The 115,343-nt window shown below is 66.2% G+C and carries 97 protein-coding genes and 1 tRNA gene (2 of these 98 only partly in view); 32 read left to right on the top strand and 66 right to left on the bottom strand.

Going from position 1 to position 115,343, the window contains the following annotated elements; translation table 11 throughout:
* Window positions 1-497 carry the 5' end (the start) of an ADP-forming succinate--CoA ligase subunit beta gene (gene sucC / locus V9K93_RS15505; protein ID WP_004154430.1) on the bottom strand. It extends 673 nt beyond the left edge of the window, so the window shows 497 of its 1,170 coding nt (coding positions 1-497); it begins with the start codon at window positions 495-497; its stop codon lies beyond the left edge, outside the window.
* Window positions 498-873: 376 nt separating this feature from the next.
* Here sucC and V9K93_RS15510 point away from each other — a divergent pair, with 376 nt between their 5' ends.
* The gene (locus tag V9K93_RS15510) at window positions 874-2,487 is read left to right on the top strand and encodes a sensor histidine kinase (protein WP_337302839.1); all 1,614 of its coding nucleotides are present in this window, start codon (window positions 874-876) and stop codon (window positions 2,485-2,487) included.
* A gap of 60 nt (window positions 2,488-2,547) precedes the next feature.
* On the top strand, window positions 2,548-3,921 hold the full coding sequence (locus V9K93_RS15515; RefSeq protein WP_337302840.1) for a sigma-54-dependent transcriptional regulator: 1,374 nt from the start codon (window positions 2,548-2,550) through the stop codon (window positions 3,919-3,921).
* 83 nt (window positions 3,922-4,004) lie between these two features.
* Here the strand turns inward: V9K93_RS15515 and pilB are convergent, their stop codons facing one another.
* From pilB to V9K93_RS15530, 3 genes are all read right to left on the bottom strand, one after another.
* Window positions 4,005-5,738, bottom strand: coding sequence for a type IV-A pilus assembly ATPase PilB (gene pilB, locus V9K93_RS15520; RefSeq protein WP_253078782.1), 1,734 nt, complete (start codon window positions 5,736-5,738; stop codon window positions 4,005-4,007).
* Window positions 5,739-5,959: 221 nt separating this feature from the next.
* Window positions 5,960-6,367, bottom strand: coding sequence for a pilin (locus V9K93_RS15525; RefSeq protein ID WP_337302841.1), 408 nt, complete (start codon window positions 6,365-6,367; stop codon window positions 5,960-5,962).
* Window positions 6,368-6,516: 149 nt separating this feature from the next.
* A complete protein-coding gene (locus V9K93_RS15530) occupies window positions 6,517-6,960 on the bottom strand; it encodes a pilin (RefSeq protein ID WP_337302842.1) in 444 nt (147 codons plus the stop codon).
* Between the two features lie 352 nt (window positions 6,961-7,312).
* Between V9K93_RS15530 and V9K93_RS15535 the strand changes: the two genes are divergently transcribed.
* The 3 genes from V9K93_RS15535 to coaE are packed head-to-tail and all read left to right on the top strand — an operon-like array spanning window position 7,313 to window position 10,066.
* Window positions 7,313-8,572, top strand: a complete 1,260-nt coding sequence (locus V9K93_RS15535) for a type II secretion system F family protein (RefSeq protein WP_337302843.1) — start codon at window positions 7,313-7,315, stop codon at window positions 8,570-8,572.
* A gap of 7 nt (window positions 8,573-8,579) precedes the next feature.
* Window positions 8,580-9,443 carry a prepilin peptidase gene (locus V9K93_RS15540; protein ID WP_032128827.1) on the top strand — a complete coding sequence of 288 codons (864 nt, stop codon included), beginning with the start codon at window positions 8,580-8,582 and terminating at the stop codon, window positions 9,441-9,443.
* An 11-nt stretch (window positions 9,444-9,454) separates the two neighbouring features.
* Window positions 9,455-10,066 carry a dephospho-CoA kinase gene (coaE, locus tag V9K93_RS15545; RefSeq protein ID WP_337302844.1) on the top strand — a complete coding sequence of 204 codons (612 nt, stop codon included), beginning with the start codon at window positions 9,455-9,457 and terminating at the stop codon, window positions 10,064-10,066.
* 200 nt (window positions 10,067-10,266) lie between these two features.
* Here the strand turns inward: coaE and V9K93_RS15550 are convergent, their stop codons facing one another.
* The 6 genes from V9K93_RS15550 to rimK all read right to left on the bottom strand — a co-directional run bounded on the left by V9K93_RS15550 (window position 10,267) and on the right by rimK (window position 15,171).
* Window positions 10,267-11,634 (bottom strand): sensor histidine kinase, encoded by a 1,368-nt coding sequence (locus tag V9K93_RS15550; protein WP_012511942.1) that lies wholly within the window; start codon window positions 11,632-11,634, stop codon window positions 10,267-10,269.
* Window positions 11,597-12,274: a response regulator transcription factor gene (locus tag V9K93_RS15555; RefSeq protein WP_005410804.1), complete on the bottom strand. Its 678-nt coding sequence runs from the start codon at window positions 12,272-12,274 to the stop codon at window positions 11,597-11,599. The genes V9K93_RS15550 and V9K93_RS15555 overlap by 38 nt, the downstream gene beginning before the upstream one ends.
* 166 nt (window positions 12,275-12,440) lie before the next feature.
* Window positions 12,441-12,902 carry a hypothetical protein gene (locus tag V9K93_RS15560; protein ID WP_046985456.1) on the bottom strand — a complete coding sequence of 154 codons (462 nt, stop codon included), beginning with the start codon at window positions 12,900-12,902 and terminating at the stop codon, window positions 12,441-12,443.
* A 102-nt stretch (window positions 12,903-13,004) separates the two neighbouring features.
* Window positions 13,005-13,475: a hypothetical protein gene (locus V9K93_RS15565; protein ID WP_253079484.1), complete on the bottom strand. Its 471-nt coding sequence runs from the start codon at window positions 13,473-13,475 to the stop codon at window positions 13,005-13,007.
* Window positions 13,476-13,569: 94 nt separating this feature from the next.
* Window positions 13,570-14,046, bottom strand: a complete 477-nt coding sequence (locus V9K93_RS15570) for a hypothetical protein (protein ID WP_046985458.1) — start codon at window positions 14,044-14,046, stop codon at window positions 13,570-13,572.
* A gap of 246 nt (window positions 14,047-14,292) precedes the next feature.
* Window positions 14,293-15,171 carry a 30S ribosomal protein S6--L-glutamate ligase gene (gene rimK / locus V9K93_RS15575; RefSeq protein WP_006387331.1) on the bottom strand — a complete coding sequence of 293 codons (879 nt, stop codon included), beginning with the start codon at window positions 15,169-15,171 and terminating at the stop codon, window positions 14,293-14,295.
* Between the two features lie 166 nt (window positions 15,172-15,337).
* Between rimK and V9K93_RS15580 the strand changes: the two genes are divergently transcribed.
* Together V9K93_RS15580 and V9K93_RS15585 are read left to right on the top strand one after the other, a co-directional pair.
* Window positions 15,338-15,703 carry a hypothetical protein gene (locus V9K93_RS15580; protein WP_248298490.1) on the top strand — a complete coding sequence of 122 codons (366 nt, stop codon included), beginning with the start codon at window positions 15,338-15,340 and terminating at the stop codon, window positions 15,701-15,703.
* 79 nt (window positions 15,704-15,782) lie between these two features.
* On the top strand, window positions 15,783-16,205 hold the full coding sequence (locus V9K93_RS15585; RefSeq protein WP_337302845.1) for an acyl-CoA thioesterase: 423 nt from the start codon (window positions 15,783-15,785) through the stop codon (window positions 16,203-16,205).
* A gap of 80 nt (window positions 16,206-16,285) precedes the next feature.
* Here the strand turns inward: V9K93_RS15585 and V9K93_RS15590 are convergent, their stop codons facing one another.
* Together V9K93_RS15590 and V9K93_RS15595 are read right to left on the bottom strand one after the other, a co-directional pair.
* On the bottom strand, window positions 16,286-17,467 hold the full coding sequence (locus V9K93_RS15590) for a hypothetical protein (RefSeq protein WP_337302846.1): 1,182 nt from the start codon (window positions 17,465-17,467) through the stop codon (window positions 16,286-16,288).
* A 39-nt stretch (window positions 17,468-17,506) separates the two neighbouring features.
* Window positions 17,507-17,911, bottom strand: a complete 405-nt coding sequence (locus tag V9K93_RS15595; RefSeq protein WP_136639338.1) for a DUF805 domain-containing protein — start codon at window positions 17,909-17,911, stop codon at window positions 17,507-17,509.
* A gap of 287 nt (window positions 17,912-18,198) precedes the next feature.
* Between V9K93_RS15595 and V9K93_RS15600 the strand changes: the two genes are divergently transcribed.
* Window positions 18,199-18,936 carry a hypothetical protein gene (locus V9K93_RS15600; RefSeq protein ID WP_046985478.1) on the top strand — a complete coding sequence of 246 codons (738 nt, stop codon included), beginning with the start codon at window positions 18,199-18,201 and terminating at the stop codon, window positions 18,934-18,936.
* Window positions 18,937-19,072: 136 nt separating this feature from the next.
* On the opposite strand, the gene V9K93_RS15605 is transcribed toward V9K93_RS15600, so the two are convergent.
* Both V9K93_RS15605 and V9K93_RS15610 read right to left on the bottom strand, forming a co-directional pair.
* Window positions 19,073-19,146, bottom strand: a tRNA-Gly gene (locus tag V9K93_RS15605).
* Window positions 19,147-19,267: 121 nt separating this feature from the next.
* The gene (locus V9K93_RS15610) at window positions 19,268-21,103 is read right to left on the bottom strand and encodes an autotransporter outer membrane beta-barrel domain-containing protein (RefSeq protein WP_337302847.1); all 1,836 of its coding nucleotides are present in this window, start codon (window positions 21,101-21,103) and stop codon (window positions 19,268-19,270) included.
* A 207-nt stretch (window positions 21,104-21,310) separates the two neighbouring features.
* Between V9K93_RS15610 and thiS the strand changes: the two genes are divergently transcribed.
* The 4 genes from thiS to V9K93_RS15630 all read left to right on the top strand — a co-directional run bounded on the left by thiS (window position 21,311) and on the right by V9K93_RS15630 (window position 25,060).
* Window positions 21,311-21,511 (top strand): sulfur carrier protein ThiS, encoded by a 201-nt coding sequence (thiS, locus tag V9K93_RS15615; RefSeq protein WP_046985464.1) that lies wholly within the window; start codon window positions 21,311-21,313, stop codon window positions 21,509-21,511.
* Window positions 21,512-21,656: 145 nt separating this feature from the next.
* Entirely contained in the window at window positions 21,657-22,451 is a 795-nt protein-coding gene (locus tag V9K93_RS15620) for a thiazole synthase (RefSeq protein WP_006387459.1), read from the top strand.
* The gene (trmB, locus tag V9K93_RS15625; RefSeq protein WP_046985465.1) at window positions 22,451-23,185 is read left to right on the top strand and encodes a tRNA (guanosine(46)-N7)-methyltransferase TrmB; all 735 of its coding nucleotides are present in this window, start codon (window positions 22,451-22,453) and stop codon (window positions 23,183-23,185) included. The genes V9K93_RS15620 and trmB overlap by 1 nt, the downstream gene beginning before the upstream one ends.
* Window positions 23,186-23,212: 27 nt before the next feature.
* Window positions 23,213-25,060: an SLC13 family permease gene (locus tag V9K93_RS15630; protein WP_046985466.1), complete on the top strand. Its 1,848-nt coding sequence runs from the start codon at window positions 23,213-23,215 to the stop codon at window positions 25,058-25,060.
* Window positions 25,061-25,424: 364 nt separating this feature from the next.
* Here the strand turns inward: V9K93_RS15630 and V9K93_RS15635 are convergent, their stop codons facing one another.
* Complete coding sequence (locus V9K93_RS15635; RefSeq protein ID WP_046985467.1) at window positions 25,425-25,760, bottom strand: Rieske (2Fe-2S) protein; 336 nt, start codon at window positions 25,758-25,760, stop codon at window positions 25,425-25,427.
* A gap of 178 nt (window positions 25,761-25,938) precedes the next feature.
* Here V9K93_RS15635 and V9K93_RS15640 point away from each other — a divergent pair, with 178 nt between their 5' ends.
* The 4 genes from V9K93_RS15640 to V9K93_RS15655 all read left to right on the top strand — a co-directional run bounded on the left by V9K93_RS15640 (window position 25,939) and on the right by V9K93_RS15655 (window position 29,119).
* The gene (locus V9K93_RS15640) at window positions 25,939-26,220 is read left to right on the top strand and encodes a hypothetical protein (protein WP_046985468.1); all 282 of its coding nucleotides are present in this window, start codon (window positions 25,939-25,941) and stop codon (window positions 26,218-26,220) included.
* Between the two features lie 75 nt (window positions 26,221-26,295).
* Complete coding sequence (locus tag V9K93_RS15645; protein WP_006387611.1) at window positions 26,296-27,012, top strand: fumarylacetoacetate hydrolase family protein; 717 nt, start codon at window positions 26,296-26,298, stop codon at window positions 27,010-27,012.
* Window positions 27,013-27,067: 55 nt separating this feature from the next.
* Window positions 27,068-27,472 carry a large-conductance mechanosensitive channel protein MscL gene (mscL, locus tag V9K93_RS15650; protein ID WP_046985469.1) on the top strand — a complete coding sequence of 135 codons (405 nt, stop codon included), beginning with the start codon at window positions 27,068-27,070 and terminating at the stop codon, window positions 27,470-27,472.
* A 225-nt stretch (window positions 27,473-27,697) separates the two neighbouring features.
* Window positions 27,698-29,119, top strand: a complete 1,422-nt coding sequence (locus tag V9K93_RS15655; RefSeq protein ID WP_337302848.1) for a M28 family peptidase — start codon at window positions 27,698-27,700, stop codon at window positions 29,117-29,119.
* Window positions 29,120-29,265: 146 nt separating this feature from the next.
* Here the strand turns inward: V9K93_RS15655 and V9K93_RS15660 are convergent, their stop codons facing one another.
* The 8 genes from V9K93_RS15660 to V9K93_RS15695 form a co-directional block, all read right to left on the bottom strand.
* Window positions 29,266-30,099: a TrmH family RNA methyltransferase gene (locus V9K93_RS15660; protein WP_489686270.1), complete on the bottom strand. Its 834-nt coding sequence runs from the start codon at window positions 30,097-30,099 to the stop codon at window positions 29,266-29,268.
* A complete protein-coding gene (locus tag V9K93_RS15665) occupies window positions 30,092-31,609 on the bottom strand; it encodes an alanine/glycine:cation symporter family protein (protein ID WP_025874267.1) in 1,518 nt (505 codons plus the stop codon). The genes V9K93_RS15660 and V9K93_RS15665 overlap by 8 nt, the downstream gene beginning before the upstream one ends.
* Before the next feature lie 188 nt (window positions 31,610-31,797).
* The gene (locus tag V9K93_RS15670; RefSeq protein WP_337302875.1) at window positions 31,798-32,370 is read right to left on the bottom strand and encodes a GNAT family N-acetyltransferase; all 573 of its coding nucleotides are present in this window, start codon (window positions 32,368-32,370) and stop codon (window positions 31,798-31,800) included.
* 16 nt (window positions 32,371-32,386) lie between these two features.
* A complete protein-coding gene (locus V9K93_RS15675; protein ID WP_046985474.1) occupies window positions 32,387-35,512 on the bottom strand; it encodes an efflux RND transporter permease subunit in 3,126 nt (1,041 codons plus the stop codon).
* The gene (locus tag V9K93_RS15680) at window positions 35,509-36,615 is read right to left on the bottom strand and encodes an efflux RND transporter periplasmic adaptor subunit (RefSeq protein ID WP_046985475.1); all 1,107 of its coding nucleotides are present in this window, start codon (window positions 36,613-36,615) and stop codon (window positions 35,509-35,511) included. Before V9K93_RS15680 ends, V9K93_RS15675 begins: the two co-directional genes overlap by 4 nt.
* A 273-nt stretch (window positions 36,616-36,888) precedes the next feature.
* Window positions 36,889-38,952 carry a TonB-dependent copper receptor gene (locus V9K93_RS15685; protein ID WP_337302849.1) on the bottom strand — a complete coding sequence of 688 codons (2,064 nt, stop codon included), beginning with the start codon at window positions 38,950-38,952 and terminating at the stop codon, window positions 36,889-36,891.
* Between the two features lie 72 nt (window positions 38,953-39,024).
* Window positions 39,025-39,456, bottom strand: a complete 432-nt coding sequence (locus tag V9K93_RS15690) for a DUF2946 domain-containing protein (protein ID WP_046985477.1) — start codon at window positions 39,454-39,456, stop codon at window positions 39,025-39,027.
* Window positions 39,457-40,028: 572 nt separating this feature from the next.
* Window positions 40,029-41,012, bottom strand: a complete 984-nt coding sequence (locus V9K93_RS15695; RefSeq protein WP_012511956.1) for a LysR family transcriptional regulator — start codon at window positions 41,010-41,012, stop codon at window positions 40,029-40,031.
* Window positions 41,013-41,219: 207 nt separating this feature from the next.
* Here V9K93_RS15695 and cysK point away from each other — a divergent pair, with 207 nt between their 5' ends.
* Window positions 41,220-42,179, top strand: coding sequence for a cysteine synthase A (gene cysK / locus V9K93_RS15700; RefSeq protein ID WP_012511957.1), 960 nt, complete (start codon window positions 41,220-41,222; stop codon window positions 42,177-42,179).
* A 275-nt stretch (window positions 42,180-42,454) separates the two neighbouring features.
* Window positions 42,455-43,054 carry an O-acetyl-ADP-ribose deacetylase gene (locus tag V9K93_RS15705; RefSeq protein ID WP_006388480.1) on the top strand — a complete coding sequence of 200 codons (600 nt, stop codon included), beginning with the start codon at window positions 42,455-42,457 and terminating at the stop codon, window positions 43,052-43,054.
* A 117-nt stretch (window positions 43,055-43,171) separates the two neighbouring features.
* On the opposite strand, the gene V9K93_RS15710 is transcribed toward V9K93_RS15705, so the two are convergent.
* The 8 genes from V9K93_RS15710 to gap all read right to left on the bottom strand — a co-directional run bounded on the left by V9K93_RS15710 (window position 43,172) and on the right by gap (window position 54,936).
* On the bottom strand, window positions 43,172-44,317 hold the full coding sequence (locus V9K93_RS15710) for an iron-sulfur cluster assembly protein (protein ID WP_136639345.1): 1,146 nt from the start codon (window positions 44,315-44,317) through the stop codon (window positions 43,172-43,174).
* A gap of 129 nt (window positions 44,318-44,446) precedes the next feature.
* Window positions 44,447-45,451 (bottom strand): class I fructose-bisphosphate aldolase, encoded by a 1,005-nt coding sequence (locus V9K93_RS15715; protein ID WP_006388532.1) that lies wholly within the window; start codon window positions 45,449-45,451, stop codon window positions 44,447-44,449.
* 164 nt (window positions 45,452-45,615) lie between these two features.
* Window positions 45,616-47,082: a pyruvate kinase gene (gene pyk, locus V9K93_RS15720; RefSeq protein ID WP_006388586.1), complete on the bottom strand. Its 1,467-nt coding sequence runs from the start codon at window positions 47,080-47,082 to the stop codon at window positions 45,616-45,618.
* 214 nt (window positions 47,083-47,296) lie between these two features.
* Window positions 47,297-47,950 carry an HAD hydrolase-like protein gene (locus tag V9K93_RS15725; RefSeq protein ID WP_136639346.1) on the bottom strand — a complete coding sequence of 218 codons (654 nt, stop codon included), beginning with the start codon at window positions 47,948-47,950 and terminating at the stop codon, window positions 47,297-47,299.
* The gene (locus tag V9K93_RS15730) at window positions 47,947-49,122 is read right to left on the bottom strand and encodes a phosphoglycerate kinase (protein WP_136639347.1); all 1,176 of its coding nucleotides are present in this window, start codon (window positions 49,120-49,122) and stop codon (window positions 47,947-47,949) included. The genes V9K93_RS15725 and V9K93_RS15730 overlap by 4 nt, the downstream gene beginning before the upstream one ends.
* Window positions 49,123-49,760: 638 nt before the next feature.
* Window positions 49,761-51,137, bottom strand: coding sequence for a DUF3999 domain-containing protein (locus V9K93_RS15735; RefSeq protein WP_337302850.1), 1,377 nt, complete (start codon window positions 51,135-51,137; stop codon window positions 49,761-49,763).
* Window positions 51,134-53,806, bottom strand: a complete 2,673-nt coding sequence (locus V9K93_RS15740; RefSeq protein WP_337302851.1) for a DUF2339 domain-containing protein — start codon at window positions 53,804-53,806, stop codon at window positions 51,134-51,136. Before V9K93_RS15740 ends, V9K93_RS15735 begins: the two co-directional genes overlap by 4 nt.
* Before the next feature lie 125 nt (window positions 53,807-53,931).
* Window positions 53,932-54,936, bottom strand: a complete 1,005-nt coding sequence (gene gap / locus V9K93_RS15745) for a type I glyceraldehyde-3-phosphate dehydrogenase (protein ID WP_046984264.1) — start codon at window positions 54,934-54,936, stop codon at window positions 53,932-53,934.
* Window positions 54,937-55,129: 193 nt separating this feature from the next.
* Here gap and V9K93_RS15750 point away from each other — a divergent pair, with 193 nt between their 5' ends.
* The 3 genes from V9K93_RS15750 (at window position 55,130) to V9K93_RS15760 (ending at window position 57,870) form a co-directional block, all read left to right on the top strand.
* Window positions 55,130-55,759: an OmpW/AlkL family protein gene (locus V9K93_RS15750; RefSeq protein ID WP_046984265.1), complete on the top strand. Its 630-nt coding sequence runs from the start codon at window positions 55,130-55,132 to the stop codon at window positions 55,757-55,759.
* A gap of 480 nt (window positions 55,760-56,239) precedes the next feature.
* Entirely contained in the window at window positions 56,240-57,058 is an 819-nt protein-coding gene (locus tag V9K93_RS15755) for a S1/P1 nuclease (protein ID WP_046984266.1), read from the top strand.
* An 11-nt stretch (window positions 57,059-57,069) separates the two neighbouring features.
* A complete protein-coding gene (locus V9K93_RS15760; protein ID WP_337302852.1) occupies window positions 57,070-57,870 on the top strand; it encodes an MBL fold metallo-hydrolase in 801 nt (266 codons plus the stop codon).
* Between the two features lie 65 nt (window positions 57,871-57,935).
* Here V9K93_RS15760 and V9K93_RS15765 read toward each other — a convergent pair whose 3' ends face one another.
* Genes V9K93_RS15765 through V9K93_RS15775 form a run of 3 tightly spaced genes read right to left on the bottom strand, consistent with a single transcriptional unit; the run spans window position 57,936 to window position 60,095 of the window.
* Window positions 57,936-58,499, bottom strand: coding sequence for a hypothetical protein (locus V9K93_RS15765; RefSeq protein ID WP_253079336.1), 564 nt, complete (start codon window positions 58,497-58,499; stop codon window positions 57,936-57,938).
* Window positions 58,496-59,737, bottom strand: coding sequence for a M56 family metallopeptidase (locus V9K93_RS15770; protein WP_337302853.1), 1,242 nt, complete (start codon window positions 59,735-59,737; stop codon window positions 58,496-58,498). Before V9K93_RS15770 ends, V9K93_RS15765 begins: the two co-directional genes overlap by 4 nt.
* Entirely contained in the window at window positions 59,730-60,095 is a 366-nt protein-coding gene (locus tag V9K93_RS15775) for a BlaI/MecI/CopY family transcriptional regulator (protein ID WP_046984270.1), read from the bottom strand. The genes V9K93_RS15770 and V9K93_RS15775 overlap by 8 nt, the downstream gene beginning before the upstream one ends.
* 118 nt (window positions 60,096-60,213) lie before the next feature.
* Between V9K93_RS15775 and V9K93_RS15780 the strand changes: the two genes are divergently transcribed.
* The gene (locus V9K93_RS15780) at window positions 60,214-60,771 is read left to right on the top strand and encodes a flavin reductase family protein (protein ID WP_046984271.1); all 558 of its coding nucleotides are present in this window, start codon (window positions 60,214-60,216) and stop codon (window positions 60,769-60,771) included.
* A 34-nt stretch (window positions 60,772-60,805) separates the two neighbouring features.
* Entirely contained in the window at window positions 60,806-62,758 is a 1,953-nt protein-coding gene (locus tag V9K93_RS15785; RefSeq protein WP_337302854.1) for an acetyl-CoA hydrolase/transferase C-terminal domain-containing protein, read from the top strand.
* Between the two features lie 88 nt (window positions 62,759-62,846).
* On the opposite strand, the gene V9K93_RS15790 is transcribed toward V9K93_RS15785, so the two are convergent.
* The 15 genes from V9K93_RS15790 to V9K93_RS15860 form a co-directional block, all read right to left on the bottom strand.
* The gene (locus V9K93_RS15790; protein WP_014038309.1) at window positions 62,847-63,152 is read right to left on the bottom strand and encodes a HigA family addiction module antitoxin; all 306 of its coding nucleotides are present in this window, start codon (window positions 63,150-63,152) and stop codon (window positions 62,847-62,849) included.
* Window positions 63,153-63,163: 11 nt separating this feature from the next.
* Window positions 63,164-63,442, bottom strand: a complete 279-nt coding sequence (locus tag V9K93_RS15795; RefSeq protein ID WP_136639477.1) for a type II toxin-antitoxin system RelE/ParE family toxin — start codon at window positions 63,440-63,442, stop codon at window positions 63,164-63,166.
* Between the two features lie 307 nt (window positions 63,443-63,749).
* Entirely contained in the window at window positions 63,750-65,747 is a 1,998-nt protein-coding gene (tkt, locus tag V9K93_RS15800; protein WP_337302855.1) for a transketolase, read from the bottom strand.
* Between the two features lie 214 nt (window positions 65,748-65,961).
* A complete protein-coding gene (locus tag V9K93_RS15805; protein WP_046984276.1) occupies window positions 65,962-67,281 on the bottom strand; it encodes a dicarboxylate/amino acid:cation symporter in 1,320 nt (439 codons plus the stop codon).
* Between the two features lie 57 nt (window positions 67,282-67,338).
* The gene (locus V9K93_RS15810) at window positions 67,339-69,054 is read right to left on the bottom strand and encodes a BatD family protein (RefSeq protein ID WP_337302856.1); all 1,716 of its coding nucleotides are present in this window, start codon (window positions 69,052-69,054) and stop codon (window positions 67,339-67,341) included.
* Window positions 69,051-70,886 carry a tetratricopeptide repeat protein gene (locus V9K93_RS15815; RefSeq protein ID WP_337302857.1) on the bottom strand — a complete coding sequence of 612 codons (1,836 nt, stop codon included), beginning with the start codon at window positions 70,884-70,886 and terminating at the stop codon, window positions 69,051-69,053. Before V9K93_RS15815 ends, V9K93_RS15810 begins: the two co-directional genes overlap by 4 nt.
* Window positions 70,883-71,887, bottom strand: coding sequence for a vWA domain-containing protein (locus V9K93_RS15820; protein WP_337302858.1), 1,005 nt, complete (start codon window positions 71,885-71,887; stop codon window positions 70,883-70,885). Before V9K93_RS15820 ends, V9K93_RS15815 begins: the two co-directional genes overlap by 4 nt.
* A complete protein-coding gene (locus V9K93_RS15825) occupies window positions 71,884-72,333 on the bottom strand; it encodes a DUF4381 family protein (RefSeq protein ID WP_136639482.1) in 450 nt (149 codons plus the stop codon). Before V9K93_RS15825 ends, V9K93_RS15820 begins: the two co-directional genes overlap by 4 nt.
* Window positions 72,330-73,259 (bottom strand): DUF58 domain-containing protein, encoded by a 930-nt coding sequence (locus V9K93_RS15830; protein WP_337302859.1) that lies wholly within the window; start codon window positions 73,257-73,259, stop codon window positions 72,330-72,332. The genes V9K93_RS15825 and V9K93_RS15830 overlap by 4 nt, the downstream gene beginning before the upstream one ends.
* Window positions 73,260-73,267: 8 nt before the next feature.
* Window positions 73,268-74,293, bottom strand: a complete 1,026-nt coding sequence (locus tag V9K93_RS15835) for an AAA family ATPase (RefSeq protein ID WP_337302860.1) — start codon at window positions 74,291-74,293, stop codon at window positions 73,268-73,270.
* Window positions 74,294-74,482: 189 nt separating this feature from the next.
* Complete coding sequence (locus V9K93_RS15840; protein ID WP_046984283.1) at window positions 74,483-76,450, bottom strand: type IV pilus secretin PilQ; 1,968 nt, start codon at window positions 76,448-76,450, stop codon at window positions 74,483-74,485.
* A 21-nt stretch (window positions 76,451-76,471) separates the two neighbouring features.
* Entirely contained in the window at window positions 76,472-76,975 is a 504-nt protein-coding gene (locus V9K93_RS15845) for a pilus assembly protein PilP (RefSeq protein ID WP_046984284.1), read from the bottom strand.
* Between the two features lie 26 nt (window positions 76,976-77,001).
* Complete coding sequence (locus tag V9K93_RS15850; RefSeq protein WP_046984285.1) at window positions 77,002-77,658, bottom strand: type IV pilus inner membrane component PilO; 657 nt, start codon at window positions 77,656-77,658, stop codon at window positions 77,002-77,004.
* On the bottom strand, window positions 77,655-78,527 hold the full coding sequence (locus V9K93_RS15855; RefSeq protein ID WP_337302861.1) for a PilN domain-containing protein: 873 nt from the start codon (window positions 78,525-78,527) through the stop codon (window positions 77,655-77,657). The genes V9K93_RS15850 and V9K93_RS15855 overlap by 4 nt, the downstream gene beginning before the upstream one ends.
* Window positions 78,527-79,585, bottom strand: a complete 1,059-nt coding sequence (locus tag V9K93_RS15860) for a pilus assembly protein PilM (RefSeq protein WP_046984287.1) — start codon at window positions 79,583-79,585, stop codon at window positions 78,527-78,529. Before V9K93_RS15860 ends, V9K93_RS15855 begins: the two co-directional genes overlap by 1 nt.
* A gap of 219 nt (window positions 79,586-79,804) precedes the next feature.
* On the opposite strand from V9K93_RS15860, the gene V9K93_RS15865 reads away from it, so the two are divergent.
* Together V9K93_RS15865 and V9K93_RS15870 are read left to right on the top strand one after the other, a co-directional pair.
* Window positions 79,805-82,228 carry a penicillin-binding protein 1A gene (locus V9K93_RS15865; RefSeq protein WP_046984288.1) on the top strand — a complete coding sequence of 808 codons (2,424 nt, stop codon included), beginning with the start codon at window positions 79,805-79,807 and terminating at the stop codon, window positions 82,226-82,228.
* Window positions 82,229-82,436: 208 nt separating this feature from the next.
* Entirely contained in the window at window positions 82,437-83,081 is a 645-nt protein-coding gene (locus V9K93_RS15870; protein ID WP_046984289.1) for a hypothetical protein, read from the top strand.
* A 144-nt stretch (window positions 83,082-83,225) separates the two neighbouring features.
* Here the strand turns inward: V9K93_RS15870 and V9K93_RS15875 are convergent, their stop codons facing one another.
* The 8 genes from V9K93_RS15875 to V9K93_RS15910 form a co-directional block, all read right to left on the bottom strand.
* On the bottom strand, window positions 83,226-83,975 hold the full coding sequence (locus tag V9K93_RS15875; protein WP_049444611.1) for a hypothetical protein: 750 nt from the start codon (window positions 83,973-83,975) through the stop codon (window positions 83,226-83,228).
* 69 nt (window positions 83,976-84,044) lie between these two features.
* Window positions 84,045-88,883 carry an ESPR-type extended signal peptide-containing protein gene (locus V9K93_RS15880; RefSeq protein ID WP_337302862.1) on the bottom strand — a complete coding sequence of 1,613 codons (4,839 nt, stop codon included), beginning with the start codon at window positions 88,881-88,883 and terminating at the stop codon, window positions 84,045-84,047.
* Window positions 88,884-88,950: 67 nt separating this feature from the next.
* Complete coding sequence (locus tag V9K93_RS15885; protein ID WP_337302863.1) at window positions 88,951-89,649, bottom strand: pilus assembly protein; 699 nt, start codon at window positions 89,647-89,649, stop codon at window positions 88,951-88,953.
* A gap of 19 nt (window positions 89,650-89,668) precedes the next feature.
* Window positions 89,669-90,778 carry a CblD like pilus biogenesis initiator family protein gene (locus tag V9K93_RS15890; protein ID WP_337302876.1) on the bottom strand — a complete coding sequence of 370 codons (1,110 nt, stop codon included), beginning with the start codon at window positions 90,776-90,778 and terminating at the stop codon, window positions 89,669-89,671.
* 20 nt (window positions 90,779-90,798) lie between these two features.
* On the bottom strand, window positions 90,799-93,522 hold the full coding sequence (locus tag V9K93_RS15895) for a TcfC E-set like domain-containing protein (protein ID WP_337302864.1): 2,724 nt from the start codon (window positions 93,520-93,522) through the stop codon (window positions 90,799-90,801).
* Window positions 93,523-93,571: 49 nt separating this feature from the next.
* The gene (locus V9K93_RS15900; RefSeq protein ID WP_295381587.1) at window positions 93,572-94,078 is read right to left on the bottom strand and encodes a CS1 type fimbrial major subunit; all 507 of its coding nucleotides are present in this window, start codon (window positions 94,076-94,078) and stop codon (window positions 93,572-93,574) included.
* Window positions 94,079-94,354: 276 nt separating this feature from the next.
* A complete protein-coding gene (locus tag V9K93_RS15905) occupies window positions 94,355-94,720 on the bottom strand; it encodes a NirD/YgiW/YdeI family stress tolerance protein (RefSeq protein WP_337302865.1) in 366 nt (121 codons plus the stop codon).
* Window positions 94,721-94,829: 109 nt separating this feature from the next.
* Window positions 94,830-95,597 carry an alpha/beta fold hydrolase gene (locus V9K93_RS15910; protein WP_337302866.1) on the bottom strand — a complete coding sequence of 256 codons (768 nt, stop codon included), beginning with the start codon at window positions 95,595-95,597 and terminating at the stop codon, window positions 94,830-94,832.
* Window positions 95,598-95,690: 93 nt separating this feature from the next.
* On the opposite strand from V9K93_RS15910, the gene V9K93_RS15915 reads away from it, so the two are divergent.
* Window positions 95,691-96,464 carry an AraC family transcriptional regulator gene (locus tag V9K93_RS15915; RefSeq protein ID WP_337302867.1) on the top strand — a complete coding sequence of 258 codons (774 nt, stop codon included), beginning with the start codon at window positions 95,691-95,693 and terminating at the stop codon, window positions 96,462-96,464.
* Window positions 96,465-96,701: 237 nt separating this feature from the next.
* Here the strand turns inward: V9K93_RS15915 and V9K93_RS15920 are convergent, their stop codons facing one another.
* The 9 genes from V9K93_RS15920 to gmk form a co-directional block, all read right to left on the bottom strand.
* Entirely contained in the window at window positions 96,702-97,802 is a 1,101-nt protein-coding gene (locus tag V9K93_RS15920; protein WP_337302868.1) for a hypothetical protein, read from the bottom strand.
* Between the two features lie 290 nt (window positions 97,803-98,092).
* Window positions 98,093-99,370 (bottom strand): citrate synthase, encoded by a 1,278-nt coding sequence (locus V9K93_RS15925; RefSeq protein WP_164158898.1) that lies wholly within the window; start codon window positions 99,368-99,370, stop codon window positions 98,093-98,095.
* A 296-nt stretch (window positions 99,371-99,666) separates the two neighbouring features.
* Window positions 99,667-99,909 (bottom strand): type B 50S ribosomal protein L31, encoded by a 243-nt coding sequence (locus V9K93_RS15930; RefSeq protein ID WP_006389217.1) that lies wholly within the window; start codon window positions 99,907-99,909, stop codon window positions 99,667-99,669.
* A gap of 87 nt (window positions 99,910-99,996) precedes the next feature.
* Window positions 99,997-100,935 (bottom strand): nucleoside hydrolase, encoded by a 939-nt coding sequence (locus tag V9K93_RS15935; protein ID WP_337302869.1) that lies wholly within the window; start codon window positions 100,933-100,935, stop codon window positions 99,997-99,999.
* A 465-nt stretch (window positions 100,936-101,400) separates the two neighbouring features.
* Window positions 101,401-103,512 carry an ATP-dependent DNA helicase RecG gene (recG, locus tag V9K93_RS15940; RefSeq protein ID WP_337302870.1) on the bottom strand — a complete coding sequence of 704 codons (2,112 nt, stop codon included), beginning with the start codon at window positions 103,510-103,512 and terminating at the stop codon, window positions 101,401-101,403.
* 7 nt (window positions 103,513-103,519) lie between these two features.
* A complete protein-coding gene (locus V9K93_RS15945) occupies window positions 103,520-103,906 on the bottom strand; it encodes a RidA family protein (RefSeq protein WP_005410875.1) in 387 nt (128 codons plus the stop codon).
* Between the two features lie 260 nt (window positions 103,907-104,166).
* Window positions 104,167-106,329 (bottom strand): RelA/SpoT family protein, encoded by a 2,163-nt coding sequence (locus V9K93_RS15950; protein ID WP_046987317.1) that lies wholly within the window; start codon window positions 106,327-106,329, stop codon window positions 104,167-104,169.
* 106 nt (window positions 106,330-106,435) lie between these two features.
* Window positions 106,436-106,735 (bottom strand): DNA-directed RNA polymerase subunit omega, encoded by a 300-nt coding sequence (gene rpoZ, locus V9K93_RS15955; RefSeq protein ID WP_005410877.1) that lies wholly within the window; start codon window positions 106,733-106,735, stop codon window positions 106,436-106,438.
* A gap of 110 nt (window positions 106,736-106,845) precedes the next feature.
* On the bottom strand, window positions 106,846-107,511 hold the full coding sequence (gmk, locus tag V9K93_RS15960) for a guanylate kinase (protein ID WP_005410878.1): 666 nt from the start codon (window positions 107,509-107,511) through the stop codon (window positions 106,846-106,848).
* Window positions 107,512-107,802: 291 nt separating this feature from the next.
* On the opposite strand from gmk, the gene fdnG reads away from it, so the two are divergent.
* The 6 genes from fdnG to selB form a co-directional block, all read left to right on the top strand.
* The gene (fdnG, locus tag V9K93_RS15965) at window positions 107,803-110,871 is read left to right on the top strand and encodes a formate dehydrogenase-N subunit alpha (RefSeq protein WP_136639496.1); all 3,069 of its coding nucleotides are present in this window, start codon (window positions 107,803-107,805) and stop codon (window positions 110,869-110,871) included.
* A 10-nt stretch (window positions 110,872-110,881) separates the two neighbouring features.
* On the top strand, window positions 110,882-111,799 hold the full coding sequence (gene fdxH / locus V9K93_RS15970; protein WP_006389637.1) for a formate dehydrogenase subunit beta: 918 nt from the start codon (window positions 110,882-110,884) through the stop codon (window positions 111,797-111,799).
* Complete coding sequence (locus V9K93_RS15975) at window positions 111,796-112,443, top strand: formate dehydrogenase subunit gamma (protein ID WP_046987320.1); 648 nt, start codon at window positions 111,796-111,798, stop codon at window positions 112,441-112,443. The genes fdxH and V9K93_RS15975 overlap by 4 nt, the downstream gene beginning before the upstream one ends.
* Before the next feature lie 392 nt (window positions 112,444-112,835).
* A complete protein-coding gene (gene fdhE, locus V9K93_RS15980) occupies window positions 112,836-113,819 on the top strand; it encodes a formate dehydrogenase accessory protein FdhE (protein ID WP_253079570.1) in 984 nt (327 codons plus the stop codon).
* Window positions 113,820-113,822: 3 nt separating this feature from the next.
* Window positions 113,823-115,247, top strand: a complete 1,425-nt coding sequence (gene selA / locus V9K93_RS15985) for an L-seryl-tRNA(Sec) selenium transferase (protein WP_253079569.1) — start codon at window positions 113,823-113,825, stop codon at window positions 115,245-115,247.
* Window positions 115,244-115,343, top strand: partial view of a selenocysteine-specific translation elongation factor gene (gene selB, locus V9K93_RS15990; RefSeq protein ID WP_337302871.1) — the start only. 1,832 nt of this gene lie beyond the right edge of the window; the window shows 100 of its 1,932 coding nt (coding positions 1-100); its start codon is at window positions 115,244-115,246; the stop codon falls past the right edge of the window. Before selA ends, selB begins: the two co-directional genes overlap by 4 nt.

The following is a 115,343-nucleotide window of genomic DNA, read 5'->3' on the forward strand; positions in this document are numbered from 1 at the left end:
TTGAAGCCGAAATCACGGCCGTGGTAACCCTGCACGCCTTCGACGAAATCGACGTTCAGCGAGTGGATCAGCTCCGGGGTTTCAGCAGCGACCTGCTCGATCTCCACGCCGCCTTCCGAAGAAGCGATGTAGGTGATGGTCTTGGTGCCACGGTCAACCAGCACCGACAGGTACAGTTCCTTGACGATCTCGCCGGCGGTGGTCACCAGCACCAGGTTGACCGGCAGTTCAACGCCAGCGGTCTGGTAGGTGGCCATCTTGGTGCCGAGCATCTTGGCCGCAGCGGCCTTCACGTCGTCGGTGGTCTTGCAGAACTTGACGCCGCCAGCCTTGCCGCGGCCGCCAGCGTGGATCTGCGCCTTGACCATCCAGGGGCCCTGGCCCAGGGAGTTGGCAGCGGCAACAGCTTCGTCCGGGGTCGCAGCGACCTTGCCGGCCGGGACCGGGATGCCGTACTCGGCAAGCAGTTGTTTTGACTGGTATTCGTGGAAATTCATGCGTCACCGTGGGAATAGGAACGACCGCACGCAATTCCTCAGGGCCCCGGCGGGGCGCCGGCATGGACCGCGGCGGGCCCACTATTGTGGCCGAGCCAGCGCCGGGGCGCAAAGAAGTCTGTATAAAACGCCAGACCCGGCCAGATTTCCACCATCATTCAGGCAGTTGCGCCCCGGCCGACGCTGGCCACCGGTATCCACAGCGGGCCAAATGCGCGATCCGGGCCGCGCCGACGGCGCCCGCCCGGGGGCCCTATACTGGTCGAATCGAGCAGACTCGACGCCACATCGACGCGACGTACCGGCCGGCTTCAGGGGATGCCAGGCAGGCCCGCCGCAGATTCCAGACCCAGGCAGCCAGAAGGGGAGTTCCGGCGTGTCACCCAGTGCTTCATTGATCGACCGCATCGAATCGATTCCGCGGCGTGAGCTGTATTTCTTCGCGCTGTACCGGGTGCTGATCGCCGCGGTCATCGCCGGCCTGCTGTACAGCCCGTTGTCGGCCATGGTCGGCGAAGCGCATCACCCGCGCCTGGCCGATACCGTCGCGGCGATCTATCTGCTGCTGTCGCTGCTGGCCCTGGTGATCGGCCGCAACGAGCGCTGGCTGCGCCCGATCGTGGTCAGCAGCGTGCTGGTCGACATCATCGCCGCCACCTTGCTCTCACATGCACTGCCCGGTGCCAGCGCCGGCATTTCGATGTCGCTGCTATTCAACATCGCCGCCGCTGCCACCCTGCTGCCACTGAGCTGGGGCCTGGGCCTGGCGATCGCCGCCAGCCTGGCCACGGGCGCGGAATACAGCTGGAAACTACTGGAAGGGGGCGACCCCACACGCACCCTCGCCGAGCTGGCGATGTTCGCTACCAGCTACCTGGCGCTGGCCTTCATCAGCTTCCAGGTGGGCAACCGCGCGCGCCGCAACCAGCAACTGGCCAACCAGCGCGGCGATGAAGTGGCCAACCTGTTCCAGATCAACGAACTGATCATCCGCCGCATGCGTACCGGCGTGCTGGTGGTGGATGCCGACAGTCGCATCACCCTGGCCAACGAAGCCGCCTCGATGCTGCTGGGCGACAGCGATGGCAACGGCGAAAGTGGGCGCCTGGACCTGACCAGCGCCGCGCCGGAACTGGCCCGCCGCCTGCAGCGCTGGCGCAACGGCTGGGCGCAGGACGAGCTGCCGCTGCAGCTCAACTCCGACCAGCCCGAGGTACAGCCGCGCTTTGCCCGCCTGCTGGCCGGCAGCGAACTGGCACTGGTGTTCCTGGACGACTCCAGCGTGGTCTCGCGCCGCGCCGAATCACTCACCCTGTCGGCGATGGGGCGCTTCTCGGCCAGCCTGGCGCACGAGATCCGCAATCCGCTGGCGGCGATCAACTACGCCGTACAGCTGCTGGAGGAAGGCACCGGCTTCAACGAAAGCGACCGCCGCCTGCTGCAGATCATCCGCCAGCAGTGCCAACGCACCAACGGCATTGTCGAGAGCGTGCTGGGCCTGGCCCGGCGCGAGCGCGCCACCCCCGAGAACGTAGACCTGGCCGCGTTCGTGCGCCGCTTCGTGCTGGAGTACAAACAGGGGCAGACGCTGGAGACCGACAGCATCGAGCCGATCATCAACGACAGTTCGGTGATGGCCCAGGTCGATGCGAAGCATCTCTACCAGGTGCTGACCGTGCTGGTGCACAACGCACTGAAGTACGGCCGCATCGGCCAGCAACCCGCACGCGTACGGCTGCGCGTGGCGCAGCACGAGCGCAGCGCGGTGATCGACGTGATGGACCGTGGTCCGGGTATTCCAGAGAGCGTTGCCGCGCAGCTGTTCCGGCCGTTCTTCACCACCTCCGAGCATGGCACCGGCCTGGGCCTGTATATCGCCCGCGAACTGTGCCGGGCCAACCAGGCACGGCTCGACTACATTCCGGTGCCGGCGGGCGGCTCCTGCTTCCGTCTGGTGTTGCCCGGCCCGCACACGCTGTTGCCCACCTGATTCTGATTCTGTGCGTCAAACATTTGTCGCTTCCAGCCCCCTCGTTTATCTTTCACGCCCATGAACGAAACCCGCAGCGCCCTCGTCGTCGACGATGAACGCGACATCCGCGAACTGCTGGTACTGACCCTCGGCCGCATGGGGCTGCGTATCAGTACCGCCGCCAACCTGGCCGAAGCGCGCGAGCTGCTGGCCAGCAATCCGTACGACCTGTGCATCACCGACATGCGGCTGCCCGATGGCAACGGCATCGAACTGGTCAGCGAGATTGCCCAGCACTACCCGCGCACGCCGGTGGCGATGATCACCGCCTTCGGCAGCATGGACCTGGCCGTGGAAGCACTGAAGGCCGGTGCCTTCGACTTCGTCAGCAAGCCGGTGGACATCGCCGTGCTGCGTGGACTGGTCAAGCACGCACTGGAACTCAACAACGCCGAACGCCCGCTGCCCGGCCCCAATGCCGAACAGGGCGCACGCCTGCTGGGCGCTTCGCCGGCCATGGACGTGCTGCGCACCACCATCGGCAAGGTCGCGCGCAGCCAGGCGCCGGTCTACATCCTGGGAGAGTCCGGCGTTGGCAAGGAACTGGTCGCACGCACCATCCACGCCCAGGGCGCGCGCGCGGCCGGACCGTTCATTCCGGTCAACTGCGGCGCCATTCCCGGCGAGCTGATGGAAAGCGAGTTCTTCGGCCATCGCAAGGGCAGCTTCAGCGGCGCCCACGCCGACAAGCCCGGCCTGTTCCAGGCCGCGCACGGCGGCACCCTGTTCCTGGACGAAGTGGCCGAGCTGCCGCTGCAGATGCAGGTGAAACTGCTGCGCGCGATCCAGGAGAAGTCGGTGCGACCGGTCGGTGCGGCCAACGAAGAGCCGGTGGACGTGCGCATCCTCTCCGCCACCCATCGCGATCTGGCCGAGCTGGTCGAGGACGGGCGTTTCCGCCACGACCTGTACTACCGCATCAACGTGATCGAACTGAGGGTGCCGCCGCTTCGCGAGCGTCGCCAGGACCTGCCGGAGCTGGCCGCGGCAGTGCTGGCACGACTGGCCCGCAGCCATGGCCGCGCCACCCCGCTGCTGGCGCCGTCGGCGCTGGAGGCACTGGCCCAGTACGCCTTCCCCGGCAACGTGCGCGAACTGGAGAACATCCTGGAACGGGCGCTGGCGCTGGCCGAGGAAGACTGCATCGGTGCAGACGACCTGCGCCTGCCGCAGCATGCCCCGCGCGTCCCCGGCGGTGCGGCTCCTGCCGAAGCCGTGGCTGACCTGCAGCCCGGCAGCGCCGCCCTGCCCTCGTACATCGAGCAGCTGGAGCGCAGTGCCATCCAGCGCGCGCTGGAAGAGAACCGCTGGAACAAGACCCGCACCGCCGCGCAGCTGGGGATTACCTTCCGCGCACTGCGCTACAAGCTGAAGAAGCTGGGAATGGAGTAATCGGCCGGGTCGGATCCCTTTCCGCAGGAAAGGGCTCTGACCCGATGCCGACCGACGTCATCCACGCATGGCGTGGATCGACGTCAATCCTTGGTCACGCGGTTGATCTCGGCCAAGCTGGTCACGCCTGCCGCCGCCTTCTTCAACGCCGACTGCCGCAGGTCATTCACCCCGATCTGCTGCGCCGCCTCGGCAATCTGCAGTGCATTGCCGCCAGCCAGCACGATGGTGGCGATCTCATCGGTCATCGGCATCACCTGGTAGATACCGGTACGGCCCTTGTAGCCCTCGGTGCACTCATCGCAGCCCACCGCTTCATACAGCTCGATGCCCGCGTCCAGCTGCGCCTGGGTGAAGCCCTCGGCCAGCAGCGCATGCTCCGGCAGGGTCGAGCGCCGCTTGCAGTTGCCGCACAGGCGGCGCGCGAGGCGCTGGGCGATCACCAGCGTCACCGAGCTGGTGATGTTGTACGGCGCGATGCCCATGTTCATCAGGCGCGCGATGGTCTGCGGCGCGTCGTTGGTGTGCAGCGTGGACAGCACCATGTGACCGGTCTGCGCCGCCTTGATCGCGATTTCCGCCGTCTCCAGGTCGCGGATTTCGCCGACCATGATGATGTCCGGGTCCTGGCGCAGGAACGAGCGCAGCGCCGCAGCAAAGGTCATGCCGCGCTTGTTGTTCTGCTGCACCTGGTTGACGCCGGGCAGGCGGATTTCCACCGGGTCTTCGGCGGTGGAGATGTTGCGCGTCTCGTCGTTGAGGATGCCCAGCGCGGTATACAGCGACACGGTCTTGCCCGAGCCGGTCGGGCCGGTCACCAGCACCATGCCGTACGGCTTGTGGATGGCGTCCTGGAACAGCTTCTGCTGGTCCGGCTCGTAGCCCAGCTTGTCGATGCCCAGCTTGGCCGCGCTGCCATCCAGGATACGCAGCACCACCTTCTCGCCGAACAGGGTCGGCAGGGTGCTGACGCGGAAGTCGATCTGCTTGGTCTTGGACAGGTTGAGCTTGATGCGACCGTCCTGCGGCACGCGCTTCTCGGCGATGTCCAGCTGCGCCATCACCTTCAGGCGCGCGGCGATGCGCTGGTTCAACTTCACCGGCGCGCGCGCCACCATCTTCAACAGGCCGTCGATGCGCAGGCGCACACGGTAATCGTCTTCGTAGGGCTCGAAATGAATGTCCGACGCGCCCTTGCGGATCGCATCGACCAGCACCTTGTTGACGAACTTCACCACCGGGGTGTCGTCGCCCTTGGCATCGATGCCGGAGTCGCCACTGCTGGTGCCAAGATCCTCGTCACCGGCCGCGACATCCAGGTTGCCCATGCCGTCGTCGTCACCGCCCAGGGCGTCGCCGATGGTGTCATGGCTGGCGTGCCACTGTTCGAGCGTGCGGCGGATCTGGTCCTCGTCGACGAGGATCGGCTCGACCACCAGATTGGTGTGGAACTTGATCTCGTCCAGCGAGTGGGTCGGATTGCTGGTGCCGACAAACAGCTTGCCACCACGCTTGAACAGCGGCAGCACGTTGTGCTTGCGCAGCAGCTCCTCGCTGACCAGGCTCATCGCGTTCTGGCTGGCATCGAAAGTGGACACGTCGAACAGCGGCATGCCGAACTCGACCGCGTTGGCGGCGGCCAGCTGCGAGGCATTGACCAGCTTGTTCTGCGCGAACCACGTGGGCAGCGGCTGGCGCGCGGCCGCGGCCTTGGCCATGGCGTCGCGGGCCGAGGTCTCGTCCAGGGCGCCGTCCTGTACCAGGCGTCGGGCCAGGCCGGTGATGCCGACAAGATTGGCGGTGGTTACAGCGTTCATATGAATCCTTGGCTCATGGGGTCATGCACTGCCGTGCGCCTTGTACGGGCACCGCACGGGGCAGCAGAACCTGCCGCAGCCAACGGCCAACGGCATCGCCAATCCATGAGCAACACTGCCTCGCCTGGCACTCCCTACCCGGCAGGCACGATCCTGACTCCCCCGGTGATGATAGCCCCGTCAAGGGTCGGCCAGCATCCCATCGGAGAGCGGAAGTGTGATCAACAGCCGCTCGGGCGATAGCGCGCTTCGAAGGCGCTGCCGTCGCAGCTCCAGATGCCCTCGGCCGAGCGGCGCAGGATCAAGTCCTTGCCTTCCAGCGCGCTGTGGCCCTTCAAGGTGCAGCTGATGTGGCCGACGCCGGAGTCGCTGAGTTCGGCTTCCACGTTCGAGCAGTGGGCGTTCTGGGCGACACCGATGTAGTTCGGCGTGACCAGGCTGGCCGAACGGCTTTCATTGATGAGAATTTCGACCTTGGTCTTGCCCGGCGTGATGTCGGCCAGCGCGGCGGTCAACTGGGTGCGCACGACGTAGGGCTGGAACGCCGACGTCGCGATCGCCGCCAGGATGGCGATGATGGCAACCACGATCATCAGCTCGATGAGCGTGAATCCCTTGTACGTTTTCATGATTCCCCCTGTTTAGTCCAGCAATCCCCATTGCTGCTTGCTGACCGGATGCCATAGCCCAGTCAGCACAAGGCCCGCCGAAGCGGGCCTTGTGTAACTCGCGGGAATGCAAGGAGCCGCAGCCCCAAGCACCCTACGCATCAACTAGATCAGGGCTTAGCGGTGCCGCAACCCTTCGGGATGAACTTCTTGTCCATGCCGGTGACAACGCAAGCGAAGCCACCCGGGGTGGTGATTGCGCCGGAGTCGTTCGTCACGGTATCGGTGTAGTTCAGAGCCAAGGTCGCACCTTCGCCGATGCGGCTACCCGGCTCACGGATGGCGCAGATCATGCCGGTGTCGGCCACGGTGATGGTCTCGCAGGAACCCGTGTTGGCCGCCTGGAAGCCAGCAGTGCCCAGAGTCGGTGCACGGCCCGCGCTCTTTTCCATCTCGAACTGGGTCTTGTGCGAGGCCAGGTCGGCCAGCGCAGCGGTGACCTTCGACTTCGCGGTGTAGTCCTGGTAAGCCGGCAGTGCGATGGCGGCCAGGATGGCGATGATCGCGACAACGATCATCAGTTCGATAAGGGTGAAGCCCTTCTGGTTCTTCATTGGTACATCCCCAAGATAGTGGTGGTTGAGTTCAGTGCACGGGATCGGACCGGACAGCGCCGGTTGAGCGGGCCCCATACCCTGCGGGTGGATCAACGCAGGTTGCGTGCCAACCCCGGCACGCCTCCCCCTGGATTTCCCCGCGCCCATGATGGCAGCAATTTCGTGGATGGGAACCCCCCGCATCCGAATCTGCGATGGACGCGGCAATGTGACGCAGTGCGTCACCTTTGGCCGGCACCCGGCACGAAATCGCACGCTGGGCCCCCTGGCAACTGCCCATCCGGCCTTGAACCCGCTACCATCGATGGCTAGTTACCCGCCTGGGGATGGCGGGTCTTGGGGAGCCAACATGTCTGTCAGTCGCAGTGCGATCAAGAAAGAGCCGGTGGCGCGCGCCACCATGGAACTGCAGCCGTTTGTCTGGGTGGGGACCGACAAGCGGGGCGTGAAAATGAAGGGCGAGCAGCTGGCCAAGAACGCCAACCTGCTGCGTGCCGAGCTGCGCCGCCAGGGCATCAATCCGGGCCAGGTCAAGCCGAAGTCGAAACCGTTGTTCGGCGCCGCCGGCAGCCCGGTCAAGCCCAAGGACATCGCCTTCTTCAGCCGGCAAATGGCCACAATGATGAAGTCCGGTGTACCGATCGTCTCGGCGCTGGACATCATTGCCAGCGGGCACAAGAACCCGCGCATGAAGAAACTGGTGGACACCATCCGCACCGACATCGAGGGCGGCTCCTCGATGTACGAAGCGGTCAGCAAGCACCCGGTGCAGTTCGACGAGCTGTACCGCAACCTGGTGCGGGCCGGTGAAGGCGCCGGCGTACTGGAAACCGTGCTGGACACGGTGGCCACCTACAAGGAAAACATCGAAGCACTGAAGGGCAAGATCAAGAAGGCGTTGTTCTACCCGATCATGGTGGTGGTGGTGGCCATGCTGGTCAGCGGCATCATGCTGGTGTTCGTGGTGCCGCAGTTCGAGGACGTATTCAAGAGCTTCGGCGCCGAGCTGCCCGCCTTCACCCAGCTGGTGGTGAACCTGTCGAGATTCATGGTGTCGTGGTGGTGGCTGATGCTGCTGGTCGCGATCGGTACGGCGGTCGGCCTGGTCATGGCCTACAAGCGCTCACCCAAGATGCAGCATGCGATGGACCGGTTCGTGCTGAAGGTGCCGGTGATCGGGCAGATCATGCACAACAGCGCCATCGCCCGCTTCTCGCGCACCACGGCGGTGACCTTCAAAGCCGGCGTGCCGCTGGTGGAGGCGCTGGGCATCGTGGCCGGCGCCACCGGCAATACCGTGTACGAAGAGGCGGTGCTGCGCATGCGCGACGACGTCTCGGTGGGTTACCCGGTGAACATGTCGATGAAGCAGACCAACCTGTTCCCGCACATGGTCATCCAGATGACCGGCATCGGCGAAGAGGCCGGTGCGCTGGACGCCATGCTGTTCAAGGTGGCGGAGTACTACGAGCAGGAAGTCAACAATTCGGTGGATGCCCTGAGCAGCCTGCTGGAACCGATGATCATGGTGTTCATTGGTACCATTGTTGGCGGCATGGTGATTGCCATGTACCTTCCCATCTTCAAACTCGGCGCCGTCGTCGGATAACACATACATGGCTTTTCTCGACCAGCATCCCGGCCTCGGCTACCCCGCCGCGGCCGCCCTGGGACTGCTGCTGGGCAGTTTCCTCAACGTCGTCATCCTGCGCCTGCCCAAGCGGCTGGAGTGGCAGTGGAAGCGCGATGCGCGCGAAGTCCTGGAGGAACCGGACTTCTATGAACCACCCCCACCGGGGATCGTGGTGGAGCCGTCGCACTGCCCGCATTGCAAGCACAAGCTGAGCTGGTACGAGAACATCCCCCTGTTCAGCTGGATCATCCAGGGCGGCAAATGCCGGCACTGCAAGGCGCCCATCTCACTGCAGTACCCGCTGGTGGAGGCGCTGACCTCGGTGCTGGTGCTGGCCTGTGTCTGGCAGTTCGGCTTCGGCTGGCAGGGCTTCGGCGCCATTGTGCTGACCTGTTTCCTGATCGCCTTGTCCGGCATCGACCTGCGCACGCAGCTGCTGCCCGACCAGTTGACCCTGCCGCTGATGTGGCTGGGGCTGATAGGCAGCATCGACAACCTGTACATGCCGGCCAAGCCTGCCCTGGTGGGCGCGGCGGTGGGTTACCTGTCGCTGTGGACGGTCTGGTGGCTGTTCAAGCAGCTGACCGGCAAGGAAGGCATGGGCCATGGCGATTTCAAGCTGCTGGCTGCATTGGGCGCCTGGTGCGGGCTGAAGGGCATCCTGCCGATCATCCTGCTGTCCTCGGTGCTGGGCGCCATCATCGGCTCGATCTGGCTGTACAGCAGGGGCCGTGACCGCGCCACCCCCATCCCGTTCGGCCCCTACCTGGCCATCGCCGGCTGGCTGTACTTCATGTGGGGTGCGCCATTGGTGGAGCAGTACCTGGTGATGAGCGGGCTGCGCTGAGGGGAGTCCCCATGAGCCGCTATGTGGTTGGCCTGACCGGCGGCATCGCCTCGGGCAAGAGTGAAGTGACCCGGCGCTTCGAGGCGCTGGGGATCGTGGTGGCCGACGCCGACCTGGCCGCCCGCGCCGTGGTTGCCGCTGGCAGCCCGGCGCTGGCCCGCATCGCCGAGCGCTTCGGCGCCGACATGCTGCTGGCCGATGGCGGCCTGGACAGGGCCCGGCTGCGCGCCCATGTGTTTGCCGACCCGGCCGAGCGGGCGGCACTGGAAGCCATCACCCACCCGGCCATCCGCCTGCTGATGCAACAGCAGTGCGAGCAGGCCGCCAGCCCCTATGCAATTGCCGCCATTCCGCTGCTGACCGAGGTCGGTGGACGGCAGGCCTATCCGTGGCTGGACCGGGTGCTGCTGGTGGATGCGCCGGAAGCCGTGCAGCATGCCCGGCTGATGCTGCGTGACGGCATCGACGCCGCGCTGGCCGACCAGATGATTGCTGCGCAGGCCAGCCGCGCACAGCGCTTGGCGCTGGCCGATGACGTGGTGGTCAATGATGGGCAGCCGGAGGACCTGCAGGTGCAGGTGGAACGGCTGCATGCACGGTATCTGGGGTTGGCCGGGGGCTGAGGCCGGGTTGCCGGCCAGCCGCCGGCACTACCGAAGCGCATCCACGCATGGCGCGGATCTACTGATCGGGCGTCCATGCATGGCGCAGGCTACTGTAGAGCCGAGCCCATGCTCGGCTCCGGGAGCCCAACGCAGCCGAGCGTGGGCTCGGCTCTACATGGTCGTCAGGGCCAGCGCCGACCAAGGTCGGCATCTACCGTTTACAGTGGCTTCGGCGAGAACGTCAGGGTGGCGATCACGCCGCGTTCGCCGCCAGGGCGCACGCTGACCTGCCAGCCGTACAGGTCGCACAGGCGGCTGACGATCGACAGGCCGATACCACCGCCCTGCGAATGGCCGGCATGGGTGCCGCGGTAGCCACGCTGGAACAGCTTGGCGGCGTCTTCTTCGCTCAGGCCCGGGCCGCTGTCGGTTACCGACACCGAGTTGGTGCCGACGAACACGCGTACCTCGCCGTCCTGCGAATACTTCACGGCATTGCCGATCAGGTTGCCCAGCGCCACCGACAGGGCCGCTTCGGGCGCATCGATCACCAGGTTGCGCTCGCCTTCCAGCAGCAGCTCCAGCGGCTTGCCGCCCAGCTGTGCGCGATGTGCATCGAGCAGCTGCTCGGCCACGCGGGCGACGTTGCTGGTGCCCTGCCCGCGCTCGTTGCGCGACAGCAGCAGCAGCGCGCCGATCAGGTCGCTGCACTGCTGTTCGGCGCGCTGGATGCGCTGCAGGCGCTGCAGCACCTTCTCGTCCAGGCCGGGCCGGGTCAGCAGCAGTTCGGTAGCGCCACGGATCACCGCCAGCGGCGTGCGCAGTTCATGGCTGACGTCGGCGTTGAACTCCCGGTCGCGCTGCACCACCTCGGTCAGCCGCGAGGAATAGTCGTCCAGCGCCTGGGCCAGCTGCCCCACTTCGTCGTCGGGGAAGCGTGGCGCCAAGGGTTCGGGATCACTGGTACCGCCACGATAGGCACGCAGCCGCGCGGCCAGGTCCGACACCGGTTTCATCACCTTCGATGCCGACCACCAGCCCAGCACCAGCGACAGCACGCTGAACACCAGCACCGACAGCACCAGCGCGCGGTTGAGCTGCTTGCCGCCACGCACGCTGTCGGTCATGTCATAGGCGAGGAAGAACCAGGCGTCAGGCGTCTTGCGTACCGCCAGCTTGTAGGAATACGCCTCGCCGTGCTCATCGCCGCTGACGCTGTGGATGCCATCTGAGAAGCCCGCCCATTGCGCACGTTCTTCGCGCACCCGGTCGAATTTGTCCTTGGAGTAGGCGTACGCCTTGATCTGCAGCACTGGGGCATCCGGGTTGTGACCCGGATGTTCGTAATAGCGCCGCGCATACTCATCGATGTTGCGGTTCATCAGCTCTTCCACCAGCTGGTTTTCCACGCGCAGGCGGGCCCAGTTGGTGGCGAACGCGAACAGTGTTGTCAGGCAGAAGCCCAACAACACGAACGACACGATGATGCGGCTGCGCAGGCGTCGCCGATACGGCGTGCGTCGGCGCTCCCCCTTGGCTGCCACGGAATCAGGCTTCCGGGGTGGCGATGCGGTATCCGATGCCATGGCGGGTCTGGATCAGCGGCACTTCAAACGGCTTGTCGACCACCGCACGCAGGCCATGGATGTGCACCCGCAGCGAATCCGAATCGGGCAGTTCCTCGCCCCACACGCGGGTTTCCAGCTCCTGGCGGGTCACCACGGCCGGGGCCGCTTCCATCAGCGCCTGCAGGATCTTCAGCGCGGTCGGGTTGAGCTGCAGCAGCTTGCCCTGGCGACGGACTTCCAGCGTATCCAGGTTGTATTCCAGGTCACCGGTTTCCAGCACGCGGGTCTGCACGCCTTTGCCGCGGCGCGACAGGGCATTCAGGCGCACCTCCACTTCCTGCAGCGCGAACGGCTTGATCAGGTAGTCGTCGGCACCGGAATCGAAACCCGCCAGCTTGTTGTCCAGCGAATCCCGGGCAGTCAGCATCAGTACCGGCGTCTGCTTGCGCGCTTCATTGCGCAGCTTGCGGCACACTTCGATGCCGTCCATGCCAGGCAGGTTGAGGTCCAGCACGATCGCGTCGAACTCGTGCACGACGGCGAGGTGCAGGCCAGTGACACCATCGGCCGCGAAGTCCACGGTGTGGCCACGATCCTCAAGGTAGTCGCCCAGGTTGGCGGCGATGTCGCTGTTGTCTTCGATTACGAGAATGCGCACTGGAACCTCTGGTTCTTGAAGGGTCGTCGGGGGGCCAGGCCCACCCCTGCAGGATGGACCTGCCGGAGTGGACGCGACGTCTACCTGCTGAACGATACAGGTTCCATTCTTAACATTTCGTACCGGCGCCGCGACCGTCGCGAATGGCCTGGGCCGGGGCCGTCGGTCAGCGGCTCATCCGCTGCTGGTCGGTCATCGCGCGGCGGCTTTCTTCCTGGGCCTTGCGGCGCTGGGCCACGGTCAGGCAGACGCTCTGCGGCATGTTGCTGCCGGTCAGGCGCTCGCGGCGGCAGATCATGCGGCTGTCGGCATGGGCACGGGTCATGATCGTGTTGACGATCTCCTGCTCGTTGAAGACGTCGTTACGCTCCTGCGGCGCAAGCTCATCAACCTTCTCACGGCCATTCATCTTGATCTTGATGCGGTTCAGTGCCTGCTGCACCCGGCTCTTGTCCTCCAGCCCGATCTCGCTGTAGTCCTCGCTGCCGATGGCCGCTTCAACGCGGCGGATCTGCTCGGCCACCGGTGCGCCGCCGTCCATCCGAACGCCTTGCTTCTCGGCCTTGGCGTGCACAGTGGCAACCAGGCCCAGCGACAGCATCAGGGCCAGCGTGGTCTTGCGGTACATAACGCACTCCAGGTTCTTCCATGAATGGGGACCAACTTTACGACTCCGCCGATGCGCCCACAAGGGACGCTCGGCAGGGTGACCGTTGGCGATGCCTTGCGATCAGGGCTTGTAGTTGTTGAAGCGCTGGGTGTCGTTGAGCGCCTTGCGGCTTTCTTCCTGCGCCTTGCGGCGTTGCGCCACGGTCAGGCAGACACTCTGCGGCATGTTGCTGCCGGTGCTGCGCTCGCGACGGCAGACCATGCGGCTGTCGGCGTGGGCGCGGGTCATGATCGTGTTGATCACTTCCTGATCGTTGAAGACCTGGGTCTGGTCGTGCGGGCTGAGCTGCTCCACGTGCTGGTGGTCACCCACCGCCAGCTTGATCCGGCCCAGCGCCTGCTGCACCCGGCTCTTGTCCTCCAGGCCGATCTCGCTGTAGTTCTCGGAGCTGATCGCCTTTTCGACGGCCTGGATCTGCTCGGCCACCGGTGCCTTGGCGTCGAACTTCACTTCACTCTTTTCTGGCTTCGCCTGCGCCGTTGCGGCCAGGCCCAGGCACACCATCAGGGCAATCGGGGTCATGCGTTGCATCACTACCTCCATGTTCGTCCATGATTGAACGGCTAGAAACGGGAATCTGTCGATGCGGCCATGCGCAGCGCAAGGCAGGTGTGGGACACGGGGATCAGCGCCCGGAAGGCGGAACGAGGTTGCTGTAGCTGCGCTGGTCGTTGATCAGGGCCTTGCCCTTTTCCTCGATACGGCGCCGCTCGGCCACGGTCAGGCAGCGCCCCTTGGGCATGTTGCTGCCGGTGGTGCGCTGGTAGGTGCAGATCTGGCGGCTGTCGTCATGGCCACGGGTCAGCAGGGTATTGATCCGCTCCTGCTCGTTGAAGACGTCGGCCTGCTCCTGCGGTGGCAGCTCCTGCACGGTCTGGCGTTCGCCCATCCGCGAGCGGATCCGTTCCAGTGACTGCTGCACGCGGCTGCGGTCCTCATTGGACAACTCGGCGTATTCAGGAGTGGCCAGGGCTGCCTCCACCTGGCGGATCTGTCCGGCCACCGGCGCCTGCCGGTCCATCTGCAGGGCGGTCTTTTCCGGCTTGGCGGCAGCCGCGCCGGACAGCCCCAGCAACAACGCGATCATCGTGATGCGGTACATCGCCAGCCTCCGATCCATCCAGGAACGATGCGCGTCACTCTACGGCCGTCACGCGGCCTCCACAAGGGGCCTTCGGCAGGCATAAAAAAGACCCAGGCGGTGCCCCCGCCTGGGTCTGAAGTTGTATCCCGATACCGATCCTGCTGAGAGGCAGAGCTGCGGTTCGCTGAAGCCTACGCCGGCACCGATTAAAGGCTCGTTAAAGCCGGCGTCATTTGCCCATGAGAATCATAATTAATTGAAATATCAGGGTTTTTTAAGTTTCTCGACGTGCTCGATGATACGCGTGGCGACATCCACTCCGCAGGCGGCTTCGATCCCTTCCAGCCCAGGCGTGGAATTGATTTCCAGCACCAGCGGCCCGCGCGCTGAGCGGATCAGGTCCACCCCGCACACGGACAGTCCCAGTGCCTTGGCCGAACGTACTGCCACCTGTTGCTCGGCGCGGCTGGCCTTGGCCGCTACCGCGGTCCCCCCGGCATGCAGGTTGGAGCGGAAATCACCTTCCGGCGCTTGCCGCTGCATCGACGCCACCACCTGGTCACCCACCACGAAGCAGCGCAGGTCGGCGCCCTTGGCCTCGCCAATGAACTCCTGCATCAGGAAGTTGGCGTACAGACCACGCAGGGCCTCGACGATGCCGCGCGAGGCACTGGCCTTCTCGGTGAGGATCACGCCCCGCCCCTGGGTGCCCTCGTTGAGCTTCACCACGTGCGGCGGCGGGCCGAGCATGGACAGCAGGTCGACGGTGTCATCGGGGTTGTCGCCGAACACGGTGACCGGCATGTCGATGCCCTTGGCCGCCAGCAGCTGGTGCGCGCGCAGCTTGTCGCGCGAACGCAGGATCGCATCGGACGGATTGGGGGTGCGTGCGCCCATCAGCTCGAACTGGCGCAGCACGGCGGTGCCATAGCGGGTGATCGAGGCGCCGATGCGCGGAATGACCATGTCCACACCGGTCATCGGCCGGCCCTTGTAGTGCATCGAGAAGCCATCGGCAGCGATGCGCATGTAGCAGCGCAGCGGGTCGAGGATGCGTACGGTGTGGCCGCGCGCGCGCGCCGCTTCGACCAGCCGGCGGGTGGAGTACAGGGTGCTGTTGCGGGACAGGATGGCGAGCTTCATCGCGGCGGGATCGGACGGCAGGCGCGCAGCATAGCGCGGGCGTGTGGCGGGTGGATGATGCTCTGCGAACGGCGGCATCTGCTCGCCTGGCAGTGCTGTGCGAAGATGCCCCTGCCGGCCAATGGACAGGACACGGCCGGCTTGCACAAACCAAGGAGAACCACAGATGCGAATGGGAATTCCGCTGTTGTTGCTGTTTGGCCTGGTGGGAGGCGCCACAGACGTACAAGCTGCGCCGACCCATGCAGTCTCCCGGCTCTACTTCGATGCCAACAACACCCTGATCGGCCAGGGCCTGCGCTACTGCACAGGCAAGACACAGCACCAGGGCGTTGCCTCACACGCCAATACGCGCTGGATCGATGTTTCCTACGCCTGCCAGGGCGACTCGACCGACGTTTCCTACGGCAGCTGGGTACCTGCCCAGCTGCGGCAGGATTTCTGCACGCTGTATGACGCCTGCACGTCACTGATGCCGTGGCCCGAACCCGGCCTGCCCGGCACCCTCGGCAACGGTTTCTACTCAGACTGACGCCCAGTAGTCGCCGCACTGTCTCCGGCGAAGGCAGCACCGTCGCCGGAGACCCCACCCACTACGCCCCGGAGGCATCATGCCGCTGACGATCCTTCCGCGCTTCTCCGAAGTGGATGTACTCGGCCACGTCACCAACACCGCCCTGCCCGTCTGGTTCGAGGAAGGCCGCCAGGAGATCTTCCGGCATTTCAGCCGCGAGGCCAGCATGCGCGACCTGACGCTGATCCTGCGCCGCTACGAGATCGACTTCCTGCAGCAGATACAGGCCGGTCACGAAGTGCGCATCGAGACCCGCATCGAGAACATCGGCCGCTCCTCGCTGTCGATCGTGCAGCAGGCGTTCCAGTTCGAGGCCCTGGTGGCCAGCGGGCGCTGCGTGATGGTGCATTTCGACTACACAGCCAACGCTTCGCGCGCCATCGATGTAGAGCAGCGCCGGGCGTTGTCGGGGCTGTTTACCGAGGAGTATGCGCAGCTGATGCAATCGGCAGGCACATGAGTCATCCGGAAATCCGGTCATCCGCACCCATTTGCCGTCTCTGGCGGTGGAAGGGCCATCGCCGGGGACATCCTCATGGCTCATCCAGGGGATGCGTGCCGCTGATCAGCACGGGGCAGGCGCAACGAGAAGCACCCATCGCGGACACGCACGGCCAATGCGGTTTCCCGCCATTCCACAGGCAGCGCCAATGCCGTGTGTGGCGTGGGGATGCGTGTGATCGCCTCGAACGTCCAGTGTTCCTCATAGGCTTCGCAGCGAAGCGTTCCGTCATCGCCGACCGCGATCACATCGATCCAGGCCCCACTCCGGGTCTTGCCACTGCCGCCCATCGCACGGCGGCCGATGGCCTGCCAATGCCCCTGCCATTGGACGAGCCACACACCCTCGATGGGACGCAGATCCCCATCAAGTACGCTGCCCGCCACCGCCACGCATCGCCCTGACGGGCTGGCGATGACCGTGTCCAGATCGCAGGCATGACGGTCACTGGCCTCGCCATCAAGGCAGAGGGCGTACGGGCAGACGCGGGTGAACAGGGACGGATGTGCGGTCAGGCGCAGGTCGTCGGGAAGCAGCGGGATGGCCTGCAGAACCCGACCGTCAGGCAGGACATGCCGCAATGCCTGCGGCAACCCGGCGGCCACTGCCGGATGTTCCTGTTCCAGCCATAGACCCCGACAGGGGCGCAGCGTGGTCAATCGACTGGGAAGATCGCGCAGCCACGCCGCAGCTTCGGCATCCCCGCCAAGCTGCCGACGCTCGTGCAGTTCCTGCCAGAACAGGCTGGGAACAATCGTCAGCAGGTGCATCACCCTCTTGTCCGCTTCGTCGTAGACGATCACCGCTTCGCTGCGATCAATGTAGCCACTGGCCACGCGCAGCGCGCTTCCTGCCAGCTGCTGCCACTCACCACTGGCATCGTGGCTGCCGCTGGTCGATACGCCTTCAACGATGGCGCCGTCGCGCAGCATCTGGGTGCTGTAGGCAGGCCCGCCCATACCCAGCTCGCCCCAGTCCAGCAGCACATCGTGCCTGGGCGGCCGAGTGGCAAAGGGCAGCGTCGCCCGCGAGCGCAGCTGTGCGCCGCCTACGGCATCGCCAACCAGATCGAAGCGCTGCAGCACGCCTCCCAGGGCAAGGCATGCGGCCAGGCCAACGACCACGCCCAAGGGCGACCACCAGGCCACGCAGATGGCGACCCAAGCCAGGAACGGCAGCCATTGGGTGTATCGGCGGAGGGTGATGCGATCAACAATCATGCGGGTGTGGTGGCTGCGACTTCGCACCAGAACGCTGATTCAAGCGCCCGGCACTCCAGGCATTCCGCCGAATCGATTCTCTTCCTCGCTCCCCGGAAGGAGCATGAGAGGAAAGAGAACGAACACACCCAACGGAATGAATGCGATCACCACGTACCAGCCGGACTCGTCGATATCGTGCAATCGCCGAACGGCCAGGGCCAGCATCGGCGGGAGGAGGACGATGACGGCAAACATCGCCACTGCCACTCCTGCTCCCTGCAGACGCTGGGACATTTCCCCATCGTAGAGATCGCTACCGATCAGCCAGGAGCTGGCATTCATCAGAATGTAGCCCAACCCCGCCACGAACCCGCCAAGCAGGGAATACGACCAGAATTCTGTCCGGTTGGATCGCCCTGAAAAATCAAGGCATCGCCTGATGGGCATGAGTGCAGCGATCATTCTCGCTCCGGGCAGCGGGCGCTGGGAACCAAAAGTTAACGATCTTTTAGCATCCCCAAGCCGAGCACCGACTGAATCTTCCGGCGCGACACAGCCTGGGAGACAGCGGGCGTTGCCGAGGAGGCCGCGCAGCCAAGAACAACATACCAATTGCCTCGCACTTTCATGGCCGTGAGCATCTTGAATCGAAGCACTGGCTTCCTGAAGCGACGGATTGGTTCAATTCCGGTTTTCCCAAAAGACGCTTCTGCTAGCTTCATCACTCACTCATGGATTTGAGGTTTTACATGGCTGCGATTTCCTTTCCCCTGATGCTTGCACTGCTTTCGGCCCAGGCGTCGGTGGCACCGAATGTGGAACGTGAGCACAGCGGGCACTCAGGGGCATCCTCGATCGGGCCGGGCATCTGTGATCCTGGCATGGACATGTTGCCGAACCACGGTGGCGTGGCGGTCCGGCGATGCGGCAAGAATGGTACGGTCTCGGGCGTTGGCAGCAATATCGATGATGCGACAGCCAATGCGAATGGGCTCCTCGCCGTCGCCGAGGAAGGCCCCGTATGCAGCGTCCTCGCACACGATCCATATGTCAGCATCCCAGCACCCGGCGTCGGAATCAAAGGGCAGTGCGATTCCACCTCCCTTTCCGCCTACGGCCTGTCGACAACGACCGCGGGGAGGAACCTGCTCGAACTGGCCATCAATCTTGCTGCGACGCAGGCAAGCTGCAATGTTGACTACTACTACGGGTCGGCACACGGATACAGGTATCCCTACACCTGTAGCCGAGCAGGTCAGTCCTGGAGCATTGCCGGCATTGGCTCCAGCGTCGATGATTCAAACGCGATTGCAATGCGCCTTGTGAAGAAATCGTCCGAAACAGGCACGCACTGCTACTTCGACAATGCCGAACTGAATGGCGTCGTATTCCGTGCCTATCTGCATTGCAACGGGTCAACGTATACCGGATTCGGAAGCTCCATCACTGCCGCCGCCAAGGACGCGGCCGCGCAAGCGGGCGCATAAGCCACTCGGGCTGTGGTTCGGAGGAGCCACAGCCCAACGCATTGAAGAGAGAAGTCAGGGCGCTGCCACCACACCCTGGCTTCGGTGTGGTTCAACCATTGCGCCGCGTCTGCCTGGGGTGAATACCCTGGAGACATGGAGCGGGCGATGGGAATCGAACCCACGTCAGTAGCTTGGGAAGCTACAGCTCTACCATTGAGCTACGCCCGCGTTGCGGTGGAAAGTCTATGCGGAGCGGCCGGTGTTGCGCAATGGTAGCCGGTCCATCCTGCCATGCAGCGGCGGGGTTGGAGCCCTTTCCCTGCGGAAAGGACCCCGACCCCGCTCTGGATCAGAAGCTGCCGCTGACGGTGGCGAAGACCGAGGCATCGCGGGCGCGCTTCTGCGCGGCCGTGGTGCTCAGGCCAACGTTGCCCTGCAGGCCGAACAGGTCCATGCGCGCACCCAGCACGGCGGTGGCGTAGTTCTTGTCGAAGTCCAGGCCCGGCACGCGGTAGCTGCCCAGTTCCGGCAGCGTCTGCAGCCAGGCGCTGGCCTGCTTGGTGTCCTCGAACTCGTGGTCGTAGGTCACCTGCACGTACGGCTTGACGGTGCCGCCATCGAAGCGGGCCTGCCAGCCGATACGGCCAACGGTGGAGTCGACGTTCTGGCGGTCGTAGCCCAGGGCAGTGGCCAGCGTGCCGGCGGCGGCGCTTTCGCTGTAACCGTCGATCTTGACCTTCTGCCAGATCACCGCAGCGACCGGACCATGGCGGAAGCCACCTTCGGTGCCGAACTCATAACCGGCGTTCAGTGCAGCAGTGAGGTTGCTGCCATCCGGCGAACCACCGTGCTCGCGGGTGGCCGGGCCCAGCTGGACCTTGCGGTTCACGTCATACGACAGCCAGGTGTAGCTGACCTGGCCGTTGACCCAGACGCGGTCGCCGTACCATGCCGCGAACAGGCCGGCGGTGGTGTCCTTCTGGGTGAAGTCGCCACGGCTGTTGCCGAAGTCGGCATTCAGGCGACCGAAGCCGGCGAAGCCGCCGAGCACCACGCCGTCGCGCGCCCAGTCGATGCCGAACAGGCCGGCCGGAGCGAGGCCGTCATACAGGTCCGCGTGGTCGTAGCGCTGCAGGTCGCCACGCACGCCACCCCACCACGACAGGCCATCGGCCGGACGGGCGCCCAGGTGATTGCTGACCTGATCGGCACGCGAGCGGCCGATGGTCTGTGCCGAGTGGCTCAGCACCTGCTGCAGGCGCGGTGCTTCCAGCACCGAAACGGCGTACTGACCCAGCAGCTGGTGGCCAGCGACGGTCGGATGCACGCCATCGGCGAACAGATAGGTCTGGTACGCATCCGGGCTGACATAGCTGGTCGGATTGCAGGTCAGGATGCTGACCGTCGAGTTGTTCGGATCGATCTTGCAGGCGGTGCTGGTGACGTTGGTGAAACCGTACATGGCCGGGTTGGCAGCCACTTCACTCAGCACGGTGAAGGTATCCAGCGGAATGAACTCGATGCCGGCCTGCTTCAGGCCACCGTACAGGGCCTTGTTGTAACCCGCGGACAGCGCAGTGGCGGTGGCCGCATTCGGGCCACGGAATGCCGGAGTCAGGCCGACATTCGGCAGGTTCGGCACCAGCACGTACTGTGCCCCTGCCTGCTTCAGCGCGCCGACCAGGGCAATCTGATCGGTAACGGCTGCGCCGATGATGGCCTGGGCCTGCGTCGGAGCGCCAGCTGCAGCGAACAGGTCGTTGGCGCCACCCCATACGGTGTACAGGGCATTGCGATCTGCCTTGCCGCCGTTCGCAGCCAGGTAACGGTTGGCCTGCGTCTTCAGCGACGGGATGACGCCCAGCGCGCTCGGTACGTCCACGCTGACACGGGCACCGCCTGCGGCGTAATTGTCACCGTTCTGGCCATTGCCGTTGGCGCCGTTGTTGAGGCCGTAGTAGTTGGCCACCTGTTGTGACCACACCCAGCCCGGGTTGGTGGTGAACTGACCGGTGGCCCCCTGGGTGGCCGCCGGCAGCAGCGGACGGAAGTAACCGGCGTCGGTCAGGCTGTCACCGAAGAACACGGCCTTCGAGTACGGGTTTTCGTCTGCCATGGCCGGAAGCGCGGCCAGCGCGATCGCGGCCGCCATCAGGGAGCGGATCGGGTGTTTGCTGAGCTGCATGTAGAAACTCCTGTGGGGAAGATAGGTAGGAATCCGGCGCACGTACGCCGGCGCACGGTGAATGGTTTCACCGCGCCGCCTTTTGCTCACGCTGCGCCGCCGCATGGATTGTCGCCTGATCGCCTGACAGTGCGCTGTGCCAGCGTTGGCGCCCGGAGGAAGTTGCAAGCATTCCGATCCTGACGTGCCATCAGCGACAATGAGCGGATGAACATCCAGCTCAATGGCGAACCGCGTACCCTGCCCGCTTCGGCGACCCTCCACGACCTGCTCGAGGCCGAGCAGCTGCTGCAGCGCCGGGTGGCGGTGGAGGTCAACGGCGAGATCGTCAGCCGCAGCCGCCATGGCGAACATGCGCTGGCCGAAGGCGACGTAGTGGAGATCGTGCACGCGCTGGGCGGGGGCTGATGGCCGGGGTCGGATCCCATCGAATTGCGATGGGCTCTGCCCCAGAACCACTTCGCAGCGGGTCAGAGCCCTTTGCCCTGGCAAAGGGATCCGACCCAGCCCTCTACGTGACCCCATCTTCAGGCGGATAAGCGATAATCGCGCCATGAACGTTCAAGTCTCCCCCGATTCGCTGGTGATCGCCGGCAAGACCTATGGCTCGCGGCTGCTGACCGGCACCGGCAAGTTCAAGGATCTGGAAGAAACCCGCCTGGCCACCGAGGCTGCAGGCGCCCAGATCGTCACCGTGGCCATCCGCCGCACCAACATCGGGCAGAACCCGGGCGAGCCGAACCTGCTCGACGTGCTGCCGCCGGAGCGTTTCACCATCCTGCCCAACACCGCCGGCTGCTACACCGCCGAGGATGCCGTGCGCACCTGCCGCCTGGCCCGTGAGCTGCTGGACGGCCACAACCTGACCAAGCTGGAAGTGCTGGGCGACCAGAAGTCGCTGTACCCGGACGTGGTGCAGACCCTCAAGGCCGCCGAGCAGCTGGTCAAGGACGGTTTCGAGGTGATGGTCTACACCTCCGACGACCCGATCCTGGCCAAGCGCCTGGAAGAGATCGGCTGCGCTGCGGTGATGCCGCTGGCCGCGCCGATCGGTTCGGGCCTGGGCATCCAGAACAAGTACAACCTGCTGCAGATCATCGAAGACGCCAAGGTGCCGATCATCGTCGACGCCGGCGTCGGCACCGCTTCGGATGCGGCGATCGCGATGGAGCTCGGCTGCGATGGCGTGCTGATGAACACCGCCATTGCCGGCGCGCGCCACCCGGTGCTGATGGCCAGCGCCATGCGCAAGGCGGTCGAAGCCGGACGCGAGGCCTTCCTGGCCGGGCGAATCCCGCGCAAGCGCTATGCCAGTGCGTCGTCGCCGATTGACGGGTTGATCGGCTGATGACCAATCCTTTCGACAGCGCGGGTTCCAAGGCCCCGCCCAAGCCCTTCACGGTCAGTGAAGGTCGCCGCGAAGTGCGCAGTTTCGTGCTGCGTCAGGGCCGCTTCACTCCGGCCCAGCAGCGCGCGTTCGACGAACGCTGGCCACGCTTCGGCCTGGACTACAGCGGCCAGCCGCGTGACCTGGATGCGACCTTCGGCCGTCCCGCGCACAAGGTGCTGGAAATCGGCTTCGGCAATGGCGCGGCCATGCGCTTCGCCGCCCAGCACGACCCGTCGCGCGACTACATCGGCATCGAAGTGCACGCCCCGGGTGTGGGCCGCCTGCTGAACGCGCTGGCCGATGACAACGCCGATCACGTGCGCCTGTACCACCACGATGCGGTGGAGGTGCTGCAGAACGAGATCGCCGATGGCGCGCTGGATGAAGTGCGCATCTACTTCCCGGATCCGTGGCACAAGAAGCGCCACAACAAGCGCCGCCTGCTGCAGCCGGCGTTCGCCGAACTGATCGTGCGCAAGCTGCGCCCGGGCGGCCGCCTGCACTGCGCCACCGACTGGGAGGACTACGCCGAGCAGATGTGGGACGTGCTGGACGCCACCGCTGGCCTGGTCAACCGCGCCGGTCCGCGTGGCAGCGTGCCGCGCCCGGACTGGCGGCCGCAGACCCACTTCGAGACCCGCGGCCAGAAGCTCGGCCATGGCGTCTGGGACCTGTTGTACGACCGCACCTGACGATCGCCTGAGGACGCCGCTCCCCACATGGATACCGCGCTGACGCTGACCAACGACATGAAGCTCGTGCTCGGGCTGGTCGGCTTCACGATGGCGATGTTCCTGTTCGAGCGCATCCGCGCCGACGTGGTCGCGCTGGTGGTGCTGGTGGTGCTCGGCGTCACCGGCCTGATCGCGCCGGAGGAAATCTTCGGTGGTTTCTCCGGTAACGCGGTGATGAGCATCATCGCCACCACCATCCTCGGTGCCGGCCTGGACCGCACCGGGGCGCTGAACCGGCTGGCCGCATGGCTGCTGCGGCGCGGCCATGGCGTGGAGCAGCGGCTGCTGATGATGACCACGGCCATCGCCGGCCTGAACTCGTCCTTCATGCAGAATCCGTCGGTGATGGCGCTGTACCTGCCGGTGGCCTCGCGGCTGGCGGCGCGCACGGGCCTGACCATGCAGCGGCTGCTACTGCCGATCTCGGCGGCGATCGTGATGGGTGGCGCGCTGACCATGGTCGGCAACTCGCCGCTGATCCTGCTGAACGATCTGCTGGCCTCGGCCAACAACAACCTGCCCTCGGGCCTGGCCACCATCGAACCGCTGCGCATGTTCGCGCCGCTGCCGATCGGCGTGGCGCTGCTGATCGCTTCGCTGCTGTACTTCCGCTACTACGGCGACCGCAAGCTGGTGGAAGAGGAAAGCCTGGTCAACGACGGGGTCACCCCGGCACGCACCGAGAGCTACTTCGCAAAGACCTATGGCATCGAAGGCGACGTGTTCGAACTGGTGGTCAGCGCTGAAAGCCCGCTGGTCGGCATGACCCTGGGCGAGGCCGAGAACCTGCATGATGCGCCGCTGCTGCTGGCCCTGAAAACCGGCAATGACACCCGCCTGGCGCCACCGGCGGAAATGCGCATCTGGGTCGGCAGCGTGCTGGGGGCGATGGGCCCGCGCGAGCAGATCCACGATTTCGCGCAGAACCAGTTCCTGCGCATGTCCTCGCGCCTGAAGCACCTCGGTGACCTGTTCAACCCCAGCCGCGCCGGCATCTCCGAGGCAGTGGTGCCACCGACCTCGAACGTGATCGGCAAGAGCGCGGCCGACCTGCGCCTGCGCAAGGAGCGCGGCATCAGCCTGCTGGCGATCAACCGCGACAAGCAGGTGATCCGCGAGGACGTGCGCGATGTGCAGCTGCGTGCCGGCGACATGCTGGTCTTCCACAGCATCTGGACCGACCTGGCACAGGCCGCCAGGAGTCGTGACTTCGTGGTGGTAACCGACTACCCGACCGGCGAGCAGCGCCCGCACAAGTTCAAGATCGCGATGGCGATCTTCGCGTTGACCATCCTGATCGCGCTGACCAGCAAGCTGCCGGTGGCGCTGACCCTGATGACCGGCGTGGCCGGCATGCTGCTGACCGGCGTGCTGCGCATGGACGAGGCCTACGCCTCGATCAACTGGAAAACAGTGTTCATGATGGCCGGGCTGATCCCGCTCGGCTGGGCGATGGACTCCAGCGGCGCGGCGGCATGGGTGGCCGGCCACACCATCGACAAGCTGCCCACCGGCATCCCGGTATGGGTGCTGGAAGTCGCACTGGCGCTGCTGACCACGGCGTTCTCGCTGGTGATCAGCCATGTGGGCGCGACCATCGTGATGGTGCCCATTGCGGTGAACCTGGCGCTGGCCGCGGGCGGCAACCCGACGGCGTTCGCGCTGATCGTGGCGCTGTCGGCGTCCAACAACCTGATGACGGCCTCCAATCCGGTGATCTCGATGATCACCGGCCCGGCCAACTACACCCCACGCGAAATGTGGCGGGTCGGCGGACCACTGTCGCTGATCTATACGTGCGTGGTGGTGTTGATGATCAACCTGATGTTCTGAGGGTTGGGATTTGTTGGCAGGGGTGCGCCCTGCACCCGCCGAGGCAACGACAACGGCAACGGCCTGCATTCCTTGGGATGGCGGGTGGGTCCGGTTGCGGGGGACGCCGTAAACCCCCAGACCGGCCCAGCCGCTGGCGGCTGTGCGTTCGGGCGCTTGCGAAGCAGTGCTTCGCAAGCAAAGCGCCCTCACCCATGGGGGCTTGGCCGCGGCATCCATGCCGCGGACACCCCCGCCACCGGACTCACCCCGCCTTCGACAGATTTCCGCGATCTGTCGGAACGGCATGGACCGCTGTTGGTAGGTGTCGACCTTGGTCGACACGACTTTTGTAGAGTCGAGCCGTGCTCGACTGCTTCCGGCCTCAGGCCAGGTAGACCTGCCCGTCGCGCACGTCCACCGGCACCGCGCGCAGGCGGTCGCCCTTGCAGGGGCCGGCGATGCAGTCGCCGCTGTCCAGCGCGAACGAGGCGCCGTGCGCTGCACATACCAGGTGGCCTTCGCGGCTCTTCAGGAACTGGCCCGGTGCCCAGTCCAGGCGGCGACCGGCATGCGGGCAGATGTTCAGGAACGCCCGCACCTGAGACCCGTCGCGATACAACACCAGCGACTCGGCATCCCCATCGACCACCGCCTCGACCTCGGCGAACGCGCCATCGGCAATGGCATCAAGGGCGATCAGGGCAGCAGCGGCAGTCATGGCGAAGGCTCGGACAGTAAACGCGCATTGTCGCACGCCCACTCAGGTGACTGGCTGCAACATGAACACAAGTCATTGATTCGTAATAAGCACAGGCTATATTTAACGAGTTTTTCACTCAAAGACAGTGGCACCTCCCGATACTCTGGTTTCGCTGATTCCAGCCTATCGAGCCGCCATGTTCAATCGCGCATCCGCCTTCAACCAGTTCCGCACCCTGTTCGCGCCGCGCAAGCCGCGTCACCCGCTGGTGCGCGTTGCCGTGGGCCTGCTCGGCCTGGCGATCCTGGCCGCGATGGTGTTCATTGGCGTGTTCGTCGGTGCGGCGATGATCCTGGTCGGCCTGGCATGGAAGCTGCTGGCTTCGCGCAAGCCGGGCACTGCCCGTCCTCTCGACCCGAACGTGGTCGAGGGCGAGTTCCGCGTGGTGCGCAAGCCGGTGCTGCCGGCCTCGCGTTGATCCACGCCCTCCGCGCCCGCTGACGGCGGGCGCCATGCGTTCTAGACTGCGGGCACGCCCTTCCTGGATGCCCGCATGTCCGATGTCTCCGATGTGATTCCTGCCGTAGCCCTGCCGCGTGTGCCGGTGGTGGGTGGTGGCAGCTTCCCCGTGCACCGTATCTACTGCGTCGGCCGCAATTTCGCCGACCATGCCCGCGAAATGGGCGCAGCGGTGCCGGCGGCCGACGACCGCGGCCGTCCGATGTTCTTCAGCAAGCCGGCCGATGCGATCGTGGTCGGCCACGACGATGCCATCCCCTATCCCCCGGCAACCGCCAACCTGCACCACGAAGTGGAACTGGTGGTGGCGATCGGCCGTGATGCGCCGGCCGGTGAACTGGCCGTGGCCGATGCCGATGCGCTGGTCTACGGCTATGCAGTCGGACTGGATCTGACCCGTCGCGACCTGCAGGCCGCCGCCAAGGACAAGGGCCATCCGTGGGATGCAGCCAAGGGCTTCGATGCTTCGGCACCGATCAGCGAGATCGTGCATGCCGCTGAAGTGGGCGACCTGGCCGCGCTGAACCTGTCGCTGGAGGTCAACGGCGAGGTCCGCCAGCAGGCCCTGCTCGACCAGATGATCTGGAACGTGCCGGAGATCCTGCATGAGCTGTCCAAGCTGTGGCAGCTGCGTGCCGGCGACCTTGTGTTCATGGGTACCCCGTCCGGGGTGGCGGCGCTGAAGCCCGGCGACCGTTTCAGTGCCCGATTGGAAAACGTGGCCGAGCGCCACGGCGTGATCGCCGGCTGACATCACCTGCGCTACCCTGCGCGCTGTCCACTTCCCCCACCGGAGAAAAACAACAATGGGAATGCTCACCGAGTTCAAGGAATTCGCGATGCGCGGCAACGTCATCGACCTCGCCGTCGGCGTGGTGATCGGCGCGGCCTTCGGCAAGATCGTGACCGCGCTGGTCGAGAAGATCATCATGCCGCCGCTGGGCATGCTGATCGGCAAGGTGGATTTCTCGCAGCTGGCGTGGACGCTGTCACCGGCCAGCATCGGTGCCGACGGCAAGGAAATCCCCGCCGTGGTGATCGGCTACGGCGACTTCATCAACACGCTGATCCAGTTCGTGATCGTGGCCTTCGCCATCTTCCTGGTGATCAAGGTGATCAACCGCCTGTCGCGCAAGAAGGAAGCCGCTCCGGCCGCACCGGCCGAGGAAGTGGTGCTGCTGCGCGAGATCCGCGACAGCCTGAAGAAATAAGGCGGCCTACCGGTAGTGCCGGCCGCTGGCCGGCAACGTCGGAACAACCGTGGTGCCGGCCAGCGGCCGGCACTACCGCGACTGCACGAAAGCCCCGCTCCGGCGGGGCTTTCGCTTTGCCGGACGTGGCGGAAAACAGCGTTCGCGCCAGCCATGACCTCCCGCCCATGCGCGGGCCTGAACGACTGTTAAGCTCCAAGGCTTGGTCCCTTCCCGGAGCTGTCCATGCGTCGCCGCATCCTTGCCATCGCATCCTCCCTCGCCCTGCTGGCCGCCCCGGCCTTCGCGGCGCCGCACACCACCACCCTGCCCCCGGCTTCGCTGGCCACCGCTGCGCAGCTGCGCGACCAGGCACTGGCTGACGACACCGGCTGGAAGGTGGTCGAATCGCTGACCACCGAGATCGGCCCGCGCATCGCCGGCAGCGAAGCTGACGCTCGCGCCGTGGCCTGGGCCGAAGCCAAGTTCAAGGCACTCGGTTTCGACAAGGTCTGGAAAGAGCCGGTGACCTTCCCGAAATGGGAGCGCCGCAGTGAACACGCCGCCGTAACCGGCAGGAACCCGCAGCCGCTGCAGATCACCGCGCTGGGCGGCAGCCCGGGCGGCACGGTCGAAGCCGAGGTAGTGCGGTTTGCCGATCTGGCCGCGCTGCAGGCCGCACCGGCGGGTTCGCTGAAGGGCAAGATCGCCTTCGTCGATTACCAGATGCTGCCGTTCCGCGATGGCCGCGACTATGGCCGTGGCGGCGCGATCCGCAGCAAGGGCCCGTCCGAGGCCATCCGCAAGGGCGCGATCGGTTTCCTGATGCGCTCGGCCGGTACCGATTCGCACCGCGTGCCGCACACCGGCATCACCCGCTTCGATGACGGCCTGACCCCGGTGCCGTCGGCGGCGCTGTCGGTGCCCGACGCCGACCAGCTGGCGCGTCTGCTTGCCCGTGGCGCAACCACGGTGAAGGTCGCACTGGACTGCGGTTGGGATGGCACGGCGACCTCGTACAACGTGATCGGTGAGATCACCGGCCGCACGCTGCCGAAGGAAGTGGTGGTGATCGGTGGACACCTGGACTCGTGGGACCTGGGCACCGGCGCGGTCGATGACGGCGCAGGCGTGGGCATCACCATGGCCGCCGGTCATCTGATCGGCCAGCTGAAGCAGGCGCCGAAGCGCACCATCCGCGTGGTCGCCTTCGCCAACGAAGAACAGGGCCTGTATGGCGGCAAGGCCTACGCCGAGGCGCACGCCAAGGACGTAGCCCTGCACCAGCTGGCCGCCGAGAGCGATTTCGGTGCTGGCCGCATCTACGCCTTCAACACCGGTTCGCCGAACCCGGAAGGCTCGCGCGAGGCAACCAGGCAGATTGCCGAGGTGATGAAGCCGCTGGGCATCGAGTACGCCGCCGACAAGGGTGGCCCGGGGCCGGATGTCGGTCCGCTGGCCGCCAAGGGTGGCGCATGGGCGTGGCTGGCGCAGGATGGCTCGGATTACTTCCACCTGCACCACACCGCCGACGACACCCTCGACAAGATCGATCCGAAGGCGCTGGCGCAGAACGTGGCCGCCTACACCGTGTTCGCGTATCTGGCGGCGGAAGCCGATGGCAGCTTCGGCAGCGAAGCCAAGGCGACCACGCCGCCGAACGAATGACGCAGTAGCGCCGGGCCATGCCCGGCGAGCGCAGCGGCGGGAGCGGTGCGAACCAAGGTTCGCACCCACCACGGCAGATCCTGCATTGGGAACCGGACGGGGTCAGAGCCCTCGCCGTGGCGAGGGATCTGACCCCGCGCAGAGGTTCAATCGCGGCGACTGACCCACTGAGCCAACAGCACGGCCGTGGCCGAGGCCACGTTCAGGCTCTCCACCGCGCCGCTGCCGGGAATCGAGACCTGCAGGTCGCATTCGCTGGCAAGGCTGCGATCCATGCCTTCGCTTTCCGCGCCCATTACGTAGACCAGGCGGGCCGGCAACGACGCGCGGAACACGTCATCGCCACCCTCAACCAGGGTCGCGGCGAGGCCGAAACCGGCCGCGCGCAGCTGCGCCATCGCTTCTGCATCCTCAGGCAACTGTACCAGCGGCACCGACTCTGCGCCGCCCTCGGCCACGCGTGCGGCCGCGCCGGACAGCGCCAGCGTGCTGCTGGCCGGCAGCAGCAGCGCCTTGGCGCCGAAATGCGCGGCAGAGCGCAGGATCGCACCGAAGTTGTGCGGATTGCCGACGCCATCCAGCCACAGTGCCAGCGCCGGGCCTTCGCCCAGTTCGGCCAGCCATTGCGCCAGCGGCAACACCGGCGCGCGCAGCACGTCGGCCACCAGGCCTTCATGGTGGGTGGTGGCAGCCAGCTTGTTGAGGTCGCCCTCCTCCACCACGCGATAGCCCACGCGGTTGGCCACGCACCACTTCAGCACCGGCTGCATGCGCGGAATCAGCGATTCCACCAGGTACAGCTTGCGCAGCGCCTGCGGACGCTTGGCGAACAGCGCCTGCACCGCGTTCCAGCCATACAGGCGCAGTTCGTCGTTGCCACGCCCCGGCGGTGGCGGGGTGCCGCCCTCACGCGGTGGCAGCGGGGTGGCCCGCGGCGGTCGCGACGACGGGCGGCGGGCATTCTTCCAGGGATCATTCACTACGGGACAACTCCAGCTTGCGTTGACGCCAGAAATCGGCGTTCTTGATGCCCAGGGCATCGGGGTCGAAGATCGGGTCGAGACCGAGCTTCTTCTGTCGTTCGTAATCGCGCAGCGCCAGCATGGCCGGCTTCTGCACGATGAGGATGGCGATGATGTTCAGCCAGGCCATCAGGCCCACGCCGATATCACCCAGCGCCCAGGCCAGGGTGGCGTTGTGGAAGGCACCGAACACCACCATGCCGATGATGCCCAGGCGCAGCAGCAGCACGGTGAGCGGCCGGCGCTTGTTGTGGTTGACGTAGGTCAGGTTGGTTTCGGCCATGTAGTAATAGGCCATGATCGTGGTGAAGGCGAAGAAGAAGATCGCCACCGACACAAAGGCCGAGCCCCAGCCCGGCAGCACCGCTTCCACACCCGCCTGCGCGTAGCCCGCACCTTCGGGAATGCCGGCCAGGCCCTGGAAGATCGGCGCGGCGCCGGCGACCGGCGAATACACGTTGTAGGTGCCGCTGGCCAGGATCAGGAAGGCGGTGGCGGTGCACACCATCATGGTGTCGAAGTAGATGGCGAACGCCTGCACGTAGCCCTGCTTGGCCGGGTGCGAGACCTCCGAGGCCGCCGCAGCGTGCGGACCCGAGCCCTGGCCGGCTTCGTTGGCGTAGATGCCGCGCTTGATGCCCCACTCCACCGCCAGGCCCATCATCGCGCCGAACGCGGCGTGGGTGCCGAACGCGCTCTTGAAGATGATGCCGAACATTTCCGGCACGCGATCGTAGTTGATGATCATGATGACGATGGCCATCAGGATGAAACCGGCGGCCATGAACGGCACCACCACTTCGGCGAAATTGGCGATGCGCTTGACGCCACCGAAGATCACCACGCCCAGCAGCAGGGCGACGACGATGCCGATGCCCAGCTTCAGCGCCTGCGCCGATTCCATGCCGAAGGCCTGGCCATCGAGCGGACCGCACAGCGCGGTACCGCGGCAGGCGTTGATGACGCTGTCGGCGATCGCGTTGGCCTGCACGCCGGGCATCAGGAAGCCGGCGGCGATGATCGTGGCGATGGCGAAGGCCATGGCATACCACTTCAGGCCCATCGCTTTTTCGATGTAGTAGGCCGGGCCACCGCGGTAGCGGCCTTCGGCATCCTTGGTCTTGTAGATCTGCGCCAGGGTGCATTCCACATACGAGGTGGAGGCGCCGAGGAAGCCCATCACCCACATCCAGAAGATGGCGCCGGGGCCGCCGAAGGCGATGGCGGTGGCCACGCCGGCGATGTTGCCGATGCCCATGCGGCCGGCCATCGACATGGCCAGGGCCTGGAACGAGGACACGCCGGCGTCGGACTTCTCACCGGACACGGTGAGGCGGCACATCTCGACGAAACCACGGATCTGCATGAAGCGGGTGCGCAGGCTGAAGAACAGGCCGGCGGCCAGGCACATGAAGATCAGCGCCTTGCTCCAGATGATGCTGTTGATGAAATGTACGGTAGCTTCCACGCGCGCTCTCTCCAGTCGGCGGGTTGTGAGGACGTCCCGTCGGCTGGAAGGGACCGGTCGATTCTCCCTGATCGAAGGTCGCTGCGATAGCGCCGGATGTGGGGGCGTGTTCTCCGCCGGGCATGGCCCGGCGCTACCGGCAATGACCGTGCCCCCCACGGTAGCGCCGGGCCGTGCCCGGCGGCCGGTTACGGAAGCTGCGTGCGCACCCGGGCGAAGCGGCGCAGGTCGTGCAGCACGCCGCGCTTGTAGACCGCGCAGCGGTCCACGCCCTCTTCCTGGAAGCCGTTCTTTTCCAGCACCCGGGCCGAACCAAGGTTGAAGTCGACTACCCCGGCCTGCAGCCTGAACAGGCGCAGCTCGTCCATCACCCACGGTGCGAACAGGCCGACCACCCGGGTCATCAGGCCCTGGCCCCAGTAGGACTGGCCCAGCCAGTAGCCCAGTTCCGCCATGTGACCGCGCTCGGCGATGCCCTGCTGGGCCCCGACGCTGCCGCAGGCCTGGCCGTCGATCTCGATGGCCAGGTTGAGCGTGCCCGGCGCCAGCACGCGGCCAGCCAGAAAGGCCTCGCCATCCTCGCGCGTGTACGGGTACGGGAAGCGATCGCGCAGGCCGCGCGACACCTCGGCATCGTTCGCATGGCGCAGCAGCGATTCGAGGTCTTCATTGCGCCAAGGGCGCAGGAGGAGGCCCTCGCCCTGCAGGTGTGGGGTCAGAGCCCTTTCCCTTTGGGAAAGGGATCCGACCCCGCCAGCCATCCCGTTGGTGGTCAGGTCAGGCATGTCCACCCACCGACGGCGACTCCGCTTCCTGCTTCTCCAGCTCGCGCTTCACCGCTTCCGGCGAGCGCGTGTACGGCGCCAGCCGCGCGTAGAACGCCGGCACCACGAACAGCGACAGGAACGTCGAGAGGGTCACGCCGAAGATGATCACGATGCCGATGGTGCCACGGCTGGCCGAACCGGGGCCACCGGCCACCACCAGCGGGACCGCACCGACCACGGTGGCGATCGAGGTCATCAGGATCGGACGCAGGCGCACCATCGCCGATTCGATGATCGCCTCGCGTACGGTTCTCCCGTCGTCGCGCAGCTGGTTGGCGAATTCGACGATCAGGATGCCGTTCTTCGCGGCCAGGCCGACCAGCATGACGATGCCGATCTGGCTGAACAGGTTCACCGTGCCACCGCTGACCCACAGGCCAACCAGCGCACCGAGCACACCCAGCGGCACAGTCAGCATGATGGTCAGCGGGTGGATGAAGCTCTCGAACTGCGCGGCCAGCACCAGGTACACCACCAGCAGCGCCATCGCGAAGGTCAGCAGCACTGCACCACCAGCACTCTGGTACTCGCGCGATTCGCCCTTCCAATTCACCTGCGCATACTGTGGCAGCTCCTCGCGCGTGACCTGCTGCGCCCAGGCAATCGCCTCGCCCAGCGGATAACCCGGCGCCAGGCCGGCATTGATGGTGATCGAGCGCAGGCGGTTGAAGCGGTTCAGGGTGCCGGCCTCGGCCACTTCGCTCAGCGTGACAAGGTTGGACAGCGGCACCAGTTCGCCGGAGGTGGCACGCACACGGATCGCGGCAAGGTCGGCCGGGCTGGCACGCCCGTCGCGGCCGGCCTGGACCAGCACGTCGTACTCTTCGCCGTTGTCGACGAAGGTGGTGACGCGGCGCGAGCCCATCATGGTTTCCAGTGCCGAACCAATCGCGGTGACCGGCACGCCCAGATCGGCCGCACGCTGGCGGTCGATGTTGACCCGCATCTGCGGGCGGGTTTCCTTGTAGTCCGAGTCTGGGCCGACCAGGCCGGGGTTGTCGGCCATGCGCAGCAGGATGCGGTCGCGCCACTGCGCGATCTCGGCGTATTCCGGGCCGCCCAGCACGATCTGGAACGGCTGGCCGCCGCTGCGCACCAGGCCACCGCCCACCTGCGTACGTACGCGCACGCCGCGGATGGTGTCCAGTTCCTTCTGCAGCTCATTGGCCACTTCCGGCGTGCCCTCGCTGCGCTGGCGCCACGGCTGCAGGAAGATGCTGACGCGGCCGGTGTGCATTTCCTCGCTGGCGCCCCAGCCACCCGGCACGCGCGGGTTGGCGCGCACGATCGGTTTGTCAGGGCCGACATGCGGTGCCAGCATCGCTTCCACCTGCTGCACCTGCTGCACGGTGTAGTCGTAGCCGGCACCTTCCGGGCCGTCGATCATGATCTGGAACGAACCGCGGTCTTCGGCCGGTGCCAGTTCCGATGGCAGCAGCTTGAGCAGGCCCCAGCTGGCGGCCAGTGCAGCCACCATCACCAGCAGGTAGATCCAGGTGCGATCGACGTGGTGGTCGAGCACCCGCCCATAGGCCCCGGCCAGGCGCTCCAGGTTGCGGTTGATGAAACCATGCAGGCCACGCGGCGCCTGCCCGGTATGGGGCTTGAGCAGCTTGGAGGCCATCATCGGCGTCAGCGTCAGAGCCACGAACGCGGACAATGCCACTGCCGCAGCCAGCGCCACCGCCAGTTCACGGAACAGCCGTCCCGTGTTGCCCTCAAGGAAACCGACCGGCAGGAACACCGCCACCAGCACGGCCGTGGTGGCGATCACCGCGAACGCCACCTGCGCGGTACCGCGTTTGGACGCCACCAACGGCGGTTCACCCAGATCGATGCGGCGCTGCACGTTCTCCACCACCACGATCGCGTCGTCCACCACCAGGCCGATGCACAGCACCAGCGCCAGCAGGGTCAGCAGGTTGATCGAGAAGTCGAACGCATACAGCGCGATGAAGGCGGCGACCAGGCACACCGGCACCGTCACTGCCGGAATCAGTGCAGCACGGAAGCTGCCGAGGAACAGCCAGATCACCGCCAGCACCAGGATCATCGCTTCCACCAGCGTGGCGTAAACACGGTCCACTGCGGCTTCGATGAAGGTGGTGTTGTCGAAGGCAACGAAAATCTGCGTGCCCTTGGGCAGCGTCAGCGCGACCCGCTCCGCCTCAGCGCGCGCGGTGCGTGCCACATCCAGCGAATTGGCGGTGGAGGTCTTGACGATGCCCAGGCCGATGCCCGGTTCACCGTTGCTGCGGTAGTAGGCGCGACGCTCGGCCGAAGCCAGCTCGATCTTCGCCACGTCGCCCATGCGCACCACGTAGCCGTCGCGGCCCTTGCCCAGCGGGATGGTCGCGAAGTCTTCGGGCTTGATGTAGTTGCGCTCCACGCGCAGGGTGAAGTCGCGGTCGGTCGATTCGATGCGGCCGGCCGGCAGTTCCACGTTCTCGTTGCGCAGCGCGGTTTCCACGTCGCCGGTGGTCAGCCCGCGCGCGGCCAGCTGGTCACGGTCCAGCCAGATGCGCATCGCATAGCGCTGGCGGCCGCCGATGCGGACCTGGGCCACGCCGTCGAGGCTGGAGAAACGGTCGACCACGTAGCGGTCGGCGTAGTCGCTCAGTTCCAGCGTGTCCATGGTCGAGGAGACCATGTTGAACCAGATGATCGGGTCGGCATCGCTTTCGACCTTGGCGATTTCCGGCGGGCGCGCTTCTTCCGGCATGCGGTCGGCAACGCGGCTGACCGCATCACGCACGTCGTTGGCTGCGGCCTCGATATCGCGGTTGGAGGTGAATTCGATGCTGACCTGCGAGCGGCCATTGGTGCTGCGCGCGTTGATCGTATCGATGCCTTCGATACCGGCCAGCGCGTCTTCCAGCACCTGGGTGATGCGGCTTTCGATGACCGCCGCCGAGGCACCGGTGTAATCCACCGACACCGAAACGATCGGCGGATCGATGGCAGGCAGCTCACGCAGGGTCAGGCGGGTGAAGGACATCACGCCCAGCACCAGCAGCAGCAGGCTCATCACCACGGCGAACACCGGCCGCTGGATGGAGGTGTCGGACAGCTTCATCCGCCGTGGCCCTCGGCGACCACCGCCGCCGGCGCGTCAGCCGGCTTGGCGCCGCTCGCCGGTGCTGCGTCCTTGGCGGCTACCTTCAGTCCCGGGCGCAGCTTGCCGGTGCCATCGACCACGATTCGCTGGCCCGCTTCCAGGCCCTGCTTGATCTCGACCACACCGGCACGGCGCGCACCGGTGACCACATCCACGCGCTCGACGCTGTCGTCGCTTTTGATGCGATACACGAAGGTATCGCGGCCGACCTGCACCACCGCGATTTCCGGAACCACCAGCGCCGGCCGTTCGGGATGGAACAGGCGTACGTCCAGCAGCATGCCCGGACGCAGCGCGTGGTCGCTGTTGGCGAAGTCGGCGCGCACGGTCACTGCACGGGTCGCCGGATCGATGCGTGCATCGATGGTACTGACCACGCCTTCGAAGGTGCGGCCCGGCCAGGCCACGCTGGATGCACTGACCTTGTCGCCGACGCCGAGTGCGGCCAGTTCCACTTCCGGCACCTGGAAATCGATATGCATGTGTTCGATGTCGTCGAGCGTGGCGATCACCGTGGTCGGCGTCAGCAGCGTGCCCGGGCTGACCTGGCGGATGCCGAGCACGCCGGCAAACGGCGCACGCACACGGCGGTCACCGATGTCCGACTGCATCTGCGCCACGCGCGCTTCGGCGGCATCGCGGATCGACTTCTGCGTATCCAGCGTGGCACTGGATACCAGCCGCTGCGTGGCCAGCTCGCGCTGGCGCCTGTACAGCTGGTCGGCCTCGTGGAAGGTGGCCTGGGCCTGCACCAGTGCCGCTTCCTGGGCCTGCCCGCGCAGGGTCACGATCGGCGCACCGGCGGCGATGTGCTGGCCGCTCTCGAAGTGCACCTTCTCGACGATTTCGCTGACCTTGGCGGTGACGCTGATCGATTCGCGCGCCTTGGCCGTGCCCAGCGCCTGCAGGGTGTCGTTCCACTGCGTGGGCTGCACGACCTGCGCGGTGACCGGCACTGCTTCGCCCTGCCGACGTGCGGCAGCCTCCTGTTTGCCTGCGCACCCGGCCAGCACGGCCAGGCTGAGGCCGAAGGCCAGGGTCGAAGCGATACGAGCCAACATGAACGGTCCTGATTGATCCACGGCCGCCGAGTGTAGGCAAGGGCCCGCAAAAGCGGTATGTGCCAAGCGTTTACCGGCGTGGAACCGGCACCGCGCTAGCGCCTTCAACCGGTTCCGTGCAAGGCTGGTGCTGGCGGTGTCGGCTTGTGTCGGGGTGTATCCAGCGACCCATTACCGACGTTGCCATCGTAGAGTCGAAGCTGCCCGACAGAGGGCGTCGGGCGGGGACGGATCCTGGCGGGGATCCGGCCCCGTTTTTTTTTGCCCGGCGGATCAATACCGGTAGTTCACCTTCATCCACACGCTGCGGCCCGGCTCGTTGATGCGTACCGGGTCGGCCGGGAAGCCGAAGTCGGCGCTGCCGGCCAGGTTCAGGTGCTCGCTGTAGGCACGGTCAAACAGGTTGTCGACACCCGCGCTGAGCTGCAGCTGCGAGCTGAAGCGGTAAGCCGCATTGAGCGCGAAGGTGGCGAAGCCGGCGCTCGGTCCCAGGTCCTGGGCGACCACGTTGCCCTGGCCATCGGCGACACGGTGCTGGTGGGTCACCACACGCAGCAGCGCACCAGCACTCCAGCGCTGGCCTTCCCAGTTCGCACTCAGGCGCGCCTCCAGCGGCGGCATCTGCGGCAGCGGTCGCTGCTGGTCGCGGTTCTCGCCCCAGGCATAGGCCAGCGTGCCGCCCAGCTTCCACTGTTCGGCCAGCGCCACTTCCACGCCCGCCTCGGCCCCGGCAATGCGGGCATCGACGTTGCGGGCCTGGCTCATGCCCATCATCCCGCTGCCGTGGTAGGTGAACAGGATGTAGTCCTGGATCTGACCGGCGTACGCCGAGAGCCAGGCCTGCACGCGCGGGCCCTTGTACTGCATGCCCACATCAAGCTGGGTGGTGCGCTCGGGCTGCACGCCGCTGAATGCATTCACCGTGCCGGCCGGTCCCTGGTTGGGCGAGAACAGCTCCCAGTAGTCAGGCATGCGCTCGCTGTGGCCGAGGCCTGCGTACCAGGTCAAGCCGTCGGCCAGATCCTGCTCGTAGCGCAGGAAACCACTGCCCAGCCATTCCTTGCGCTGCAGGCCAGCGGTCGGATTCGGCCGGTTGCCCATCATCCCGCGCACCGACTGCCGCTCATCGCGGACGCTGGCGCGATCGATGCGCAGCCCGCTGATCCAGCGCTGGTCGGTGCCGGCGCCGAGGGTGAATTCGGTGAACACGCCATAGCGGCGGAAGTTGGCATCGGTCTCCCAGGCTGCCTGCCGGTAGGTGTCGCGGCCCATGCCCATGCGGCCGCGGTGACGACTGTCCTCGCCATCCACACCGGCCACCAGCTGCACATCCTGCCAGCGCCATTCGGAACTGACCCGCCCGCCCTGGGTACGGCGGTCCACGTTCGAGGCCATCGGCATCGGCATCATGCTGTGCGGGTTCGGCGTGCGCAGCGTGTAGTTGTCCATCACGTGGTCGGCATTGTTGTAGTACACGTTGGCCTGCAGCGTGTCCCACGCACCCGGCAGGTTGCGCTTCTCGAAGCGCGCCGCGTAGCTGGTGCGCTCGAACGCGGCACCGTCCATGCCACGGCCCGCGTAACGCGCGATCGCATCACCGGCACCGGCGGAGATTTCCAGCAGCGTGTCGGCATCCGGCGTCCAGCCGATGGCCACGTCGCCATTCCACTTGCGCCACTTCGACGGCACCACGTCACCGTGGCCGTCCTTGTAGTCATCGGCTTCGGAACGGTTGCCGCTTGCACGCACGTAGCCGGTCGGATTGCCCAGGGTCAGGTCCAGCACCTGGTCGTTGCGGTTGCGCGAACCGACCAGCGCACTGGCATCGGCACGCAGGCCCGGCTCATCGAAACGCGGCGTATCGCGCTCGAAACGCACGGTGCCGGCCGAGGCACCTGCGCCCCAGCGCACGCTCTGCGGGCCCTTGATGATGGTCAACCGGTCGAAGCTCTCCGGCGCGATGTAGGACAGCGGATTGTCCATGCGCGACGGGCAGGCACCGATCAGGTTGCCATCGTTGCTGAGGATGTTCAGGCGCGAACCGAACATGCCGCGCAGCACCGGGTCGCCATTGGTGCCACCGTTACGGATGGCGGCGAAGCCGGGGACGGTTTTCAGGTAATCAGCACCGTCGCTGGCGGGCACCGGCTGCCGCGGCAGGCGCGGATCGGTCACCCAATGCAGCGGCGAGGACGGTGCAGCGGCGGTCACCACCAGGGTGTCGAGAGTGCGCGCCTCGTCGGCAGGCGCGGCGTGTGCCAGTGATGCGGCCACGGCCAGGCCAAGGGCAACCGGCAGGCGCGCGCAGGCGCCCGCAGGGCGGGAAGTCATTTTCATCGGAACAGCTCCAAAGTACGCACGCGCGCACGGCGCCCGGTCAGGCGTCGTGCGGCGGATTCGATAGGGACATCAGCGAACGATGGAGAAGCGCGGCGGCCCACGCGCGGCATGTGCCGGCCACCGCAGTGCCGGCAGCACCTGCTGCGACCATGGGAACGCCAGCTGCGGCCGCCACAACAGCGGCAACAGCAGCACCAGCACGGCCAGCCACGGCAGCAGGCGCATCGCCAGCACGCAGTATTCGCAGGCTTCGCCATGCATGGCGTGGGGGTCGGCCGGACGGCTGGGCGCTGCAGGCGCAGCGCCGTGCCGATCGTGTCCGGCCATGGCCATGGCGTGCATGTCATGGCCCATGGCGGCGTGGTCCATGCCTGCCATCGCGGCGTGCTCCATCGGCTGTGCCTGCAGCGCGCGGCTGACCAGTGGCGCAAGCACCATCAGCAGCGTCGCCAGGATGGCGAGCTGGAGCAGAAGGCGCTGCGGGCGGGACAGGCGGGTCACCCCGCTAGTGTAGAGCGGGGTCCAGGGTTGCCCGTGCGACGAACCGTCGCAGGAGGGGGTTTGTCGGCAGGGCTGCGCCCTGCACCCGCAGAGGCCACGGCAGGTGCCGAAGCAACAGCAGAAGCTGGTTTCCTGAGGGATGGCGGGGTGGGTCCGGTTGCGGGGGACGCCGTAAATCCGTCCATGGAGGCTCGGTCGCGCCATCCATGGCGCTCACGCCCCCGCAACCGGACCCACCCCGCCTTCGACAGATTCCTGCGGTCTGTTGGAACGGATCTGACCCCACATGTATTTCGATATCTGACAGTTTCCATCCACGCATGGCGTGGATCTACCGTGTCGACCAAGGTCGACACCTACCAACAGCCATCGGAATCTGTCAGAGGTGGGGCGGTGTCGGAGTGCGGGGTGTCCGCGGCATGGATGCCGCGGCCAGGCCCCCAGGGACGGGTTCACGGCGTCCCCGCAGTCCGACACCGCCCCGCCATCCCACGGATAGCGAGCTTTTGACGTTGCTGTTGCTGTTGCTCCGGTTTGCAGCAGGTGCAGGGCGCAGCCCTGCTCGACCAGCCTCACACCGTGATGGTCTGGGTCAGTGACTCCCACGTCGGTGGTACCGGCCACGCCGCCGCCTGGTTGCCATCCAGCACCCTGCGCAGGTCGCGCGGATCGATCTGTGGGGCCAGCACGTGCACCAGCTCCAACGCGTAATCACGCAGCACCCGGTCGCGCGGCAGCACCGCCCAGGCGATGCACTCGGCAATCGGTGCCGGCGCCGGCCACGCCTTCAGGTCTTCGTCGTTGGAACTGACCGCCATCTCCGCCAGCAACCCCACGCCCAGTCCGGTGCGCACGTAGGTCTTGATCAGATCAGCATCGAGCGCGGTCAACGCCAGATCCGGCACCAGGCCGTTGGCGGCGAAGGCACGCTGCAGCGAGGAATTCGGCCGAGTCGATGATTCGTAGCTGATCAGCGGCTGCCGGGCCAGCGCGGCCAGGTCCGGGGTGCGGCCTGCGCGGTCCAGCGGGTGGCCCTTGGGCACCACCACCAGGCGCCGCCAGCGGAACAGCGGCACCGCAATGCCATCGGTGGGCTCGCTGCCGGCGGTGCTGATGATCGCAATGTCGGCATCGCCCTGGTTCAAGCGATCAAGTGCATCGGCTTCACCGGCCTGTTGCAGATGCACGCTCACCTGCGGATACGCCTGCTTGATCGCCGCCACCGCCGGCGGCAGCACGAAGCGCGCCTGGGTGTGGGTGGTGGTCAGGATCAGCTGGCCCTGACTCTCGCGGCGCTGGTTGGCCGCGTAAGTGCGGATGTTGTTGGCCTCGGCCAGCACCGAGCGGGCGCGGGCGATGACCTCGGTGCCGGCCGGGGTGACCGACTCCAGGCTGCGGCCCTTGCGCACGAACAGCAGGAAACCCAGCTCGTCTTCCAGCTGCTTGAGCTGCTTGGACAGGCCGGGCTGAGTGGCATGCACGCGCGAGGCGGCCAGCGTGATGTTCAGCTCGGCGTCGGCGATGGCAACCAGATAGCGCAGCTGGGTCAGCGTCATGGCAGGCGGGCGATGTGGGGGCGGAGGTCCACTCTAGGGTCAATTGCCGTCACCAGCTTATAACCAAAGGTTGTTTAAGAAAGGTATCTGGTCATTTCCGGGCGTCATATGCCGGCGCTACGGTCAGCCGGCAGCCGCTGGCCTCAACAGCCAGCCCTCCCCCTTCGCCCGCCGAAGCCCGGCGCGGCCCCTCTCCGGAGCGCTTCCATGGCCCTGTACGACTCCATCCTCGACACCGTCGGCAACACCCCCATCGTCAAGCTGCAGCGCCTGGCTCCGCCGCAGGTCAGCCTCTACGCCAAGGTCGAGTCGTTCAACCCGGGCGGCTCAGTGAAGGACCGCCTGGCACTGGCGATCATTCTCGACGCCGAAGCGCGTGGCCTGCTCAAGCCGGGCGACACCATCGTCGAGGCCACCTCGGGCAACACCGGCGTGGCACTGGCGATGGTCGCCGCCGCGCGCGGCTATAAGTTCGTGGCAACCATGGTCGAAACGTTCTCGGTGGAACGGCGCAAGCTGATGCGCGCGTATGGCGCCAAGGTGATCCTGACCCCGGCCGCCGAGCGCGGCAGCGGCATGGTACGCAAGGCGGCCGAACTGGCCGAGCAGCACGGCTGGTTCCTGGCCAGCCAGTTCGCCAACCCGGCCAACCCGGCCTACCACCGCAACACCACCGCCGCCGAGATCCTGCGCGATTTCGCCGGCAAGCGACTGGACTACTTCGTCAGTGGCTGGGGCACCGGCGGCACGCTCACCGGCGTGGGCGAAGTACTGAAGGTCGCGCGCCCGCAGACGCGCATCATCGCCACCGAACCGGCCGGTGCCGCGCTGCTGAAGGGCGATGACTGGAAGCCGCACAAGATCCAGGGCTGGACCCCGGACTTCGTGCCCGATGTACTCAACCGTGATGTGGTGGATGAACTGGTGACGGTGGAAGATGACCGCGCGATCGCCACCGCCCGCCGCCTGGCGGCGGAGGAAGGCATCTTCGTTGGCATCTCCGCTGGCGCCACTGTCGCCAGCGCGCTGGATGTCGCCGCGCGCGCCGAACCGGGCTCGGTGATCCTGGCGATGCTGCCGGACACCGGCGAACGCTACTTCTCCACGCCGCTATTTGCCGATGTGAACGAAGGTTCCGACGACGACTGGTTGGCCGGCCTGCCGTGATGCATCGGGTCGGATCCCTTTCCTGCAGGGAAAGGGCTCTGACCCGGTTTGCCAGAACTATGGATCGCAGGGGTCAGAGCATTTTCCGTGCGGAAAAAGGCTCTGACCCCTTTCTGCTTCAGCCTGCGTGAAGGCGCCACCCGCCATCGTGCGTGAAGGCCGCCGGATCGCAGCGCGTGAGACGGTCATGACGCAGTATCAATGCCCTGTGCCCTACCTTGGGAACAGCCGGCGCAGATGCTGCGCGGAACACCTCACAGGCAGGAGACGGGCGCATGAAGATCGAAGTTTGGCAGGGCGACATCACGACCCTGGCGGTGGATGCGATCGTCAACGCGGCCAATGAAACACTGCTCGGCGGTGGCGGTGTCGACGGTGCGATCCATCGCGCCGCAGGCCCAGCGCTGCTGGCCGAATGCGAACAGCTGCCGGAACTGCGGCCCGGTGTGCGCTGCCCGACCGGCGAAGTGCGTGCCACCGACGCCCATGCGTTACCTGCGCGGCATGTGCTGCATACGGTCGGCCCGGTCTGGCACGACGGTCAACGCGACGAACCGGCGCTGCTGGCCAACTGCTACTGGAAATCCCTGCAGCTGGCCGAATCGCTGGGAGTGACATCGATCGCTTTCCCGGCGATCAGCTGCGGCGTGTACGGCTACCCGCTGTACCAGGCCGCGCAGATCGCAGTGACCGAAACGCTGGCATGGCAGCGCAGCCATGCACAGCCGATGCGCATCGTGCTGGTGGCGTTCAATACCGCTACCGCCAAGGCTTACCAGCAGGCGCTGACCGCTGCCGGACAGAACGCGGACAACGAGCCGCGCAGCTCGATGCTGCCGCCATTGGGCGATACCGGATTTGCAGCCGCGCATTGAACGGCTGACGTGGTTGGAACAGAAAAGGCCGGGCGATGCCCGGCCTTTTCTGTTGTGCGACTGCTTCCATCCACGCGTCGCTTGGATCTACCCATCCATGCGCCGCATGGAGCGATGTCAGCGGCTGGCGGCATCCACTGCGGCGGCATCATCGGCCACTGCCGCAGCAGCGTCCGCAGCGGCACGCGCGGCCGAGGCGGCAGCACCGTCGGCGCTGGCACCCTCCACCTGCACGCGCACTTCCACCATGCCCGCGCCATTGTTCAGGCTGGACACGTCAATGGTGTAGTGACCGGCCGGCAAGGTCTCCTCCAGGCGCGAATTGGTACCGTTGCCACCGTCGTCGTCGGTCAGCTCGACATCACCGCCGACCACGCGCAGCACGGTATCGACCTGGCTGGAGATCGCATCCAGGCGCACGTCGGCCGGGCGGTCCAGGGTCAGCAGGAAACGACGGCGGCCATCGTTGTCGAGCATGGTGTACACACTGCCCGACTTCGGCAGGGCGGTGCCATCGCGTTCAACCAGATTGCCCGGCAGTTCGATGCGGTTGGCAGACAGGGTAAACATGCCATTGACACCGTCGCCCAGACCGCGCGCGGTCAAGGTGTACTTGCCCGGCTTCAGCGACAGGGTCAGGCGCGAGTTGGTGCTGTCGTTGCCATCATCATTCTCGGCCTCAACGCCCTGGCCCGACAGCTTCAGCACCGGGTCGAACACATCCGACACCAGGCGGATCTCGTACAGGCCTGCCTTCTCCACCTGCAGGGTGTAGTCCTGCGAGCTGCCGGCCAGCATGTCGGCGATCTCGCCGCTACCCACCAGCGGCTTGCCGTCATAGGGCTTCAGCTTCTCGGCGCGCAGGCGATACGGACCGAAGGCGCTCGGGCCATCGGCGTTGACCGCCACCTGGTAGGTCCCGCCACCGTTTGCACGGAAGGCCAGCGAGACGTCGCCTTCGCGTTCGTAGCCGGTATTGCTGGTGGATACCAGGCTGCCGTTGTTGAACACGGCGATCGAACCGGTCAGTGCACCGGTCAGCTTCAGACCGACCAGGTCCTTGTCTTCCAGCTTGATCTGGTACAGCTGGTGGTGGCTGCCGTCGTTGAAGTTGATGCCGCTACGCGAGGTGATTTCGCCGGACACCGGCTTGTCGAAATCGAGAGACGCGGCCTTGCCTGCGTCACCACCGCCACCGATGCGGTTGCAACCGCCGGCGATCAGGACCGTGGCAACGGCCACTGTGATTGCTGCCAAACGCATGTTTTTTCTCCTTGGCCTTCCATGTATGTCCCGCACACCGGCCCGGTGCGTGGGGGCGGAAAAGATACCCGCAAAAGCAAACGCCGGCGTGATGCCGGCGTTGCCCTGTTCATCCTGCGATGGGACGGATCAACCGTTCCACTTGCCCAGCGCGGCCAGGCCATTGTCCTTGGCGCGCTCGTACACGGTCTTCTGGGCAGCAGCGTAGTTGCCCTTCATGTCCTTGGCCCACAGCTTCAGCGCAGCCTGCTGCATCGCGCGGCCGTAGGAGAAGCTCAGCGGCCACGGCAGGTTGCCCATCTGGTTCATGGCGTTGAGGTGAGCGGTGGACTGCTCGTCGCTCTGGCCACCGGACAGGAACACCACGCCCGGCAGGATCGCCGGCACGGTGCTCTTCAGGCACATCACGGTCGACTCGGCCACTTCCTCGACGTCGGCCTGCTCATCGCAGTTCTTGCCGGAGATGACCATCGAGGCCTTCAGGATGGTGCCTTCCAGCAGCACGTTCTGCTGGTACAGCGCATCGAACAGCGAACGCAGGGTCGCTTCGGTGACTTCGTAGCAGGTCTCGATGTCGTGGTCGCCGTCCATGATCACTTCCGGCTCGACCATCGGCACCAGGCCGCATTCCTGGCACAGCGCTGCGTAGCGGGCCAGCGCGTGGGCGTTGGACTCGATGCAGGTACCCGACGGAATGCTCTCGCCGATGTTGATCACCGCACGCCACTTGGCGAAGCGCGCGCCCAGCTTGTAGTACTCCTGCAGGCGCTCGCGCAGGCCGTCCAGGCCTTCGGTCACCAGCTCGCCCGGGCAGCCGGCCAGCGGGTGCGCACCCTTGTCCACCTTGATGCCCGGAATCATGCCGTGGTCGGCCATGTACTTGGCGAACGGCACGCCGTCCTTGGTCGACTGACGGATGGTTTCGTCATACAGGATGGCGCCGGAAATATGCTCGTTGAGCTTGGGCGTGGTCAGCAGCAGTTCGCGATAGGCACGACGGTTCTCCTCGGTGTTCTCGATACCGACGCCGGCGAAACGCTTGGCGATGGTAGCGGTGGATTCGTCGATCGCGATGATGCCCTTGCCCGGGGCAACCATGGCCTGGGCGGTTTCAGCCAGCTGTTCGATGCTCATGTACTTCCTGTGGCGGGTGCGGGAAAAACGTAAGTATAGCCCCGCTACCCGTTGCCTCGCCGTGGAGGCCAGGCTGGAAACGATTCCAATGTCCGCACAGGACAGGCGATGTCCTGTTGCGCCGGGTCAGAGCCCCTTCGGGGAACTGACCCGGGCTCCAGGGTTTACAGGTCGCCCAGACCGCTGGCACGGCCGTCTTCGCCCACTTCCAGCAGGCGCAGGGTGTTGGTCGCCCCCAGGGTTTCCATGTGCTCGCCGCTGGTGAACACCACGCGGTCACCGGCCTGCAGCAGATCGGCTTCAACCAGCAGGCGGATGCTGCCGCGCGCGGCTTCGCGCGGGGTCAGGCCACGGCTGTCGAAGTTGATCGGATACACATCGCGCATCAGCGCCATCTGCCGGCGGGCGCCGTCATGGCGGGTGACCGCGAACACCGGCGCCTTGGCACGGAAACGCGACAGGTAGCGGGCGGTGCCACCGGATTCGGTCATCGCCACGATCGCGCGCACGCCCACGTGCTGGGACAGGAACATGGTGGCCATGGCAATGGCCTGGTCGGCACGTTCCAGGTTGCGCGGCGAGGCATTGAAGTCGGTCTCTGTCTGGAACTGGCGCTCAGCACCCAGGCAGATCCGCGCCATCGCTTCCACGGCCTTGACCGGGTAGGCACCGGCAGCGGTTTCGGCCGACAGCATGACCGCGTCGGTGCCGTCGATGACCGAGTTGGCCACGTCCAGCACTTCGGCGCGGGTCGGGATCGGGCTTTCGACCATCGACTGCAGCATCTGCGTAGCGGTGATGACCACCTTGTTCTGCGCCAGCGAGGCCTTGATGATCTTCTTCTGCAGGCCCGGCAGTTCGGCATCGCCGATTTCCACACCGAGGTCACCGCGCGCAACCATCACCACGTCACTGGCCTCGACGATCTCTTCGAGGTTTTCGATGGCCTCGGTGCGCTCGATCTTCGACACCAGTGCGGCGTAGCAGCCGTGCGATTCAGCGATCTCGCGCGCGTCATTCATGTCCTGCGCATTGCGGCAGAACGACACGGCGATGAAGTCGACGCCGATCTTGGCGACGATGCCGATCAGTTCCTTGTCGCGCTCGGTCAGCGCACCCAGCGACAGGCCGCCGCCCTGCTTGTTCAACCCCTTGCGATCAGACAGCGCGCCGTCGTTGAGCACGGTGTTGATGATGCGCTCGCCTTCCACTTCGACTACCTGAAGCTGCATCAGGCCATCGTCGAGCAGCAGGACATCACCTGGGCCGACATCCTGCGGCAGGCCGAGGTAGCTGACGCCGACCTGGGTCGCATCACCGGGGCCGGCATTGGTGCTGGCGATCAGGTCGAAACGGTCGCCCGCCTTCAGCTGCACCTTGCCTTCGGCGAAACGCTCGATGCGGATCTTCGGGCCCGGCAGGTCGGCCAGGATGCCCACTTCCACGCCGACGCGGGCCGCAGCCGCACGCACTTCGGCGGCACGCTTGGCCTGGCCGGACGGATCACCGTGGCTGAAGTTCAGCCGCACCACGTTGACGCCGGCGCGGAACAGATCCTCCAGCACGCCCGGCGGATCAGTGGCCGGGCCGAGGGTGGCAAGGATCTTGGTGCGACGCTGACGCTCGAACATGGTGAATGGGCCTCTCCCGATAAAGAACGGAAATTAGCACATCCTTCACGCCGCATGTATACGGTTACAGCCTTGCGCTGCCTGACTTCGCGGGTCATCGAACGGACATCGGCCGGACATACGCTGGCGCAGGGTCGTGGTAGCGCCGGGCAGGGCCCGGCGGGTGCTGGGCAAAACCGCCGGGCATGGCCCGGCGCTACCGATCAAAGGCGCATCACGCCAGCAGCGTTTCCAACTGCGCCGGTTCGCGTGCCAGTTGCCCGGCGCCGGCTTCGGTCAGCTCCTGCTCGCCACCGAAGCCCCACAGCACACCGATACTGCGCAGGCCGTGGTGACGCGCACCTTCGATGTCCATGCGGCGGTCGCCGATCATCCAGCATTGCGCCGGCTGCACCTGCAACCGGCGCAGCGCTTCGCCGACCAGTTCCGGCTTGTGGCTGCGCGAGCCGTCCAGGGTCGAGCCGACAATCTCCTCGAACAACCCGCCGAACGGCAGGTGGGCAAGGATGCGGCGCGCGTGCGGCTCGTTCTTGGCGGTGACCACCGCCAGGCGGTGGCCACGACCGTGCAGCGTGCGCAGCGTGTCTTCCACCTGCGGATACACCGTGTGCTCGCGCCAGCCTTCGGCATCGAAACGTTCACGGTAGTAGCCCACGGCTTGTTCCACCCGCGCCGGTTCGACGAACAGCGGCGCGAAGGTGGTCCGCAACGACGGACCGATCCAGCCCAGCAGGGTGTCCTGCGGCGGCACCGGATGGTCCATCTTCTGCAGCGCGTAGGCGATGCAGGCGGTGATGCCCACCTGCGAATCGATCAGCGTGCCGTCGAGGTCGAAGAACAGCACATCCCTGCCGTGGTCGGCATTCATGCGCCGCGCGCGTCGAGTGCGGCCACGGCCGGCAGGGTCTTGCCTTCCAGGAACTCCAGGAACGCACCACCGCCGGTGGAGATGTAGCTGACCTGCGCGGCGATATCGAACTTGTCGACCGCAGCCAGGGTGTCGCCACCGCCGGCGATGGAGAACGCGTTGGAGCTGGCGATGGCGCGCGCCAGCGCTTCGGTGCCCTTGCTGAAGGCCTCGAACTCGAACACGCCAACCGGACCGTTCCAGACCACGGTGCCGGCGTTTTCGATCAGCTGCGCATACTGCGCAGCGGTCTGCGGGCCGATGTCCAGGATCAGGTCGTCTTCGGCGACGGCGTCGACCGCCTTCACTTCAGCCACGGCGTCGGGCAGGAACTGCTTGGCGGTGACCACGTCGACCGGCAGCGGGATGTCCGCACCACGGGCCTTGGCATCGGCGACGATCTTCTTCGCGGTGTCCAGCAGGTCCGGCTCATACAGCGACTTGCCGACGTTGTAGCCAGCGGCGGCGATGAAGGTATTGGCGATGCCGCCACCGACGATCAGCTGATCGACCTTGCCAACCAGGCTGGCCAGCAGTTCCAGCTTGGTGCTGACCTTGCTGCCAGCGACGATCGCCAGCAGCGGCTTGGCCGGGGCGTCCAGCGCCTGTGCCAGCGCATCCAGCTCGGCCATCAGCAGCGGGCCACCGGCCGCGACCGGTGCGAAGCGGATGACGCCATGGGTTGAGGCCTGGGCGCGGTGCGCGGTACCGAAGGCATCCATCACGAACACGTCGCACAGCGCGGCATACTTCTTCGACAGGGCTTCATCGTCCTTGGCCTCGCCGACATTCATGCGGCAGTTTTCCAGCAGCACCAGCTGACCCGGCTGCACCTCGACGCCGTCGACCCAGTCGCGCACCAGTGGAACCTCGCGACCGAGCAGCTCGGACAGGCGCTGGGCCACCGGCGCCAGCGAATCTGCTTCGCTCCACACGCCTTCCTTCGGGCGCCCCAGGTGCGAGGTGACCATCACCGCCGCGCCCTGCTCCAGCGCGCGCTTGAGCGTCGGCAGCGAAGCGGTGATGCGCTGTTCGGAGGTGATGCGGCCATTCTCGATCGGCACGTTCAGATCCTGGCGGATCAGCACGCGCTTGCCGGAGAGGTCGAGGTCGGTCATGCGGACGATGGACATGGGCAACTCTTTGGCTCAGGGACGGGATGCCGGGCTACGGCAGACGGCCATTGTATCGGGTGCGGGTGGTGGGAGGGCCGATGCCTGCGGCAGGCAGAAGCGCAGGGCGACAGCGACAGCAACGGCCGAAGCCAAAGCACTGGCGCTTTGTGATGCTGTGGATGGGCCGGGGTGGTGTGGGCTGGCAGGGGACGCCGTGAATCCGTCCCTGGAGGCTTGGCAGCCGCATCCATGCGGCTGACACCCCTGCCAGCCCACACCACCCCGGCCTCGACAGGTTCATGAGGTGATGCGGATGGCAAAGGCAAAAGCAGTTTCTGATGTCGGATGGAGAAAGAAGGGATCAGATCCGTTTTCCTGCGGAAAACGGATCTGACCCCGATGGCCGTCGAGCGAAGCGACCCGCTTCCGCTCTTGCTTTTCTTTTTCCTCTTCCGTGGGTGGACGCACACGGAAACTGTCAGAGGCCGGGCGGGGTGGGTTCGCGGGGGTGTCAGCCGCATGGATGCGGCTGCCAAGCCTACAAGGACGTACTTGCGGCGTCCCCCGCGAACCTACCCCGCCCGGCCAAGCGCGGCTTTTGCTTTTGCTTTGCACGACCAACCCCACCCACGAGGGGCTGCGCCGTTCGCCGGAACCTACGCCGAAGGCGCAGGCTTCTGCCGAAGCAGGCTGACCGCCAGGCCGCCCACCACCAGCACGCCCAACCCCAACAACGCCCACAGCAACCACGCCTTCCAATCGCGCTGCGGCTTCAGCGCCGCGTCGCCGGCCAGCGGTTCCGGGCTGCCTTCCAGGCGCGCCAGCGTCGGCTGCCAGGAAGGATCATTGCGCTGCCGCAGCTCCTCGATCAGCACGCCCACCGGTGCTTCCGCCCGGCGTGCGGTCGAACTGCCTACCGCCAGCGCATACGGTGCCGCGCCCTGGCTCAGGAACACCAGCACTTCCGGCTGATAGCCCAGGCGCAGGGTCGGCGCTGTCGCCGTTTCCGCCGGGTTCGCCACCAGTTTCCAGTATCGGTCGCGGTGGATGCCGCCGAGCGGTTGCGCGGCGGACTGCTGGCGCTGGCCCTGGGTGCCCTGCTGCAGCTGGTAGGCAATCCACGGTGCGCTGCGTCGCTGCCATTCCGCGCTCTCGTCATCGCGGCTGAACAGCGTCCACTGCACCAGGCTGTTGTCGGTGCTGGCCACGTCAGCGCGCGCCACCGGGAAGCGGCCGTCCAACTCGAAGGTGTACTCGCCCTTGCCCTTCGACGTCGGCTCCAGCGACAGCCATTCCCATGGCAGCGTGGCCGGCGCCGGCGGCAGCTCGGCCAGCACGCTGCGCAGGGTCGGCAGGCGTGCCTCGCCCTGTGCCAGCACGCGCACGTAGCGGGCGTTGCTGTCCACCTGCAGCCGGCGCTGCAACAGGCGCTTGCCGGCGCGCTGCAGATCCACCAGCGGCACATCCCGCGCGATCGGGCGCCAGTTCTGCAGATCATCGCTGGCGTCCAGCTGCACCTGCGCCTGCAGCGGCTGGCCGCTGTCAGCCCAGTCCAGCACCAGCGCTGCCAACGGCTGCTGGCCAAGCACGCTGGCGTCGATCAGCCAACCGCCCTGCCCGTTCGTCACCGCGCTGCCGCCCACGCGCGCTTCAACCCGGCGCACGCGGCCGTCGGTATCGCGTTCGGTCAGCAGCTGCAGGTCATTGCGCTGCGATGCGGCCAGCGGCGGCAGCGCGAACCATGGCAGTTCGCGCTGCACCGGCGGCTGTGCCAACGGCTGGTCCGGTGCCAGCAGCGCCGATGGCAGCGATTGGCCCGCCGCGTTGAATACCTGCAGATCACCCAGGTCGGCGGCACCGGCACGGCGGTAGATCGCCGGTTCCAGCACGACGCGATACGCACCGGACTGTGCACTGGACAACGTCAACGGCCATTGTTCGGCGTACTGGGTGCGGTACTCGGCGGCCTGCACCGCGACGGCGGCCAGCATGCCGAACATCGCCGGCAGCAGCGCCCTGCTCCACTTCCTCATTGTTTTTCCTCCACGGACGGCGCCGCGCTGGGCGGTGCCGGTGCCAGATAACCCACGACCGTGCACAGCAGGCCGTAGGCGATGAACGATGCGATGCCGAGCAGGTTGCCAAGGTGCTGGCGATCGATGAGTACCAGCTTGGCCAGCACCACGCCCATCAGCACGGCGCCCACCATCCACAACACGCGTTGGCCGCGACGCGAGCCCCATACCCAGGCGATCACGCCAAGCACGCTCCACAGCACGGTCAGGCTGGTCTGGGCCAGGCTGAAGCGCATCATCGAGGCGTTCCAGGACAGGCCGCCCCACTGGTGCACGCCATGCAGCACCAGGCTGGTCAGCGCAATGAAGGCCGCCAGCGCCAGCACGGGCAGGCGGATCTTCAGCAGTGCCTGCGGCGCCTGGTCGCTGTACAGCCAGCGCGCCAGCAGCAGCAGGCTCAGCCACTGCCCGATCTCGGCCGGATTCAATACCGGCAGCCACAGCAGCGGCGCGGCATCACCCGGCAGCAGCTGGCCGAACAACCAGCCGATCGACAACAGGCCGAACAGCACGCACTGCAGCGGCAGGCGCACGCTGTCGAAGGCCACGCCCAGCGGCCAGCGCAGGACGTTCCAGCGCCACAGCGACAGCGCCGCCATCAGCAGCCACGGCAGCGTGACCAGCAGGGTCGTCCAGCCCTGCGCCAAGTTGGCCTCGCCACCGCCCCACAAGGCCAGCAGCGAAAGCAGCGAGGGCCACAGCAGCCACCACAGGAACTGCGCGATACGTGCCACGGTGTCGCCGCCCTGGCGCAGGCACAGCAGCGTGCGCACACCAAGCACCGCGAACGCCGCCCAGGCCAGCGCACCGTAGCCGGCGAACGGTTGCTGGTGCGCATCGCTCTGCATCAGCGCCAGCGGGAAGCCCAGCGCCAGCATTGCAAGTGCGGTCACGCCCAGCGCGCGCGCCGGCTGGCGACGCTGCATTTCCGCGGCCAGCCATGCGGTAACCGCGGCCAGCACCAGCAGTGCATCCACTTCGATGCGGTAGGGGAAGAACCGGATGATCTCGTGCACCAGGCCGCCCAACCACCACAGCAGTCCCCACAGGTAGTAGACCAGCGCGATCTCGTGACGCTCCCTGCGCTGGTAACTCCACGCCGACGCGAAGCCGGCCACGGCCAGCAGCAGCGCACCAATCGCTGTTGGGTTGAGCAGGAAACGCACGTCTTCATGCCAGTGATCGCCACCGGCAACGAAGGCGAACGCGGCACCCATCTGCAGCAATGCACCGGACACCTGCGGCAGCCAGCGCTTCTGGCGCAGGCCCAACCAGGCCAGGCCGGCACCTTCCAGCGCGAATACCGCACCGGTGGCACGCGCCGACAGCGCCAACGGCACCGCCAGCGTGGCGAAGCCCACCGCCAGCACTGCATGCGACTGCGCCAGCACGGTGTACGACGCACGCGCGATCAGCGCCCGCGCCAGCACCGCGTAGATCGCAGCCAGGCCCAGTGCGCACAGCGCCAGCGTCATCGGCTGCTCATGCAGCATGCCGGCCTGCAGCGAGAACGCGACCAGCGGCGTGCCGAACACCAGGCTGCCGTCGACCAGATCGCGCCGACCTGCCGGCTGCCGGCGCGCATACAGCAGCGGAATCAACAGGTAGAAGGCGAAGAACAGCAACAGGAACGGCTCGGTGCTGCTGAACTTGTCCGGCGCATATTGCAGCACGCCCCAGAAGGTACCGATGCCAAAGGTGAAGGCGAAGCCGAGCAGGTTCAGCGCACGCCACGGACGGAACCAGGCGATGGCGAAGATGCCTGCGTTGAGCACCGCGTAATAGCTGAACAACCCCACGTGGTTGCCGCTGCCGGTGGACAGCCACAACGGCGCCATGAAGCCGGCCAGGATGCCCAGCACCGCCAGCGTGCGCGAGTTCTGTACCACTGCCAGCACGCACAGCCCGGCCACCAGTGCGATCGAACTGGCAAAGGCAAAGCCTGGGTTGAGCAGTTCAAAGCGTTTGAACGCGGCGAAGATGGTCAGCAGCAGCACGCCGATGGCACCGCCCTGCAGGGCCAGCGCAAACAGGCGCCGACGTTCGCGCTGGTGCCAGCCGAAGGCCAGCAGGCCCAGCGCACCCACGGTGACGCCGGCCAGGCGCAGTTCGATCGGCAGCACCAGCCAGCCCTGGTCGCTGACGTACTTCAGCAGTGCGGCGACACCGGCCAGCAGCACCAGCATGCCGATCTTGACCGGCACGTTGCCTTCGGTGAACCAGCGTTTGACCGCACCGACGCCACGCTCGATGAAATTAGGCAGCGCCGGTTCTGGCGGCAACGGCGGCAACGGTGGCTGCACCGGCACCGGCGGTGGCGCGGCAGGACGGGGAACAGGCGCCTCGGTGGGCGCGGCCTCGCGCAACGGCGGCTGCGGAGGCTGAGGTGAGGGCGGCACAGCCGCAGCGACCGGCCGCAGGAAGGGGGGATCGGCACTGGCGGCGGGCGTGACCAGCCGTTCAGGCGCGGGCGCGGCGGCGACCGGCCTGGCGACAGGTTCGGCGGCCAGTGCGCTTTCCAGCGCGGCGACGCGGCGACGCAGGCCGGCAATCATCACCAGTGCCACCACCAGCAGCAGCGGGATGGCCAGCAGGACCAGTACGACCAGGGCTATCAGTGCTTCCATTGCGTGCTTCCATTGCGATCCCGCGCCCCAGCGGCAGCGGTCGACCGGCCCATGCTACGACAGTGCCGGCCCCATAAACGACGAACCCCGGCCAGGCCGGGGTCCGCGTGCGATCTTTGCCGGCCTTACTTGGCGGCGACGACCTTGGCCATTTCCAGGCACTTGTTCGAGTAGCCCCACTCGTTGTCGTACCAGGTCACCAGCTTGACGAAGGTGCCGTCCAGGGCGATACCGGCCTCGGCGTCGAACACCGAGGTGCAGGTTTCGCCGCGGAAATCGGTGGCCACGACCTTGTCTTCGGTGTAGCCCAGGATGCCCTTCAGCGGGCCTTCGCTCTGTGCCTTCACTTCAGCGCAGATCTCGGCGTAGGTGGCTTCCTTTTCCAGCTCGACGGTCAGGTCGACCACCGACACGTCCGAGGTCGGGACGCGGAAGCTCATGCCGGTCAGCTTCTTGTTCAGTTCCGGGATGACCACGCCGACAGCCTTGGCCGCACCGGTGGACGACGGAATGATGTTTTCCAGGATGCCGCGGCCGCCGCGCCAGTCCTTGTTGGACGGGCCATCGACGGTCTTCTGGGTGGCGGTGGCCGCATGCACGGTGGTCATCAGGCCGCGCTTGATGCCCCACTTGTCATTGATGACCTTGGCCAGCGGGGCCAGGCAGTTGGTGGTGCACGAGGCGTTGGAGACGATCGCCTGGCCGGCGTAGGTCTTGTCGTTCACACCGTAGACGAACATCGGGGTGTCGTCCTTCGACGGCGCCGACATGATCACCTTCTTCGCGCCGGCATCGATGTGCTTCTGCGCGGTTTCCTTGGTCAGGAACAGGCCGGTGGACTCGATCACCACGTCCACGTCCACGTCGTTCCACTTCAGGTTGGCCGGGTCGCGTTCCTGGGTCAGGCGGATCTTCTTGCCGTTGACCAGCAGGTCGTTGCCCTGCACCGCCACGTCGGCCTTGAAGCGCCCGTGCACGGAGTCGTACTTGAGCATGTAGGCCAGGTAATCCGGCTCCAGCAGATCGTTGATGGCCACGATTTCGATGTCGTCGCCGAAGTTCAGCACCGCCGAGCGCAGGACGTTACGCCCGATGCGACCGAAACCGTTGATACCAACCTTGATTGCCATGTTCTCAAGCTCCTGCGGCCGCGTCGGGTGCGGCGGGATGGATAGGGCCCACAAGTCTAGCAAACCGGGCATGGCCACCGTGGGCCAGCCCCTGCCGGCAACGGGCTGGCGGACAGGATTTGATCCGGATCAAAGCGTTAGCGCGGCGTGAGGCCGAGACTGTCGCCATCCACCCAGCAACGAGACTACCCCCATGCGCAAGACCTCCCCCCTGATCGTGGCCAGCCTGGCCGCCGCCCTGTCCCTTGCCGCCGCCCCGGCCATGGCCCAGTCCAAGGGCGACTGGACCGTCTCCGCCGGCGTGCACCAGGTGGCGCCGAAGTCGAACAACGGCTGGCTGGCCAACGGCACCCTGAAGGTCGATGTCGACAACGACGTCAAGCCGACCATCACCGGTGAGTACTTCATCGCCGACAACCTGGGCATCGAAGTGCTGGCCGCGCTGCCGTTCAAGCACGACATCAACATCAACGGCCTCGGCCGCGTGGGCAGCACCAAGCAGCTGCCGCCGGTGGTGACCCTGCAGTATCACTTCAACAGCAAGGGCAAGGTGTCGCCGTTCATCGGTGCGGGCGTGAACTACACGACCTTCTTCAGCGAAGACACCACCGGTGCGCTGAAGGACAGCCGCCTGAAGCTGCAGGATTCGTGGGGTCTGGCCGCGCATGCGGGCGTGGACTTCGCGATCGGCGAGAAGGGCGCGCTGCGCGTGGACATGCGCTGGATCGACATCGACAGCAAGGTAAAGCTGGATGGCGAGAAGATCGGCACGGTCAACATCGATCCGCTGGTCTACGGCGCGTCGTACGTCTTCAAGTTCTAAGCGGTGTGTTGAGTGCGGGGGCTTCGCCCCCGCTCCCCCGCTACATGCAAAACCCTCGCAGCATGTTGCCCCGGTGATTGCCGGGGCTTTTTTTTTTGCGCGAAAAGCACCGGCATCTGGAACTGGGTGGAGAGGGTTGGGTGATCGGGACACGCCGTAAATACGTCCCTGTAGGCTCGATCGCCGTATCCATGCGGCGAACGGTCCCGATCACCCAACCCTTTCCACCCTTCCCATCTGCGCGCGCGTGCCAGCTCAAGCAAAGGCAAGAGCAGAACCTGTACATCCGAGGCGTAGTGGTTGCCTGCAATTGCGGGAGGCCGATTTTGATCCTGCATTTGTCTTCGATGTTGCCTTTGACCTTTGCATCCGCCTCCGCGGCCATGTTGGATGGGGCTGCAGGGGCAGGCGCTGCAGCCAGCCCCCAGCAGACAGGAACGCGCCGCTCTTCAATCCGCCTCCCCCCGCTAGAATGTGCGCATGAAAGCCCTGCACTCCTTCCTCCTCGCCGCCGCCCTGGCGCCGGTCCTGCTGTCCGTCTCCGCCCCCGTCCATGCCTGGGGCGCGCAAGGCCACCGCCTTGTCGCCGAAGTCGCCGACGCCCGCCTCAACCCCACCGCCCGCGCCGAAGTGGACCGTCTGCTGGCCACCGAACCGGACGCCACGCTGGCCAGCATCGCGCCCTGGGCCGACCAGCTGCGTGCCAAGGATCCGGGCCTGGGCCGTCGCTCGGCCGGCTGGCACTACGTCAACATCGCCGAAGACAACTGCCATTACGAAGCACCGAAGCACTGCAAGAACGGCAACTGCATCGTCGAAGCCCTGAAGGCGCAGAGCACCATCCTCGGCGACCGCAGCCTGACCGATGGCGAGCGCCTGCAGGCGCTGAAGTTCGTCGTGCACCTGGTCGGCGACATCCATCAGCCGATGCATGCCGGCTACGCACACGACAAGGGCGGCAACGATTTCCAGCTGCAGTTCGGCAACCGCGGTACCAACCTGCACTCGCTGTGGGACAGCGGCATGCTCAACACCCGCAAGCTTGACGACGCAGGCTATCTGCCGCTGCTGCAGAGCCAGCGCGCGCCGAAGCTGGCGCGCCAGTCCAACCCGCAGCGCGACCCGCAGACGTGGGCCGAGGCCAGCTGCCGTATCTCCATGCAAGCTGGCGTTTATCCGGCCTCGCGTAAAATCGGTGACGAATACACCGAGCGCTACCGGCCGCTGGCCGAAGCGCAGCTGCGACTGGCCGGTGAGAACCTGGCGCAGTTGCTGAACCGCGTGCTGGGCACGCGCTGAGGAGCGTTCCAATGTCAGTCCAGGTGCAGTCGTTCTTCCACCGTGACAGCAATACCTTCAGCTATCTGGTCAGTGATCCGGCCAGCGCCGAAGCGGCGCTGATCGACCCGGTCCTGGACTACGACCCGGATACCGACGCCAGCAGTGAAGCGCCGCTGCATGCCGCGTTGCAGGCCATCGAACAACAGGGCCTGCAGCTGCGCTGGCTGCTGGAGACACACGCTCACGCCGATCACGTATCGGGTGGGCGCCGTCTCAAGCAACGCTTCCCGCGGGCTACGCTGGCCATCGGCGAAGGCATCCGCGCGGTGCAGGCCACCTTCGCGCCGCGCTACGGCCTGCAGCTTCCTGCGGCGGATGAAATCTTCGATCACCTGTTCGGCGATGGCGAGACCTTCGCTCTTGGCGGACTGCGCGGCCAGGTGATTGCCGTGCCCGGCCATACCAGCGACAGCATCGCCTACCTGATCGGCGATGCGCTGTTCACCGGCGACTCGCTGTTCATGCCCGACGGCGGTACCGCCCGCTGCGATTTCCCGGGCGGTGACGCCGCGCAGTTGTATCGTTCAATCCAGCGTCTGCTGGCGCTGCCTGATGCGACGCGCGTGTTCGTCTGCCACGACTACGGCCCCGGCGGCCGCGCATTCGCCAACGAAACCACCATCGGCGAGCAGCGCGCACACAACATCCACGTGCATGACGGCGTGGCCGAGGCGGAGTTCGTCAGCGTGCGCCAGGCCCGCGATGCCACACTGGCCGAACCGACGCTGATGCAGCCAGCGGTGAAGGCCAACATCCAGGGCGGTGCCTGACACACACCGCTGCGCTCGCCGGGCATGGCCCGGCGCTACCGTTTTCGGTCACGCATCGCGGGCGTTCATTTCCCCTGCGTGCGCACTACATGCTGACCCTTCACGATTTCGAACGTAAAGGCGTACTGCAGGGTAACCGCCACCGGTTCGACGCGCTCGGCGCCGCGGCAGTCGCCGCGGTCTGCAGGCGCCTTGCCAGCGGCAAAGTGACATACCGCTGCGGACGAGTACTTCCACATCGCCACCGCTTCCTGTGCGGCCTGCAGAAGGGGCGCATTCTCGCCCGAAGCACCTGCCGCGCACTCCGGGCGATCGGTCAACGGCATGCTGCGTTCAACGCTGCCCTGCGCATCGACCACCACCTGCAGGCAGATGGTGGTAGGCGCCAGTTCCACGCGTGGGTCACGGTCACCAACCTGCGGATCCGGTGCCGCGTACAACTGCGGCATCCGGTAGCCCTCGCTCGCGCCCAGCGAATAGGTCTGCAGCTGCCCGCTGCCGCCACCGGTCTGCGGCTGCAGGCGCTGATGGCCGACATTCTCGCTGCGGGTATCAACGGTGGTCAGGCGATCCTGGGTCGCGCACCCTGCCAACAGCGCCGCCGCCATCAACAGCGGCGCGGACTTCACTGGGAGTCCTCGGTGTTGTCCATGGCATAGGTGATCGGAATCTTCACAGCCCCTGCGACGGGCATTCCGTTCTTCATCGCCGGACGATAGGTCCAGCTCCGCGCAGCGGCGATCGACACCGCATCGAACACACCCGGATTGGTTGCGCTGAGTACCTGGACGTCAGTCGGATGGCCTTTGGCATCCACTTCCACGCGCAGGTTCACCACGCCCACCTGACGCTGCTCGATGGCGGACTTCGGGTAGGACGGTGGCGGCATCTTGTCGACTTGGATGGGCCTGTCCAGACCCGCCTTGGCGGCATCTTCTTCCGCGTGTTCAAACGGCTCGACACCGATTCTCGGGTTCCCGGCCACGCCCCCCTGGCTGGCCCATGCCACCGCCCCCATTCCCAGGCACAACCCGACCACCAGCACCTGCCCCGACACCCACGGCAATGCCTTCCGCTTGGACTGCTTCAACATGGCGATACGCTCCTTCAACACGGGTTGGCTGCGCCAATGGCAGACCGCTGGCGCAACCGGATGGACCAGCTGCGCCTTCAGCAGCGTGCTGGCGTAGAGACCGCGCAGCGCAGGCTGCGGGGCAATGGTGCGGGCATCGCAGGCCAGCTCCTGGTCACGCAGGAATCGGCGGGCGGCCCACGGCAGAAGCGGATGGAACCAGAACACCGCGCGTGCCATCAGCAGCGCCCCATTGGCCCAGTGATCACCATTGCGACGGTGGCTGCGCTCGTGCTGCAGGATCAGGCCCTGTTCCTGTGCGGTGAACTGCTGGTCGAAGTCCGGGCCTACCACGATGCGCGGCCGCCACAGGCCAACCAACGCTGGCAGGCCCGGGTCGGCGCTGGCCTGCCAGCTGCCATCGGCGCGTGCACACAGTTGACCCATGCCACGTTCAAAACGCCGCTGCGCGCGCAGGTCGCGCAGCAGGCAAAGGCCCGTGCCCAATGCCCACAGTGCCAGCAACACCCCGGCCCATGGCAACGACTGGCCGGCCGCGCCATCGATGGCACCAGGCAGCACTTTCAGCGGCAGCGTGGGTACCTGCTGCAACAACGCAACCTGCGGCAACGGCAGCATCAGTGCCAGCAGCAGCAACGGCAGCAGCCACCAGCTGCGGTAGGCCAACGCCACGCCCCCCAGGCGCACCAGCAAGGGCCGCAGCACCGCCAGCACGACCACGCCCACTGCCAGCCACAGGCTGGCTTGCCACAGTCCATCGAGCAGCTCAGTCATGGTCCAGCTCCTGGATCAGCTTCTTCAGTTCGGCGATGTCCTGCGCACTCAACTGGCCGCGTTCGCTGAAGTGCGCGACCAGCGGTGCCACCCGCCCTTCGAAGACGCGGCCGATGAAGTCCTGGCTCTGCGCCTCCACCCACGCCTGGCGCTGCAGCAGCGGCCGGTACAGGTAGCGCCGGCCATCGCGCTCGGCGGCGATCGCGCCCTTGGTCAGCAGGCGGTTGAGCAGGGTCTTGATGGTCGGCTCGGCCCAGTCACGGTGGGCCAGCGCGGCCACCACCTCGTCGGCGCTACGCGGCGCCTGCTGCCACAGCACCTCCATCACAACGGCTTCGGCTTCGCTGATCGGGCTCATGGTTTACATCCGTAATCGACAAGCCGATTACGCGCGTAATCGAATCGCCTGTCAAGTCCCTCGACTCCAGGTTCATCGCACCTGCGCCAGCATCGATACCTCCCGCCCCAGGCCCCGGATGAAAGCGCTGCCCAAGAAGGATTTCCCGGTCGAGCAGGCGCGCCGCTTCCTCGAACCCGGCCCGATCGTGCTGGTCAGCACGGCGTGGCGCGGCCAGCGCAACCTGATGACGATGGGCTGGCACATGGTGATGGGCTTCTCGCCTTCGCTGGTCGCCACCTACCTGTGGAACGAGAACCACAGCCATTCACTGGCGCGCAGCAGCGGCGAATGCGTGATCAATGTGCCGGGGGTGGAACTGCTCGATACCGTGGTGGACATCGGCAACTGCAGTGGCCGCGAGGTCGACAAGTTCGCCCACTTCGGGCTCGATGCACAGCCCGCGCGCGAGGTCGGTGCACCTCTGGTCGGGCAATGTCATTCGTGCTTCGAATGCCGCCTCTACGACGATAGCCAAGTGGAATCGAGCAACCTGTTCATCTGGGAAATCGTGCGGGCCCATGTTGCACCACGCCCAAAGCTGCCGCGCACGGTGCATTACCGGGGCGATGGGCAGTTCATGGTGTCTGGCGCCGAAGTCTCGCGTCGACGGCGGTTCAAGCCCGACATGCTGTAATGCCAGCACTCCCCCACTCGCAGGACCGCCGCGCATGACCGAACACCTCACCGACCTGGACGCCGCCGTCGACTGGTTGTTTGCGCGCGTGGACGGGCCGCTGCGGATCGGGGCACCGCTGGCACTGGGCAAGCCGCATCGGCTGCTCAATGCGCTGTACGCACGCGTCGAACATGACCCGTCGCGACCGTTGCAGTTGTATACCGCGCTCTCGCTGAACCCGCCGAAGGCACGCGGCAATGGCCTGGAAGCGCGCTTCATGGCACCGTTCGCGCAGCGCCATTTCGGCGACGATTTCCCACGCCTGGCCTATGCCGATGCGATCGCCCGCGATGCGCTGCCGGCACATGTGCAGGTGGAAGAGTTCTACATGCAGTCCGGCGCCCTGCTCGGCTCGCGGCAGGCTCAATCCAGCTATACCAGCCTGAACTACACCCACGCCGCCGATGCCGTGGCCCAACGCGCGCCGCAGGTAATCGTGCAGAAGGTCGCAATGCGACCGGACGACCGGCGGCTCTCGCTGTCGTGCAACAACGACATCACCCAGGACACGCTGGATGCAATCGCCGCGCGAGGCCTGCCGCGCCCGCTGCTGGTCGCCGAGATCGATCCGCAGTTGCCCTACCTGGGCGGCTCGGCCACGGTCGATGTGTCGTTCTTCGATCTGGTGATCACCCCGCCACCGCCGTACCCGGCGCTGTTCGGCCTGCCGCGGCAGCCGGTCGGCGACGCCGACTACGCCATCGGCCTGTATGCCAGCACGCTGGTGCGCGATGGCGGCACGCTGCAGATCGGCATCGGCACGCTGGCCGACGCGCTCAGCCATGCGCTGGTGCTGCGCCACACCGACAACGCGCGCTACCGGCGCGTGCTGCATGCGCTGGATCCACAGCTGGCCAGCCACCCGCTGGTGCAGGAAGTCGGCGGACTGGAACCGTTCGAAGTCGGCCTGTACGGCTGCAGCGAGATGCTCAACGAGGGCTTCCGCCGGCTGGTGCAGACAGGCGTGATCAAGCGCAAGGTGCACGACGACCTGGCGCTGATGCAACGCATCGAGAACGGCAGCACCCTGTCCATCGATCACGCCACCCTCGCCGCCGAAGGCGAGTACCTGCACGGCGCGTTCTACCTGGGCTCACCCGAGTTCTACGAATGGCTGCGCACGCTGCCGGAAGACGAGTGCCGCGCGATCGGCATGCGCCGCATCAGCGAGATCAACCAGCTGTACGGCGGCAACGAGACGCTGGAACGCCTGCAGCGCCGGCACGCGCGCTTCTTCAACTCCTGCATGATGGCCACCGCGCTGGGCGCGGCGGTGTCGGATGCGCTGGACGATGGACGCGTGGTATCCGGTGTTGGTGGCCAATACAACTTCGTGGCGATGGCACATGCCCTGCCCGAAGCCCGAAGCGTGCTGATGTTCCGCGCGGCGCGCGATGACAAGGGCCAGCGTGAATCCAACGTGCGCTGGAACTACGGACACACCACCATCCCGCGCCATCTACGCGACATCTACCTCAACGAATACGGCATCGCCGATCTGCGCGGCTTGACCGACGAGGACTGCGTGCATGCGATGGCTGCGATCACCGAAGCACCGTTTCAGAGCGGGCTGCTGCAGCAGGCGCATGCCGCGCGCAAAGTGCTGGCGGCCACGCAACCGGATCCCGAGCGACAGCAACGCAACACACCGCAGGCATTGGCCGCGGCGCTGGCAGCGTTCCGCGCCGATGGCACGCTGCCGGACTATCCGCTGGGCAGCGACTTCAACGAGATCGAGCAAGTGCTGGTGAAGGCACTGGGCTGGCTGAAGGCCAACACGCAGACCCGCGGCGACAAACTGCGTACCATCTGGGCGGCGCTGCGGCAACCAGCCGGCGACGGCGATGCCGTGTACCTGCAGCGCATGGGCCTGCAGGCACCGAAGGATTTCGCCGAGCGCCTGGACGCGCGACTGCTGCGCCTCGCACTGGCACGCACCGCCTGAAAAAAGGGGACGGAGGGGATTAAGTCGTTTGTGCATAAACGACTTAATCCCCTCCGTCCCCTTTTTCTCATCCACGCATGGCGTAGATCTACCGCTCTATCCTTACTGCATCCTCAAGATACAGACGGGCAATCGGTGGATGCGCTCGATGCTCGACCTGCCACAGGTCGTATGCCGCCTGCATCGCCAGCCACATGCGGGCATTGCCCAGACCTGCAAGCTCAAGGCGGAATGCGAGTTCCGCGGAAATGCCGGCGTGCCCGTTGATGATGGTCGACAACTGTCCGCGGGAATAGCCAAGATGCTGCGCCAGCGCACTGATCGACATGCTGATCGCCGGCAGGATGTCTTCGCGCAGCGATTCTCCGGGATGCGGCGGATCATGCAACGGCATCGAGCAGACTCCTAGTGATAATCAAGGTAATCGACCAGTTCGACGTCGAGCCCACGAAAGCGGAACACCAATCGCCAACTCGCCGAGACACTTACAGCCCAGTAGCCGCTATAGCTTCCGCGCAGAGGGTGCAGGCGATTTCCGGGCAGCCCCATGTCTCCAGGCAGCCGGGCTTGATCCAACTGCACAAGCAAACGCCGCAATCGAGCGACATGATCGGCACGGACTCCCGAAATGTCGCCCCGCTCATAGAGCGCTTTCAGGCCCTTATGCCTGAAGCTGACGATCACGCGGCATCATTGTAAGGCATCACCTTACACTCCGCAAATCCAACATGGGATCCTGCGCTGCTCTTCCTGTCCATGCCTACTTCTGGCGGTGCCTCGGCAGGCCCTCCTTTTCGCAGAGAACGCAGGTCAGATGAAGAGGCCAACGCGACACCGGAGCCGTCGGGCGGAACATGCCGGACGAAAAAAACTGACGGAGGGGATTAAGTCGTTTGTGCACAAACAACTTAATCTCCTCCATCCCCTTTTCTCTCGACCAAAGAAAAGGCCGGCGTGCGCCGGCCTTTTCTTCATCTCACTGCCGGGCTGCTTACAGCGCCTTGGCGGCTTCCACCACGTGCGCGGTGGTGATGCCGAAGTGCTTGTACAGCTGGTCGGCCGGGGCCGAAGCGCCGAAGGTGTCGATACCGATCACCGCACCGTCCAGGCCGACGAACTGGCGCCAGAAACCGGTGACGCCGGCTTCCACGGCCACGCGCTTGCGCACGGCGTTCGGCAGCACCGATTCGCGGTAGGCCGCATCCTGGCGCAGGAACACATCGGTGGACGGCATCGAGACCACGCGGGTCTTCAGGCCGGCCGCGTCCAGCTGGGCCTTGGCTTCGGTGGCCAGCGAGACTTCCGAACCGGTGGCGATCAGGATCACGTCCGGGGTACCGGCGGCATCGGCCAGCACGTAACCACCGCGCTCGATCTGGGCGATCTGCTCGGCGTTGCGCGGCTGGTGCGGCAGGTTCTGGCGGCTGAACACCAGGCAGCTCGGGCCGTCCTGGCGGGTGATCGCGGCCTTCCAGCTCACTGCCGACTCGACCGCATCGCACGGACGCCACACGTCGTTGTTCGGGATGTAGCGCAGCGCGGCCAGGTGCTCCACCGGCTGGTGGGTCGGGCCGTCTTCGCCCAGGCCGATCGAGTCGTGGGTGTAGACGTGGATGGCGTGGGCCGGGATCAGCGCGCTCATGCGCACGCCGTTGCGGGCGTAGTCGCTGAACACCAGGAAGGTGGCGTCGAACGGAATGAAACCACCGTGCAGGGCCAGGCCGTTGGCGATGGCGGTCATGCCGAACTCGCGCACGCCGTAGTACACGTAGTTGGCGTTGGCGTCGTCGCTGGCGACCGACTTGCTGCCCTTCCACAGGGTCAGGTTGGAGTGCGCCAGATCAGCCGAGCCACCGACGATTTCCGGCAGCAGCGGCGCGTAGGCTTCAATGGCCAGCTGCGAGGCCTTGCGCGAGGCGATCGTCGGACCTTCAGCGGCCACCTGGGCGATGTACGCATCGGCCTTGGCAACGAAGTCGGCCGGCAGGTCGCCGTGCGAACGGCGGGTCAGTTCGGCGGCTTCGCCCGGGTACTGGCTGGCGTACTTGTCGAACAGCTGCTCCCACTCGGCCTGGCGCAGGGTGCCAGCACCATTGGCGCGCCAGCCGTCGTAGATCGCCTGCGGGATCTCGAACGGGCCGTATTCCCAACCCAGCTGCTTGCGGGTGGCTTCCAGCTCGTCCTTGCCCAGCGGTGCGCCGTGGCTGGATTCCTTGCCCGCCTTGTTCGGCGAACCAAAACCAATGGTGGTGCGGCAGCAGATCAGGGTCGGCTTGTCGCTCTGCGACAGCGCGGCCTCGATGCCGGCCTTGATGCTTTCCGGGTCGTGGCCGTCGACATCACGCACCACGTTCCAGCCATAGGCCTCGAAACGCTCCGGGGTGTTGTCGGTGAACCAGCCCTCGACGTTGCCGTCGATGGAGATGTGGTTGTTGTCCCAGAAGCAGACCAGCTTGTGCAGGCCCCAGGTGCCAGCCAGCGACGCCGCTTCATGCGACACGCCTTCCATCAGGCAGCCATCGCCCATGAACACCCAGGTGCGGTGGTCGACCACTTCCAGCTCCGGGCGGTTGAAGCGCTGTGCCAGCAGCTTCTCGGCCAGGGCGAAGCCCACGGCATTGGCAAAACCCTGGCCCAGCGGGCCGGTGGTGGTTTCCACGCCCGGGGTCTCGTGGCGTTCCGGGTGACCGGCGGTGTGGCTGCCCAGCTGGCGGAACAGCTTCAGCTGCTCGATCGGCAGGTCGTAACCGCTCAGGTGCAGCAGCGCGTACTGCAGCATCGAACCGTGGCCGTTGGACAGCACGAAACGGTCGCGGTTGAACCAGTGCGGGTTGCTCGGGTTATGGCGGAGATAGTCGTTCCAGAGGACTTCGGCAATGTCGGCCATGCCCATGGGCATGCCGGGGTGGCCGGACTTTGCGGTTTCAACCGCATCGGCGGCAAGGAAGCGGATGGCGTTGGCCAACTGGCGACGGGTAGGCTGCGTCATGGTTCTGTCGGAATCGGGAGGCGGCCGCGGACGTGCGGGCGGCCTATTGTCCCATAGTCGTCGGGCGGGGGTCAGTCCAACGTGCCTGGTAGGTGCCGGCCGCTGGCCGGCACTTCATGATCTCCGCCGGATTCCGCATGTGAAAAGGGGTCGGATCCCTTTCCTTGCGGAAAGGGATCCGACCCCGATCAGGTCGCCAGCAGTGGCTCCCGAATCAGTCCTTGTGCGGGGTCAGCGCCGGGCCGTCGTGGCCTTCACCCTTGGCCACCAGCGTGGTCAGGGCCAGGTCACCGGTGACGTTCAGCGCGGTACGGCACATGTCCAGGAAGTGGTTCACGCCCAGGATCAGGCCGATGCCCAGCGGGTTCACGCCGACCATGGCGCAGATCATCGCCACCACCGGCAGCGAGCCGGACGGTACGCCAGCGGTGCCGATGCCACCGAGGATGCAGACGGCCATCACCATGATCTGCTGGCCGATGCTCAGGTCCACGCCGAAGAACTGGGCCAGGAAGATCACCGTCACGCCCTCGAACAGCGCGGTGCCGTTCTGGTTGGCGGTGGCGCCCACGGTCAGCACGAAGCGCGACACGCGCTGCGGCAGGCCCATCTGGTCGGCCACGCGCAGCGCGGTCGGCAGGGTGGCATTGCTGGAGGCGGTGGAGAACGCCATCACCGTGGCTTCCTGGGTATCGCGGAAGAACGACAGCGGCGAGCGACCGGACAGCCACACGGCGGTACCGTAGGTCACCACCATGTGCAGCCCGAGCGCCAGCACCACCACGCCCACGTAGGCGCCCAGGCGGATGATCAGCTCGAAACCGAACAGCGCGGCCAGGTTGAACATGAAGCAGGCCACCGCATACGGCGCCAGGCGGATGACCAGGTTGATCAGGGTCATCGAGATTTCGAACACGCCTTCGATGGCGCGACGCAGCGGGGCGACCTTCTCGTTGTCAGTCAGCACCATGCCGATGCCGAACATCAGCGCGAAGAACATCAGCGACAGGATCGCGCCATTGTCAGACGCGGCCTGCAGCACGTTGCTCGGCACGATCGACAGCAGCATGTCCATGCCCTTCGGCGTGCCATGGATGCCAGCAACGATCTCCTTGCTGCGCTCGGCGTTCTCCGACAGCATCATCGCCGCGACCTGCGGGTCGACGCCGGCACCGGGCTTGAGCAGGTTGACCAGAACCAGGCCGATACCCACTGCAATGCCAGACAGCAGCACGGTGTAGGCCAGCGTCTTCCAGCCGATGCGGCCAAGGGCGCGGATGTCGCCCATCTCCGACACACCCATGATCAGCGCCGAGAAGATCAGCGGCACGATCAGCATGAAGATCAGGTTGAGGAACAGGCCCGAAGCCGGGGTGGTGATGTAGTCCATTACCCATTTGGCACCGGCCTGCAGACCATCGACGCTGCCACCCAGGGCGTGCACGATCAGTCCCAGGACCAGGCCGATCGCGAAGCCGATGCCCATCTTCCAATGCAGGGGCAACTTCTTCTTGTCGGCAGCAGCTGCTGTCATACGGGGGTTTCCTCGAAAAATGAATGCACTCTAACAAAGCGCGCAAGCGGCGCTGGTTCAGGTTCGCCGTGGCGGATACAGCGGCGCAAGGCCAGTGTCAGCGGTGCCCGCAGCCGCCGACCAGTGCGGTCCGTCACGGAAGGCCTCGCGCAGGCGGGTACGCAGTGACGCCAGGTCGCCCTGCCCGCCCCAGCGTGCCTGCTGCAGGTCCTGCAGCACCTGACGCTGGGCCGGCTCGGCCAGGCGGTCGATGACCTGCTCGATACGTTCGACACCGGCCATCGCACACAGTTGCGCTTCAACCTGCTCGAAACCTTCGCCATCCAGCGCGCGGCGCAGTTCGGCCAGACCAGCACGTCCGCTCGCCACAACCGGCACAGCCGAGCGCCCCGCTACCGGCGCCGCCACGCGCGGGCGACGGCCACGCTGCCACCCCCACAGCAGGGTCAGCAGCCACAGCAACGCCAGGCCGATGACAGCCCCCACCCACGGCCAAGGCCGTTCGGACAGGCCACTGGCGCGCGGATCGGTCGCCGCGATGCGGCTGTCCTGTCCATCGGCACCGGGCAGCGCCGCATCGGTGTCGATCGGTGGCAAGGGCGCAGGCGACGCATTGCTTCCGCCGTTGCCCGCTGCGACGGCAAGCGTCAGGTCCGGCAGGCGCGCTTCCTGCGCCTTGCCATTGCGCACGTCCCACCACGGCAGGCGCGGCCCCGGCACCACCAGCGAACCCGGCTGGCGCGGCACGATCGAATAGCGGCGGGTGATCTTCAGCCGCGGCGTGCTGCCGTTGAAGGTCTCCTCATATTGCGCAGGCTCGGCGAAGACCTGCGCGTTGCTGCCGACCTCGGGCACCGGCAGATCGGTGAACTGCGCGCGGGTCGCGCCTTCGGCAATCGCTTCGACCACGATGTTGGCGGCTTCCCCGCTGCGCGCACTGGTCGGCGCGCTGGTGTAGCGCAGCTGCAGGCTCTGCAGCGGAAGCCACGGCTGCGGCGCCTGTGCCGGCTGGGCCTGCACCTGCAACGTGCGATCCGCGCCGGTGGCATTCATGCGGCCGTCGCCGCCACCGAAGAAGTCATCGAAGAAGCCACCGGCGCTGCGCCCGTTGAAGCGGGCACCGACGAGGCGCAGCGGGCCACTGCGCTCCGGAATCAGCAGGAAGCGGCGCTCGACCACGTTGTAGCGGCGGCCGTTGACCTGGCGCACGTCGGTGCGGTCATCGCCTACCCGCTGCAGCGACGCACCGGCCGGGGTATCCAGCACCAGTTCGCCGGAGGCCAGCTGCGAGGCGAAATACAAGCGCACCACCACACCCACGCTCTGCTGCACATACGGCGTCTGATCATCGACAACGGTTTCGATGAAGGCCATCGCGTTGCTGTCGGCACCGGCAACGGTGGCGGCGTCCACCTGCAGGGTCAGCGGCGCGGTCCGCGTGCTGCCTACCTGCAGGCCGGGAATGACCAGCGCACCACTGCGACGCGGCGTCAGCGCCACGCCGTACAGATTGCGCTGCTGCATGGCGCCGTTGCTCCACTCCACCTGGCGGCTGCTGGTCTGTCCGCTGAGGTCGAAGTCGGTACGCAGCGGGTTGAAGTCGGGTGCGCCCTGGTCACTCTCGACGTTGAGGGTGACCGTATCGCCCATAGCAACACGGTCGCGGTCGAGCCAGGCGCGCGGCTGCGCCCACGCCAGCAGCGGCAGCCACAGCAGCAGTGCCGCCAGTACCCGCAGCGGCCAGCGCCCATGCATGTTCATCGCCCGCGTCATCGCCCTTCCTTCTTCCTGCGTTCGTTTTCCAGCTGGAACTTGGCCCGCAGCAACGCGCCCGGATCATCCGGCACACGCCGCATCCACGCCTCCACCGCCTGTTGCTCCTCGCGCTGGCGTGGCGTGGCGCCATCGCTGCCCGGTACCGGTTTGCCGTCCTTGTCGGCCTTACCCTCGCGTGCCTGCTGCATCGCCTGCTGCATGCGTTGGCGCTGCTGTTCATCGGCCTGTGCCTGCGCCTTGGCATCTTCCACCTGCGGCGGTGCCTGCTGGCCATCGCGGCCACGCTCGCCGGGCTGCGGGTTCGGCTGCGCTTTGTCATCATCCGGCTTGGGCTGGCCCTGCTGGCCCGACTGCGGCTGGCCCTGGCCGGGATTCTGCTGGCCCTGCTGCGGCTGCTGGCCCTGCGGATTCTGCTTGCCCTGCGAATCGTTCTGCTTCTGCTGGCCGCTCTGCTGTGGCTTCTGCTGATCCTGGCCTTGGCCACCGGATGACTTGCGCTTGCGCGCGGCATCGACCACCGCACGGTTGGCCACCGCATCGGCCATGCCCGGATGCAGCGCCAATGCGCGATCGTAGGCGGCAATGGCTTCGTCGTAGTTGCCCTGGCGTGCCAGTGCGTTGGCCAGGTTGTACCAACCGGCATCGTTGTCGATGCCCTCGAACTGCTTGCGCGCACCGGCGAAGTCGCCATTGCGGTACGCCTGCACGCCGTCGGCCAGGCGCTGATGCTGCAGCTGGTCGCTGCGCTTCCACAGCGTGCCCTGTATCGGCTGCGGCGTGGCGGCCGACGGCGCCTGCGCCTGCACCTCGCCCATCCATGGCAGCAGGCCCACTGCCAGTACGGCAGCCAGCAATGCACGGCGACGGAACGCCAACAGCGCCAGCAGCATCAGGGGCGGCAGCAGCCAGAAACCTTCATCGCGCCATTGCCTGCCCTCGCCCGGTCGCTCCGCCGTCGTGCCCTCACGCACATCGAGCACGCCCAACGCGCGCAGATCGCTGTCATCGGCGGCAATGCGCGCATAGCGTCCGCCGCCGGCCGTGGCCACCGCGCGCAGGCTGGCTTCTTCCAGTGCGGCCTGGCGGATCTGACCACTGCCGTCGCGATAGGCCGCACCGGCTGGCGTACCCAGGCCCAGCACCGACACCTGCATGCCCAGACCGCGTGCCTGTGCTGCGGCCAATCCGGCTTCGCCGTCGGCCTGGTCGGTCACCAGCAGGATCTGCCCGCGCAATGCACCGATCTGCCGCATCAGCCGGGTCGCCCAGTCGATGCCACGGTCGGCGCGCTGGCCATCACGCGGCATCACATCGGGCGACAAGGCATCCAGATACAGCGAGACATTGCTGCCGTCATCGGTCAGCGGCGCCACGGTGTAAGCGTCGTCGGCGTACACCACCAGGCCGACCTGCCCGCCCTGGCGCGCGCGCAGGAGCTCACCCACCTTGGCCCGCGCCTGCAGCAGGCGCGAGGGCGGCAGGTCGGTGGCAGTGATTCGGCTGGACAGGTCCAGCACCACCAGCAACGGTGCGCTGGCCTGGAACATCGGTTGCGCCTGCTGGCGCCAGCTTGGCCCGGCCATCGCCAACGCAGCCAGCGTCCAGCCCAGCAGCAGCGCCCACGGCAGGCGCGCACGACGGCGCGTGCCCGCCGCCAGCAGATGCGGCAGCAAGTGCGCATCCACTGCGTGCCGCCACACGTCGCTGCGCCGCTGCCGGTACAGCGCCACCGCGATGATCAGCGGCAGCGCCAGCAGCGCCCACAGCCATTCCGGACGCAGGAAGTGCAGCGCGTTCCAATCAGGAAGATTCGAAGCAAGCGCGATCATCGGCGACGCTCCGGCCACAACCAGGCCAATGCGCCCAGCAGCAAGGCCAGGCCCAGCGGCCACGCATAGCGTTCCTCGCGCGGGCGCAGGCTCGGACCCTTCGCCGCTATCGGCTCCAACCGGTCCAGCTCGGCATAGATGCCGGCCAGCTGTGCGGTGTCACGTGCGCGGAAGAACTGGCCGCCGGTCATGTTGGCGATCTTCTTCAACGTCGCTTCGTCGACCGGATCCTGGTCGGCGGAAATCGGAATACCAAACAGGCGCATGCTGCCGTCACCGCCAAAGGCCACGGTGTGGATGCGCACGCCTTCCGCGCGCGCCACCTCGGCCGCGCGCAGCGGTTCCAGCACGCCGGCATTGCTCACGCCATCGGTCAGCAGGATCAGCACGCGCTGGCCTTCGGGTTGGCTGCGCAGCCGCTTCACCGCCAGGCCGATGGCGTCGCCAATGGCCGTCTCGCGGCCGGCCAGGCCGACCACGCTGTCGCGCAGCTGGTCGCGCACGCTGGCCAGGTCGGCGGTCAGTGGCGTCAGCGTGTAAGCGCGGTCACCGAACACCAGCAGGCCGATGCGGTCGCCAGCTCGACGGTCAAGGAAGTCGGCCAGCACGGCCTTGGCTGCGGTGAGGCGATCAACCGCCTGTCCGCCCAGCACCATATCGCCTTCGCCCATGCTGCCGGACACGTCCATCGCCAGCATCATCTGCCGGCCTTCCTGCGGCGGCGTGATCGCCTCACCCAACTGCTGCGGACGCGCCAGCGCCACGCACAACGCGCACCAGCCCAGCCACAGCAGCAGCGTGCGCAGCCATGACACATCTACGCGGCCGCCACCGGCCAGCGCTTCCAGTTCAGTGGCCGCATACGGCACGCGCAGCGCCGCGCCCGAATCGGCACGGCGTTTCCACCAATGCATCAGCAATGGCAGCGGCAGCGCCAGCAACGCCAGCGGCCACGCCAGCTGCAGGTCCGGCCACGGCCAGTAACTCGCCAGCACATTCATCGGCGGCGCTCCAGCAGCAGCGCCAGGTAGCGTTCGCGCGCCCAGCGGCGCACTGCGGCCACCTCGTTGACGTCCACGCGTGGGCGATAGGCACCTTCGGCCAACAGGCTTCGGCGTGCTTCCGGCAATGTGCCCTGCGGATCCACGCGCTGCCACCAGGCCTCATCACGCAGCGACTCGCTGCCCGGACGCGCATGGCGGGCGGCACGCCGCAGCAGTCCCGCAATGGCCGCCAGTTCCGCAGCGGCGTCGTGGCTGGCAGCCAACTCCTGGTCGAACAGCTGCAACCAGCGCTGGTGACGACGGCGGCGGCGCCACCCCAGCACAGCCACCACCAACAGCACCAGCAGCAACGCGCTGCCGATCATCAGGTAGCCCGGTGCCGGTGGCCACCATGATGGTGGCGGTGGCAGCTGCACATCGCGCAGCGGCAGGTTGGCGCTCATGCCGGCACCTCGGTCGGCGACGGTGCCAGCCAGGCATCGCTGGGCGCATCGGTGGACAACACCTGCACGTCGACACGGCGCGCACCGAGCTGACGCCGCAGCTCCTGCAGCGGTTCAACGAAATGCGCCTGCCAATGCGCCTGTACCTCGCTGCGGCGCAGGTCGAGGCCAATGCGCTGCTGCAGCGTCTGGAACTGCAGCGCGGCCGATGGCGGCTGCAGCTCCAGCGGATCGACCAGCAGCACCAGGCTGAGGTGGTGATGCTGGGCCAGCGCGCTCCAGCGCGCTGGCGGAATACGGATGGCCTGCTGCGGATCGGCCAGCACCAGCATGCGCGCACCCGGGCGCAGCACGCGGGCCGCATGATCCAGCGCGCGCTCAAGGCCGAGATCGTCCGCGGGTGGTTGCGCATACCAGCGGGTAAGCGCATCGAGCACGCGCAGCACGCCGCGCGGCCCGCCTGCGGGTGCGATGGGCGACTCACGATCACTGCCACGCAGGGCGCCCACGCGGTCGCCGCTACGCTGCGCTGACCACGCGGCGACAGCCCCGGCGCGTGCGGCCTGCACCGACTTGAAGCGTACACGGGTGCCGAAATACAGCGCCGGTGAAGTATCGGCCACGATCAAGCTGACGCGTTCGCGCTCGGCCTGGAACAGCTTGGTGTGGGCGCGGCCGGTGCGCGCGGTCACCCGCCAGTCGATATGCCGCGCGTCGTCACCGGCCACGTACTCGCGTGACTCGGCATATTCCATGCCACGTCCGCGCAGCGGTGACGGCGCTTGGCCTGCATTGCCGGCGCGGCCACGGCGCGGCGGCGGAGGCCGCTGTGCAAGGCGGCGCAGCGCCACCAGCTCGGACAGCTGCGGCCGCAGCCCGTCGCCATCGCTGACGTTGGATGTGGGTTCCAGGGATGGATCGATCATGCGCAGGCTCAGGGTGCCGGCACCCGTGCCAGCAGTTCCTGCACCAGGCGCTCGCCGTCCCAGCCTTCTGCGGTGGCTTCGTAGCTGGGCAGCACGCGATGGCGCAGCACGTCGGCGGCCACCGCGCGCACATCATCGGGGGTGACGAAGTCGCGGCCCGCCAACCAGGCGCGCGCACGCGCGCAGCGCTCCAGTGCGATGGAGCCACGCGGGCTCGCACCCCAGGCGATGCGGCGGCCGAGGCCGGCGTCATAGCGCGAAGGATCACGCGAGGCCAGCACCAGTTCGATCAGGTAGCGTTCCAGCGCCGGCGCCATGTGCAGGTCCAGCACTTCACGGCGGGCATCGAACACATCCTGCATCGGCAGCTTTTCCGGTACCGGTGCCGACTCGCCCAGCGCGCCACGGGCACGCTCGCGGGCCAGGCGCAGGATCTCCGACTCGGCTGCCTGGTCCGGGTAGCCGATGCGCACGTGCATCAGGAAGCGATCCAGCTGTGCTTCTGGCAGCGGGAAGGTGCCTTCCTGCTCGATCGGGTTCTGCGTGGCCATCACCAGGAACAGAGACGGCAACGCGTAGGTGTGGCGGCCCACGGTGACCTGACGCTCACCCATCGCTTCCAGCAATGCCGACTGCACCTTGGCCGGTGCGCGGTTGATTTCATCGGCCAGCAGGATCGGGTGGAAGATCGGGCCGGGCACGAATTCGAAGCGGCCTTCCTGCGGGCGCCAGATCTCGGTGCCGGTCAGGTCGGCCGGCAACAGGTCCGGGGTGAACTGTACGCGGGCGAAGTCGGCTTCCAGGCGCGCGGCCAGCGCGCGGATGGCAGTGGTCTTGGCCAGACCGGGGGCGCCTTCCACCAGCAGGTGACCGTCGGCCAGCAGCGCGATCAACAGGCGTTCGACCAGCGCGGCCTGGCCGACGATCTCGGCCGACAATGCGTCGCGCAGCTGGCTGAAAGCGGCATGCAGGCGGGAGATGGCCGGCGCGGGCGGCGGCGAGACGGTTTCGGGCATCGGCGGTGGCAGGTTCATGGGGGCCTTTGACCGGCGCAGGACGGCACGGGTTCCCGACATCATCGCAGGGTGCCCTGCGAATGGCATCAAGAACGGCTGAACAGCATCCACGCATGGCGTGGATCTACCGGCCATATGCGTGAACGGGGGGCCAAACGAAGAAGGGCCGCACAGGGCGGCCCTCTTCGTGTTGCCGGTTGCGATGGCTCAGTTCTGCTTGGCCACGCGCAGCACCTTCGGGGTCACGAACACCAGCAGCTCGGCCTTGTCCTTGCTGCGGCCACGCTTCTTGAACAGGTTGCCGAGGAACGGGACGTCACCCAGGAACGGGACCTTGCTGATGCTGTTGCGATCGGTGAACTCGTACACGCCACCGATGACCACGGTCTGCCCGTCCTCGACCAGCACGGCGGTGTTGACCTCGCGGCGGTTGATCGACGGCACGGTACCGTAGCCTTCCAGCTGGATCAGCCGATCCACTTCATCCTTCTTCACCTGCATGTTGAGGAACACGCGGTTGTCGTTGGTGATGGTCGGGGTGACCTTCAGCTCCAGCACCACTTCCTTGAACTGCACATTCGGCGTGGCGACACCACCCGCACCGGCACTGATGGTCACGTAGCCGATTTCCTTACCCTGCTTGATCAGGGCCTCGCGCTGGTTGGTGGTGACCACGCGTGGGTTGGAGATCACTTCGCCACGCGACTCTTCCTGCATGGCCGACAACTCCACGTCCAGCAGGTAGCCGGCATTGAGGATCGACAGTGCCAGCGAGCCTGCCGGGTTGGTCGATGCCGCCGGCATGGCCCAGTTCAGGCCACGGGTGATCGCCGAACCCACCGGCACCGGCGCCGGACCGGTGCTGCCGCCGGCCAGCCAGTCGCGGTACGCCTTGGCATTGGCCGCATCGGCTTCGACCTGCGACTTGCGGGTATCGCGGTTGGCTTCCAGATTGCCACTGAAGTAGGCATTGTCGCGGCTGCCGCTGATGCCGAACCGCGCACCCAGCTCACGTGCGAACGTATCGGTGGCGATGACGATGCGGCTTTCGATCAGCACCTGGTCGACCGGGCGGTCGATCACGCTGATCAGCTCACGCATCCGCGCGATCTTCTTCGGAATGTCGCTGATCATCAGCGTGTTGGTGCGCTCGTCGGCGACGATGCGGCCACGGCCGGACAGGAAGCCACTTTCCTCCTGCGACGACCCACCGCCACCGCCACCTGCGCCACCACCGCCACCGCCGCCGATGCCCTTGGCTTCGGTCAGTGCTTTGAAGATCTGGGTGGCGCTGTGGTAGTTGATCTGGACGTAGTCGGTGACCAGGTCCTCGCGGTTCTCGATGGCGATGCGCGCGTCTTCCTTCTCCTGCTCGAACTTGGCCAGTTCGGCCTGCGGCGCCACCCAGATCACGCTGCCGTCGCGACGCTTGTCCAGGCCCTTGGCGCGCAGCACGATGTCCAGCGCCTGGTCCCACGGCACATTCACCAGGCGCAGGGTCACATTGCCCTGCACCGAATCGGACGCCACCACGTTGAGGTTGGACTCTTCGGCGATCAACTGCAGCACGGTGCGCACCGGCACGTCTTGGAAGTTGAAGGTCACCGGCTTGCCGGTGAAGCCGCGCTGGCCGACGGCCTTGGCGGCCTGGGTCACGCTGCCGGCAGTAACCGCACCGACGGCGGCCGGGGCCTGCCGCGGGCTGATCTCGACCACGTACTCGTTGCCGCTCTGGTAGGCCAGCGATTCGACCGCACCGCCGGTGCTCAGCACCAGCTGGGTACCGGCCCCGGACGGCTTGGCGTCGATGCGTTGCACCGGCGTAGCAAAGTCGATGACGTTCATCGGCTTCTGCAGGTTGGCCGGCAGGCGGGCATTGCCGACATCAACCACCACGCTGTTGCCCTGCGTACGCAGGTCTGGGATCGCGCCCTGGCCATCGAACTGGACGATCAGGCGCCCCGCGCCATCATCGCCCCGCTTGAAATCGATCTTGGCGACCGACAGGCCGGCCGGCGCCGCGGCCGGTGCCACGGTGGTGCCCACCGGCTTCTCTGCCGGTGCGGCGGCCAGCGCCGGAGCGCAGGCCAGCATCAGCGCGACTCCCAACGCGCTGACACGGTTCAAGGTAGAGCGCCGGATGGGACGCAGCCCCTTGGCTTGGTGAAAGGTCATCGTGCTATCCCCAGTAAACGATCATTGATCTTCAAGCGAGAGCGTTGCCGGCCGTTCCAGCCAGCCACCCGCGCCATCCGGCACCAGTTCGATCAGCTCCACGCGGTCCTCGAAGACCGCCGTGGCCCGTCCGTCGCTCTGCCCCAGGTAGCCACCCGGGCGTACCCGGTAGGTCACCTTGTCCGGCCCCATCACCAGCGCAACGGTACCGCTGCCGGTGCCGATGGTACCGACCATGTCCAGTGCGTCCAGCGGGAAGCCTTCCAGCGGCTCCTTGCGCCGGTTCGGATCCGGCCGCAACCCACCGCTCCCCTGCGGATTGGTCCAGGCATCGGTAAACGGATCGCGCAGGCCCTGCGCGGAGTACTCGAAGGTCTCGAACTGCTGCATCACCGGCAGCGGCTCCAGCGGCTGTGCCGGCCGGGCACGCTCGCCCTCCACCCATTTTTCCAGGTTCGGCGCATCGCCCGGCGTGCTGGTCACGCCACGGCCACAGGCTGCCAGCAGCAGCACCGCGGCAACCATCCCACAGCGTGCAAAGAAGGAACGCGTCACTTCTTGTCCTCCTTGCCAGCTTCAGCCTTCTGCTGTTCCTGGACCTCGGTCTCATCCAGGTAGCGATAGGTTTTGACCGTGCCGGACAGTTCCAGCGCGCCCGCACGGGCACCGCCACCGGTCTTGTCGGCAGGTTTCAGGTTGATGTCGTGCATGGTCAGGATCACCACCCGCGGCAACGAGGCCACGCCACTGACGAAGGCGCCGAACTGGTGGTAACTGCCCACCATCTTCAGCTTGATCGGCTTCTCGGCGTAGAACTCCTTGACCTGCTCCTGCTCCGGCTCGAACAGCTGGCTGGTCAGGCCGCTGGACAGCGCCGTCTGCGAGATGTCGATGATCAGGTCCGGCATTTCGGTCTTGCTCGGCAGCTGCCGCAACATCTGCTGCAGCACCTGCTCCATCTGTGCCAGCTGCTGCTTGAGCGGGCCCAGGTTCACCGCGCGTTCCTGCTGCTTGGTGAACTCGGTGCGCAGGTCGCCTTCCCTCGACTCAAGGCTGGACAGTTCGTCGCGCTTGCCGCTGATCAGCAGCATCCAGGCGACGAACATGATGACCAGCGCCAGCAACGAACAGAAGACGATCTTGGCCTTCTGCGGCCAGTTGCCGATGTCGTTGAAATCCAGGTTCTTCAGATCGATTTTCTGGCTCATGCGCGGTCCCCCTGCAACGGGGCGTTGGAGGCCTGCGGCGGCTGCGCCAGGCGGCTGCCCTCAGGCTTGGCCGGTGCCGGTGCGGCCGGCTGGTTCGGCTTGGCCGGCGCGGCGGCCGGTGCAGCCGCCGGGGCCGGTTGGGCCGGGGCCGGGGCCGGGGCCGGCTGGGATGCTGCCGGTGCTGCGGCCGAAGCTGCCGCGTCCGGGCCTGCAGCAAGCGGTGCCACGGCAGGCACTGCCGCTGGTGCGGCCGCCACGCTGCCATCGGCATTCAGGCCGGGCGTGCCGGTCTCTTCGCTCTGCGCAGGCAGCTTCACCGTGACCTTGAACATGTACGGCAGCGCCTTGATGTCAGACACCGGGCCGGTCGCGTTCTTGTCCGCAGCACTGGCCTGGATGATCGACAGTTCCGGATTGGTCATCCAGCCGGAGGTTTCCAGGTTGCGCATGTACGCCGACACGCGTGCATTGGACTGGGTCCGGCCTTCAAGGGTGAGCATGTCTCCCTCCTGCTGCAGCGCGGTCAGTACCACGCCGTCAGGAATGGTGCGCACCAGCGCGTCGAACAGGTGGACCATCTGCGAGCGCTTGGCCTGCAGTTCCTCGATCACCTTCTTGCGCGCCAGCAGGCGGTCCTTCTGGGCGTCGAGGCGGTCGATCTCCTTGTTCTGTTCCTTGACCTTCTCGATCTCGGCTTCCAGATAGGCGTTGCGGTCCATCTGGCCGCTCACCTGCCGGTCGTAGTAGAACCAGATCACCAGCGACAGCAGCAGGCCACCAATCGCGGCCATGCCCAGCATTGCGTAGAACTCGCGCTGGCGTTGCTTGCGCCGCTCGGCGCGCCAGGGCAATAGATTGATGCGCGCCATCAGTCGAAGCTCCTCAGCGCCAGACCGGTGGCGATCATCAGCGCGGGGGCATCCTGGGCCAGCGCATGTGCGTTCACCTTCGGGCCCAGGGTCATCTGTGCCAGCGGGTTGGCGATCACGGTCGGCACGCCCAGCTGCTCTTCGACCATTTCCGGCAGGCCACCGAGCACGGCGCAGCCTCCGGCCAGCACGATGTGATCGACGCGGTTGAATTCGCTGCCCGCATAGAAGAACTGCAGCAGGCGACTGATCTGCTGGACCGTGGCTTCCTTGAACGGCTCCAGCACTTCCATCTCGTAGCTTTCCGGCAGCCCGCCCTGGCGCTTGGCCAGGCCCGCTTCCTCGTAGCTCAGGCCATAGCGGCGCATGATCTCGTCGGTCAGCTGCTTGCCACCGAACACCTGTTCGCGGCTGTACAGGCTGCGGCCACCACGCAGGACATTGAGGGTGGTCATGGTGGCACCGATGTCGACCAGCGCGACCACGCCCTCGATGGACACCGGCAGCTCGCTGGCGACCAGGGCATACGCGTTCTCGACCGCAAAGGCCTCCACGTCCATCACCTTGGCCTGCAGGCCACCCAGCTCCAGCGCCGACTGGCGCAGTTCAACGTTTTCCGAACGCGACGCGGCCAGCAGCACCTGGACCATCTCCGGGTTGTTCGGGATCGCCCCGATCACCTCGAAGTCCAGGTTCACTTCCTCGATCGGATATGGAATGTAGTTGACCGCTTCCAGCTCGATCTGGGCTTCCATGTCGTTTTCGTCGAGCTCGGCCGGCATCGGGATCACCTTGGTAATCACCGCCGACCCGGCGACGGCAGCAGCGGCCAGCTTGGCCTTGCTCCCCGAGCGGCTCATCGCGCGGCGGATGGCCTCACCCACGGCCTCCACTTCCACGATGTTCTTCTCCACCACCGCATTCGGCGGCAGAGGTTCCACAGCGTAATGTTCCACACGAAAACGGTTGCCACTGCGGGACAGCTGCAAAAGCTTTACCGCAGTCGAACTGATGTCGACGCCTACAAGCGGCGACTGACTTTTTGGGATGAGCCCCACGGTTTCTCCCCTGCCGACGGGCACTTGGACGCAAGACCTGCGCCCGAGCATTAATAACGTATTCTTAGCAAATGGCAACGGCCCTGCTGTGAAGTCCCTCACGGATTCACCATGCAGCCCCTGACTGTTCCCTTTGCGCTCCCCGGCGGCGACCCCAGCCGCCACCTTGCGTAATCTATACTCTGCGACCACGAAATTCGCAATCGGAATCTGAACCCGATGACTCGACTCCGCCGCTGGCTGCGCTGGATCTTCCTGATTGTCCTGGTCCTGGCGCTGATCGGCGCGGCCGCCGTAGGCGGTCTGTACTATGCCGTTTCCTCCAAGCTTCCCGACGTGCAGACCCTGCGCGACGTGGAAATGCAGGAGCCGATGTACGTCTACGCTGCCGACGGCAAGCTGATGGCGGTGTTCGGCGAGACCCGGCGCACCCCGATCACCATGAAGGATGTGCCCGAGCGCCTGAAGCAGGCGTTCCTGGCCACCGAGGATGCCCGCTTCTACGAGCATGGCGGCGTCGACTACATGGGCATCGGCCGTGCCGTATGGCTGCTGGCCACCACCAGCGACAAGCGCGTACCCGGTGGCTCCACCATCACCCAGCAGGTCGCCCGCCAGTTCTTCCTCAGCTCCGAGTACAGCTACACCCGCAAGCTGGCCGAGATCCTGCTGGCACGGAAGATCGAGTCCGAGCTGAGCAAGGACGAGATCTTCGAGCTGTACCTGAACAAGAGCTTCTTCGGCAACCGCGCCTACGGTGTGGCCGCCGCCGCCGAGTTCTACTACGGCAAGAAGCTCAACGAGCTGGACCTGGATGAAATGGCCTCGCTGGCCGGCATCCCCAAGTTCCCGTCTTCGGGCAACCCGATCTCCAACCCGGAACGTGCCCGCCAGCGCCGCGACAACTACGTGCTGCAGCGCATGGCCGACCTGAAGTTCGTCAGCCAGGCCGAGGCCGATGCGGCGAAGGCCGTGCCGATGCACGCCACCGCGCATGAGCCGCCGGTCCAGGTCGATGCCCCGTACGTGGCCGAGCTGGTGCGCCAGGAAATGATCGCCCGCTTCGGCGGCGATGTGGTCAACAAGGGTTACCACGTCACCACCACCATCGATGCGACCCTGCAGACCGCCGCCAACCAGTCGGTGCGCGACGGCCTGCTGCTGTACGACCACCGGCATGGCTGGCACGGCGTGGAGAAGCAGGTCCAGGTAGGGGCCAGCGAAGACGCCGCTGCCCTGGCCGAGCACCTGCGCGGCATGTTCGGCCAGGCCGGCCTGCTGCCGGCCATCGTTGCCAGCACCGGCGCCGATGGCAGCGCCACCGTGGTGCTGGCCAACCGCAGCGAGATCGTGCTGCCGGCCGGCGCCGCCAAGTGGGCCAACAAGAGCCCGGCCAAGCTGGTGCAGCGCGGCGACATCGTGCGCGTGCGCGCCGGTGCCAAGGAGGGCGAATGGCTGCTGGACCAGCTGCCGCGTGGCCAGTCCGCACTGGTTTCGCTGGATGCCCACAGCGGCGCGCTGAAAGCGCTGGTCGGTGGCTTCAGCTTCTCCGGCAACAAGTTCAACCGCGCCACCCAGGCCCGGCGCCAACCGGGTTCGAGCTTCAAGCCGTTCGTCTATGCGGCCGCCTTCGACAAGGGCTACAACCCGGCCTCGATCGTGCTCGACGCCCCCGTCGTGTTCCGCGACCGCCGCGGCAAGACCTGGGCCCCGCAGAACGACGGCGGCGGCTTCCGCGGCCCGATGCGCCTGCGCGAAGCGCTGGTGCAGTCACGCAACCTGGTTTCGGTGCGCCTGCTCGATGGCATGGGCGTGGATTACGCGCGCAAGTACATCAGTGAATTTGGTTTTGCCGAGTCGGAGCTGCCGCCGAACCTGTCGATGTCGCTGGGTACCGCCTCGCTGACTCCGCTGTCGGTAGCCCGTGGCTATGCCGTGTTCGCCAACGGCGGCTCGCGCGTGGACACCTGGCTGATCGACCAGGTGAACGACCGCGACGGCAATCTGGTGTTCAAGGAAAACCCGGCAATGGCATGCCGCGACTGCGCCGGCAGCAGCGGCCAGCCGGTCAACCAGGTGGTGGACGGCTTCAACTTCGGCGCCCCGGCCCCGAAGGTGGACCCGGCCGCTGCGGCAAAGGCCGAAGCCAAGCCCGAAACCCCGGCCGCACCGGTCAACCCGGATGCACGCACCGCCCCGCGCGCGATCGACGCCCGCACCGCCTACCAGCTGGTGTCGATGATGCGCGACGTGGTCCAGCGCGGTACCGGTGCTCAGGCCAAGGTACTCGGCCGCGAGGACGTAGGCGGCAAGACCGGCTCCACCAACGACCACCGCGATGCCTGGTTCTCCGGCTTCGGCGGCCCGTACGTGACCACCGTGTGGGTGGGCCGCGACGACTTCCGCTCGCTGGGCTACCGCGAATACGGTGGCAAGGCCGCCCTGCCGATCTGGATCGACTACATGCGCACCGCGCTGAAGGACACCCCGATCGCGCAGAACGACCCGCCCAGCGGCATGGTGCAGGCCACCCTCAATGGCGCCACCGAGTGGGTGAAGGTGGAAGACATGGACCGCCTGACCGACTACGACCTGAACCTCAATACCCCGCAGGCCGACGCCGCCGCGTTCGATATCTTCTGAGGAAAGGTGCGATGGGTGCCAACCGTGGGTTGGCACCGATGCTGCCCTGGTAGATGCCAACCTTGGTTGGCGCCCCGTGCCGACCAAGGTCGGCACCTACCAGAGCGTTGGTGGGTGCCAACCGTTGGCTGGCGCCTCCGCGAAATACCCACGCAGATGTCACATCCGTGCGCTAGTCTGTAGCCAGGTCGCAACAGGGAGTCATCGCATGCATCGCGCCCGTCAGCATGCTGCCAGCCAGACCCGCGAGCGTCGTCACCGTCTCGCCCACGAAGCCGCGCGCCTGATGGCCGAAGGCGGCATCCGCGACTACCACCAGGCCAAGTTGAAGGCCGCCACCCGGCTCGGCATCCACGACGATGCCTCCCTGCCCCGCAACACCGAGATCGAAGACGCCCTGCGCGAGTACCAGCGGTTGTTCTCCGGGCCCCAGCATGGCAACGAACTGCAGCGCCGCCGCGAAGCCGCAATGCGCGCCCTGGAGTTCCTGCACGGCTTCGCCCCACGCCTGGTCGGCCCGGTACTGGATGGCACCGCCGACGCCAACAGCCCCGTGCAGCTGCACCTGCACAGTGACGACCCGGAAGCCGTGCATCGCTTCCTGGACGAACATGGCATCCCCGCCGAATCACGGACACGTCGTCTGCGCATGGACCGCGAACGCTGCCTCGACGTGCCGGTGTGGGTGTTCAGTGCCGAAGAGCTGACCTTCGACCTGGCCGTGCTGCCCTACGACGCCCTGCGCCAAGCGCCGCTGTCGCCGGTGGATGAGAAGCCGATGCGGCGCGCGTCCGTGGCGCAGTTGCGGCAGGTGCTGGCCGAGGCGGAGATCACCGCGTATATCGGCGGGTGACGGCAACGCCAGTCTTGGTGGGTGCGGACTGTTGGTCCGCACTGCATTTCAGACTTCCGGATACCTGACCGAAGAGCAGCCGAGCGTGGGCTCGGCTCTACAGGGAGCGTGGCATCCGCGGGCGCCACCTAGCATGGCAGTGCTCTACAGTGGCATGCCATTACCGGTCGTCGGCTCCGGGCCAATCAACCACTCCGGCAGCCACGGTGCGGGTGCGCGCTTGGGGTACTCCGCCATCATCCGCGCGTGCATGGTCTGCAGATCGTTCAACAGCCATACCTGGTGAAAGATGTCACTGAACGAATCCGACCAGCCGCTCTTCACCCGTTGGCGATCGACGCTCGTGAGACCGGGCACCAGATCACGCGGGCCATCCAGAATGGGTTGCAACGCCCTGTTGATGCCCGCGTTCTCCGTCGCGGCCTCACGCAGCTGGCTGATGTGCGCCTGCACCCGTGTGCATTGATACGGCACGCAGCCCGCGGTCGCCTCGATGTAATCGGCGATATCCGCCAGCAGGTTCGCCTTCAGCCGCCATGCCACCTCGCCATCCAGCACTTGCCGCACCCGCATCGTACGCACCGTGCTGGCCCGGATCTCCTCCGGCGTGGAGAACGGCTTGCCGGGAGGAGTACCACCATGGCGCACCAGAACAATCCTGTGGATCGCCTCGTTGGTGATGCCCTCCACCCGTAGCGCAGCTACCTGCGGATGCATGCGCGGAAGCGGCACATTGGTGAACCGCCAGTAGTACCAGAGCAACGCCACTACCCCCAGGAAGCACAGCACGCTGGCCAGCATCCAGACGTCCAGATGCCGGGTGTGGTAGTAAAACCGTGCCCGCCAAACGTAGAACGTGCGGTAGCTGATGAATCGACTCACCCATCGGTACATTGCCATCTCCTCGGCAAGGACCCCGGCGCGGCGGGGCTCGTTACGCGCACCACGCCGGGGCGCCATGGCTTACCAGCCGATGCCCACACCCACGCCCATGCTGCGTTCACCGCTGTTGGTGAAGGCACCATTGAGGCTGAAGGTGGCTGAGCCCTTGTCGTTGAGTACGCGCTGGTAACCCACCGCCATGGCCGACTCGCCCTCGGCGTAGCCCACACCCGCGCCGAGGCGGTTGTAGGTGGCCAGGCCAGCGGTGTTCATGGCCATGGCCGTCTGCGCACTGCTCATCGCCGCCATGCGGTTGAAGCGCTTGTCCATCTTGTCCAGGCGGCGCTCGAAGTTGCTGATCGCACCATCGGTGTACTCGTTGGCGCGGGCCAGCATTTTTTCCAGCTCGGCGGTATCAACCTGCGGCGTGGGCGCGGGCGAATCGTCCTTCTTCGACTTTGGCTGCGGTGCAGGCGAAGCGCCCTCGCCCGCCGAAGCGACCTGCGGCGAACCGCTGGCTTCCCGGCTTGGCATGATCTCTTCGGTCGGTACCGCCGACGCCGTGGCCATTGCACGCGCCTGCGGCTGGCCGTCCACGCGCTGCTCCAGGCCATCGATGCGACCGTTGAGTTGCTGCTGCGCGGCATGCAACTGGCCACCGTTGACCGCCTCGCGGCTGCCGGCGGCGATCAAGCCGTTGGCGACGTTGGAGATGACCATCCCGTTGGCACCCGCCAGGGTGAGCTGGGCGGTGCCGTCGCTGCGGACGGACGGAGATTCCTGGAACACCGAGCGGAGCTGGGTTTCCACACGGTCGACACGGGAGTCGGCAGTGACTACGGCCGAGTTGAGCGTGGCGAGGGCTTCGTTGATGGTGTTCTGGTGCTGGCCCTGGACGTTGAAGCCGGGGGTTGTGACGTTGCCGTTGACGTCTATGTCGCCGCCGAGGGCAGACAGTGCGCCACGGAGCTGGCCGATGGTGGCGGCGTCGTTGGCGTTGCGGCCGTTGGCTACGTTGACGAGGCGGCGCTTCAGCCAGTCATGTCCGAAGGACACAGTGTCTGCATCATTGGCGATGGATTGATAGCCGATGGCAACGGAATTACTGGCATTAGAACGGACCTCACTCCCTGCACCCAGAGCAATGCCGCCTTTAGCAGCGACCTGCGTCCGGACACCCACAGCAAAGCCTTCTTCCGCTTGTTCATGGACGTAGGAGGCGCGCCCCAAAGCCACCGAATTTCTTCCTGCAGCTGTGGCCCATGCACCGACAGCGACGCCACCTTCTGAAAGCAACGACGCCTTTGCGTTCCTGCCAATGGCTACCCCAGCTGGGCCCGCTTCAGCTGGATACCGCCAATCCTCTGGAATCCAGCCAAATGCGATGTTGCCGCTGTGGTCCTCGATAGAGTTCAGTCTCTGGTTTGTTGCATACAGCTGGCTCCCACGTACCACATCCGAACTATCAGCGGAGAGGTGCGCATCGGCAACACCAGTCAGGCGTGCACCGCCGAAGTCGATGAGGTTTCCATCTCTCGCCTCAGTCAGCGGACTCTTCTGATCCGAGCTCCAGTCGCGCTGCATTGCATCAAGGTCGCGTCTATTACGCTCGATCTTCTGCTCTGTGGCATACAGCTGACTACCAGTCACCGCATCACGACTACCCGCATCAATACGCCCATCGGCGAGATTCGACAGAACCATGCCACGCGCGCCAGCCAGGCTCAGTTGGCCGATTCCATCTGCGCTGATTGATGGCGACTGTTGGAACGTCGCGCGCAACTGGCCTTCAACGCCATCTACGCGACTGCCGGCCTTGATCACTGCGCCATCGAGCACAGCCAAGGCTTCACCAACATTATTCTGCTTTCCGCCCTGCACGTTATAGGTTGGAGCAATGACTGAACCACTACCGTCCAGACCGGATCCGCCACCTAATGCAGCAAGAGCCTCCTCGAGCTGCGCGATTGTTGATACGTCCCCCTTCCCTATGCCCCGACTGACGTTAACCAAGCGTCGCTGGTAAACATCAGTGCCGAATGAAACGGTGTCTGATTCCCTTGCGACTGATCCAGCTCCTACGGCGACCGCTCTGACAGCACTTGGTTCAGCTCTACTGTTCGCGCCAATCGCAGTCGCCTCGACTCCCGCTACGCGTGAGCCAGTACCTAGGGCAAAAGAGCCTTCTGCCCCCTTCTCCACAAGCGCCCCTCTGCCAAGGGCCACAGAATTCTTACCGCCCGCGACAGCAAAGGCCCCGACCGCTGTTCCTCCCTCATGGTCAGTGCTTGCCTGTGCGGAATCACCAATGGCCACACCAAAAGAGCCCGACCTTGCCGCCTCACTGAGGCTATCCGTTCCGATGCTCAGGAATCGTCCAGCGCTTTCAATCTCCGCTATACGCTCGTTGGTCGCAAACAACTGCCCACCATTCACGGCATCGGTGCTGGCCGCCGAACTGACATCTCCCGCCGCCACTCCAGATACGCGCGCACCTTCCATGTCCACAAGCAGGCGATCGGCACTGAACTTCACCACCCCATCCAGATCCGGATCGAAGTTGTCCACGTCCGTACGAAGCTGATCGATGTCGGCGCGGTTGGCCGCGACGCGCTGGTCCTGTGCCGCGAGAGCCTGGGTATGCGTTGCCAGCTGCTGGCCGTGCAGCACCAGTGACTGGCCCTGCGTGGAAACAGACTGGTTGGTGGCATGAAGCTGCTGCCCGGTCACGACATCGGTACTGGTACCGCTCAGCACGCCGTTGGCAACGTTGTTGACGCGCCGCTTCGCGCCGTCCTTGTTGGCCACATCCACCACGGAGCCAGCGTTGTCTGCGCCCAGGCGCACATTGCCCGTGGCCGATACCTGGCTGACCAGACCACTCAACGCTGTGGCCCTGCCCAGCGCGTTGTCTGCGGCGGTCTTGGCGCCGGTTGCCGCCGTCTGCGCGGCATTGGCCGCATTCTGCGCGGTGGTCACATTGGCATTGGTAGCGTTGAGCTGCTTGCCGGTCACGGCCTCGGTGCTGGACGTACTGAGCGCACCGTCAGCCAGATTGACCAGCTTGCGCTTGATGGCGCTGTTGCCAACGGAAATCTGATTGGCAGCGCTGGTCTGCGAACCATTGCCCAACGCCACCGAGCCATTGTGCTGAGCCAGGGAGCGATCACCAATGGCCACGGCACTTTCGGCCGAGGCCCTGGCCAGATTGCCCATGGCCGTCGCGTAGAGGCCGCTTGCGTGGGTACCGCGCCCGAGTGCGGTGGAATGCCCGGCGCTGGCCTTGCTCTGATATCCGATCGCGGTCGCGTGAATCACATCCGCCGACGCCTCATGGCCAACGGCAATGGCACGATCACCCACCGCGCTGGCCTGCAACCCTGCCGCAACAGCACCGTTGCCGCTGCGTGACATTGCCCCCACCGACACGCCCCCATTGGCATTGGCAACACGGTTCCCGTCCTTGTCCACGCCAGACCTTGCGTCGTCACCCAGCGCGACGCTCTTGCCGTTGTAGCCCCTGGCGTTGCGTCCCACTGCGGTGCTGATGCCATAAGCATTGGACTCTGCAAGCGCACCGCCCCCCAACGCCAGCGCTTCTGCATTGAGTCGCCGGTTGACTGCATCAACACCGGCCTTTGCCTCAGCGGCCGTTGCCGCCGCGGTCGCCACCGATGCATTGGTCGTATGCAACTGGTTGCCGGTGATCGCGTCGGTACTGCCCGCCGCAATCACACCATCGGCGAGGTATTGGATCCTGCGCTTGTTGCTGCTGCTGCCCACCGACACCGTATTGGCGCTGGAGGTCACCGAGTTGGCGCCCAGCGCAACCGAATTTCCGTGCGTGACCGTTGCCCCGCGACCAAGCGCGATCGTACCGCTGCTGCTTGTCTTGGCCTGATAGCCGATGGCAACGCCGTCATGCGTGGAACTGGCGCTCCCACCCAGGGCGATGGCCCCCGTCCAACCGCTGGTGCCCGCGAAGGCGCCTGCACCGATGGCGATGCGGGAGATGCCCGAGCCGGACGCTGTGCGAGCGCCCCCGCCCAACGCAACGGTATCATCGCCATCAGCCGTTGACCCAATGCCCATCGCAAGCGCACGGTTACCCACTGCCTGGGCAGCGTTGGCATTGGTCGCCGCGGTCCCCGTCGCCAGCAACTTCTGACTCTGGCTCACGCTGGCCAGCGCCTGCTGGGTAGCATGCAGCTGCCTGCCGGTCACTGCATCGCTGCTGTTGGCGTCGACCGCACCGTCGGCAAGGTATACGATTTTGCGCCGCATGCTGCCGTTACCGACCGACACCTGATTGTCGCCGTAGTCGTTGGAGTCAGCCCCCAGTACGACGGAATTGCGTCCGGAAGCTAGCGCACCACTTCCCAGTGCGACCGCGTTATGCGCGTATGACTTCGCATCGTTGCCCACCGCGACTCCGCCGAGCTCCCAAGCGACCGACTTGTGCCCAAGCGCGGTCGCGTATTGCCCATTGGCATTGGCCTGGTAACCGAGTGCCGCGCCGTAGCTGTTGGAGAATGCCCATACACCGACCGCGACCGCCCTGTCACGGGCACCGGCGTACGAACCGAGCTGGACGAAATCGCTGTAGGCCAGCGGAAGCGCGTTCGCGCGCGAGAACGCTCGCCCGCTGGGAGCGGTGGCGGCATCTTCGTGCGCAAGCATGGCGCTTGTGTTGAACGGGCCAAAGGCAGCGTAGAGGGCATCTTCCGTCCACTCATCAGCGCTTGTATCGGAATGACCCGCTGTGGCTGCCATGACCGATGCCGGCAGCATGGCCAGCATCAGCGCCAGTCCGGGACCACGCGATGGGTGCCTGCGCGTGCCGTGCGCTGCCGCCAGTTCGCTTGCAACCACCCAACATTGGCGGGCGGCGGACCAGAGTCGTCGATAGATCTTGTTCATGGGATTCTCCTTAACAAACGGAACAGAAGGAACCGCTGTGGCACCAAGCCACAGCGGCGAGATGCACTCAGAGCGCGACGTTGTGCACGTGCTCGCGATAGCCATCGCGGGTCAGCCGATAGCGCAGCTGCAGCGTGTGGCCCGGCTGCAGGGGAAATGGCAGTTCCAGCGCGCTGCCGGGGTACAGGCTGCGCGAGACGTCATGCGCGGTGCAGCGCGCGCCATCGCAGTCAGCGATGCTGGTGATGCCCACGCGTACCGTGCCGGTGTTGCGCAGTTGGCTACCCTCCACCTGCACGTCCATCGTCGATTGCGCGGGCAGCACATTGACCAGTGCGCCCCAGACCAGGCTGACGCCGACATTGGCCTGGGCACTCTCACCCTCGCCTGCAGGGTCAGCACGTTCGGGGCCGCGCACGCCCTCGAAGTACACGCGGTAGGCCGTTTCCTTTTCGACCGGCTGCAGCGGAATCACACGGATCAGCCGGTTGCCGCCACCGGCGAGGGCGAACTTTCCTGGCGTGATGGCGATGGCGGCCTCATTCGGCTCCACCTCAACCTCCTGTTCACCTGCCCCCGCCGGGTTGACGATGCGCTTGATCGATGCCTGCACGTACTGCGGTTGGGTGGACTGCGAGTAGATGCGTATCTGTGCGCCTTTCTTCGCGTCCACCGACGTACGCATGGGGTGCACGGTGAGATTGGCATGGGCAGGCAACGCCATCAGCAGCGACAGCGGCAGCAGGCAGCGGACTAGGGGTTTCATCGGGGACTCCATGTGGGGTTCAGGGCGTGACGGTGGGAACACGCAGTTCCACCTTGAGATCGCCGCTGTAGTAGCCGGGGCGCTTGGTGCTGACCGGCACGCGCGGTGTTTCCAGCGTCAATGGTGTAGGCACGCAGAACACCGGCTGCGTCATGCCGGGCAGCAGCACCAGGCGCAACCTTGCGGTATCGATGCCATGCAGCAGCTGCTCCACGCCGTTGCGCATGGGCACTGCACTGCCGTTGTGATCCAGGGTGACGGTGTAGTCCACGCGCTGGGTGGCATCACCGCCGCCATCGACGTGCCATACCGAGTAGCCCGAGGGCCCGGGAGGTTGCGCGCCGCTGTCACGCACGGTGACGCCTAGGTAGGCACTCTGCGAACCAAGTCCGTCGTACAGACACATGTCGAGCTGGGTACGGCCACCGATGGTCTGCGCGATCGGGTCGTATTGCAGGTTCAGACCGACGTGCGGGGTGACCTGATCGAAAAGCGGGAAGTAGATGGAGACCGCGTTGTGGTCGGTGATGGTGAAATCGAAGGAGACCGTGTTGGTGAGCACTGCGGCCTGCTTTGGATCCACTCTGAGATCGAGGAGGAGTTCGCCCCGCCAATGGCCGGCGACCAATCGGCTCAGTTCTTCTTGGGGAAGTACAAGCCTCACCCCGGTACCTAGTGGGGAATCGACATTGCACTGGTCCCAAGCAGCCGAATAAAGCGGATACACGTGTGGGGTCCAAAAATCGCCAGAGCATGCGCGACCGGACACAATCCGTCTTAGCCATCCGTTCAACCTCACTTCTGTTGGAAGACCAGATCGCTGTTCGACCATCCGAAGTACGATGTCTGACGGCCTGAATGAAACACTCTCATCGCCAGAGATATTGCAGCTACCTTCCGACGGGTCGATGTTGGATCGGCAGGTCAGGTGTATTTGTCCGAACTTGCGGGAGACGTCGCGACTGAAACCCAGAACAGTCCGGTCTGGCCAAATCTCGAGATCACCGGGCATGGATGATCGATCCCATGCGCGGGTGACCTGCTGGACTATCGGGCTGGGGTCGGTCTCCGGCGGCTGTTGCGCCATCGCCCGTGGCACCAACAGCACCAGCCCACACAACACCGCCATCACCCACCACAACCGACGGCTCACTTCGCACCTCCCGCTGCTGCGGTCTGTGGCGTGGCGGCGATCAGCGCCTGCTCCTGCAGCAACCGCGTCACCCGTGCCTGGTGGCGGATGTCGGCGGGCAGCTGGGCCACGGCCAGCGGCTCGCACTGCACGGCGCCTACCAGCATCACCACGCTGCGGCGCTCGCGCACCTGCAGCGGGCAGTGCAGCAACCGGTCGTCCTGCAGCAGGTACAGGGTCTTCTCGCGTCGTGGGAAGTCGGCCACGAAACCTCCATTGCTGCCGGTGCCGGGCACCGGCGCGTTGAGAATGCGGGCGCCGCGCAGCGGTGCGCCGGCGATGTCCTGGGCGTTGCCGATGAAGGTGTAGGTCACTTCAATCGGCACCGGCATGCGCACCAGCCGGCCTGGTGGCAGGAACAACGGACGCGCGCCGCCCACACCGCTCACGCGCACGGCGGCGATGCTGTCCAGGGCGCTGGCGTCCTGCACTTCAGCGCGGTGCGACTGGTAGGCGGAAATCGGCAGCAGCCGGCGCTCGCCCAGCTTCAGTCGCTGTCGACGCAGCCCGCCCACCTGCAGCTCGGCGGCAACCCCGGTCAGGTCCAGGTCGTCGGTGTCATCCACCTGCACTGCCAGCCCCGCGTCGGCGCCAACGCCAGCGCCCCAGTACACGCCGCGCTTGCCGATGGCCAGGCCGGAACTGTGCGTGGCGCTGTACGCCACTTCGTTGCCACCCTGGTGCTGGTAGCGCGACACCGTGGCACCGGTCTGGCCGATGCGGTTCTGCAGCTGGGTACTCAGCGTGGCGCTGTAGCGTTCGTTGTTGTTGCCGCGCAGTTCGCCCGATACCTCCCGGTACTGATCCTCGTATTCCTGGCGCAGCGTCTGCCCGGCGCTGTAGTTGATGTCCGGCCGCGCATGCTGTGGTTGCCGCACGTCCACGCCATAGCGTCGCTGCGAACTGCCGCGGTCATCGTGCTGCAGGCGGTTGAGGCTGAAGTTGACGTAGATGCCGCGGTCACGGCCGTCGCGCAGTCCACCGCCGCTGGTCTGCTGCCACACGCCGATGCGGCTGGAGACACTGAACTCGCCCCAGCGCTGGCTGCGGCTGTAGCTGGCCTGCCAGGTGCGGCTGAGCTGCGGTATGCGCGTGGGCTGTGGCATCCACGGCGGCAGCAGCGGGTCAAGTCCGGCCAGCGGATCATCATCCAGCCCCGGCCGCACGGTGCCTGCACGCCAGGTCTGGCGGCGCGTATAGGCCACGTAGGCGTTGCCGCCGGCCACCGGCAGCGCCATCGAGGCGCTGAGCGAATCGGCGCAGCCGAGCCGGTCGCGCGCGTCATCCTCGAACTGGCAGGCACGGCCGCGCATGCGCTGGTGGTACACATTCCACGAAGCACGGCGACGGTAGGAAAGCTGATGCTGCTGGCCACGGCTGCCATCGCTGCCGTGCATGCCACTGAAGGTGGCGCGGACTTCCTGGGTGGCAAACACATGGCGCAGGTCCACCCGCAGTTCGCCGTAGCTGAAACCGCCCAGGTCGGCGATGCCAGCGGTCATGGCCACGTTGCGCCCCATCGGCACGCGCAGGCCGCCCATGGCCGCCAGTTCGTCGTCGAAGCGGTCGCTGCGGCGCTCGTTGCGGCGGCCGCCCTGCAGGAACCACTGCACGCTGCTGTCGGTCCAGTCACCGCCCTTGTCGAACGGCGCGTCCTCGTTGCGTACCAGCACACCGTCTTCGTAGATGCGCAGGCTGACGGTGTAGTTGCCCATGGGGAACCGGCGCGTATCGAGCTGGTTGATGCCTGCCTGCAGGTAGAAGGTCTGCAACAGGCGCTCGCCATCGAACGCATCCACACGCGCATCGCGCGCCAGCAGCACGGTGAGCGGCGTGGCCTGCACGGCGGCGGCGGAGTCCACGTAGGCCTGCGTGGTGCCCAGCCGCAGACCCTGGAAGCGATCCATCGGCAGCATGCTGAAACTGAAGGTGCCGCCCTGCGGGCTGCTCAGGTTGCGGCGGTCCATGCGCCCGGCCTGCAGGTAGTGCTGCTGGCCCAGGTCATGGCGGTAGTAGGCGTTGTCGAGCTGGAAACGGCGGCTGGCAAGACCGCCGCGGTAGTGCTGCTGGCTGAAGGTCCAGTCGGCGGACAGGTGCCCGCGCTGGAACACGCCCAGTGCGCCCATGCCCTGCGCGGCCAGCGCCTGGTAGCCCCGGCCACCGCTGACATTGAAGGTGTGCTGGTGCAGGAAGGCGTTCTCGGCATTGACACTGACCTGGTGGTAGCGCTCGGCGGCCGGCTCGCCGGGGATCCATTGGCGGGCGACAAACAGGCGCACAGCGCCCTCGCCTTCGTCATACAGCGCGCGCACGGCAGTGGGCTCCTGGGGAGGATCGATGTACCCGCAACCGGCACTGGCACCGCCGTAACGGCATGCCAGGTGGCTGTTGCGCGGCAGCGGCTGCGACAACGCCGGCAGCAGCGCAGCCTGCGCTTCGGCGGACAGCTGCAATGCCTGCAGCGCCTCGACCGGGGTTTCCAGCTGCACGTGTTCCAGGGTCACGCGCACCGGCACCAGCCCGGTCGAACGACCGAACAGACGGATCTCCAGTTGTTCGGTCTGGCCTTCGACCAGATCCTCGAAACCGGCGGGAACGCCGCGCGCCGCGACCAGGGGTGTGGCCAGCGACAGGGCGAGCGCGACCGCCAGCCGGGTGACGGCGGGTGCGGGAGCATTCATGGGGATTACCGGAAGCAGCCGGCCCGGCAAGCGGGCCGGCGCGGGTGCCTTACGGGCTGGTGGTCTTCTGCTGCATGGCGATGGTGACGATGCCTTCGTAGCTGCCGCCGCGGGTGATCGGCGCTGGGCTGGTCTGCGCGATACGCAGCGCCATCGGGATCGACGCACCGGGCATGGCGCCATCGAACAGGTCGGATGCGGTGAAATCCTGCGCCGCCACGGTCAGCGCCCTGCCATTGAGGCTGACGGTCAGCGGCACCGGCGTGCCGCCACCATCGGTGTTGAGCAGCTGCGGGGTGCTGCCAACACGCACTTCGATGTCCTTGCTTTCATCGTTGGAGTAGATGCGCACCTGCTGCGACCAGGGCACCAGGCCGCTGACCGGGTTGTGGACCATGTTGACCACCGAATCCAGCGCCGTGCCATCGGCCTTGAGCAGGGCCAGGGTCGGATCGACGTTGGCCCAGACCTTGATGTCAGCATCGAATGCATTGGCGGACAGCGAAACGGTGGCCAGCGCTGCAGCGAGCGCGGCCTTCTTCAGGATGGAGTTCATGGTGTCTCTCTCGGACGGTGGGATATGAGGCCTCCAGTGCGGAGGCATCACCCGCCTGCGTGGGGGCGGGCGACGGAGAGAATGGTAGGTAGGCCTACCGCACGCTGACCATTCAAGGATTCCTAAATAACTGAACGTTAAGAAGAATCCTTGAAGTCACTCAATGTTTAGGGGTTATGCAATCTTCCTCATACCGCGTTTGCAACAACCCTCATTGCGGGAGATGCCCTTTGTAGAAGTACACAATGCTCGACGCACGTGTGCACTACCGCCGCCTCAACGCGTGCTGACGATCCGCACATGATCCACGTCGATGTCGGTGGGCTTGAAGCGGTGCGTATCCACTTCACCGTGCAGTTCCACCACGGTGGTCGCGCTGACGGCCTGGTGGCTGGGCAGATCCTTGTCGTCGATTTCCACATCGATCTCGCCGGTTGCGTCCTTGAAGCGGTAGCGCTCGTGGCCGATCTTGGCCACCAGCGTGCCCTGCAGCACCACCGGCTGATCGTCACGCTGGTCGCGCGCCTCGGCAACCGTGGTGACGGCACTGGTGGCGCCCGGGCCGGTGTACTGGGCGAAGGCGCAAGCGCTGGGCAGGCTCAAGGAGGTGGCGATGAGCGCAAGGGTGAGTCGTCGGTTCATGGGGGTCTCCATGCAGGGATCTGTGCCCTCAGCTTCTATCGCCTCGAATGTGATGCCCATGCAATAGATCCGAAAAGATGTGAAAACGACATCCCGTGCCAGAAACCATTCATCCCGAACCCGACGCCTCTTTCAGGAACGATTCCATGGCCGCCACCAGGGCCAGCGGCGTCTCGTTCATCGGGTAATGCCCGGCATCCTGCAGGACCTCCATCGTGGCCTGCCGGTAGCGGCGCAGATAGGTGCGCTCCATCAGTGCGCGGTTGAAGGTGGGATCGTGCCCACCCACCAGCACCTTCAACCAATGATTGCCGGCGATCTCATTGCTGAAATCGGTATCCGCCCATGCTGGAAGATAGGCGGCAAATGCTGCAGGTGAAGCATGTGCCGCCGAATACGCGGCCTTCCAGTCGAGCCATTGCGCCGGCAGCCGTTCGCCGGTACTGCGATCGATGATGGTCCGACGCACGCCTACGTCCCCGGCTGCCGTTTCAAGCAGGCTTCGCGTCGCGGCGTCATAGGCAATGCCGCCGCAGGGCACCGGCGCAATGGCCACCATGCCGCGTACCCTTTCCGGCGCAAGCACGGCCATGCGTTCAATGGCCACGCCGCCCATCGAATGACCTGCCACGCTGAAGCGCTCGTGGCCCAGGGCGGTCATCAGATCCAATGCATCGGACGCAATCTCGCCGATGGTATAGGCCCCCCGTGCATCGCGCATGCCGCCGTAGCCACGACAGTCCATGAAGATGTAGCTGAAGTCGTCGCGCGACAGCCATGGCTCGATGGGCTCGAACGCATGCGCGTCGCCGAACCAGCCGTGCAGCACCAGGACAGCATGGGGTCCGTGTCCCACGCGATGGAAAGTATTGGTCATGTGGCTCCATTACAGCTGAGGGGAGCGTTGATGCTAGACAGCGCGGATCCGGCCCACCGTCGATGACGGGTCAATCGCTATAGAATCCGGGCCATGCGCAATTCGCTGCTTGAACCCTACGAAGACCTGCCACGCGATGTCGTGGTCACCTCGAACGACTACGCAGCCGAGTTCACGTTTCCCCGCCATGCCCATCGGCGCGGGCAGTTCGCGTTCGCTGCGCGCGGCACCATCAGTGTGGCCACGCCGCAGGGGCGGTGGCTGGTTCCCCCACGGCGCGCCTGCTGGGTGCCTGCAGGCCTGACGCATGAGATGACCATGCGGGGGCCAGTGACGATGCTCAACGCCTTTCTCTCCGCCGAGGCGGCCGACGCAGTGGCGCTGCCAGCGCACTGCCGGGTGTACGCGGTCTCTGCGCTGTTGCAGCAGCTGCTGGAGGCGGCGGTGGACCTGCCCCCGCTGTACGACGAGGACGGGCGCGCAGGCAAACTGATGCAGCTGCTGGTGGCGGAAATCGCATCGATGCCGACACTTTCCCTGCATGCACCGCTGCCCGCCGATGCACGTCTCGCACGTGTCTGCCGCGCATTGCTCGACAGTCCTTCACTGGCAGTCCGCCTCGATGACGTTGCTGCCGAAGCAGGCATGAGCCGGCGCACGTTCACGCGCCTGTTCCGCGCCGATACCGGGGTGGGTTTTGCCGAGTGGCGGCAGCAGGTGTGCCTGCTGGTAGCCATTGAGCGGCTGGGACAAGGCCAGGCGGTGACGCGTGTGGCATTGGACCTGGGCTATGCAAGCCCGAGCGCGTTTTCCGCTGCCTTCCGGCGTGTGCTGGGATGTTCGCCGAGCCGGTACGCAGAGGCGTAGTGCTGGGCCGGTGATTGGCTGTTGTGTGCGCTGCGCGCGTGGGTCGAGCGTGGCTCGACGCTGTAAATGTCCATGCGCAACTGGATGGCATCAGGCCGCCTCGCGGCGGCCTGATGGATCTCACTCAACGACACGATCTCAGAAGAAGATCGCGTACAGGATCAACAGCGGAATCGGCACGCCCAAGAACCAGAGCAGAAGCGTTTTCATGGCAGGTCTCCTTGCATCAGGTGCGGGTTACAGGTCGCGGCGACGGCCGCCCCAGGTGGCGCTGAGGCTGGCGAAGAACGCGCCGATCAGCAGGGTGATGAACAGCCACAGCGCGGCATAGGCCGTTGCCTTGCGCGCATCATCGGCAGCTTGCTTGGCGGTGTTCTTGGCCTTTTCCAGCGCGGCACGCATGCGGGTCTGCACGTCGGTCACACGGGCCTGCGCTTCAGCCGGGCTCATGCCCGTCTCGCGTGCGATCAGCTGCGACAGGTACTGGGTATCGGCCGGGTCCAGGCCATCCCCCTGCAGACTGTTGACGATGATGCGGTTCACTTCGGCACGGACTTCGCGGCGGTCGCCCATCGGGCCATTGCCCGGCATCGGTCGCGGCGGCGGCGGGGCCGTGCGGGCGTCACGTGGGCCAACGCTGGCGGCGGCCGGGGGGGGCGGCGGTGCGGCAGGGTCCATCGGGCTGGTACCCGGCGCTGCGCCCGCTGCCGGCGCAACCGGAGGTGCACCGGCAGCGTCCGGGCCCGCCGTGGTGGCACTGCGGAACAGCGAATCCACCCAGTAGTTGAGGTCGCTCTCCGGTGCGCTTGCAGCAGCGCTGCCAGCGCCGGCCACGGCAGCACCGGCAGTGGTGGCAGCGGCGCCTGCGGTCGCACCGGCAACCTTTGCGCCGGCGCCCAGCACGCCACCGATGGCCGAGGTCAACAGGCCAGCAGTGAGCAGAGTCGCCACAGCCCAGGACACGAAGCCGTGCGCGGTGTCGCGGAAGTAGGTTTCATCGCCGTGCAGCTGCGTCCACTTGGTGCGCAGGCGACCGGCCAGATAACCACCCAGGCCGGAAGCGGCCAGCGCGGTGAAGGTCAGCCAGATGATGCTGGACCAGCCGAAGGTTTCCTTGGACACCCCTTCGAAGGACCAGGGCGAAACCGAGGACAGGCCGAGGCCAACGCCCAGGATGAGCAGGATGAGGGACAGTGCAGCGGCGGCAACGGCGCCGGCCAGGATCGCGCCCCAGGACACTGCGCTTTCGCTGGTGGGCGGCACGATGGGTGCGGTAACGACAGCGGCGACGTCGGGACCGAGCGGGCCGCGCTCGGGTGGATCGAATCGGGTACTCATGGGGTGGATGCTCCGTATCAGTGCTGCGGGTGCAGCTGGCGTCCTGAGGCTGCGCGAGCGCTTGTGAAGCTGGCGAGACCCTTGAATCACGCGGTCTTGGCGCGGTGAAGAGCGTGCCAACCAAGGTTGGCACCTACCAAAAAGCGGGAACGCGGTAGATCCATGCCACGCGTGGATGATTTTTCCCGAGTGTCGAAAGCGTGCCAACCAAGGTTGGCATCCACCAGAGCCGAAGCAAAAAAAAACGCCCCGCGAATGCGGGGCGTTCTTGGCACAACCTACGCGGGCGATCAGCCCTGGTAGTCGCGCACGTCGCTGCCGGTGTAGACCTGGCGCGGACGGCCGATCTTCATTTCCGGGTCGACCTGCTGTTCCAGCCAATGCGACACCCAGCCGGAGGTGCGGCCGAGGGCGAACATGACGGTGAACATCTCGGTCGGGATCTGCAGCGCCTTGTAGATGATGCCGCTGTAGAAATCGACGTTCGGGTACAGCTTGCGGGCGACGAAGTACTCGTCCTGCAGCGCGGCCTGTTCCAGCTTGACGGCCACGTCCAGCAGCGGATCCTGCACGCCCAGCTGCTTGAGCACCTTGCTGGTCATCTCACCGATGACCTTGGCGCGCGGATCGAAGTTCTTGTAGACGCGGTGGCCGAAGCCCATCAGGCGGAAGCCGGAGGTCTTGTCCTTGGCCTTGACCACGGCGGACTCGACGTTGTCGGCGCTGCCGATCTCTTCCAGCATCTTCAGCACGGCTTCGTTGGCGCCGCCGTGGGCCGGACCCCACAGCGCGGTGACGCCAGCGGCGACCGACGCGTACGGGTTGGCACCGGTCGAACCGACCAGGCGCACGGTCGAGGTCGAGGCGTTCTGCTCGTGGTCGGCGTGCAGGATGAACAGCAGGTCCAGCGCCTTGACCACGTCCGGGTTCAGATCGTACTGGCCATCAGCCGACTCGAAGGTCTGCTTCAGGAAGCGGCTGACGTAGTCCAGCGAGGTGTCCGGCTTGTTGGCCGGCAGGCCCTTGCCGTGGCGGTAGATCAGCGCCGACAGGGTCGGCACCTTGGCGATCAGGCGCACGGCGGCCTGGCGGCGCTGCTCGGCGTCGGCCAGGTCCAGCGAGGCGTGGTAGATGCCCGACAGCTGCGCGATGGCGGCGGTCAGGATCGCCATCGGATGGGCATCCTTGGCGAAGCTGCCGATCAGGGTGTTGATCGACTCATCGACGTTGGCTTCGGCAGCCAGCTCGTCGGTGAAGGCCTTCAGCTGCTCGGCGCTCGGGCGCTCGCCGTTGATCAGCAGGTAGGCCACTTCGACGTAGCTCGACTTTTCCGACAACTGTTCGATCGGGTAGCCGCGGTACAGCAGCACGCCCTTGTCGCCGTCGATGTAGGTGATGGCGGACTTGCAGCTGGCCGTCGCGGTGAAACCGGAATCGTAGGTGAAGTACCCCGTTTCCTTGGTCAGCTTCGCGATGTCGACGCAGTCGTTGCCAAGGGTGGGTTTGATGACGGGCAGAACGACCGACTTATCGCCGGCGTTGAGCGTGACCTGATCAAGATCGGACACTGTGTGCGCTCCTTCATGGGAAGGCGCCTGCCCAAGCGCATTGGTCAGGCACGTGAATGACGTCCTCGGCCTGTGCCGGGGATCACGCCATTATCGCACAGCAGCATTTGCCCGGCGCTAGACAGAAGTCGTAGACGACAGGCGGCCAGACGCCGGCCGTTGAGCGGCCCGGATCGGCAAAAGCGTTGTCACCCGAACGCAGTGTTCCGTCCAGCCAAACGCCCGTTGGGCAGGCGCCGGGGAAAAACAAACGGCCGCGCAGAGCGCGGCCGTCGGTTCGAAGCTGGATCGACAGATCAGCGCGCGTAGCGCTTCTGGAACTTGTCGATGCGGCCCGAGGTATCGATGACCTTGTGCTTGCCCGTGTAGAACGGGTGCGAAGCAGAGGAAATTTCAACCTTCACCAGCGGGTAGTCGTTGCCGTCTTCCCACTTGATGGTTTCCTTCGTGCTCATGGTCGAGCGGGTCAGGATCTTGAAATCGGAGGTGACGTCATGGAAGACGACGTCGCGGTAGTTCGGATGGATATCGGCCTTCATGGGCTCACACCGTAAATGGGCTGGTGGTCAAGAGCGGCATTATAAGCACCGGTTGCCCCTCGGGGCAACCGGTTGCCGGCATCCGGCTCAGGCGGCGCCCAACGCCTGGCGCACCAGGGCCTCGAAGCGCGCCTGGTCGTAGGCCATCAGCAGATCGCAGTTGTCCGGCTGGCCGGTCTGGCGGTTCCAGTCGACGATGGTGGCACCGCGGCTGAACGTACCGTTCAGCTCCACGTTCAGCGGCCGCGACTCCACCTGCAGCTGCCCTTCCGGGTTCAGCGCCCAGGCCATGGCCAGTGCGTCGGCGGTGTACCAGCGGCCGCCCTTGCTGTCTTCGGACAGGCCGCGGGTCTTGCGCGAGATCAGCTCGTAGAAGCGGGCGCGATCGGAATCGGCCTGCAGCCACTTCTCAGCCTCCTGCAGCGGCAGGCCGTGGGCGACAGTGGCCTCCCAGTCGGACACCAGCAGGTGCTTGAAGGCGGTGAACACCACGTGCGCCGCTTCCGGATCGAAGGCGATATTGAATTCGGCCGCCGGGGTGATGTTGCCGTGGCAGGTGACCGCGCCGCCCATCACCACGATGCGCTTGATGCGCTCAGGCAGGGTCGGATCCAGCTTCAGCGCCAGCGCCAGGTTGGTCAGCGGGCCGAGCATCACCAGCATCAGTTCGCCGGCGTGTTCGTGCGACAGGCGCAGGATCGCCAGCGCGGCGTGCTCGGCGTCGGCCTGGCGGCTCGGCGGCGGCAGGTCCACATCGCCATAGCCATCGCGGCCATGCACGTGGGCGGCGTCGACGGACGGATGCAGCAGCGGATCCGGGCTGCCGGCGAACACCGGCACGTCGGCGCGGCCGACGATGTCGCAGAGCTTGAGGGCGTTGCGGACCGTGTACTGCAGGCCGACATTGCCGGCGGCGATGGTCAGGGCGACCACGTCATGCCGTTCATCGGCAAAGGCCATCAGCAGGGCCAGGGCGTCGTCCACACCAGGGTCGGTGTCGATCAACAGGGGGATCTTGTGGGTCATCGTTGCCGTCTTCAGATCGGCAACGAAGTGTGGACCGGGATGATGACCGTTGCAAGTACGGGGGTCGGCAGGGCTGCGCCCTGCACCCGCAGAGGCCGGAGCAACGGCAACGGCAACGGCAACGGCAACGTCAAAAGCTGGTTTTCTGGGGGATGGCGGGGTGGATCCGGTTGCGGGGGACGCCGTAAACCCGTCCTTGGGGGCTTGGCCGCGGCATCCATGCCGCGGACACCCCCGCAACCGGACCCACCCCGCCTTCGACAGATTTCCGCGGTCTGTCGGAACGGCGGATGTTGGTAGGTGTCGACCTTGGTCGACACATCCACGCAATGCGTGGATGAACATGGAAATGATCGAAAGCGCTGTCTGTAGAGTCGAGCCTTGCTCGACTCCCGCGCGCAGCGCGATGTAGATCTACGCCATGCGTGGATGTGTGGACCAAGGTCCACACCCACCAAGGCGGCATTAGGCCGAGGCGTAACGCACGGCGGTGCCGATCCAGCGCTGCACCACACGATCGGCCAGCGCGGGCTGCTGCGCCAGCAGGCGCTCAGCCAGCTCATGCACGCCCGGCAGCAGACCGGCATCGCGCGCGAGATCAGCAATGCGGAAGCCGGCCAGGCCGGTCTGCCGGGTACCCAGCAGTTCGCCCGGGCCACGCAGCTCCAGATCCTTTTCGGCGATGACGAAACCATCGTTGGTTTCGCGCATGGTCTGCAGGCGCTCGCGCGCCATCTGCGAAAGCGGGGCCTGGTACAGCAGCACGCAGCGCGAGACCGCCGAGCCACGACCGACGCGGCCGCGCAGCTGATGCAGCTGCGCCAGGCCCAGGCGCTCGGCATTCTCGATCACCATCAGCGAAGCATTGGGCACATCCACGCCCACTTCAATCACGGTGGTCGCCACCAGCAGATCGATCTCGCCGGCCTTGAACGCCACCATCGTGGCCAGCTTCTCGGCTGCTTTCAGGCGGCCATGCACCAGACCCACGCGCACGCCCGGCAGCAGCGCCTGCAACGATTCGTATGTGGCCTGCGCCGGCGTGGCATCCAACTCTTCGCTTTCCTCGATGAGCGTGCACACCCAGTACACCTGCCGCCCTTCCTGGCAGGCCAGGGCGATGCGCTCGATCAGTTCCGGGCGGCGATCGTTGTTCAATGCGACGGTCTGCACCGGGGTGCGGCCCGGCGGCAGTTCGTCGATGGCCGAGACATCCAGATCGGCGTATTCGGACATCGCCAGCGTCCGCGGAATCGGCGTGGCAGTCATCACCAGCTGGTGCGGCACGCTGTTGCCGCCCGCGCCCTTGTCGCGCAGCGCCAACCGCTGGTGCACGCCGAAGCGGTGCTGCTCGTCGACGATGGCCAGGGCCAGATCCTGGAACACCACCGCCTCCTGCATCAGCGCATGGGTGCCCACCACCACCTGCGCTTCGCCGGTGGCGACCTGTTCCATCACCTTGGCGCGCGCCTTGCCGGTGACCTTGCCGGCCAGCCACGCGATGTGCACGCCGAGCGGTTCCAGCCAGCCGCGCAGGTTGTTGAGATGCTGCTCAGCCAGCAGTTCGGTGGGGGCAGCCAGTGCCACCTGCTTGCCCTGCTCCACCGCCAGCATGGCAGCCAGCGCGGCGACCACGGTCTTGCCGGAGCCGACATCGCCCTGCACCAGCCGCAGCATCGGGCTGGGCCGTGCGAGGTCCTCGCGGATCTGCTTGAACACGCGCGTCTGTGCGCCGGTCAGCGCGAACGGCAACTGCTTCAGCAGCGCCTTGGCCAGTTTTCCGGGGCCGGCCAGCGGCGGGGCATGGTGTGCCTGCAGGGCAATGCGCTGGCGACGCAGGCTGAGGTGGTGGGCCAGCAGTTCTTCCATCGCCAGCCGGCGCTGCGCCGGATGCATCCCGGCGGCCAGTGCAGCCAGGTCGGCATCCGGCGGCGGCCGGTGCACGGTCAGCAGCGCGCTGCGCAGTGACGGCAGGCCCAGGCCATCCAGCCAGCCACTGGGCAGCAGTTCCAACGTGCTTTCCTCGGGCAGGCGGTCCAGCGCCTGGCCGATCAGCTTGCGCATGGTCATCGGGCCAACGCCTTCGACGGTGGGATACACCGGGTCGAGGCGGTCGCCGAGTTCGGGATCGTCGTTGCGGCCCAGCACCTGGTAGCTGGGATGGACGATTTCCAGGCCGAGATGGCCGGGTTTGGGCGTGCCGAAGCAGCGCAGCCGGTTGCCGACCGCGAACTGTCCGACCTGCTGCTGGCGGAAGTGGAAGAAGCGCAGCACCAGGGTGCCCTGCCCTTCGTCTTCCACCGCCACTTTCAGCATCGGCCGGTAGCGCATGCCGCGCTCGACCGCGACCACCCGCCCTTCCACCTGCGCCGGCACGCCGTTGCGCAGGTCTTCGATGCGGGTCAGCCGGGTGCGGTCTTCATAGCGCAGCGGCAGGTGCAGCCAGAGATCCTGCAGGGTGGCCAGGCCACGCGCCTGCAGTTTGGCGGCCACGGCCGGACCGACGCCGGCGAGCATCGCAAGCGATGCTTCGCCGGACGGTGACAGGACCGGGGTGACCGCCGCCTTGCGTGCCACGTGGTGGTCAGTCGATGACCATCACCGCGTCAACCTCGAAGTTGGCGCCCTTCGGCAGGCCGGAGACTTCGATGGTGGAACGGGCCGGGTACGGGGCCTGGAAGTAGTCCTGCATCACCGCGTTGACCTTGGCGAACTCGCCCAGATCGGTCAGGTACAGGCCCAGACGCACGACCTTGTCCAGCGAGCCGCCAGCGGCTTCGGCCACAGCCTTGAGGTTGTCGAAGGCGCGGCGGGCCTGCGCTTCGACGTCACCGGCGCCGACGATGTCGCCGGTGGCCGGGTCGAGCGGAATCTGGCCGGAGAAATACACGGTGTTGCCGGCGCGCACGGCCTGCGAGTACGGGCCGATGGCGGCCGGGGCCTTTTCGGTGTTGATGATCTGGCGGGACATGGGTCGCTCCGGTGCTTTTGGGGGAAAACAGAGCGGTGATTGTACCGGGTGGGCGCGCATCCACGCATGGCGTGGATCTACCGCGCCGCTTCGGTAGTGCCGGCCGCTGGCCGGCAACCTCATGAACGTCGGAAGCACCGCGAAGTTGCCGGCCAGCGGCCGGCACTACCGGAAGCATCCACGAATGGCGTGGACCTGCAGCGGGATTCAATGGGGTCAGAGCCCTCTCCGTTGGAGAGGGATCCGACCCCGGGTTCGCGTTACTGGCGGCGCACGGCCTGAACGACCGACAGGCGGCGCAGGCGGCGCATCACTTCGGCCAGGTGGTTGCGGTCGCGTACCTGGATGTTGAACGCCAGCACGGCGGCGTTGAAGTCGCGGTCCAGGTAGTCCACGCGCTCGATGTTGGAGTGGCTCTGCGCGATGGCCGCGGCCAGCTGCGCCAGCACGCCGGTGCCGTTCTCCACTTCCACCACCAGCGAGGTGTCGTAGTCCCCGGAAACGGTGGTATCCCAGCCGATCGGCACCCAGCGCTCGGGTGACTTGCGCAGTTCGGCCAGGTTCGGGCAGTCCATGCGGTGCACCACGATGCCCTTGCCGGCGGTGTGGTAGCCCATGATCTCGTCGCCGGGAATCGGCTGGCAGCAGCCGGCGAAGGTGACCACGCCGCGTTCGCTGCCGTTGATCAGGATCTTCTCCTGCGAGTGGTGGCGCGAATGCGGGCCGCCCCGCAGTTCGGCGTAGGCCATCAGCGCCTGTGCGGCCTGGGTCGGCATCCAGTTGCCCAGCGCGACTTCGGCCAGCAGCGCCTCCAGGCGCGGGAACCGGTGCTCGGCCAGGAACGCATCCAGGCGTCCCTTCGGCAGCCGCTCCAGCGAGCTGTCCATCGCTTCCAGCGCGCGGTCGAGCATGCGGTGCCCCAGCTGCACGGCGTCTTCGTGCTCCAGCTGCTTGAGCTGGTGGCGGATGGCGGTGCGTGCCTTGCTGGTGACCACGAATTCCAGCCACTGCGGTTTCGGCGTGGCCGAGCGCGCGGTGATGATCTCTACCGACTGGCCCGACACCAGCTTGGTCCGCAACGGCACCAGTTTCTTGTCCACGCGCGAGGCCACGGCCATGTTGCCGACGTCGGTATGCACGGCGTAGGCGAAGTCGAGCGCGGTGGAGTTGCGCGGCAACGCCAGGATCTTGCCCTTCGGCGTGAAAAGGTAGACCTCGTCCGGGAACAGGTCGACCTTCACGTTGTCGAGGAACTCCAGCGAGGAACCGGCAGCGCGCTGCGAGTCGATCAGTTCGACGATCCAGGCATGTGCGCGGCTCTGTGCGCTGTTGGGCGAATCACCACCGAACTTGTAGGTCCAGTGCGCGGCCACACCGCGTTCGGCGATCAGGTCCATTTCCTCGGTACGGATCTGCACTTCGATCGGCGAGCCATACGGCCCGAACAGCACCGTGTGCAGCGACTGGTAGCCGTTGGCCTTGGGAATGGCGATGAAGTCGCGGAAGCGCCCATCCAGCGGCTTGAAGGTAGCGTGCACCGAACCCAGCGCGTGGTAGCAGCTGGGCACGCTGCGCACGACCAGGCGGAAACCGAACACATCCATCACCTGATCGAAGGATTTGTTCTCTTCGTGCATCTTGTTGTAGATGCTCCACGGCGTCTTGATGCGGCTGACCAGGCGGTGCTCGATGCCCTCCTTGGCCAGGCGCTGCGACAACTGCACTTCCACCTGCGCCAGCGCCTCGCGGCGCACCACCGGCTGACTGCGGATGTGCTTTTCCAGGATGGCATGGCGCCACGGATACAGCGCCTTGAACCCGAGGTTCTGCAGTTCGCTCTTGACCAGGCTCATGCCCAGGCGCTGGGCGATGGGCGCGTAGATCTCCAGCGTCTCGCGGGCAATGCGGCCACGTGCCTCGCGGCTCTGCGCGCCCAGCGTGCGCATGTTGTGCAGGCGGTCGGCCAGCTTGATCATGATCACGCGCAGGTCGCGCGACATCGCCAGCAGCATCTTGCGGAAGCTCTCGGCGGCAGCCTCCTGGCGGTCGCGGAACTTCAGCTTGTCCAGCTTGGTCACGCCGTCGACCAGCTCGGCCACGGCCTCACCGAACTCGGCCGCCAGCGCCTCACGGGTCAGGGGGGTGTCTTCGATGGTGTCGTGCAGGATCGCGGCGATCAGCGCTTCCACGTCCAGGCCCAGCTCGGCCAGCACCTGGGCCACGGCCACCGGATGGGTGATATAGGGCTCGCCCGACTTGCGCGTCTGCCCAGCATGCGCGGCGGCTCCAACTTCCCAGGCGCGGCGCAGCAGCGGCAGCTGCTCGGGCGGCAGGTAGTGGGCGGCGCGTTCAAGCTGGAGGACGTAGTCGGGTACGGCGGCAGCGGGGACTGCGGCGACCTTGGCAGTGGGGCCTGGGTTCATGCCCGAAGCCTATGCCAGTGCGCCGTTTACGGCAAATCCTGAATGCGAAACAGCCCGCACGGGGCGGGCTGTTCGGCGTATCCAGCAATGACCTTGATCGATGCGATCAATCGTCGTTCTTGGACATGTCTTCGTCGGCGACCACTTCGGCGGCGGCCCACTCCAGCGCTTCGCGCTCGGCGCGCTCACGCTCGGCCTTCTCGACTTCGTCGATCAGCGCGTTGTCGATCTTGCGGGCGGCGATTTCGCGCAGTGCCAGCACGGTCGGCTTGTCCTCGGTCTCGCTGTTGTCCAGCGTGGCCTGCACGCCGTTGGCGAGCTGGCGGGCACGCTTGGAAGCCATCATGACCAGTTCGAAACGGTTGTTAACGACTTCCAGGCAATCTTCTACGGTGATGCGGGCCATACGGGCTCCCGGCGACCGGTCGGCCGCTCAGTCGAATGAGGGAAAGGGGACGGAGTGTACTGGCAGGGGCTGGACAAAATCAAGCCAACCCCCACCCGATTCTTTTGGAATCAGTCAGTTGCGCCCGGATCAGGGGTCAGCAGCGCTTGGATCAGGCCGGCGTGGCGGACCTTCTGGGCCTCCCGGCGCAGGCGGCTGGCGGTGAAGATGGCACACAGCTCGTCCACGGCGGTGTCGAACACCTCGTTGACGATGACGTAGTCGAACTCGTTGAAGTGCAGCATCTCGTCACGGGCGGCACCCAGGCGCTGGGCGATGACCGCCTCGCTGTCCTGGCCGCGCTTGCGCATGCGGTCCTGCAGGGCCTGCTTGGACGGCGGCAGGATGAACACGGTGACCGTGCCCGGCACCAGCTGGCGTACCTGCTGCGCGCCCTGCCAGTCGATTTCCAGCAGCACGTCCTGGCCGGCAGCCAGCTGCGGTTCCACCGACTGGCGGGCGGTGCCCTTCCAGTCGCCGTGCACCCAGGCATGCTCGAAGAAGTCGCCGGCAGCGATCATCTGCTCGAACTTCTCGGCACTGACGAAGTGGTAGTGCTGGCCGTTCACTTCACCCGGGCGCATCGCGCGCGAAGTGAAGGAGATCGACAGGGCGATCTGCGGATCACGCGCCAGGGTGGCATTGACGATGCTGCTCTTGCCGGCACCGGAGGGGGCGGCAACGATGTACAGCGTGCCGCGCGCAACGGCGTCCGACGGCTTCGACGGGGCGCTCATGCGCGGAACCCAACTGGTTGATTTCGCAAAATTTTTCCTCAGTGTTCCAGATCCGGCGCGGAGGATCGCGCCAGGACGGCGGGGGCTGCGCGGAACATCCTGGAACCAGGCCCGGCAGACGGCTCCCCGGGGTGCGGGCACGCAACTTTAGCAGAGGCGCCCCTTTCCGCGCCCGGCCAGCAGGGTGCAGGGCCTTGTGCCACATGGGCGTGCGGGGGCCTGTGCTATAACCGGGCCGTACCCACCGACAGCCCGGAGGCCTGCGCCTCCTCGCCATCCCAGGAGAACGGCATGCCCTCGATGAGCCGCCGCCAGTTCCTGAAAGTGACCGGGACAACCCTGGTCGGCTCCAGTCTGGCATTGATGGGCTTCGCGCCCGGCATCGCGCTCGCGGAGGTCAGGCAGTACAAGCTGACCCGCGCGACCGAGACCCGCAACACCTGTACGTACTGTTCGGTGGCCTGCGGCATCCTGATGTACAGCCTCGGCGATGGCGCCAAGAACGCCGAGCCGAGCATCTTCCATATCGAGGGCGACCCGGACCATCCGGTCAACCGCGGCACGCTGTGCCCGAAGGGTGCCGGCCTGGCCGACATCATCCACAGCAAGTCGCGCCTGCTCTACCCCGAGTACCGCGCGCCGGGCTCGAACGAGTGGAAGCGGCTGAGCTGGGACGATGCGCTGGACCGCATCGCCCGGCTGATGAAGGAAGACCGCGATGCCAACTTCGTGCAGAAGAACGAGGCCGGGCAGACGGTCAACCGCTGGCTGACCACCGGCATGCTGGCCGCCTCGGCCACCAGCAATGAAACCGCGGTGCTGACCCACAAGGTCGTGCGCTCGCTTGGCATGTTGGCATTCGACAACCAGGCACGTGTCTGACACGGCCCGACGGTGGCAGGTCTTGCCCCGACGCTAGGCCGTGGTGCGATGACGAATCACTGGGTCGACATCAAGAATGCCGACCTGGTGCTGATCATGGGTGGCAATGCCGCCGAGGCACACCCGTGCGGTTTCAAATGGGTGACCGAGGCCAAGGCCCACAACAAGGCACGCCTGATCGTGGTCGATCCGCGTTTCAACCGCTCGGCCGCGGTGGCCGACGTATACGCGCCGATCCGCACCGGCACCGACATCGTGTTCCTGGGCGGCCTGATCAACTATCTGTTGACAGAAGACCGCATCCAGCACGAGTACGTGCTGAACTACACCGACATGTCGTTCCTGGTGAAGGACGAGTTCGCCTTCAAGGACGGCCTGTATTCGGGCTACAACGAGGAGAAGCGCAGCTACGACCGTTCCAGCTGGGACTACGTGTACGGCGATGACGGTTTCGTGCGCAGCGACCCGACGCTGAAGGACCCGCGCTGCGTCTACACCCTGCTCAAGCAGCACTACGCGCGCTACACCGTGGAGATGGTCGAACGTATCTGCGGCACGCCGGCCGACAGCATCCGCCAGGTCTGGGACATGATCGCGTCCACCGCCGGCAAGGACAAGGCGATGACCATCCTGTACGCGCTGGGCTGGACGCAGCACTCGGTGGGCGCACAGAACGTGCGTGCCGGCACCATGGTGCAGCTGCTGCTGGGCAACATCGGCGTGGCCGGCGGTGGGATGAACGCGCTGCGCGGGCATTCCAACATCCAGGGCCTGACCGACATCGGCCTGATGTCCGACCTGCTGCCCGGCTACCTGACCCTGCCGAAGCAGGACGAGCAGGACTACGACGCCTACATCGCCAAGCGCACGCAGAAGCCCCTGCGCGCCAACCAGATGTCGTTCTGGCAGAACTACCCGAAGTTCCACGTCAGCCTGATGAAGTCGTGGTGGGGCGACGCCGCCACCGCCGACAACAACTGGTGCTTCGACCATCTGCCCAAGCTCGACAAACCGTACGACATGCTGCAGGCGTACGAGCTGATGAACGAAGGCAAGATCCACGGCTACATCTGCCAGGGCTTCAATCCGCTGGCCTCGGCGCCGAACAAGGGCAAGCTGATCAGCGCGTTCTCCAAGCTCAAGTTCATGGTCAGCATGGACCCGCTGGAAACCGAGACCATCGCGTTCTGGCAGAACCACGGCGCGTTGAACGACGTCGACCCGGGCACGATCCAGACCGAAGTGTTCCGCCTGCCGACCACCTCGTTCGCCGAGGAAAACGGCGCGGTGGTGAATTCCTCGCGCTGGCTGCAGTGGCACTGGAAGGGGGCCAATCCGCCGGGCGAAGCGCGCAGCGACATCGAGATCATGTCCGAACTGTTCCATCGCATCAAAGCGATGTACGAAAAGGACGGTGGTGCGTGGTGGGAGCCAGTGCGCGACCTGGCCTGGAAGTATTCCAACCCGGAACTGCCGACGCCGGAAGAACTGGCGATGGAGTACAACGGCAAGGCGCTGGTGGACGTGTTCGATCCGAAGGACCCGACCAAGCTGGTGCGCAAGGCCGGCGAGCAGCTGGCCGCGTTCGGCGACCTGCGCGACGACGGCAGCACCGCCTCCGGCTGCTGGATCTACATCGGTGCCTGGGGCCCGACCGGCAACATGATGGCGCGGCGTGACAACAGCGACCCCACCGGCATCGGCAACACGCTGGGCTGGGCCTGGGCGTGGCCGGCCAATCGCCGCGTGATGTACAACCGCGCCTCGTGCGACGTGGCCGGCCAGCCGTTCGATCCGCGGCGCACACTGCTCGCCTGGAACGGCAGGAACTGGGGCAGCGTGGACGTGCCGGACTTCAAGGCCGACGAAGATCCCGCCGGCGGCATGGGTCCGTTCATCATGAACCCGGAAGGCATTGCCCGCTTCTTCGCCAAGGCAGGCATGGCCGAGGGCCCGTTCCCGGAGCACTACGAACCTTTCGATACACCGCTGCGCAGCAACCCGCTCAGCCCTGGCCAGGCACTGACGCTGAACAACCCGGCGGCCCGTGTGTTCGACAGCGATCGTGCACAGATCGGTTCGCCGGATGAGTTCCCGCATGTGGCCACCACTTACCGGTTGACCGAGCATTTCCACTTCTGGACCAAGCACGGCAAGCTCAACGCCATCATCCAGCCCGAGCAGTTCGTCGAAATCGGCGCGGCATTGGCCGACGAGCTGGGCATCAACAACGGCAGCCGCGTGCGGGTCAGTTCCAAGCGCGGCCACATCGAAGCGGTGGCGATGGTGACCAAGCGCATCAAGGCCCTGCAGATTGATGGCAAAACCGTGCACCAGGTGGGCGTGCCGATCCACTGGGGCTTCCTCGGTGCGGCCAAGCCCGGATACATCGCCAATACGCTGACCAACGCCATCGGTGACGGCAACTCGCAGACGCCCGAATCGAAGTGCATCCTGGTCAAGGTCGAGAAGGTGTAGGAGACACGCCATGTCACTGCAATCGCTGGATATCATCCGCCGCTCGGCCACCACCACGCCCTCGCCGGAGGCACGTGGTGCGCACACCGGCCAGGTCGCCAAGCTGATCGATGTGAGCAAGTGCATCGGCTGCAAGGCCTGCCAGGTCGCCTGCATGGAGTGGAACGACCTGCGCGACGAGGTCGGCAGCTGCGTTGGCAGCTATGACAACCCGCCCGACCTGAGCGACCAGTCGTGGACGGTGATGAAGTTCCGCGAGTACGAGGACGAGAAAGGCAAGCTGGAGTGGCTGATCCGCAAGGAAGGCTGCATGCACTGCGCCGACCCGGGATGCCTGAAGGCCTGCCCGTCACCGGGTGCGATCATCCAGTACGCCAACGGTATCGTCGACTTCCAGGAAGAGAACTGCATCGGCTGCGGCTACTGCGTGACCGGCTGCCCGTTCGACGTGCCGCGCATTTCCAAGAAGGACCACAAGGCCTACAAGTGCACGCTGTGTTCGGACAGGGTGGCGGTGGGCCAGGAACCGGCCTGCGTGAAGACCTGCCCGACCGGTGCGATCACCTTCGGCAGCAAGCAGGCGATGACCGAGCATGCCGCGGGGCGCGTGGAAGACCTGAAATCGCGTGGCTACGAAAACGCTGGCCTGTACGACCCGCAGGGCGTCGGCGGAACCCACGTGATGTATGTGCTGCAGCACGTGGACAAGCCCGAGCTGTACGCCGACCTGCCCAAGGACCCGCGCATCAGCCCGATGGTGGAGGTGTGGAAGGGCGTGGCCAAGCCGCTGGGCGTTCTGGCGATCGCCGCCACCGCCTTCGCCGGCTTCCTGCATTACATCGGCATCGGCCGCAACACGGTGAACGATGAGGAAGAAGAAGAGGCCGAGCACGAGGCGAAGAAGATCGAAGAGGAGCAGCGGCCATGAAGTACGCCCCGCACCCGCGGCAGATCGTGCGCTACCGCGCACCGACCCGCATCAACCACTGGATCGTGGCGATCTGCTTCGTGCTGACCGCGCTGTCCGGGCTGGCCTTGTTCCACCCTGCCCTGTTCCCGCTGACCCAGCTGTTCGGCGGCGGGCCGTGGACGCGCATCCTGCACCCGTTCATCGGCCTGGCGATGGTGGTGGGCTTCGCCTTGCTGGCGTTCCGCATGTGGCGCGACAACCTGCCGACCGCCGACGACGGCAAGTGGATGCGTGGCATGCGCGATGTGCTGCGCAACGAGGACGAGAAGCTGCCGCCGGTGGGGCGCTTCAATGCCGGCCAGAAGCTGCTGTTCTGGGCCATCATCGGTTGCCTGTCGGCGCTGCTGCTGACCGGCTTCGTGATCTGGCGGCAGTACTTCAGCCACTTCTTCCCGATCGGGGTGATCCGCTTCTCGGTACTTGCCCATGCGCTGTTCGGCTGGGTGCTGGTATGCGCGATCGTGGTGCACATCTACGCGGCGATCTGGATCAAGGGCTCGGTGCGGGCGATGACCCAGGGCAAGGTGACCTATGGGTGGGCGTACAAGCACCACCGGCAGTGGTTCCGGGACATCCTGCGCGGGCGGCGGGGAGAGGGTTGACGACAGGGCCTGCGGCCCTGCACCCGCAAAATCAACGTCAACGTCAACGGCAAAAGCGGGTTTCCTGGGGATGGCGGGGTGGGTCCGTTTGCGGGGGCCGCTGCAAGTACGTCCATGTAAGCTCGGTCGCCGCATCCATGCGGCTCACGCCCCCGCAACCGGACCCACCCCGCCTTCGACAGTTTCCTGCGATCTGTCGGGACGGCGTTCTGCGTTGCTCTTGGTGGGTGTCGACCTTGGTCGACACGATGAACACGGCAACGACCGATGGGGTCAGATCCGTTTTCCTCTGGAAAACGGATCTGACCCATCCTTTCAAATGGCCGGCAGCACGCTGGACGCCAGCGCCGACAACGGCGAGGATGGAGGCTGGTTCTTCCGGCTGGCCCTGCATGGCGCAACGCATCCTTGAACCCGGTGAAATCGAGACGCTGGCCTCGCGCGATGTTCCGCGCATCATCCTGCCCGATGCTGCGTCCCTGTTCGCCGATCGCGCGGCCCGCCTCCGCAGCCTGGCCACGCACAGTGCCATCGGCGGTTACCTGCAGTTGCTGGCGGCGTTGGCCGATGCGCAGCAGGCGCTGCTGGATGAATTGACGCCGCAGCAACGTGAAGCGCTGCAGGTGCAGGCCCGCGCGCAACAGTCGAGCGCTGCGGCCGGCGCCGGCATGCCGCTGCGTCCCGCCAACACTCTCCATCTCGACGACCGCTGGCACGGTTGGTTGCGCACGCTATGCCAACACTGTGCCGATGAAGCCGGCCTGCCCGCGGAAACCCGCCAGGAACTGCAACGCGTTGCCGCTGCGGATGACGCGTGGCTGGATGCGCAGGCTCACGCAGTGCTGGAGCGGGACGATGCACCGTCGCTGGATGCGGTGGCTGCGCTGCTGGTGATGACGGCGCTGCAGGTGTACTGGGCGGTATTGGCCGAGAGCTTCCGCCCGGCCGATCTGAAGCCGCTGGCCGATGCACCCGGGGTGTGCCCGTTGTGCGGCACCCTGCCGGTGGTGAGCGTGGTGCAGGCACGCCCACCCTATGCGTCCTATCGCTACCTGTCGTGCGCGTTGTGCGCCTGCCAGTGGCATTACGTGCGCGTGCAGTGCAGTCAATGCGGCACCGCCGGCAAAGACATCGCCTACCGTGCCTTGGCCGATGTGGATGGCGATGCCGGCCACGCCGTGCGCGAGAGTGCGGTGCGTGCCGAGACCTGCGACCACTGCCACAGCTACCGCAAGATCCTGTACCTGGAAAAAGACCCGATGCTGGAGCCGGTGGCCGACGATCTGGGCACCCTCGCACTGGACCTGCTGCTGGGCGAGGAAGGCTACGCGCGTGCCAGCCAGAACCCGCTGCTGTGGCAGGCCGACGGCGACTGACCGATGCCACGCACGCCTCCTGCTCCAGCATCAGCCGCTGCCCTGCCCTCGCTGGATCGGCTGCTGCGACTGCCGGCGTTGTCCGATCTGATTGAAGGCCACGGGCGCAGTCGCATCACCCAGCTGCTGCGCGTGCATCTGCAGGCGCTGCGTGAGCGCATCGGTGCCGCACAGCTCTCGGTCGAGGCACTTCAGCAGGCCATTGACGGCCCGGCGCTGGTCGCCGCACTCAACGCAGCGCTCGCCGGCGATGCACGCTTGGACCTGCAGCCGATGTACAACCTGACCGGCACCGTGCTGCACACCAATCTGGGCCGCGCCCTGCTGCCCGAGACTGCGGTACAGGCGGTGGCGCGTGCGATGACCGCACCGGTCGATCTGGAATTCGACATCAGCCGGGGCCGCCGCGGCGACCGCGATGCACGGGTGCAGGCGCTTGTCTGCGAATTGACCGGCGCCGAAGCCGCAACCGTGGTCAACAACAATGCGGCAGCGGTCCTGCTGCTGCTCAACAGCCTGGCCAACCGGCGCGACGTGGTGGTGTCGCGCGGCGAACTGGTGGAGATCGGCGGTGCCTTCCGCATTCCCGATGTGATGCGCAGCGCCGGCGCGCGGTTGCTGGAAGTGGGTACCACCAACCGCACTCATCCGGCCGACTTCGCCAACGCCATCGGCGCGCGCACTGCGCTGCTGATGGAGGTTCACGCCAGCAACTACGCGATCACCGGCTTCACCGCCAAGGTCGAGACCGCGAAGATGGCGGCGATCGCGCACGAGCATGGCCTGCCGCTGGTGGTGGACCTGGGCAGCGGCAGCCTGTGCGATCTGGCCCTGTTCGGCCTGCCGCACGAGCCGACCGTGCAGGAAACGCTGGCGGCCGGCGCCGACCTGGTTTCGTTCAGCGGCGACAAGCTGCTGGGCGGACCGCAGGCCGGCATCATCGCCGGCCGCGCCGATCTGATCGCACGGATCAACCGCAACCCACTGAAGCGCGCACTGCGCATGGACAAGATGGGGCTGGCCGCGCTGGAAGCGGTACTGGCCCTGTACCGCGAGCCGGAGCTGCTGGCGCACAGGCTGCCGACCCTGCGCACCCTGTCTCGCACGCAGGACGACATCGATGCGCAGGCACAGCGCCTGCTGCAACCGATGCGCGACGGGCTGGCCTCGGAGCACAGCCTTGAACGCGCGGCGATGCACAGCCAGATCGGCAGCGGTGCGCAACCGCAGGCACAGCTGGCCAGTGCCGGACTGCGCGTCACCAGTACACGCCGTGGCGGACTGGATCGCCTGGCCAAGCGCCTGCGCCAGCTGCCACAGCCGGTACTGGGCCGCATCGCAGATGACGCATTGTGGCTGGACCTGCGCTGTCTCGAGCCTGCTGACGAAGCCGCCTTCCTCGCGCAATGGAGCACGCTGCAGGCATGATCGTCGGCACCGCCGGGCATATCGACCATGGCAAGACCAGCCTGGTGCGGGCGCTGACCGGCATCGAGACCGACCGCCTGCAGGAAGAGCGCACGC

The organism is Stenotrophomonas sp. CCNWLW162 (assembly GCF_037203745.1).
GTDB classification, from domain to species: domain Bacteria; phylum Pseudomonadota; class Gammaproteobacteria; order Xanthomonadales; family Xanthomonadaceae; genus Stenotrophomonas; species Stenotrophomonas maltophilia_AQ.

What these genes read in the sequence shown, in the direction of transcription:
- V9K93_RS15515 (WP_337302840.1), top strand. Translation starts at nt 2,548, where the DNA reads ATGAACGAAACCCGCAGCGCCCTCGTCGTCGACGATGAACGCGACATC.
- pilB (WP_253078782.1), bottom strand. Translation starts at nt 5,738, where the DNA reads ATGAACGCTGTAACCACCGCCAATCTTGTCGGCATCACCGGCCTGGCC.
- V9K93_RS15525 (WP_337302841.1), bottom strand. Translation starts at nt 6,367, where the DNA reads ATGAAAACGTACAAGGGATTCACGCTCATCGAGCTGATGATCGTGGTT.
- V9K93_RS15530 (WP_337302842.1), bottom strand. Translation starts at nt 6,960, where the DNA reads ATGAAGAACCAGAAGGGCTTCACCCTTATCGAACTGATGATCGTTGTC.
- V9K93_RS15535 (WP_337302843.1), top strand. Translation starts at nt 7,313, where the DNA reads ATGTCTGTCAGTCGCAGTGCGATCAAGAAAGAGCCGGTGGCGCGCGCC.
- V9K93_RS15540 (WP_032128827.1), top strand. Translation starts at nt 8,580, where the DNA reads ATGGCTTTTCTCGACCAGCATCCCGGCCTCGGCTACCCCGCCGCGGCC.
- coaE (WP_337302844.1), top strand. Translation starts at nt 9,455, where the DNA reads ATGAGCCGCTATGTGGTTGGCCTGACCGGCGGCATCGCCTCGGGCAAG.
- V9K93_RS15550 (WP_012511942.1), bottom strand. Translation starts at nt 11,634, where the DNA reads ATGGCATCGGATACCGCATCGCCACCCCGGAAGCCTGATTCCGTGGCA.
- V9K93_RS15560 (WP_046985456.1), bottom strand. Translation starts at nt 12,902, where the DNA reads ATGTACCGCAAGACCACGCTGGCCCTGATGCTGTCGCTGGGCCTGGTT.
- V9K93_RS15565 (WP_253079484.1), bottom strand. Translation starts at nt 13,475, where the DNA reads ATGCAACGCATGACCCCGATTGCCCTGATGGTGTGCCTGGGCCTGGCC.
- V9K93_RS15570 (WP_046985458.1), bottom strand. Translation starts at nt 14,046, where the DNA reads ATGTACCGCATCACGATGATCGCGTTGTTGCTGGGGCTGTCCGGCGCG.
- rimK (WP_006387331.1), bottom strand. Translation starts at nt 15,171, where the DNA reads ATGAAGCTCGCCATCCTGTCCCGCAACAGCACCCTGTACTCCACCCGC.
- V9K93_RS15580 (WP_248298490.1), top strand. Translation starts at nt 15,338, where the DNA reads ATGCGAATGGGAATTCCGCTGTTGTTGCTGTTTGGCCTGGTGGGAGGC.
- V9K93_RS15585 (WP_337302845.1), top strand. Translation starts at nt 15,783, where the DNA reads ATGCCGCTGACGATCCTTCCGCGCTTCTCCGAAGTGGATGTACTCGGC.
- V9K93_RS15590 (WP_337302846.1), bottom strand. Translation starts at nt 17,467, where the DNA reads ATGATTGTTGATCGCATCACCCTCCGCCGATACACCCAATGGCTGCCG.
- V9K93_RS15595 (WP_136639338.1), bottom strand. Translation starts at nt 17,911, where the DNA reads ATGATCGCTGCACTCATGCCCATCAGGCGATGCCTTGATTTTTCAGGG.
- V9K93_RS15600 (WP_046985478.1), top strand. Translation starts at nt 18,199, where the DNA reads ATGGCTGCGATTTCCTTTCCCCTGATGCTTGCACTGCTTTCGGCCCAG.
- V9K93_RS15610 (WP_337302847.1), bottom strand. Translation starts at nt 21,103, where the DNA reads ATGCAGCTCAGCAAACACCCGATCCGCTCCCTGATGGCGGCCGCGATC.
- thiS (WP_046985464.1), top strand. Translation starts at nt 21,311, where the DNA reads ATGAACATCCAGCTCAATGGCGAACCGCGTACCCTGCCCGCTTCGGCG.
- V9K93_RS15620 (WP_006387459.1), top strand. Translation starts at nt 21,657, where the DNA reads ATGAACGTTCAAGTCTCCCCCGATTCGCTGGTGATCGCCGGCAAGACC.
- trmB (WP_046985465.1), top strand. Translation starts at nt 22,451, where the DNA reads ATGACCAATCCTTTCGACAGCGCGGGTTCCAAGGCCCCGCCCAAGCCC.
- V9K93_RS15630 (WP_046985466.1), top strand. Translation starts at nt 23,213, where the DNA reads ATGGATACCGCGCTGACGCTGACCAACGACATGAAGCTCGTGCTCGGG.
- V9K93_RS15635 (WP_046985467.1), bottom strand. Translation starts at nt 25,760, where the DNA reads ATGACTGCCGCTGCTGCCCTGATCGCCCTTGATGCCATTGCCGATGGC.
- V9K93_RS15640 (WP_046985468.1), top strand. Translation starts at nt 25,939, where the DNA reads ATGTTCAATCGCGCATCCGCCTTCAACCAGTTCCGCACCCTGTTCGCG.
- V9K93_RS15645 (WP_006387611.1), top strand. Translation starts at nt 26,296, where the DNA reads ATGTCCGATGTCTCCGATGTGATTCCTGCCGTAGCCCTGCCGCGTGTG.
- mscL (WP_046985469.1), top strand. Translation starts at nt 27,068, where the DNA reads ATGGGAATGCTCACCGAGTTCAAGGAATTCGCGATGCGCGGCAACGTC.
- V9K93_RS15655 (WP_337302848.1), top strand. Translation starts at nt 27,698, where the DNA reads ATGCGTCGCCGCATCCTTGCCATCGCATCCTCCCTCGCCCTGCTGGCC.
- V9K93_RS15670 (WP_337302875.1), bottom strand. Translation starts at nt 32,370, where the DNA reads ATGGCTGGCGGGGTCGGATCCCTTTCCCAAAGGGAAAGGGCTCTGACC.
- V9K93_RS15675 (WP_046985474.1), bottom strand. Translation starts at nt 35,512, where the DNA reads ATGAAGCTGTCCGACACCTCCATCCAGCGGCCGGTGTTCGCCGTGGTG.
- V9K93_RS15680 (WP_046985475.1), bottom strand. Translation starts at nt 36,615, where the DNA reads ATGTTGGCTCGTATCGCTTCGACCCTGGCCTTCGGCCTCAGCCTGGCC.
- V9K93_RS15685 (WP_337302849.1), bottom strand. Translation starts at nt 38,952, where the DNA reads ATGAAAATGACTTCCCGCCCTGCGGGCGCCTGCGCGCGCCTGCCGGTT.
- V9K93_RS15695 (WP_012511956.1), bottom strand. Translation starts at nt 41,012, where the DNA reads ATGACGCTGACCCAGCTGCGCTATCTGGTTGCCATCGCCGACGCCGAG.
- cysK (WP_012511957.1), top strand. Translation starts at nt 41,220, where the DNA reads ATGGCCCTGTACGACTCCATCCTCGACACCGTCGGCAACACCCCCATC.
- V9K93_RS15705 (WP_006388480.1), top strand. Translation starts at nt 42,455, where the DNA reads ATGAAGATCGAAGTTTGGCAGGGCGACATCACGACCCTGGCGGTGGAT.
- V9K93_RS15710 (WP_136639345.1), bottom strand. Translation starts at nt 44,317, where the DNA reads ATGCGTTTGGCAGCAATCACAGTGGCCGTTGCCACGGTCCTGATCGCC.
- V9K93_RS15715 (WP_006388532.1), bottom strand. Translation starts at nt 45,451, where the DNA reads ATGAGCATCGAACAGCTGGCTGAAACCGCCCAGGCCATGGTTGCCCCG.
- pyk (WP_006388586.1), bottom strand. Translation starts at nt 47,082, where the DNA reads ATGTTCGAGCGTCAGCGTCGCACCAAGATCCTTGCCACCCTCGGCCCG.
- V9K93_RS15725 (WP_136639346.1), bottom strand. Translation starts at nt 47,950, where the DNA reads ATGAATGCCGACCACGGCAGGGATGTGCTGTTCTTCGACCTCGACGGC.
- V9K93_RS15730 (WP_136639347.1), bottom strand. Translation starts at nt 49,122, where the DNA reads ATGTCCATCGTCCGCATGACCGACCTCGACCTCTCCGGCAAGCGCGTG.
- V9K93_RS15735 (WP_337302850.1), bottom strand. Translation starts at nt 51,137, where the DNA reads ATGAGGAAGTGGAGCAGGGCGCTGCTGCCGGCGATGTTCGGCATGCTG.
- V9K93_RS15740 (WP_337302851.1), bottom strand. Translation starts at nt 53,806, where the DNA reads ATGGAAGCACTGATAGCCCTGGTCGTACTGGTCCTGCTGGCCATCCCG.
- gap (WP_046984264.1), bottom strand. Translation starts at nt 54,936, where the DNA reads ATGGCAATCAAGGTTGGTATCAACGGTTTCGGTCGCATCGGGCGTAAC.
- V9K93_RS15750 (WP_046984265.1), top strand. Translation starts at nt 55,130, where the DNA reads ATGCGCAAGACCTCCCCCCTGATCGTGGCCAGCCTGGCCGCCGCCCTG.
- V9K93_RS15755 (WP_046984266.1), top strand. Translation starts at nt 56,240, where the DNA reads ATGAAAGCCCTGCACTCCTTCCTCCTCGCCGCCGCCCTGGCGCCGGTC.
- V9K93_RS15760 (WP_337302852.1), top strand. Translation starts at nt 57,070, where the DNA reads ATGTCAGTCCAGGTGCAGTCGTTCTTCCACCGTGACAGCAATACCTTC.
- V9K93_RS15770 (WP_337302853.1), bottom strand. Translation starts at nt 59,737, where the DNA reads ATGACTGAGCTGCTCGATGGACTGTGGCAAGCCAGCCTGTGGCTGGCA.
- V9K93_RS15775 (WP_046984270.1), bottom strand. Translation starts at nt 60,095, where the DNA reads ATGAGCCCGATCAGCGAAGCCGAAGCCGTTGTGATGGAGGTGCTGTGG.
- V9K93_RS15780 (WP_046984271.1), top strand. Translation starts at nt 60,214, where the DNA reads ATGAAAGCGCTGCCCAAGAAGGATTTCCCGGTCGAGCAGGCGCGCCGC.
- V9K93_RS15785 (WP_337302854.1), top strand. Translation starts at nt 60,806, where the DNA reads ATGACCGAACACCTCACCGACCTGGACGCCGCCGTCGACTGGTTGTTT.
- V9K93_RS15790 (WP_014038309.1), bottom strand. Translation starts at nt 63,152, where the DNA reads ATGCCGTTGCATGATCCGCCGCATCCCGGAGAATCGCTGCGCGAAGAC.
- tkt (WP_337302855.1), bottom strand. Translation starts at nt 65,747, where the DNA reads ATGACGCAGCCTACCCGTCGCCAGTTGGCCAACGCCATCCGCTTCCTT.
- V9K93_RS15805 (WP_046984276.1), bottom strand. Translation starts at nt 67,281, where the DNA reads ATGACAGCAGCTGCTGCCGACAAGAAGAAGTTGCCCCTGCATTGGAAG.
- V9K93_RS15810 (WP_337302856.1), bottom strand. Translation starts at nt 69,054, where the DNA reads ATGACGCGGGCGATGAACATGCATGGGCGCTGGCCGCTGCGGGTACTG.
- V9K93_RS15815 (WP_337302857.1), bottom strand. Translation starts at nt 70,886, where the DNA reads ATGATCGCGCTTGCTTCGAATCTTCCTGATTGGAACGCGCTGCACTTC.
- V9K93_RS15820 (WP_337302858.1), bottom strand. Translation starts at nt 71,887, where the DNA reads ATGAATGTGCTGGCGAGTTACTGGCCGTGGCCGGACCTGCAGCTGGCG.
- V9K93_RS15825 (WP_136639482.1), bottom strand. Translation starts at nt 72,333, where the DNA reads ATGAGCGCCAACCTGCCGCTGCGCGATGTGCAGCTGCCACCGCCACCA.
- V9K93_RS15830 (WP_337302859.1), bottom strand. Translation starts at nt 73,259, where the DNA reads ATGATCGATCCATCCCTGGAACCCACATCCAACGTCAGCGATGGCGAC.
- V9K93_RS15835 (WP_337302860.1), bottom strand. Translation starts at nt 74,293, where the DNA reads ATGAACCTGCCACCGCCGATGCCCGAAACCGTCTCGCCGCCGCCCGCG.
- V9K93_RS15840 (WP_046984283.1), bottom strand. Translation starts at nt 76,450, where the DNA reads ATGACCTTTCACCAAGCCAAGGGGCTGCGTCCCATCCGGCGCTCTACC.
- V9K93_RS15845 (WP_046984284.1), bottom strand. Translation starts at nt 76,975, where the DNA reads ATGGTTGCCGCGGTGCTGCTGCTGGCAGCCTGTGGCCGTGGCGTGACC.
- V9K93_RS15850 (WP_046984285.1), bottom strand. Translation starts at nt 77,658, where the DNA reads ATGAGCCAGAAAATCGATCTGAAGAACCTGGATTTCAACGACATCGGC.
- V9K93_RS15855 (WP_337302861.1), bottom strand. Translation starts at nt 78,527, where the DNA reads ATGGCGCGCATCAATCTATTGCCCTGGCGCGCCGAGCGGCGCAAGCAA.
- V9K93_RS15865 (WP_046984288.1), top strand. Translation starts at nt 79,805, where the DNA reads ATGACTCGACTCCGCCGCTGGCTGCGCTGGATCTTCCTGATTGTCCTG.
- V9K93_RS15870 (WP_046984289.1), top strand. Translation starts at nt 82,437, where the DNA reads ATGCATCGCGCCCGTCAGCATGCTGCCAGCCAGACCCGCGAGCGTCGT.
- V9K93_RS15875 (WP_049444611.1), bottom strand. Translation starts at nt 83,975, where the DNA reads ATGTACCGATGGGTGAGTCGATTCATCAGCTACCGCACGTTCTACGTT.
- V9K93_RS15880 (WP_337302862.1), bottom strand. Translation starts at nt 88,883, where the DNA reads ATGAACAAGATCTATCGACGACTCTGGTCCGCCGCCCGCCAATGTTGG.
- V9K93_RS15885 (WP_337302863.1), bottom strand. Translation starts at nt 89,649, where the DNA reads ATGAAACCCCTAGTCCGCTGCCTGCTGCCGCTGTCGCTGCTGATGGCG.
- V9K93_RS15890 (WP_337302876.1), bottom strand. Translation starts at nt 90,778, where the DNA reads ATGGCGGTGTTGTGTGGGCTGGTGCTGTTGGTGCCACGGGCGATGGCG.
- V9K93_RS15895 (WP_337302864.1), bottom strand. Translation starts at nt 93,522, where the DNA reads ATGAATGCTCCCGCACCCGCCGTCACCCGGCTGGCGGTCGCGCTCGCC.
- V9K93_RS15900 (WP_295381587.1), bottom strand. Translation starts at nt 94,078, where the DNA reads ATGAACTCCATCCTGAAGAAGGCCGCGCTCGCTGCAGCGCTGGCCACC.
- V9K93_RS15905 (WP_337302865.1), bottom strand. Translation starts at nt 94,720, where the DNA reads ATGAACCGACGACTCACCCTTGCGCTCATCGCCACCTCCTTGAGCCTG.
- V9K93_RS15910 (WP_337302866.1), bottom strand. Translation starts at nt 95,597, where the DNA reads ATGACCAATACTTTCCATCGCGTGGGACACGGACCCCATGCTGTCCTG.
- V9K93_RS15915 (WP_337302867.1), top strand. Translation starts at nt 95,691, where the DNA reads ATGCGCAATTCGCTGCTTGAACCCTACGAAGACCTGCCACGCGATGTC.
- V9K93_RS15920 (WP_337302868.1), bottom strand. Translation starts at nt 97,802, where the DNA reads ATGAGTACCCGATTCGATCCACCCGAGCGCGGCCCGCTCGGTCCCGAC.
- V9K93_RS15930 (WP_006389217.1), bottom strand. Translation starts at nt 99,909, where the DNA reads ATGAAGGCCGATATCCATCCGAACTACCGCGACGTCGTCTTCCATGAC.
- V9K93_RS15935 (WP_337302869.1), bottom strand. Translation starts at nt 100,935, where the DNA reads ATGACCCACAAGATCCCCCTGTTGATCGACACCGACCCTGGTGTGGAC.
- V9K93_RS15945 (WP_005410875.1), bottom strand. Translation starts at nt 103,906, where the DNA reads ATGTCCCGCCAGATCATCAACACCGAAAAGGCCCCGGCCGCCATCGGC.
- V9K93_RS15950 (WP_046987317.1), bottom strand. Translation starts at nt 106,329, where the DNA reads ATGAACCCAGGCCCCACTGCCAAGGTCGCCGCAGTCCCCGCTGCCGCC.
- rpoZ (WP_005410877.1), bottom strand. Translation starts at nt 106,735, where the DNA reads ATGGCCCGCATCACCGTAGAAGATTGCCTGGAAGTCGTTAACAACCGT.
- gmk (WP_005410878.1), bottom strand. Translation starts at nt 107,511, where the DNA reads ATGAGCGCCCCGTCGAAGCCGTCGGACGCCGTTGCGCGCGGCACGCTG.
- fdxH (WP_006389637.1), top strand. Translation starts at nt 110,882, where the DNA reads ATGTCACTGCAATCGCTGGATATCATCCGCCGCTCGGCCACCACCACG.
- V9K93_RS15975 (WP_046987320.1), top strand. Translation starts at nt 111,796, where the DNA reads ATGAAGTACGCCCCGCACCCGCGGCAGATCGTGCGCTACCGCGCACCG.
- fdhE (WP_253079570.1), top strand. Translation starts at nt 112,836, where the DNA reads ATGGCGCAACGCATCCTTGAACCCGGTGAAATCGAGACGCTGGCCTCG.
- selA (WP_253079569.1), top strand. Translation starts at nt 113,823, where the DNA reads ATGCCACGCACGCCTCCTGCTCCAGCATCAGCCGCTGCCCTGCCCTCG.